Raw genomic sequence first — 115,343 nt, forward strand, 5'->3', positions numbered from 1 at the left:
GATGGAGGCTGAACAGATCATCACCATCGCGCTGGTCGACGACCACGCACTCTTCAGAGAAGGGTTACGCGAGATCCTGGAGTCCGACGGCGACATGCGGGTCGTCGGCGAGGCGGGCGACTCGGCGGCCGCCGTCACCATGGTCGGCCGCACACTCCCGGACATCGTGCTGCTGGACGTGGAGATTCCCGGCGAGGAGGTCACCGAGACCGTCTCCCGGATCCGCGGCCTGTCGCCCGACACCCGGATCATCATCCTGAGCATGTACGACGGACCGCAGCTCCTCAGCCGGCTGCTGGGCGCGGGCATCCGCGGCTACCTGCTCAAGAGCGTGCACCGGCACGAGCTGATCGCGGCGGTGCGCAGCGTGCACGAGGAGCCCACGCGGGTGGTGCTGGCCGTCTCCCGCAACAGCCTCGCGCAGGTGGAGGCGGCGTCCGCCCCCACGCTGTCGGACAAGGAGCTGGAGGTGCTCCAGCTCGCGGCGCAGGCGCTGAGCAACAGTCAGATCGCGCGCAGGCTCGGCCTGGCCGAGGCGACGGTGAAGCGCCACATGCGCAACATCTTCGTCAAGCTCAACGCGGTCTCCAGGATCGACGCGGTCAACAAGGCCCTGGCCGCCTCCCTGATCGCGCCGTACACGAGGATCGACCCCGACTGAGCCGCCCCGACCGGCGCGCCCGTGCCGGACGGGGTGGTGTCAGAGCAGGGGCGCCGGGGAGCGCCCGGCCGTGTCGGCGGGGAAGTCGTGCGGGGACAGCCCCGCCAGCATCTCGCCCGCCTCGGGCGGCAGCTCGACCGCCGAGGCGGCGAGGTTCATCTCCAGGTGCAATGGGTCGCGCGTGCTGGGCACCGGCACGATGTGCTCCTCGCGCGACAGCAGCCAGGCCAGCGCGAGCCGGCCGGCGCCGAGGTCGAGCCGCGCCGCGACGGACTCCAGCCGCCGCAGCGGCGAGGCGTGCGCGCGCAGCCGCCCCGGCAGGAACCGGGGGTCGGCGCGCCGCCAGTCGCCGGGTTCGAGCTGGTCGTGGGAGTGGATCCTGCCGGTGAGGAAGCCGCGGCCGAGCGGGCGCGCGGCGACGACGGAGACGCCCAGCTCGCGGACCGTGGCCAGCAGCGTGCCGTCGACGCAGGTGCCCCAGAGGGAGTACTCGATGGCGAGGGCCGTGACCGGGTGCACCGCGTGCGCCCGCCTGAGCTGCTCCGGCGTGCCGTTGGTCAGCCCGATGTAGCGGATCTTGCCGAGGCGCACCAGGCGGGCGAGGCAGGCCATGCTGTCCTCGATGGGGAGGCGGGGGTCCTGGCCATGCAGGTAGTAGATCCCGACGTGGTCGGTGCCGAGCCGTTTGAGTGAGGCGTCGCAGGCCTGTTCGAGGTGCTCCGGCCGGGAGTCGAAGTCCACCGCCTCCGGGCCGTGCATCCGCACTCCGCCCCTGGTGGCCACCACGACGTCGCCGGACCGCCCGGCGATCGCCCGGCCGATCAGGCGTTCCACCTCGCCTGTCGCGTAGAAGTCGGCGGTGTCGAGCAGGTTCACGCCCGCGTCGAGCGCCCGGCGGAGCAGCCGCTCCGCTTCGGCGGGGTCGACGCGCCCGTAGGCGCCACTCAGGGCCAGCGAGCCGAGCCCGAGGTTGGAGATGAGCGGCCCCATCCGGCCTAGCCTCGTATAACGCACGTAATTCCCTTCATGCGTCCCATTCTGTGTTCACCAGTTTCCGGCAGGCATGGGCATTTTACGACCACTCTGGCGCACCAGTTACCACGATATGCCCGTGACAGGTTCCCCTGCCGCCGGTAGGGGTTCTAGGGGCTCCACGTGGATTGTCGTGCTTCACCCCTATACGCCCCCTAATTATGGCACCGCAGGCTATCGCCCTTCTTTCGGGCCTACAGGGAATTGTGGTATTTCGTTACTGCCGGAGTGTTTCCCGCTGTGCCGGACGCGAGGAGGTGTGGGGTGATCGAGGCGATTCTGCCCCCGACGATCCACTCCTTCGACGCCTTCGGCGATCCCCCCGACGCCGTCCTCCTGCCCGCGGAGGAAGAGCTCGTCCGCCAGGTGGCCGAGAAACGCCGCAGGGAGTTCACCACGGCCCGCCACTGCGTGCGCAAGGCGATGGAACGGCTGGGCCTGCCGCCGGTGCCCATCCTGCCGGGCGCCCACGGAGAGCCACGCTGGCCGCCCGGCCTCATCGGCAGCATCACCCACTGTGACGGTTACCGCGCCGCGGCCGTCGCCGCCGTCGGCGGGACCGTTGGCATCGACGCCGAGCCCGACGCCCCGCTGCCGCCCGGAGTGGAGGAGGCGGTGACCCTGCCGGAGGAGCGGAAGATGCTGCGCCGCCTGGCGTCCGAGCATCCGGGCGTGAGCTGGGACCGGCTGCTCTTCAGCGCCAAGGAGTCGGTCTACAAGGCGTGGTTCCCGCTGACCAGGCGGTGGCTCGACTTCCAGGACGCGGCGATCGTGCTCGACCCGGAGCGCGGCGCCTTCCACGCGCGCCTGATGGCGCCGGGACCGCGCTGGCGCGGCCGGCAGCTGACCGGCTTCCACGGCCGGTGGACCGTGGGGCGGGGCCTCCTGCTGACCGCCATCGCCCTGATCGAACCCGCCCCGTCCACCGCGTCCACCGCGTCCATAGCGTCTATCGTGCCGTCGGCGTCCGTGCCCCGGCCGGGACTCCGCGCCGGGGGAGCGTCCCCATGACCGCCGTCCCCGCCGTGCCGTCCCCGCCGCCCCGGCCGCTGCGGTTCGGGGTCGTGCTCATCACCGAGGACTGCTCCGGCGCCGAGTGGACGGCCAAGTGCCGTCGCGCGGAGACCCTGGGCTACGACGTCATCGCCGTGCCCGACCATCTGAACCTGCTGTCGCCCTTCCCGACGGCGGTGCTGGCCGCAGAGGCCACCGAGAAGGCGGTGATCGGGACGTACGTGCTCAACGCCGCCTTCCACCACCCCGTCCTGCTCGCCAGGGACGTCACCACCACCGGCGCCCTCATCGGCGGGCGGCTGGAGCTGGGGCTCGGCACGGGCTACGTGAGGTCGGAGTTCGCCGCCCTGGGCCTGTCCGACGACCCCGCCTCGCGCGTGCGCCGCCTGCGGAGGCTCGTCACCGGCCTGGACGCGCTGCTGGAGCACAAGGGGCCGCCGCTCATGATCGGCGGACACGGCGACCGGGTGCTGCGGCTGGCCGCCCGGAGGGCCGAGATCGTCAGCTTCACCGGCGCTCCCTATCGGCCCGAGTACGGCAGGACCGCGCTGGTCGGCGCGGACGAGCTGCTCCGGCGGGTGGAGTTCGTCCGGGCCGAGGCCGGGCCGCGCGCTCCGCGGATCGAGCTGAACGTGCTGTCGAAGGCCACCGTGCTGACCCGCGACCGGCGCGCCGGCGTGGAGACCGTTCGCCGCTACGCCCCGGACCTGACGCCCGAGCGGCTGCTGGAGCTGCCGACACTGTTCGTGGGCACCCCCGCGCAGATCGCCGAGCAGGTGCTGCGGCACCGGGAGACGCACGGCCTGACCTACTTCACCGTGATGGAGACGGCCATGGAGGACTTCGGCGCCGTCATCGAGCTGCTGCGGTGAGCAGCGGGCGCTCGGCGCTCGCCAGTCCGTGCAGGCAGGCGAGGAGCGTGCGGGCCTCCACGTTGAGGTAGTAGCTGTGCCGCAGCAGCTCGTCGAGCTGGTGCAGGGCCAGCCAGCGGAAGCCCGGGTGGCCGGCCAGCGGGTCGTCGGCGGTCTCCACGACCAGGTAGCGGTTGCGCGCACGATAGAACCGCCCGCCCTCCTCCGACAGCACCGTGTCGAAGCGCACGTTCTCCGGCGGGGCGGAGAGCACGTGGGAGAGCAGCGCCGGCCGGGCGTGCGGCGGCAGGTGATCGTAGTTGCCCGGGGCGCACTGCACGGTCGGGGCCAGCTCGACCACGTCGGTGTAGCCGGGATCGGCGCGGGCGTGCGCCAGCGCGTGCAGCACCCCGCCGATCCGCCTGACCAGGAACGCGACCACCCCGGTGCCGACGGGTTCGATCATCGGCTGGTCCCAGCCGCCGACCTCGCGCCCCCGCGCCCGTACCCGCACGCCGATGACGTGGAAGAACCTGCCCGTGTCGTGCGAGATGCGGCCGTCCGACCGGCGCCAGCCGAGGACCCGGCGGAGCGCGAGCGGCGCGGCCTGGATGTCGGTCGTGGACCGCAGGCCGCTCAGCCAGCTCAGGACCTCCCCCATGGGGTGCGCGGCCGGCCGGCCGGGCTCGCGGGAGCGGGCCACGAGCGCGCCGAAGCCGACCGCCGCGCCGTCGGCCGGGTCGCCCTGGGGCGGCAGGCAGGCCAGCACCGTACGGGCGTCCATGTTCACCAGGTCGGGCACGGACAGCAGCTCACGCACCCGCCGGAGCGGCAGCCAGCGGAAGCCCTCGGCCGCCGTCACGTCGGGACCGACCTCGACGACCATGTTGCGGTTGCGCTTGCGGTAGAACCACGCGCCCTGCTCGGACTGGCGCACGTCGACGAGCACCCGCCGGCCGCGCGGCTCGCGGAAGAAGCCGAGGTACGGCACCGCCCGCCCCTCGTGCACCCGCGTGTAGTTGCTTCTGGTGGCCTGCACGGTGGGCGACAGCTGGGCGCCGCCGACGTTGCCGGGCTCGTTCTTGGCCTGCATCAGCAGGTACGGCACGTCGCCGACCCGTTTGAGCAGGATGCCGAGTATGCCGGCCTCCGGCTGGTGGATGATGGGCTGCGTCCAGGAGGGCACCGGGCCCGCGGGATGCCGGACGTCGAGGCCCTGCACCGTGAAGAACCGCCCGCTCTCGTGCCGGATGTCGCCCGTCTCCGGGTCCTCCCGCCAGCCGGTCAGGTCCTCCAGCGGAACCCGCGTCACCGCCATGGTCGTGTGGCCGGCGACCTCCTCCAGCCAACCGCGAACGTCGATGGCAGACTCCTCACCGGGCTCCTCCGGCCTGCGCCGGGCCGCCGATCTCGGGCGTCAGGGCCGAACGTGTCATGCCGCCGCGGCCCCGCTCAACCCCTGCCGTCCCCTATCCGCGCGGGCCGTGGATTTAGGGGTTCTGCGCCGCTGCGGCGCTTCGTAGCCTTCTAGGGTGGACGCCATGACCGAGCAGCCGGACGTGCGAGCAAGCGACCAGGACCGCGACGCAGTGGCCGAGAAGCTCCGGGTCGCTGTCGGCGAGGGGCGCATCACCCTTGAGGAGTTCAACGAGCGGATCGAGGACGCCTACACCGCCCGCACCCGGGGGCAGCTGGACGCCCTGGTGGCGGACCTGCCGCTGACCGGGGTCCCGGTCCCGGCCGGTCGCGCGACGCCGCCGGCCGTCCCCACCGGTGACGTGCTGGAGCTGCACGTCCGCAGCGGCAAGGTCGTGCGCGACGGGCGCTGGACGGTGCCCGCCTACATCACGGCCAAGGCGGCCAGGTTCGGCACCGTGAAGATCGACTTCACCCGGGCCGACTGCCCGTACCAGGAGGTCGTGCTGGACGTGGAGATCACCTCCTGGTTCGGCGACGTCGTCCTCATCGTCCCGCGCGGCTGGCTGGTCCGCGACGAGGAGGTCGTGCGGCGGCGGCTGGGCGCGGTGTTCAACCGCCCGCCCGTCTCGCTCGCCCACGACGGGGTCGTGATCCGCCTCACCGGCTACGTGCAGACCGGGGACGTGTGGGTGCGGTACCGCTGAACCGCTGGAGGATCGCATGGAATGCCGGATCTGTTCCGGGCGACTGCGCCCGTTCGCCGACTTCGGGAGGCAGCCGGTCTCCGACGCCTTCGTCGCCCCCGGCGACCCCGGCCCCGAGTTCTTCTTCCACCTGGCCGTGGGGGTCTGCGCGGACTGCTCCATGGTCCAGCTGCTGGAAGAGGTGCCCAGGGAGAAGATGTTCCACGACGGATACCCGTACCTCTCCTCGGGGTCGGCGGTGATGCGCGAGCACTTCGCCGGCGTCGCGGAGCGGCTGCTCGCCACCGAGCTGACCGGCCCGGACCCGTTCGTGGTCGAGCTGGGCTGCAACGACGGCACCATGCTGAAGACCATCGCCGAGGCCGGCGTCCGGCATCTCGGCGTCGAGCCCTCCGGCGGCGTGGGCCGCCGGGCGGCGGCCAGGGGTGTGCGCGTGCGCGAGGGCTTCTTCGAGGCGGCCGCGGCCGCCGGGATCCTCGCCGAGGACGGGCCCGCCGACGTCGTCTACGCGGCCAACACGCTCTGCCACATCCCCTACATGGACTCCATCCTGCGCGGGGTGGACACCCTGCTCCGGCCCGGGGGCGTGCTCGTCTTCGAGGACCCGTACCTCGGCGACATCGTGGCGCGGGCCTCCTTCGACCAGATCTACGACGAGCACTTCTACTTCTTCTGCGCCACCTCCGTCCGCGCCATGGCCCGCCGCCACGGGTTCGAGCTGGTGGACGTGGAGCGGCTGCCGGTGCACGGCGGCGAGGTCCGGTACACGCTGGCCCGGCAGGGCGCGCGGACGCCCGGCCCCGCGGTGGCCCGCCTGCTGGCGGAGGAGGAGGCCGCGCGGCTGACCGAGCCGGCGACGTTGCGCGCGTTCGCGTCCCGGGTGGCCGCCAACCGCGACAGCCTGGTGGCGCTTCTGGAGGGTCTGCGCGACGAGGGCGCCCGCGTCTGCGGCTACGGCGCGACGGCCAAGAGCGCCACCGTGCTGAACTACTGCGGCATCGGGCCGGACCTGGTGCCGTTCATCTGCGACACGACGCCCGCGAAGCAGGGCCGGCTCACGCCGGGCTCGCACATCCCGGTGCGCGAACCCGGGGCGTTCGCCGACCCGTACCCCGACTACGCGCTGCTGCTCGCCTGGAACCACGCCGAGGAGATCATGGCCAAGGAGACGGCGTTCCGCGAGGCGGGCGGCACGTGGATCCTGTACGTCCCCGAGGTCCACCTCATGGGGGCCTGACCATGGGCGGCCCGCGATGAGGCACCGGCAGCTCGCCGTGAGCGGCGCCTACGCCTTCGATCCCGAGGTCTTCCGCGACGAGCGGGGCGACTTCGCCTCGCCCTACCAGGAGACGGCGTTCGTGGCCGCGCTCGGGCGGGCCCTGTTCCCCGTCGCGCAGGTCAGCAGGAACGTCTCCCGGCGCGGCGTGGTGCGCGGCATCCACTACACGCTCACCCCGCCCGGCACCGCCAAGTACGTCTACTGCGGGGGCGGCCGGGCCCTCGACCTGGTGGTGGACCTGCGGGTGGGGTCGCCGACGTTCGCCCGGTGGGACGCGGTGGAGCTGTCCGCCGACGGCGGCAGGGCCGTCTACGTGCCGCCCGGCGTCGGGCACGCCTTCGTCGCCCTGGAGGACCGGACCGTGGTGAACTACCTGCTGTCGGCCGAGTACCGCTCGGCGACCGAGCTGAGGCTCTCGGTGTTCGACGAGGAGATCGGGCTGCGGCTGCCCGACGTCCCGGCGATCCTGTCCGAACCCGACCGGGCCGCGCCCACCCTCGGGGAGGCCGCGGCGGACGGCCTCCTGCCGAGGTACGCCCCCTGAGCCGTCACAGGACGTCGCGGAGCGCCGAGATGACCTTGTCCTGGACGCCCGTCGGCAGCGACGGATACATGGGCAGCGAGAAGATCTCCCCGGCCAGCGCCTCGGTGACCGGGAGGCTGCCGGGCCGGTACCCCAGGTGGGCGAAGCCCGTCATGGTGTGCACCGGCCACGGGTAACTGACGTTGAGCTCGATGTCGTATCCGCGCAACGCCTCGATGATCTCGTCCCGGCGGGGATGGCGCACCACGTACAGGTAGTAGGCGTGCTCGTTGCCCTCCGCCGTCTCCGGCAGCACCAGGCCGGTGTCCGCCAGGCCGTCGGCGTAGCGGTCGGCCACCGCCCGCCGGGCGGCCAGGTAGCCGTCGAGCCGGGTCAGCTTGCGGCGCAGGATCTCCGCCTGCACCTCGTCCAGCCGCGCGTTGTGCCCCGGCGTCTCGACGACGTAGTACGTCTGTTCCATGCCGTAGTAGCGCAGCCGCCGCAGCGCCCGGCCGACCGCGGCGTCGGAGGTGATCACCGCCCCGCCGTCGCCGTAGGCGCCCAGCACCTTGGTCGGGTAGAAGGAGAAGGCCGCCGCGTGCCCCAGCGACCCGGCGGGCCGGCCGCGGTGGCGGGCGCCGTGGGCCTGCGCGCAGTCCTCCAGGATCACCAGGTCGTGCCGGGCGGCCAGCCGCTCCAGCGGGCCCAGGTCCACGCACTGCCCGTACAGGTGCACGGGCAGCAGGCACCTCGTCCGCGGGGTGATGGCGGCCTCCACCTGGGCCACGTCCATCAGGTACGTACGGGGGTCGACGTCGGCGAAGACCGGGACGGCCCCGACCGCGTCGATGGCGACCACGGTGGGCGCGGCCGTGTTGGACACGGTGACGACCTCGTCGCCCCGGCCCACGCCCAGCGCCTGCAGGGCCAGCTTGACGGCGTTGGTGCCGTTGTCCACGCCCACGCAGTGGCCCACCCCGTGGTACGCGGCGAACTCCTCCTCGAAGGAGCGCACACTCTCACCCAGAATGAGCCGCCCGGAGCGGAAAACGGTCTCGACGGCGTCGAGGACGTCGTGGCGCTCGGCCTCGTATTCCGGCAGATAATCCCAGACCCGCGTGGGCATCGTCGTCCTCCTCGCCGTCGGGGCCAGGGTAGGCATTCCGGTCCGCCGGGCGGAACCCCTAGGAATGGCCTCGAAAACAGGGGGTCCGGGCCGAGGTCTGGGGGACTTCAGGGGTGCTGCGCCGACCCGGCCGTTCATTAGGTTGAGTCGGGTGAACACGCTGATCCAGCGAGAGAACTGACATGACGCGCCATTATCTCTTCATGTGTCAGCCCGACCACGGTCATGTGATTCCGCAACTCGCCGTGGTCGAGGAATTGGTGGACAGGGGAAATCGGGTCACGTTCATGACGGCGAGCACGATGGCGCGGCAGGTCGAGGGCGCCGGCGCCACCCTGCTCGCCTACGACGCGGCCTACCAGTCCGTCGACCTGCGCAAGCTGGAGGACGACCCGCTGGGCCTGCTCTCCCTGTTCCTGGACGAGAGCGCGGCCATGCTGCGGGCGGCCGACCGGCTGCGCGACCGGCCCGACCTGATCGTCTACGACGTCTCCATCCTGCACGCCGGCCGCGTGCTCGCCCGCAAGTGGGGCGTCCCGGCCACCCAGCTGATCCCGGTGTTCGCCTCCAACGCCCACTTCTCCTACCTGTCGTCCATCTACGACGGTGAGGAGGCGGTGCGCGAGCTGCCCGGATGGGTGGACGGCATGCTCGCCAGGACCCGGGAGCTGGCCCTCGCGCACGGGGTGCGGGCCGACCCGGCCGAGCTGTGGTGGTCGGTCCAGGACTCCAACCTGGTCACCCTGCCGCGCTCGTTCCAGTTCGCCGGGGAGACCTTCGACGAGCGGTTCGCGTTCGTCGGCCCGTGCCTGGGCGGGCGCGCCTTCCTGGCCGGGTGGGATCCGCCGCAGGACGGGCTGCCGGTCGCGCTGCTGTCGTTCGGCACCGTGGCCAGCGGGCGTCCCGACCTGGTGCGCGCCTGCGTGCGCGCCTTCGCCGACCTGCCCTGGCACGCCGTGGTGACCTTGGGAGACGGCATGGACCCCGCCGAGCTGGGGCCGCTGCCGCCCACCGTCGAGGTGCGCCGGTGGGTGTCCCATCTGCGCGTGCTGGAGCACGCTTCCGTGGCGGTCACCCACGGCGGCATGGGCACCGCCATGGAGACCCTCTACTGGGGCCGCCCGATGATCGTGGTGCCCGCCACCGCCGTGGACCGGCCGGTCGCCCGCCGGATCGGCGAGCTGGGTCTCGGCCGGGTGCTCGAACCGGCGGAGCTGACCCCGGAACGCCTGGTCGAGGCGGTGCTCGCGGTGGCGGCCGATCCCGGGGTGCGCCGCAACGCCGAGGCGATGCGGCGCGACGTGCGGGCCGGGGGCGGTGCCGCGCGGGCCGCCGGCGAGCTCGCGCGCCGCCTGGCACGGGCCGCCTGATGGGCGCGCCGATGTCAGGGCCGGCGCCGGGGCCCGCCTTCGAGTTCCGGGTGCTGGGGCCGCTCAGGGTGTTCAAGGACGGCGCAGAACTGCCGATGGGCGCCAACAGGGAACTGGCCATCCTCGCCTGCCTGCTCCTCAACGCCAACCGGGTGATCAGCGTCGAGCGGCTGGTCGAGGCGGTGTGGGCGGGCTCGGCCCCGCGCAGCGCCTGGCGGCAGGTCGCGATCTGCGTGTCCCGGCTGCGCCGCAGGCTCGGCGCCGGCCTGATCGAGACGTCCAGCCCCGGCTACCTGCTGCGGGCGGCCGACGACAGCATCGACTGGCTCAGGTTCACCTCCATGGTGGCGCGGGCCAGGGAACTCGCCGCGGGCGACAGGGAGCGGGCCGTGCTCCTGCTCCGCGAGGCGCTCGCGTTGTGGAGCGGCAGCCCGTTCGAGCACTTCAGCGGGCTGCGGTACGAGGTCGCGCGCATGGCCGAGTGGCGGCTGGAGGCGCTGGAGACCTGCCTGGAGCTGGAGATCGAGCTGGGCAGGCACCATCAGGTGATCCCCGAGCTGCTGGCCCTGGTCGCCGAGTCACCGTTCCGTGAGCGGGTGCGCGCCCAGCTCATGCTGGCCCAGTACCGCGCGGGCCGTCGCGCCGACGCGCTGCGCACGTACCAGGAGACGCGGCGCTTCCTGCTGGAGCAGATCGGCCTGGAGCCGGGACCGGCGCTGCGGCGGCTGCACGAGCAGATCCTGCGCGACGAGACCGCGCTGATGCCGCGCCCGCCCGCGCCCGCCCCGGTCGTGCCCTGCCAGCTTCCGCCGCAGGTCCTGCCGTTCGTGGGACGGGCCGGGGAACTGGCCTTCCTGGACGCGGCGCTGCGGCCCGACCCGGAGGTGGCCGTCGCCGGCACGATGGTGGTCAGCGGGCCGCTGGGCGTCGGCAAGACCACGCTGACGCTGCGCTGGGCGCACACGCGGATCGACTGGTTCCCCGACGGCCAGCTCTTCGCGGACCTGGCGGGGATCGAGATCGGCGCCGTGCTGGACCGCTTCCTGAGGGCGCTCGGCGAACGCGACATCCCCGCCGACCGGGCCGAGAAACTGGCCCTGTACCGCAGCCGGACCGCCCGCCGCCGGATGCTGGTGGTGCTGGACAACGCCCGCGACGGCGACGAGGTGGCGTCGCTGCTGCCCGGCGGCGCGGGCTGCCGGGTGGTGGTGACCAGCGCCGACCCGCTGGACGAGCTGGTCGCCAGGCAGGGGGCGCACCGCGAGTTCCTGGCGCCGCTGGCCGAGGACGCGGCGCGCGAGCTGGCGGACCTGCTCGTCGGCGCGGCCGGCGCGACGCTGGGCCCGGAGGCGGTGTCCGACCTGGTCGCCACCTCGTGCGGCAACCCGCTCTCGCTCCGCCTCGGCGCGGCCCGGCTCCGCACCCGCATGGCCCGCGTCTGACGCGCGGCTCGTGCCCGAGGCCGCCCGGGACGTCTCAGCCGAGGGCGAGGATGCCGGCGAGGGCCCTGGTCAGGGACTCTCCCCGGGTGCCGGGCCCGCTGGTGGTCCGCCAGCCGACGTGGCCGTCCGGGCGGATCAGGACGGCGCCCGCCTCGCCCACGCCGTACTCCGCCGCCCAGGTCGCGGAGCCGTACGCGCCGGTCGGCGAGATCTCGGCCACCGCCAGGTCGCCGCCGGTCCGGTGGGCGGCGCGGGCCCACGCGCGGGACGCCGTCATCAGGGTGAAGCGGGGGCCGAGCAGGTCGAGGGTCGACACGGGACCGCCGTCCCCGGTGAGCCACACGTGCGGGGCGCGGTGCCCGGGCCGGGCCGTGGGGACGTAGGTGCGGTAGGGGTCGCCGGGCGCGGGGGCGGCCGTGCCGTCCGCGACCACCGCGGCGGACTCGTACGCGAGGCCGAGCACCAGGCCTTCGCAGCTGCGCCGGCCCGCCTGCTGGTCGACGGCCTCCTCCATGGACAGCCGGCCCTCCATCATGCGGAAGGTGATCAGGGCGTTGGTCAGGCTCTCGTCCACGGTCCGCACGGCGACCGGGCGCCGCTCGGTCGTGTAGGTGTCCAGCAGCGCCGGACCGGCGGTGCCGCGCAGCACGGCGGCCAGCTTCCAGGCCAGGTTGTGGGCGTCCTGGATGCCGCAGTTCATGCCGAATCCGCCCTGCGGCGTCGCCACGTGCGCGGCGTCGCCGGCCAGGAAGACCCGGCCGGACCGGAAGTCGTCGGCGACCCTGGCCTGCTGCAGCCACGGCATCACGCCCAGGATGGTGACCGGCAGGCCGGGCACGCCGACGGCGGCGCGCACCGCGGCCAGGCACACGTCCTCGGTGAAGTCGGCGGGGCTTCCGCCCTGCTCCGGCTCGTACCCGGTCTGCACCATCCACCGCCGTTCGTGATCGACCGCCTCCAGCGCGCACGGCGGGTCGCGCAGGAAGGACAGCGCGGCCCGCCGCTCGCGGGGGAGGAAGCCCAGGTCGGCCTCGAACATGATGCTGATCATGTGGCCGAGCACCGGCGGGCCCTCGGTCTTGATGCCGAGCGAGTCGCGCACGCCGCCGCGGCTGCCGTCGGCGGCGACCACGTACCGGCAGCGCACCCGGGTCTCGCCGGCCGGTCCGGACACGACGGCCTCGACGCCGCCGGGGACCTCGCACATGGAGGTCATGGCGGTGCCGAACCTGACGTCCGCCCCGGGCCCCGACTCGGCGGCCCGGCGCAGGATGACCTCCAGCAGGTCCTGGGAGCACAGGAAGGTGTAGGTGGGGCTGTGCGGGGCGTCGCGCCGCAGCGCCGCCGCCGACCGGACGAAGTCGTCAGCCGTGAGCGAGCTGCCGACGCCCACCGCGAGGAACTCCTCGCGCGGCATCCCCGCGCTCTCCACCTCGTCCTGGACACCCCAGGACCGGAAAATCTCCATGGTCCGGGTGGTGATGAGCCGGGCCTTGGGGAAAATCGACGTTCCCGTGTGCTTTTCGACCAGCAGGGTTTCGACCCCGTGACGGGAAAGCTCGATCGCCGCGCTCAATCCGACCGGCCCGCCCCCGACCACCAATACGTCCACCTCAAGCTGGTTCATTGCGCCAGCATCGAATATATCGATTATCTCAGTCAATGCAGGGATATCCGCATGATACAGGCGTGATATCCCGCTTTAGTAGCTTAAGTAAGGAAGATCAATGCAAGTCATTCCGCGATTCCCGAATTGCTGGAGACGCCGATGCTGTTCACCCAAGGGTCCGTGGCCCTGGTCACCGGGGGGTCACGCGGGATCGGCCGGGCCGTCGCGCTCGACCTGGCCCGGGAGGGCGCGCACGTCATCGTCAACTACGCCAGGTCGGAGCAGGACGCCAAGGAGGTCGTGGCCCTGATCCAGGAGGAGGGCGGCAGCGCGACGAGCGTGCAGGCGGACGTCACGGACGAGGAGGCGGTCCGTCACGTGTTCCGGCAGATCCGGGCCGAGCACGGCCGGCTCGACGTGCTGGTGACCAGCGCCGGCATCACCCAGGACCGCTACCTCATCACGATGAGCCTGGACCAGTTCCGCGGCCCCCTCGACACCAACCTCATCGGGACCTTCCTGACCTGCAGGGAGGCGCTGAAGCTGATGCGGCACCGGCGCAGCGGCTCGATCGTGACCCTGTCCTCCTCCAGCGGCCTGGACGGCGGCTTCCCCGGTCAGACCAACTACGTGGCGTCCAAGGGCGCGATCATCGCCTTCACGCACGCGCTGTCCAACGAGGCCGCCCCGCACGGGGTGCGGGCCAACGTGGTCGCCCCCGGATTCGTCACCACCGACATGACCCGCAAGGTCCCCACCGCCATCCGGAAGCAGTACGAGTCGCGCATCCGCCTCGGCCGGATGGGGCGGCCCGAGGAGATCGCCTCCATCGTCAGCTTCCTCGCCTCCGAAAAGGCGTCGTACATGTCCGGCTCGGTGGTGGTCGCCCACGGCGGCGGCCTCGGGTGAGCCGTCCCACCCCCGACCCCGCAAGCCCCGAGGCATAGGAGAACACATGACCGTCGACGAACTGCGCGCGAAAGCCGCCGAACGGCGGCAGACCTGCGACCAGATCAAGAAGATGATCGTCTCCCGGCTCGACCTGGAGATCGAGCCGGGCTGGATCACCGACGACCAGCCGCTGTTCGGCCGGGGCCTGGAGCTGGACAGCCTGGACGTGCTCGAACTGTACGTCGCCATCGAGGCGGAGTTCGGGGTCGCGCTCTACGACAGCGAGATGGCCGTCTTCGGCTCGGTGTCGCGCCTCGCGGACGAGGTCGACCCCGCGCTCCGGGCCGGCCGATGACGGTCGCGCAGGCGGAACCCGCCGCCCTGCCGGCGGTGTCCGGGCTCACCCACGACCAGATCCGCGCGGTCCTGCCGCACCGATGGCCGATGCTGCTGCTCGACAAGGTCGGCAAGGTGGAGCCGGGCGTCAAGGGCACGGCCACCAAGAACGTCGCCGGGACCGAGCTGTGGTTCCAGGGCCACTTCCCGGCCGAGTCGGTGCTGCCGGGCGTCGTGATCGTCGAGGCGCTGGCGCAGCTCGCGGGCGTGGTCTTCGCCCTGGCCGGGGCCAGCGAGATCAGCTATCTGGCGGGCGTCCGGTCCATGCGCTTCCGGCGTCCGGTGCTCCCTGGCGACCAGCTCGCCCTGACCGCCGAGCGGACCGGGGGCGGCGGTGGATTCGCGGAGTTCCGCGTGTCGGCCCGGGTGGCCGGCCAGGTGGCCGCCGAAGGAATTCTCACGATCGCCGATCCGGCGGCGCAACGTTCTGGGCGAAAGGTGTGAACCATGGTCAACGTCCTCGCGGCCACGCATCCTGAGGGCACCGTTCACGGCGAGGTCGGCGACACGACCGTGCCGCTGCGCTTCTCGGGTTCCCCCGAGGCGCTGTCGGAGGAGTACAAGGCGCTCCGCGAGCGCGCCGCGGCGCTCGACCTCGGCGGCCACGGGCTCATCGAGATCACCGGCCCCGACGCGATCGCGTTCGCGCAGCGGGTGCTCGCCCGCGACGTGGAGTACCTCACCTCGGACCGCTGCATGATGAGCCTCGTCCTGGACGCCGACGGGTCGATCGTGGACCAGGTGATCGCCTTCGGCCGGGAGGACGGGATCCTCCTGGAGAGCTCCTGCGGCGCCGGGACACGGCTGCTGCGGCACCTGCGCGAGCAGAACGACGAGGGCGTCGAGATCACCGACCGCACCGACCTGACGCTCATCGGGCTGGAGGGACCCTACGCCTGGGGCGTCGTCGGCCGGCTGATCGACGGGGAACTGGCCTCGCTGCCGTTCGAGTCCGTGGCCGAGGCGTCCTGGGACGGCGCGGACATCGTCTTCGCCAGGACGGGCTTCACCGGCGAGTACGGCTACCAGATGATCGTGCCCCGGCAGGAGGCGGCCCGCCTGTGGGAGCTGTGCCTGGCACACGCCCGCCCGTCCGGCCAGGAGGCCCTGGAACTGGCGATGCTGGAGGTCCGCCAGCCGATGCCGCGCCACGAGGCGTCCCCGGGCGCCTCGGTGATCGAGATCGGCGCCAACTGGCTGGTCGACATCACCAAGGAGGACTTCGTGGGGCGCGAGGCCGTGCTGGAGGCGTTCGAGTCGGGAGCCGGGCGGGCCACCATCGGCTTCACTTGCGTGACCGGCGTGCCCACCCCCGGCACCCGGCTCATGGCCGGTGATCAGGTCGTCGGCGAGGTGGTGCACGCGGTGCACAGCGTCGGGCTCGGCGCGACGCTCGGCCTGGCCCGCGTGGACCGCGACCTGGCCGCGGCCGGGCTCGGCCTCTCGGTGGGCGGCGTCGGGGCGACCACGCTGACCAGCCCCTACATCGTGCCCAAGAGCTGGAGCGTGCCGATCATCTGATCGGCCGGACCGCTTCTCGCAAAGGAGACAAGCATGGCGCTGCGGCCCGTCGTCGTCACCGGTCTGGGCATCATCTGCGCGATCGGCCGCGACCCCGCCGAGTTCTGGCTGCGGCTCAGCACCGGCAGCGGCGGCCTCACCGAGCTGCGGGACGAGGCGTACGCGGTCTTCGAGGCCAGGCACGCCGGCCAGGTGCCCGACGCCTGGATCGACGAGCAGACGCCCTCCGCCGACGCGGACCTCGACCGTACCGCCAGGCTGGCGCTGGTCGCCGCACGCCAGGCGATCGAGCAGGCGGGCGGGCAGGCGGGCGGGCAGGCGGGCGGGGTCGCCGCGAGCCCCGGGCGGTTCGGGATCATCCTCGGCAAGTGCCAGGCGACGCCCGGACCGGCGGGCCGCTACCAGCCCATGCACCGCACCGGCGACGTGGTGGCCGAGCGGCTGGGGCTGGGCGGGCCGCGCATCCTGGTCTCCACCGCGTGCGCCGCCGGCGGGAACGCGGTCGGACTCGCCAAGGACAAGATCCTCACCGGCGAGGCGGACGCCGTCCTGGCCGGAGGCGTGGACCCGCTGCTGTTCGGCACCTACGCCGGATTCGCCGGGCTGCAGGCGCTCAGCACCGGACCGTGCCGCCCCTACAGCCATTCCGACGGGCTCAACCTGGGCGAAGGGGCCGCCTTCCTGCTGCTGGAGCCGCTGGACCTGGCCCTGGCGCGGGGCGCGACGCCGCTGGCCGAGGTCGCGGGCTACGGCCTGTCGGCCGACGCCTACCACGCGACGGCGCCGGACCCCACGGGCAGGGGAGGGGCCGCCGCCATGCGCCGCGCGCTCGCCGACGCCGGGCTCTCACCGGACGACGTGCACTACGTCAGCGGCCACGGCACCGGGACCCCGGCCAACGACGCCATGGAGGCCAAGGTCATGCGGCTGGTGTTCGGCGAACGCGCCGGACAGGTGCCCACCAGCAGCATCAAGTCGTTCCTCGGCCACACGCTCGGGGCGGCGGGCGCGGTGGAGGCGGTGGCCGCGGTGCTGGCGCTGCGGCACGGCGTGGCGCCGCCCACGATCGGCTTCGACACCAGCACCAGCACCAGCACCAGCACCGACACCGGCACCGGCACCGACACCGGCACCGGCACCGGCGAGGCTCCGGGCCTGGACTTCGTGCCGAACGCGGCCCGGCCCATGGCCATGGAGACCGTCGTGTCCAACAACTACGCCTTCGGCGGCAACAACGTGTCCCTCGTGCTGACGCGCCCGGGTGGCCCTCGCACGTACGAGGACCTGCCGCCGCGAGAAGCGGTGATCACCGGGCTGGGACCGGTCACCGGCGCGGGCACGGGCATCGCCGAGGTGAGCGCCGCCATCACGGCCGGGCGGCGGGGAGCGGGCCGCACGCCGTCGCTGGACGGGCGGACGTACGCGCCGCGCTCGCTGTGGCGGCACATGAACCAGCTCTCCAGGATGGCCATCGCGGCCTCGCGGCTGGCCTGGGAGGACGCCGGGCTGAAGCTGCCCAGGAAGGCGCTGGACGAGGTCGGGCTGATCTTCGCGACCGGCGCGGGGTCGGCCGAGAGCACCGGCGGCTTCGACGAGAGCATAGCCCTCAACCCCAACAAGCCCGCCGTGCTCAGCTTCTCCAACGTGGTGCTGAACGCCACTGGCGGAGCCGTCTGCCAGACCCTGGGCCTGCGCGGGCCGACCACCACGATCTGCAACGGCGGAGCGTCGGCCTCGATCGCGCTCGACTGCGCCCTCGAGCTGATCCGGACGCGCAAGGCCGAGGTGGTCCTGGTGGTCGCGGCCGACGAACGGCCCGGCGAACGGCCCGACGAACGGCCCGGCGAGCGGTCAGATGAGCGGCCCGGTGAGCGGCTCGGTGGGTGGTCCGGTGGGCCGGGCGGGGAGTCCGGCGATCTGCCCGTCACTTACGTGCCGGGATCGGCGGCGGTGGCCTTCGTGGTCGAGTCGGCCGACCACTGCGCCGGGCGCGGCGGCCGAGCGTACGCGCGCGTGCTCGGCACGTCCCACGCCACCCACCACGCCACCCACCACGTCACCGGGGACACAGGGACGGTTCCCGGGCGAGCGGGGACGAGCGCGCGGGTCCAGGAGGACACGGCGGGTGAAGGCGCCCCGGCCTCCGCACAGGCCCGGTTCACCGAGCGGGCGGTGTCAGGCCGCGGCGTGTCGACGGTGCCGTCCACGAGGCCGGCGGCCGTCACCGCGCACGCGGGAGCCGTGGCCCGGAGCCTGGCCGGGTTGCCGGAGGCGGCGCCCGGCGTGGTGGTCTGCGCGGCGGCCGGCCTCCCGGAGGACCGGGAGGAGGCGGCGGCCGTGCTGGAGACGCTGGCGAACGGGACGCTCACCTCGTCCGCCGCCCTGATGGGCGACTGCCAGGCGGCCACCGGGGCCATGAACATCGTCCTCGGCGCGCTGGCCGTCCGCGACGGCCTCGTCCCTGCGCTCAGCGGGCCCAGCCATGTGACGGAACAGGGGCCGCCTGGGCCGGTGGAGCGGGTGGTCGCGCTCACCGCCGCTCCGGGCTCCGTGGCCGGCGCCGTCCTGCTGGGGGCGGTATGAACGTGCCGCCCTTCGACGTGGCCGAGACCGACCGGCTGCTGACGACCACGCGTTCCGTGCGCCGCCGGCTCGACCTGGACCGGCCGGTGCCGCCCGAGGTCGTACGGGAGGCGCTGGAGGTCGCCGTGCAGGCGCCCACGGCCAACAACCACCAGAACTGGCGCTGGCTGGTGATCACCGAACCGGCGGTCAAGGTGAAGCTGGCCGAGATGATCCGCTCGTCCTGGACGTTCCACCGCAACGACATCTGGACCAACGCGGGCCGCCGCCGCAACGACGCCGCGGCCAAGCGCACCTACGCCTCGGCGCTGGCGCTCACCGAGACGCTCGAGTCGGTTCCGGTGCTGGTCATCCCGTGCGTGCTCGGCCGCCCGCCGGACATCGCGGCGATCAACCAGGCGTGGCGGGAGCGGATGGCGGACAAGGTCCCGGAGGACCCCGGTCACCTGGTGCGGCACGGCGAGACCAGGGCCAGCATCTTCTACGGCTCGATCTTCCCGGCCATCTGGTCGTTCCAGCTCGCCCTGCGCAGCCGCGGCCTCGGCAGCACCATCACCTGCCTGCACGTCCCGCACGAGCGGGAGGTCGGGCGGCTGCTCGGCATCCCGTCGGGGGTCACGCAGGTGTGCATGATCCCGGTCGCCTACACCGTGGGAACCGGTTTTCGCCCGGCCGACCGCTACAGCGCGGAGGAACGCACCTACTGGGAGAGGTGGGGGAGTTGACACACGCGTCCGAGGACCCCGACGTCGTCATCGTGGGCGGCGGCATCGCGGGCGCCTCCGCGGCCTGCAAGCTGGTCGCGGGCGGCCTGTCCGTGGTGCTGCTGGAGAAGCAGGAGACCTACCGGGACCTGGTACGCGGCGAATGGCTGGCGCCGTGGGGCATCAGGGAGGCCCGCCGGCTCGGCGTCGAGGACTGCTTCTGGGCGGGCGGCGGCTGGGAGATCCGCGAATGGATGACGTGGGACGAGGCCGTCCCCGACGACGAGGTCGAGGCCGTGAACATGACCGGCTTCATCCCCGGCTTCGGCGGCCCGATGTCCTTCCCGCACCACACCGTGTGCGCGCTGATGACGGAGCAGGCCGTGGCCGGCGGCGCCCGCCTGGAGATGGCGGCCTCGAAGATCTCGGTGACGCCGGGCTCCCGCCCGGTCGTCGCCTTCGGCACCTCTCGCGGCCCGCGCGAGCTGCGCCCCCGGATCGTGCTCGGCGCGACCGGCCGGGGCTGCACGGTCGGCCGGCAGGTGGGCATCACGATGCGCAACTCCATGCACCACTGGGGCGGCGGCATGATGGTCGAGGGCATGACCGGCTGGCCGCCCGACGTGCAGGCCATGGGCACCGAGGGCGACGTCATGTTCATGGTGTTCCCGCAGGGTGACGGCCGGGCCCGCCTGTATCTCAACTTCCCCACCGTGAACAAGCACCGCTACCGGGGCCCCGGCGGCGTGGCCCGGTTCCTGGCCGCGTACGAGCTGACATGCCTGCCCGACCGGGGCAAGGCGGTGACCGAGGCGACGCCCGCCGGGCCGCTGTCGGTGTGGCCGTCGGTGTCCAGCGTCCCCGAGGGGCCGCCGCTGACCGAGGGCGTGGTGCTGATCGGCGACGAGGCCGGCAACGCGGACACCGTGCTCGGCACCGGGCTGTCGTGCGCGCTGCGCGACTCCAGGACGGTCTGCGACATCCTGCTCGCCTCCGCCGACTGGTCGCCCGCGGCGTTCGCGCCGTACGTCGAGGAGCGGGAGTTCCGGCTGGAACGGCTGGACTTCGGCGCCTCCATCATCAGCAGGCTGCACGTCGAGTTCGGCCCGGCGGCCGTCGAACGCAGGCGCCGCGTGCGCAGGCTGATGGCCAGGAACTTCGCCGCGCAGGTCACGGGACTGCTCAACATGGTCGCCCCCGAAGAGGTGCCCGAGTTCGGCTTCAGCGAGTTCTTCGCTGAGCGGTTGTTCAGGGAGACGGCATGATGGAGAAGAAGACGGTCCACGTCAACGGCGTCGACCTCGCCTACGTCGACGAGGGCGAGGGCGCCCCTGTCGTGCTGCTGCACGGCTTCCCCGATTCCTCCTACCTGTGGCGTAACCAGATCCCCGCGCTGGTCGAGGGCGGCTTCCGGGTCATCGCGCCCGACCTGCGGGGCTTCGGCGACTCCGGCAAGCCGCAGGAGGTCGAGGCGTACGGGATGCAGACGATCGTCAACGACGTCGTGGCGCTGACGATGAGCCTCGGGGTCAAGCGGCCCCATCTCGTCGGTCACGACTGGGGCGCGGCCATCGCCTGGATGTACGCCTTCCTCATGCCGCGCAGGCTCGACCATCTGGTGGCCCTGTCGGTCGGGCATCCCGGCGTCTTCGCCGCGCCGTCGATCGAGCAGCGGGCGGCCTCGTGGTACATGCTCTTCTACCAGTTCCCCGGCGTGAGCGAGGAACTGCTGCGCCGCAACGGCTGGCGGCTGTTCCGCGAGATCATGGGCCGTGACGGCGACCACGACCGCTACCTGCGCGACCTGGCCAGGCCGGGCGCGCTGACCGCCGGGCTCAACTGGTACCGGGCCAACCGTTCGCCCGCCTCCGAGCTGGAGACCGGCCGCCGCTTCCCGCCGGTGCTCGCGCCGACCCTGGGCATCTGGGGCGCGGGCGACAAGGCTCTGCTGGAGGAGGGCATGGCCGGGTCCGGCAAGTTCGTCAAGGGGCCGTGGCGCTACGAGCGGATCGAGGACGCCGGGCACTGGCTCCCTCTCGACGCCCCCGACCAGGTGAACAAGCTGCTGCTCGGCTTCCTCGGCACCGAGCGTCCCGCCCATGAGGAACGCCGGCCGCGACGCCGCCTGTGAGCGGAACCCCACCGCTGCTGCGAAAGGGATTCATGTCATGTTGGGCTATCTCTTCCCCGGCCAGGGCACCGTACGGGTCGGCATGGGCGCCTGGCTGCGCCGCAGGCCGGTGGCGCGCGACCGCCTGGACGAGATCGACGCGATGCTGTCGCGGCCGATCTCCCCGCTGTGCGCGCGCGGCCCGCTCGACCGGCTGGTGTCCACCGAGCACGCCCAGGTGGCGGTGACCGCCTGCAACCTCGCGGCCCTGGCCGTGCTGACGGAAGAGGGGTACGAGCCGGCGATCGTGGCCGGCCACAGCGTGGGCGAGCTGACCGCGCTGCACGCGGCGGGCGCGCTGACCCTGGCCGCGACCGTGCGCCTGGTGGAGACCCGCTCCCGCCTGATGGCCGAGGCGGGACGCGGCGAGGGACCGGCCGTCCGGGGCGGCATGCGGGCGGTGATGGGGCTGCCCGTCGAGCGGGTCGAGGAGCTGGCCGAGGCGGCGGCCGCGCCCGGTGAGCCCGCCGTGGTCGCGCTGGAGAACGCGCCGGGTCACGTGGTCGTGTCAGGCGCGGTCGCGGCTCTGGACCGGCTGGAGCGGCTCGCCGCCGACGCCACCAAGATCGTGCCGCTCAAGGTCGGGGACGCCTACCATTCGCCCCTCATGGCCGCCGCCGTCCCCGCCTGGGCCGCGGCGGTGGCGGTGGCGGAGATGCGCGAGCCCCGCGTCCCCGTCGTGCCGAACGTCAGCGGCGAGCCCACCACCGATCCCGGCACGCTGCGCCAGGCGCTGGTCGCCCAGCTCACCGGCAGGGTGCGGTGGACCCGTACGGTGGGCGCGATCGACGCGGTCGCGCCCGGTGTCGAAGTGGGCGACAGCAAGGTCCTGGCCGGGCTGTCGCGCCGGGCGGGGGCCCGTTGCCTGAGCCTGGCCGACCCCGCCACCCTGCGCCGCCTGGCCAGGGAGGTGGCCGCGTGAGGCGATGGGGCGGCGCGGTCGTCGGTCACGCCGGTTTCAGCCGGCCGGGGGAACTGCTCGGCGGAATGCGGCTGGAGGACGTCTACACGCCGGCCGAACGCGTGCGGTCGGCGGCGGGCCGCACGCTGGAGCACTGGGCCGGGCGGCTGGCGGGCAAGCGGGCGGTGGTGCGGCTGCTCGGCCTGCCGCCGCTCGCTCACCATCTCGGCCAGGTCGAGATCCTGCCGCTGCCCGCCCCGGACTGCCGGGCCGGCGCCGCCTGCCTGGACGGCCATCCGCCCGCCGTCCGGCTGACCGGTGAGCCGGCGCGCCGGGCCGGGCCGCACCGCGTCCGCGTCTCCATCAGCCACACCGCCACCCACGCCCTGGCCGTCGCCCTCTGCTCGGCCCCGCTCCCGGAGGACGCCCGGCCCGACGCCCTGACTGTAGGTGGCGAGTGGGAAGCGCGGCCGGCGATCCCTGTCCCGGGCGGGGCCGGCGGGCGGGGGGCGGGTCGTGGGTGAGACGGAGCTGCGCGCGGTCGTGGACGCGCATCTGGCGGCCTGGGAGTCGGGCGATCCGGCGGCGGTGGCGGCGACCGCCGCCTCCTACGCCGACCCCGACTCCGGCGGGGTGCTGACCGGGGACGCGCTGGCCGCGCACGCGGCCAGGATGCTCGCCTGTTTCACCGGCCCGCGCTTCCTGGTCGACCGGGTGACGGCCGGCGCCGGCGCGGCCACCGTCTCCTGGACGCTCCGGGCCGGGCACCGCGCCGCCTACCTGGGCATGCCCGCGACGAACGGCGCCGTCACCGTGTCCGGCGCCGACCTCGTGACCCTCGACCAGGACGGCGCGCACGTCCGCAGGACCTACGACCGGCTGGCGCTCGCCGAGTCGCTCGGCTACGCGGCCCGGTTCGTGCCCGCCGCCGACGACACCCGCGAGTACGGGCTGAGCGCCAGGGTCCCCACCGACCGCACCGACCGCCCCGGCGCGCTGGTGCTCACCTGGCTGCAGATCCGCGACGACGCCGAGGCCGCCGACGTGGACCTGCTCAGCGTCGAGATCGTCAAGTCGCTGCGGGCCACGCGCGGCTTCCTCGGCGCGACGACGTTCGACGCCGGCGACCGCAAGTTCACGCTGAGCGCCTTCGACCGGCCCGAGTCGCTCAGGACCGTGCACGCCCGTCCCCACCAGCGGGCCATGCGCCGCTTCTTCAGAAGCGGCCTGTGCGCCCGCGTCCACACCAGCGTCTGGTACGCCGCCTCCGCCCGCGACTACGCCCGCTGCCCCGGCTGCGCCGCGGTCGTCGCGGACGGCGCGGCGTGCGCCTGCGGCTGGACCCCGGAGCGAGCCGCCACCCTGTGACCCCCGACCCGTGTGACGTGACGACGCAAGTGACTGGAGCATCGATGACGGACTTCACCGCCGAGTACCGGCTAGGCGACAGCGCCGGGCCCGCCGTGGTGTTCATGTCCGCGCTGTTCGCGGGCGGCTGGATCTGGGACCACCCGTACGGCCAGCTGGAGCGGCGCGGCCGGTCCGTGCTGCGGACGAACGAGGCGATCTGCGCGCTCGACCGCCGGACGGCCGGCTCGATCGAGCGACTCGGCGACGCGCTGCTCCACGCCTGCGACGAGGCGGGGGCCGGGGAGATCATCCTGTGCGCGAACTCCCTCGGCGGCCTGGTCGCCATCGACCTGGCGGGCCGCCGGCCCGACCGGGTGCTCGGCATCGTGGTCAGCGGCGCCCCCGGCCTCACCGCCGACCCCGACGTCGGGCTCAGCTTCGACCGGCGGGGCAGCGTACGCCCGTTCGGCGACGAGTTCGGCGAGCGCATGGTGGCCGCGCTGTTCCACGGCGGGCGCAGCCTGTTCTCCGGCGAGCGCCTCGCGGAGGTCGGCGACATGCTCCGCCGGCCCGAGTCGATGGTGAGCATGGCCCGCAGCCTCAAGGCCACCCGCCGGTACCCGGTCAAGGCCGCGCTGGACCGGGTCGCCTGCCCGGCCCTGTACGTGTGGGGCAGGCACGACCGGATGACGCCTCCGGAACCCTGGCTGGAGGTGCTGCCCGCCTACCCGGACGCCGAGGTGCTGCTCGTGGAGGGCAGCGGCCACATCCCGATGGTCGAGCGCGCCGAGGAGTACACGGCCGCGCTGGAGCTGTTCGTGGCCCGCCGCTCCGGGGTGATGGCGTGAACGCCGCCGTGCTGGTGGGCGTGGACATCGTCGAGGAGGACCGGATCGTCCGGGCGGCGCGCCGGGGCGGTGACGTGTTCGCCCGCCGGGTGACCACTCCGGCCGAGCGTGGCCGGGAGCCGGGACCGGCGGCGTTCTCCGTCAAGGAGAGTCTGATCAAGGCCGTGGGCAGCCGTCCGCCGGGGTTCAGCTGGCACGACTTCGAGGCCGAGGCCCGGCCGCCGTCGGGCTGGAGCGCCGTCCTGCTGGAGGAGGCCGCCGGGGAACTGGCCGCCTCGACCGGGCTGCCGCTGACCGGCGGGGCCGCGTACCTCGTGCGCGGCGCGAGCCGCGGGGCGGCGCTGCGACGGCTGCGCCCCGGACCGGACCGGACCGACCCGGGGACCGTGGCGGGCGCCGCCCGGTGGGGCGCGGGTGACGGCCTGTTCGTATCGCTGGCGATCGTGTTCATGGACGGGAGCGTGTGATGGCTCGGGAGATGACGGTCCGGCCCGGCGAGTCGATCCAGCGCGCGCTGGACGAGGCGGGGCCGGGGGCGCGGATCAGCCTGGAAGCGGGCCGCTACCCGCAGAGCGTGTGGATCAGGCACCCCGGCGTGACCCTGACAGGGGCGGGCCCCGGCCGGACCGTGCTGGAGCCCGGCGCGGGGATCCCCGCTGAGGTGCCCCCGCTGCACGACGCCGCCGCCGACGTGGTCAGCGGCGTCACCGTGCACGGCGAGCGCGTCGGCGACGTGCGCGTGGAGAGCCTGTCCGTGCGCGGCTTCTCCGGGGCGGGAATCTACGCCCACACCGTCAGCGGCGTGACCGTGCGCGAGGTGGCCGCGGAGGACAACGCCGTCTGGGGCGTCTACCTGCGCGAGTCGAGCGGCTGCGTGGTGCGGGACTGCCGCGCCTCCGGCAGCCGGTACGGGGGCGTCGCCCTCAGCTTCTGTCCCCGCTCCGACGCGCTGATCACCGGGAACGAGAGCTTCGCCAACGCGTTCGGCGTCTTCGTCGACAACTCCTCGGGCGCGCGGGTGGTGCGCAACTCCTGCCACGGCAACGCGATCGGGATGCTGCTGCTCAACCAGGTCTACGAGGGCGAGCCTGAGGGCGGCGTACGCGACTGCCTGGTGATCGGGAACGACCTGCGCGCCAACAACCTGGCCGCGGGCGCCGAGCCCGACGGGCTCGGCGCGGCCGGACCGCCGATCTCCGGCGTCGGCCTCGCCCTGATCGGCACCCACCGGGTCAGCGTCGTCGACAACCGCATCCACGACAACCACCCCAGCGGGGAGTCCGTGATGGGCGCGGCGTTCGTCATCGGCTCCTCGAAGGAGTGGGGCGGCGACGACGCCCTGGACAACCACGTGCTGTGGAACCGGATCACCGGCAACAGCCCGCTCGACCACCAGCTCGGCGCCGACCTGGCGCGCCAGGTGTGCGCGGGCAACGTCGCCGACAAGGGCGACCCGCCAGGACTCACCGCCGCCGACGGCTGGAGGCCGCGATGACCGCGACGCTGACCTGCGAGGGCCTTCGCAAGAGGTACGGGGACGTGACGGCGGTCGAGGACGTCGGCTTCTCCATAGCGCCGGGCCAGGCGTACGGCCTGCTCGGCCCGAACGGCGCCGGCAAGACCACGACGATCTCCATCCTCGTCGGCCTGCTCCGTCCCGACGCGGGGGTCGTCCTGGTCGGCGGCACGGACCTGGCCGCCGACCCCAGGCGCGCCAAGGCCGCGATCGGCTACGTCCCGCAGGAGATCGCCCTGTACCCGGAGCTGACCGGCCGCGAGAACCTGCGCTTCTTCGGCAGGCTCTTCGGCCTGCCCCGGCGCGGGCTGGCCGCCCGGATCGAGGAGGTGCTCGACCTGATCGGCCTGACCGACCGGGCCGACGGCAGGCTCGACACGTACTCCGGAGGCATGCGGCGGCGGATCAACATCGGCGCGGCCCTCCTGCACCGCCCCGACGTGCTGATCCTGGACGAGCCCACCGTCGGGGTGGACCCGCAGAGCCGCAAGGCGATCCTGGACGGGCTGGAGCTCCTGGTACGGGACGGCATGTCCCTGCTGTACACCTCGCACTACATGGAGGAGGTCGAACGGATCTGCGACCGGGTCGCGATCATCGACCACGGCCGGATCATCGCCGAGGGCACCAGACGCGAGCTGATCGCCATGGTCGGCACGGCGGACAAGGTCGAGCTGGTGCTCGACGGCGACGTGCCGGCGGCCTTCGCCAAGCTCCGCGCCGTCGAGGGCGTCGTCGAGGCCGCCAGGACCGGGGACGGGTCCATACGACTGATCGCCGAGGGCGGCAGGTACCTGCTGCCCGCGCTGATCACCGCCGTGGAGGACAGCGCCACGGTCACCGCCACCCAGGTCATCGAACCCGACCTGGAGGCGACCTTCCTGCACCTCACCGGCGCCTCCCTGAGGGACTGACCATGTGGCGGGCGATTCTCACGGTGAGCGCGCTCGAACTGCGCACCCGGCTGCGCGACGGCACCGCGATCGTGATCGCGGTGATCGTCCCGGTCACGCTGGCCACCCTGTTCGGCCTGGCACTCGGCGGCGACGACCCGCCGCTGCGCGCCACCGTGGGGTTCGTGGACCTGGACGGCGGCGAGTTCCCCGCCTCGGTGCGGCGCGAGGTGCTCGCCTCGGAGGAGCTGAAGGGGTCCGTGACGCTGCGCGACCTGCCCGGCGAGGAGCAGGCGCGGCGGGCGCTGGAGGCGGGCGAGATCGGCTCGGCCATCGTGTTCCCCGCCGGGTTCAGCCGGAGCGTCGGGGCCGGGCGCGGCGGCGACGTCGCCGTGCTGACGTCCCCCGAGTCGCCGCTGGCCGGCGTGGTCGCGAGCGCCGTGGTGGACCGCATCTCGGCGGTGGTGGACGCCAGGACCCTGGCCGCGCGCGCCGTCCTGCGCGCGGGGGTGCCCGGGGACGAGGTCAAGGAGCTGGTGGAGCGCAACGGGGCCGCGGGGCCCGCGCTCACCCTGGCCGAGGACCCGCTCTCCGGCGGCAAGGTGGACCTGTCGGTCTACTACGGCTCGGGCATGGCGGCGCTGTTCGCCTTCTTCGTGGTGGGCGCCTCGTTCCGCGGCCTCCTCACCGAGCGCAAGCTGGGCACCCTCGACCGGATCAGGGCCGGCCCCGTCGCCGCGTGGGTGCCGGTCGCAGGCAAGGCCGCCGTCGGGTTCGGGCTGGGCGTGGTGAGCGTCTGCGTCTGCTGGGCCTCCTCCACCCTGATCTTCTCGACCACCTGGGGCGATCCGGTCGCGGTGTTCGCGGTGCTGGTCGCGCACGTGCTGGCCGCCGCCGCGATCACCATGCTGGTGGCCAGCCGGGTCCGGACCGACGCCCAGGCCGACGGCGCGATCATGGTCGTCTCGTTCGTGGCGGCGTTCTTCGGCGGCAGCCTCGTGCCGCTCTACGACCTGCCAGGGCCGCTGCGCACGGTGGCGCTGCTCACCCCGAACGGCTGGACCTCCACGGCGCTGACCGAGCTGGCCGGAGCGGGCGCGAGCGGCTCCGTCGCCGCGGTGGCCGGGCCCATCGGCGTGCTGTGCGCGATCACGCTGGCGGCCGGAGGGCTGGCCGTCGCCGGCTTCAGGAAGGGACTGCTGCTGTGAACCCGTTCCCCCGCGGCCGTCCCCGGCCGGTGACGGCGCTGGTCGCCGCCAACCTGCTGCGCCTCACCCGCGACCGGGTCGGCCTGTTCTTCATCGTGGTCATGCCGTTCGTGTCCATCGTCTTCGTCGGCATGGCGGTCGGCGGCGGCGCCACCGGCTCGGCCGGGCTGCCCGTCGGCGTCGTCGCCGACGCCGACGACCCGGTCGCCGCCGCCGTGCTGGCCGAGCTGCGCGGCCACCCGGACCTGGAGGTGGTTCCCGTGGACACCGCGGCCGGCCTGCGCTCCGGCGTACGCGAAGGGAGCCTGGCGGCGGGCCTGGTCATCCCGTACGGCTCGACCAGGCTGGAGCTCGTCCTGGCCCAGGCCAACGGCAGCGGGATGGCCGCCCGCGGTGCCGTGGACGTCTCGGTGGGCCGGGTCGCCGCGGTGCTGGAGGCCACCCGGGCGGCCAGGGCCGCGGGCGCCGGCGAGGCGCAGGCCGCGGAGTACGTGCGGCAGGCCCAGGCCGAGGGGGGCCGGGTCGCGGTGACCGACGTCGCCACCGGCGGCGGCGACCCGGGCGGCTTCGCCTACACCGCCCCGGCCAACCTGCTGCTGTTCACCTTCATCAACTCCATGGCGGTCGCCGCCGCCCTCGTGGAGAGCCGCCGGCTGGGCATGCTGCAGCGCGCGCTCACCGCTCCCGTACCCCGGCGGTCGGTGCTGTTCGGCGAGGTGGTCAGCAGGTTCCTGGTCGCCGCCGCCCAGGCTGTGCTGATCATGGTGGTGAGCTCGCTGGCCTTCGGCGTGTCGTGGGGCGACCCGTTCGCGGTGGCCGTCGTCGTGGGCGTGTTCGCGCTGGTCGCCACCGGCGCCGCGATCCTGGTCGGCACGCTGCTGCGCTCGCCCGACCAGGCGCCCGCGATCGGCCCGCCGCTCGGCGTGGTGCTGGGCATGCTGGGCGGGTGCCTGTGGCCGCGCGAGGCGTCCGGCGAGGTCATCAACGCCATCGGGCACGCCTTCCCGCACGCCTGGGGCATGGACGCGCTGCTCGCGCTGGCCCGGCCCGGCACGGGCCTCGGCGCGATCCTGCCCGAGGTGGCCGTGCTCACCGGGATGGCCGTCCTGCTCCTGGGCGGCTCCCTGATCGTGTTCGACCGGCGCACCCGGATCACCTGAGCGGGGGAGAGGGATGGTCACATGAAGGGGATCCTGCTGGCAGGAGGGCGCGGCACGCGGCTCCTCCCGGCGACGCTGGCCGTCTCCAAGCAGCTGCTGCCCGTCAACGACAGGCCGCTGATCTACTTCCCGCTGTCGGTGCTCATGCTGGCCGGGATCCGGGACATCCTGCTGATCTCCACGCCGGAGGACCTGCCGCAGATCCGCCGGCTCTTCGGCGACGGCTCCCGGCTGGGCCTGCGCCTGACGTACACCGAGCAGGCCGAGCCGAACGGGATCGCCGAGGCCCTCCTGCTCGGCGCCGACCACGCCGCCGGCGGCCCCGTCGCGCTCATCCTGGGCGACAACGTCTTCCACGGCCCCGGCTTCCAGGAGGTGCTGCGCGCGGAGTGCCGCGCCGTCGACGGCTGCGTCCTGTTCGGCCACCCCGTGCCCGACCCGGGCAGGTACGGGATCGCCGAGACCGACGCCGCCGGCCGGCTGATCGGCATCGAGGAGAAACCCGCCGAGCCCCGGTCCGACCGGGCCGTCGTCGGCCTGTACCTCTACGACGGCGACGCCGTCGACATCGCCAAGAACGTCACGCCGTCGGCGCGCGGCGAGCTGGAGATCACCGACGTCAACCGCGCCTACCTGGAACGGGGGAAGGCGAAGCTGGTCGACCTCGGCCACGGCTCCGCCTGGCTCGACGCCGGCACCCCCGCCACGTTGCTCCGGGCCGGCCAGTACGTCCAGCTGCTGGAACGCCGGCAGGGAGTCCGCATCGCGTGCCTTGAGGAGATAGCGCTCCGCATGGGCTACATCGACGCCGAGGCCTGCCACCGGCTCGGCGTCGAACTGGAGAAGTCGAGCTACGGCCGGTACGTCATCTCGGTGGCCGAGCGGTTCATGGACAGTGAGAGGGAGACCGATCGATGAGTGTGACGACGTTGTTCCCGGACAGATCCCCCGCCGACGGCGGCGTGGTGACAGGAGTGTACCGCTATGCGGCCCGCAAGGGCGCGATCGAGGCCGTCGAGCCGGCCGCGGCCGATCTCGGGCTGAGCGTCCGCGAGGTGCGCGACGCCGTGGCGAGCCTCGTGGAGAGCCGCCTGCTCAGGGTCGACGACAGCGAGGGCCGCCGGTTCGTGCCGGTCGACCCGGAACTGGCCGCCGCCTCCCTCGTGTCCTCGGTGGAACGGGAGATCTACCTGCGCCGCGAGCTGATCGACCAGATCCGCGAGCGCATGGGGGTGTTCCGGTCGGAGTACGCCGGCGCCGGCCACGGCTCGGCGGCCAGCGCCGTGGAGTATCTGGTGGGGGCCATGGAGGTGCGCGGCTTCCTGAAGACGGCCGGCGACGCCTGCCGCGACGAGGTGCTGGCGATGCAGGCCGGGTGCGGCGACGTCGAGGACATGTCGCAGACGTACCTGGCGCTCCTGGCCAGAGGGGTGACGGTGCGCATCATCTGCCAGCACCGCAACCGAGCCGACGTCTCCACCCGGATGCTGCTCAAGCGGCTGACGGACGCCGGGGCCGCCGTCTTCACCGTCAGCCACGTCCCCAGGTCGGCGGTCGTGTTCGACCGGGCGCTGGTCGTCATGTTCGGCGTGGACGGCGACGGCGAGGCCAGCGTGGCCCGCGTGCGCAACCACGGCATCGCCCAGTTCCTGCTGGACCTCTTCAACCACCTGTGGGAGACCGCCACCCCGCTGGAGGGCGTCGAGGTCGGCTACGCCAACGTGGCCGACGACCTCCAGCAGGCCATCGCCGCGCTGATGGCCAAGGGCTACACCGACGAGGTCGTGGCCAGGAAGCTCGGCATGTCGGTGCGGAGCTGCCGCCGGCACATCGCCACGCTCATGCGGGACCTGGACGCGACCAGCAGGTTCCAGGCCGGCGTGCAGGCCGCCCGGCGGTATCTCGGCGCCGCCGGGTGACGTCCCGCCCGCCGCGTTCCCGTGCCGGGACGCGGCGAGCGGGCGCGTCGCTACCCGCGGGGCCCGCTCGCCGTCATGACCACGCCGGCGAGGGCGCGGGCCCGCTCCAGGACGAGTTCGAGGCCCAGGACGAGGTCCTCGGCGGGCATCCGGGAGTCGAGGCAGATCCGTACGGAGCTGTTGGCGTCCTCGGCGTCCAGGCCGATGGCCGTCAGGACGTGGGAGGGCTCCTGGGAGCCGGAGTTGCACGCCGAGCCGGTCGACAGCGCCACCGAGCGCAGGCTCGACACCAGGCTCTCGCCGCGCACGCCGGGCAGCACGACGTTCAGCACGTGCGGCACGCGGCCGTCCGGCCCGCCGTCGGGACCGCCGTTCAGGTCACCGTCCGGACCGCCGTCCGGGGCGCCGTTCACGCGGACACCGGGGAAGCCGGTCATGAGCAGGTCCAGCGCCGTCGCGCGCAGCTCGCGCACCCGCCGCCAGGCGTCGGCCATCCCGGCCGCCGCCAGCTCGCACGCCTTGCCCATGCCCACCACGAGATGGGTCGGGATCGTCCCGCTGCGCAGCGCGTACTGCCCGCCGCCGAACAGCACGGGCCGCAGCCTGCGCCGGATCTCCGGCCGGACGTACAGCGCGCCGACGCCCTTGGGGCCGCGGAGCTTGTGCCCCGACATCGCCATGGTGTCGACCCCGGCCTCCCGCACGTCGATCGGGATCCGGCCGGCCGCCTGGGCGCCGTCCACGTGCAACAGGGCGCCGGCGTCGTGGCAGAGCGCGGCCATCCGCCGGACGGGCTGGATCGTGCCGATCTCGCTGTTGACCCAGCAGGCGGTGGCCACCCGGGAGAACGGGTCGAGCAGCCCGGCCAGGTGAGCGAGGTCGATCCGGCCGTCCCGGCCCACCCGCATCGCCCTGACGGCCAGGCCGCGACCGGCCAGCGCGCGGCCGATCGACAGCGAGGACTTGTGGTCGGTGGGGCAGATCGCGGCGTTGACGGGGGCCCGCTCCTCGTGGCCGAACATGCCGAGCAGCGCGAGGTTGTTGCTCTCGGTCGCGCCGGAGGTGAACACGAGGTCCTCGGGGTCCGCGCCGATCAGCCGGGCCACCGACTCGGTGGCGGCGTCCACCGCCCTGCGGGCGCGCTTGCCCAGCAGGTGCGGGGAGGACGGGTTGCCGAAGTCCTCCCGCAGGAAGGGCAGCATCGCGTCGACCACCTCGTCGTCGACGCGGGTCGTGGCGCAGTTGTCCAAGTAGATGATCTTCACGGTGATCAGCTCCTGAACGTGTGGACCGAGACGAGGTTGCCGTAGATCTCGTCCTCGGTCATCTCGCCGCTGCCGCCCGGGTCGGCGATGACCACCCGCATGCCGCGCAGGCCGTACAGGCTCAGCGCGATCTCCACCCCGGTCCGGACCGGCATCAGGCACTCTCCCGGCGCGAAGATCAGGATCGTGCGGTGGCCCGCCCGGTGCACCTCGGCGATCATCTCGGTGATCTCGCCGGCGCAGCCGGTGACGCCGCAGCTGATCAGCGTGCGGTAGTTGCCGTCGGCGTCGAGGAAGGCCACCTCGGTGTCCCGGCCCGGCTGGTCGGGCCCGGCGGGCTCGTCGGCGCCGAGGAACCGCTTCTCCAGCAGGCCCTGCTTGACGAACTTGTCGGCCGCCTTCTGGAACCGGTACTTCAGCCAGGTCTCGGGGAAGGCGAGCGGATGCTTGCGGCTCGGCAGCACGAGGTCCGCGGACAGGCCCGCCTCCGCCAGGTCGTCCCGGTACGCGGCCGGCAGCTCGGTGAGCCCTTCGAAGAACTCCGCGCGCAGCTCGCTCGCCGGCCGGCCGGTCCTCGGCACGTACTGCCAGTCGTTGATCAGCAGCAGCAGCCGGGCTCCCACGCCCGACTCCACGTACGGCCTGGCCAGGTCCAGCGACAGGCGCCAGGTGTAACGGGGGAAGATCCCCACGCGGCCGGTGACGCGCCGGCGCATGGTCTCGTCATGCTGCTCCTCGATGACGCCGGGCACGAGGCGGCCCGTGGCGTCGTCCTCGAAGAGCATGAAGTGGCCGCCCATGATGACGGGCTCGCCGAGGTCCGCCGCGGCCAGTTCCCGGCTGATCGTCTCGCGGAGCTCCTGCTCTGATGCCACGAGCCGGTGAGTCTTGGTCACCCGGTCGCTGAGAACGTTACCCATGGTTTCTACACTCCGAGTTCCTGGTGGATCATGATTCGGGGTCGGCGGCACTGGGGCGTACCGGGGCCAGCAGGCCGGCCAGGACGGCCAGCGGCGTGGGCTCGGCCAGCGCGCGCGGCGTCAGGCCCTCCCAGCCGCGTTCGCGGAGGCGGGCCAGCACCTCGGGGGCGCGCAGGACACGGCCGCCCGCGAGGACGTAACCGTCCGACGGGTCGACCCCGGCGAGACCGTGCACCTGGCACACCGCCCCGGTCAGCGCCTGTACGGCGGGTCCGGCCGCCGCGGCGGGGACGGCCGGACCCGCCGCGGGCGTGCCCGCGGGATCGAAGCCGGCCAGCTCCGCCACCTGGCTGACCCGCAGGTCGGCGGCCGGGTCGTCATGCGCCAGCAGCAGCGCCTCGTGGCCGCGCAGGAACGCCTCCATGGCGGCGGCGTCCATGACGGAGGAGGCCGCCTGGAGCCCGAGCACGACCGCGTCCCGCCACTCGTCGATCCGCAGGTAGGTGTCGGCGCCGTAGTGCGCCCACGCCTCCGGCGCCCGGTTCCAGGCGAACGTGGTGCGCCTGCCCCCGCAGGCCAGGGTGCGCTGGTTGAGGAAGTTGACCTCCGAGCCCAGCCGCACCGGCTCCCCCCGCCGGGAGCCCTCGCGGGCCACCAGCTCCACGACCTCGTCGTAGGGCACGTACGCGTGCCGGGCGGCCTGCTCGTTCTCGTCGGCCACCCGCCGTACCAGCTCGCTGAACGGCGGATCGTCGGAGCAGCCGACCCGCATCAGCATCGGGGAGAACATGCAGGTGAGCACGTCCTGGAAGGGGTGCGACCCGCGGTTGCCGGCGAACGCGAGCTGACCGACCGCGCCCTGGCCGGTGTAGGCGGCCAGCAGGGCGGTGTGGGCGGCCAGGTGCACCGCCGAAGGCCACACCTTGAGCCTGGCGGCGATCCGCCGACCGGCGTCCAGCAGCGACGGCGAGGTCAGCGTCGCGTGCCTGGCCTCCTCGGGCGGCGCCGCCCGCCGCCGGGCGGCGAACGGGTCGGCGGGCAGCAGCGCGATCTGCTTCTCCCAGTACGCCAGCGCGTCGGCGGCCAGCCCGGCGGCCTCCGCGGTCGCCTCCCAGCGGGCCAGGTCGGCGGGCTGGTGCCGCACCGGCCCCAGCGAGGCGGGCCGGCGGGAGGCGACGCCCTCCGCCTGCGTCCACAGCTCCTGTTCGATCCGCTCCAGCGTCCACATGTCGACGGCCAGATGGTTGAAGACCAGGACGACCTGCTTCGGGACGCCGCCCGAGGTGATGACGCAGGCGCGGATCGGCCACTCGGCGGCCAGGTCGAACGGCCTGGCGCTCAGCTCCTCGACCACCTCGGCGGGGCTCGGGGTGCCGTCCCGCTCCACGCTCGCCTGGGCGATCGGCCAGGGGCCGGGGGCGTGCACCCGCTGCCGCGGACCGCCGTCGGCGGGGAAGGTCGTACGCAGCGCCTCGTGGCGGCGGGTCAGCGAGATGAGGATCGCGCGGCAGCCTGCGACCGTGAGGCCGGCGGGCATGGGGAAGCGCATCAGGATGTGCGACTCGTGCTGGTGCCGGGGCGGCAGCTGGTGGATCCTCAGCCACATGTAGCGATGCCCCCAGCAGAGGTTCGCGGACTTCACAGCGGACAATTGGGGCCTCCACCGCCGCGTAAATGAGGACAGGCCGACAAGATTGAGAATTGGCCGCCGCGACGCCGATGACAACCCGTTCCCGCTGGCCGGAACAGGCCGCCACTACCTGCCAGTGGCGGGCGGGGGCGGCGCCTTGACCGGGGCCGCCGGGGCCGCCGAGAATTATCGTGAGCAGACTTTCTTGGTGAGGTCCCGGATGACGAGTTTTGAAATACCTCACGAGTTCCTGAATATTTTGCGGTCGCATTTGCCGTTCGTGGACTCCGGGGTGCTGTCGGCCCTGGACGACCTGGCCGGCCTCGGTCTCGACTCGATGGGCGTGGTCCGGCTGATCGTGGACCTGGAGGACGCCTACGGCGTGCAGGTGCCCGACGAGATCCTCGACGAGAAGACGTTCGCCACCGTGGCCTCGCTGTGGGCGGCCCTGTCACCGCTGATGCCCCGCCGCTGACGACGCGCGGCCGGTGATGCGCGGTCGCCGGGCCCCCGGTTCATTTCTCGCGCAGGGTGCCCGCGACCGCCCGCCGGTCCACCTTGCCGTTGGCGTTGAGCGGCAGCTCCTCCAGCACCGTGACCGACCGCGGCACCATGTATCCCGGCAGCACGCCGGTGAGCGCCTTGGCCACGGCCACCCCCTCAAGCCCGTGCCCCGTGCAGGCGGCCTCCAGCGCCGGCTCGCCGTCCGGCCCCGGCAGAGCGAGGACGACCGCCTCGTGCACGCCCGGCTGGGCGCGCAGCGCCGCCTCGATCTCGCCGAGCTCCACCCGGTGGCCGGAGATCTTCACCTGCTGGTCCAGCCGGCCGAGGTGCACCAGCAGGCCGTCCCGCCAGGCGACCCGGTCGCCGGTCCGGTACCAGGACTCCGCGGTCACCGGCTCGCCGTCGCGGGCCCGTACCCCGTCGAACGAGGTGAACCGGCCGGCGTCGTCGGCCGGGTCGGCGTAGCCGGGGAAGCGCTGCACCCCGCGCAGGCACAGCTCGCCCTCGTCCGAGGGCCGCCCTTCGCCGTCGAGCACCAGGTGCTCGACGGCCGGGTACGGCAGGCCGATGGGCACGGTGCCGTTGGCCGTGCGCGGCCAGTCGGCCGGGTCGGCGGGCAACCGGTACTGCGTGCAGCTGATGGTGACCTCGGTCGGGCCGTACAGGTTCTCCAGCACGCTTCCCGGCGCGGCGGTCCGCCAGGCGGCGGCCTGGCGCAGTGACAGCGGCTCCCCGCAGAACAGGCTCCAGCGCAGCGACGGCATGGCGTCCGGCGTCAGCCGGCGCAGCCGCATGGCCAGCGAGACCACCGAGGGCACCGAGAACCAGTGGGTCAGCCGCTCCCTGTTCACGAACGCGACCGGCTTGAGCAGGTCGTACGTGCCGGGCACGACCAGCGTCGCGCCGCTTCCCCAGGTGGCGAACATGTCGAAGACCGACAGGTCGAAGGTCAGGTCGAAGGTCTGGGAGACCCGGCAGCCGGGGCCCAGGCCGTAACGGGGGATCACATGGCCGAGGTAGGCGTCGACGCTGCGGTGCCGTACCGGCACGCCCTTGGGGACGCCGGTCGAGCCCGAGGTGAACAGCACGTACGCCGGATCGTCCGGATCGCCCCCGGCCGGGGGCACGGAACCGGAGGCGTGGCCGGCGTCCACGGCCAGCACCGGGGCCGGCAGGCCGGGCGGCGGGCGGAGGGACGCGTCGGCCAGCACCACGTCGAGACCCGCGGCGGTGGCGACGGCGAGGTTGCGGGCGTCCGGCACGGCCGGGTTCAGCGGCACCGCGGTCGCGCCGAGCCGTTGGATCGCCAGGTAGCCGGCGAACGCCAGCGGGCCGCGCGCCGCGTACAGGCCCGCCCTGGCGGGGGGACCGCCGCAGGCGCGGGCCAGCTCCGCCGCCAGGCGCGCGGACAGCGAGTCCAGCTCGGCGTAGGTGAGGCGGTCGCCGCCGGCCTCGAGCGCGATCCGGTCGCCGTACCGGGCGGCGGAGTCGGCGAACCACTGGTGGAGGGTGCGTGCCACGGGTCTCTCCGATCGTCGGTTCAGCTCGCGCGCACCGTACGCTCGGGCAGCTCGCGGGGGAACAGCGCCTCCGGGAGGTCCCGGACGTGCCCGTTCCACAGGTCCTTCAGCACCCGCTGGGGGTCGGTGACCGCGAGCTGCAGGCCGAGCGCCAGCGTCCGCATGATGTCGATCATCGCCTCGGGCGGCAGGACGTCGGGGTCGGCCAGCATCAGCACCCGGGTCTCGCCGTCGTCCACCTCCACGCGCACCCGGAAGGCCTGCCCGTAGCTCTGGGCCAGCGGCGTCCACGCCAGCGTCGCCGGGGTCTGGTCGGCCGGGTCGGCGGGGCGCCGGTCCACCCGTACGTAGTTGAACCAGGCCCGGAACAGGTGGTTGACCCAGCAGTCGTGCCCGGGGTCCTCACCGGCCAGCGCGGCCGTCACGGCGACCCGGTCGAGGTCGTAGCAGGAGTGGCGGTAGGCCTTGGCGCCCGCCCAGTGCAGGCGCTTGATGTGCTCGGCGAGCGTGGCGCCGGGGTCCACGGCGGTGACGAAGGGGATGAGCTGATTCATCGTGCCGATGTTGTGCTGGTCCTCCTGGGCGAACCGGTTGGACGACATCAGGCTCATCGTGACCCGGCCGGTGTCCAGGCGCCGGGCCAGGCCGGCGGCGACGAACGCCATGATCACGGCCGGCGGGGTGACGCCGTGCGCCTGGCCGGCGAGCGCCGCCAGGCCGCCCAGGCGGCGCGAGGTCAGTGTCAGCTCCAGCCGTTCCTTCTCTGCGTGCGCGGGCAGCGTCGGCAGCCGGTCCATGAGGCCGCCGGCGAGCACGTCGCGCCAGTAGCGCTCGGACGCCGCCTGCCTGGGCTGCCAGGACTCGGCCCGCTGCCGCCGCGCCAGCTCGCGCGGGGTGAAGCCGGTCTCGATCGCGGCGCCCTGGCCCGCCACCAGAGCCTTGAACTGGTCCTGGAGGTGATGGATGGACCACACGTCCACGATCAGGTGCGAGAAGGTCAGGCTCAGGTACATGGGCGCGCCCCTGTAGGTGACCAGCAGGGCCCGCCAGTTCAGGTCGTCGGTCATCGGGAACGGGATCGTCAGCCGCTCCCGTTTGACCCGTTCGTGCTCGGTGGGGTCGGCGACCTGGCGGTCCGCCCGCTCGACGGGCAGCCGCACCTCCTCGTGGACGCGCTGGAACGGCACGCCGTCACGCGTCCCGTACGTGGTGCGCAGCGTCTCGTGCAGCTGGACGAGCCGCTCCAGCGCCTGGTCGACCCGCGCCTCGGACAGGCCGCGCAGGTCCCAGGTTGACGCCAGGTTCGCCTCGTGACCCCAGCCCGGTGGATAACGTTCGATCTCGCGCCAGCTGAAGAGCTGGCCATGACTCAGGGGCTCCTCGGCCGACATGTGGGTCTCCTCGAACCGGCTTTCTCCGCCTGTTATTCATCGCGGACGGGAAGCGTCCGGGTCAAGGCCGGAAAGGCCGGGCCCGATGGCAAGTATGGGCGGCAACAATGTGCCAGCAACAAGCCATGGGCCGGACGAGAAGTCCCGCCTTAAAGTCGGCATAACTAAGCGACGCCCGCATTCGGACAAACGAAAAATCGTCGGCCGGCGGGTGGTCATGCACGGTCTTTCCGGATCGAGCGGCGGCTTTCGGATGCCAGAGGCTTGGGGTGGCGAATTGATGGGTGACGAGTCGATGGGGCCGGTGGCCTCCGGCGGTCCGGACGCGATCGCCGTCGTCGGCATGGCCTGCCGCCTGCCCGGAGCAGCCGATCCCGGGGCGTTCTGGCGACTGCTCCGCGAGGGCGTGGACGCGGTCACCGAGGCGCCGCAGGACCGGTGGCCCGAGGCGACGGAGTACCGCCGGGGCGGCTTCCTCCAGGACGTCCACGGGTTCGACGCGGCCTTCTTCGGCATCTCGCCCAACGAGGCCGCGGCGATGGACCCGCACCAGCGGCTGGTGCTCGAACTCGCCTGGGAGTCGCTGGAGAGCTCCCGCACCGCCCCCGACGGGCTGCGCGGCGGCTCGGCCGGCGTGTTCCTGGGCGCGATCTCGAACGACCACTCCGCGCTGCTCGCGCGGGCCGGCGCCGAACCCGGCAGGCACACCTACACCGGCACGAACCGGGCCATGATCGCCAACCGGGTCTCCTACTTCCTCGGCCTGCGCGGCCCCAGCCTCACCCTCGACGCGGGACAGTCGTCCTCGCTCGTCGCGGTGCATCTGGCGTGCGAGAGCCTGCGCCGGGGCGAGACCGCGCTGGCGCTGGCCGGGGGCGTGAACCTCAACCTGAGCGGCGAGACCACCGACGCCATCGGCAGCTTCGGCGCCCTGTCACCCGACGGCCGCTGTCACGTCTTCGACAGCCGCGCCAACGGGTACGTGCGCGGCGAGGGCGGGGCCGTGGTCGTGCTGAAGCGGCTCGCGGACGCCCTGGCCGAGGGCGACACCGTCCATGCCGTGATCCTCGGCGGCGCCGTCAACAACGACGGCGGCGGCGAAGGGCTGACCGTGCCCAGCGGGCGGGCGCAGGAGGAGGCCATCAGGCTGGCCTGCGCGCACGCCGGCGTGGCGCCGGGCGACGTGGGCTACGTCGAACTGCACGGCACCGGCACCAGGGTGGGCGATCCGGTGGAGGCCGCCGCGCTCGGGGCGGCGTACGGAACGGCCAGGCCGGACGGCGACCCGCTGCCGGTCGGCTCCGTCAAGACCAACATCGGCCATCTGGAGGGCGCGGCCGGCATCGCCGGGCTGCTGAAGGTGGTGCTCGCCATCAAGCACCGCGAGCTGCCCGCCAGCCTGCACTTCGCGTCGCCGCCGCCGGAGATCCCGCTGACGGATCTGCGCCTGCGCGTGGTACGGGAGACCGCCCCCTGGGCCGCGGCCGAGCGGCTCGTGGCGGGAGTGAGCTCGTTCGGCATGGGCGGCACCAACTGCCACCTCCTGCTCGCCGAGCTTCCCGTGACCGGGCGGCCCGCCGCGGACCCGTACGCCGCGGACGCTCCGGGCCTGGAGGACCAGCCTTGGGTGGTCTCCGCGCGGAGCCCGGAGGCGCTGCGCGAGATGGCGGCCCGGCTCGCGGACGTCGCGGCGGAACCGGGAGCGGAACCGGCCGGCATCGCGGCCGGCCTGCTGCGGAGCCGGGCGGCCTTCGAGCATCGCGCGGTGGTGCTGGGCGCGGACGTGGCGGCCAGGCTGTCCGGGCTGCGGGCGCTGGCCGGCGGCCGGCCGCACGACGACGTCGTCCTCGGACAGGCCACCGGCGGGCGGCGCGGGTTCGTCTTCCCCGGTCAGGGGTCGCAGTGGCCGGGGATGGCCCGCGAACTGCTGGCCTCGTCGCCGGTGTTCGCCGCCCGCGCCGCCGAGTGCGCGGACGCCCTCGCGCCGCACACCGGCTACTCCCTGATCGACGTGCTCGGTGAGCGGCCCGGCGCGCCCGGCCTCGACCGGGTGGACGTGGTCCAGCCCGCGCTCTGGGCGGTCATGGTCGCGCTCGCCGAGGTGTGGCGCTCCCACGGCGTCGAGCCCGACCTGGTCGTCGGCCACTCCCAGGGCGAGATCGCCGCAGCGACCGTCATCGGCGCGCTCACCCTGTCCGACGCGGCCCGGGTCGTGGCGCTGCGCAGCCGCGCCATCGCCGGCATGGCGGGCCGGGGCGGCATGCTGTCGGTGGCGGCGCCTCTGGACGTGGTCGAGCGGGCGATCGGCCCGCTGGCGGAGCAGCTGTCGGTGGCGGCGGTCAACGGGCCGGGCTCGGTCGTGGTCGCCGGGCCGCGCGAGCCGCTGACGGAGCTGGCCGGGCGGCTGACCGGTCACCGCGCCAAACTCATCCAGGTCGACTACGCCTCCCACACCGCCGAGGTCGAGCAGGTACGCGACGAGGTGCTCGCCGCGCTGGCCCCGATCCGCCCGGTGAGCGCCGCGACCGTGTTCGTCTCCACGCTCACCGGCGAGCCGATGGACACCGCCGGGCTCGACGCCGACTACTGGTACCGCAGCCTGCGCAGGCCGGTCCGGTTCGCGCAGGCGATCCGGGCGGCGATCGGGACGGGCTGCGACCTGTTCGTGGAGTGCAGCCCGCACCCGGTCCTGGCCGCGGCCGTCGAGGAGACCGGCGAGGAGGCCGGGCACGAGGTCGCGGTGGTCGGCACGCTGCGCCGCGGCGAGGGCGGGCCCGACAGGGTGCTGCGCTCGCTGGCCCGCGCGTACGCCGCCGGCGCCCCGGTCGAGTGGCCGGCCGTCCGCGAGATCCCGCGGGCCCGCATGGCGGACCTGCCGACGTACCCCTTCCAGCGGCGGCCGTACCCGCCCACGCCCGCCGTCCCGCACGCGGCTCGGCCCTTCCCGACCGGGACGGAGGCCACCCCGTCCGCTTCCGGGGACGCGCCGGACCCGGACGGCCTCCGGCAGACGCGGACCCTCGACGAGGTGCGGGAACTGGTGTTGGGCACCGCCGCCCGGCTGCTCGGCCACGAGGACGCCACCGCCATCGAGCCCGCCCGCACCTTCAAGGACCTCGGCTTCGAGTCGGCGACCTCCCTCGAACTGCGCGACCGGCTCCGCGCGGCGACCGGGCTCAAGCTCCCGACCGGGCTGCTGTTCGCCCAGCCGACGCCCGCCCGCCTCGCCGATCACCTGTACGCCCTGCTCACCGCCTCGGAGAGCAACCCGTCAGCCTCGGTCGCGCCGCGACCCGCGCGGGCGGAGCAGGACGACCCGATCGCGGTGATCGGGATGGGCTGCCGGTACCCCGGCGGGGTGGCCTCGCCGGAGGACCTGTGGCGGCTCGCCGCCGGAGGCGCCGACGCGATCGGGGAGTTCCCCGCCAACCGGGGCTGGGACCTGGACGCGCTCTTCGCCGCCGGCCCCGACCGTTCGGGCACCAGCGACACCCGGTACGGCGGCTTCCTGTACGACGCGGACCGGTTCGACGCGGCGTTCTTCGGCATCAGCCCGCGCGAGGCGGCGGCCATGGACCCGCAGCAGCGGCTGCTGCTGGAGATCTGCTGGGAGGCGCTGGAACGGGCCGGGATCGACCCGGCCGGCCTGCGCGGCTCCGGCACCGGCGTGTTCATGGGCGCGATGGCTCCCGAGTACGGCCCCCGACTGCACCGGACCGCCGGCCTGGCCGACGGCCACCTGCTGACGGGCACCGCGCTCAGCGTCGTCTCCGGGCGCGTCTCCTACACCTTCGGGCTGGAGGGCCCGGCGCTCACCACCGACACCGCCTGCTCGTCCTCGCTGGTCTCCATCGTGCTGGCGGTGCAGGCGCTGCGGCGCGGCGAGTGCTCGCTGGCGCTGGCCGGCGGCGCGACCGTGATGTCCAGCCCCGGGATGTTCGTGGAGTTCAGCAGGCAGGGCGGGCTGGCCGCCGACGGGCGCTGCAAGGCGTTCTCGGCCGCGGCCGACGGCACCGGCTGGGCGGAGGGCGCGGGGGTGCTGCTGCTGGAGCGGCTCTCCGACGCGCGCCGGCTGGGCCACCCGGTCCGCGCCCTGATCCGCGGCGGCGCCGTGAACCAGGACGGCGCCTCCAACGGGCTGACCGCGCCGAGCGGTCCGGCCCAGGAGCGGGTGATCCGGGCGGCACTGGCCGACGCGAGGCTCGACGCCCGCGACGTGGACGTGGTGGAGGCGCACGGCACCGGGACGACGCTGGGCGACCCGATCGAGGCGCAGGCGTTGCTGGCGACGTACGGGCGTGGGCGTGCCGACGACCGGCCGGTGTGGCTGGGGTCGCTGAAGTCGAACATCGGTCACACGCAGGCGGCCGCCGGGGTGGCCGGTGTGATCAAGATGGTCAAGGCGCTGGAGCTGCGCACGCTCCCGCCGACCCTGCACGCCGACGAGCCGACGCCGCACGTGGACTGGGAGTCCGGCGGCGTGCGGCTGCTGACCGGGGCGGTGGAACTGCCGGGTGAGCGTCCGCTGCGCGCCGGGGTCTCCTCCTTCGGGGTCAGCGGGACGAACGCGCACGTGATCCTGGAGGGCGCGCCGGCGACGCCGGCCGGCAGTCCGCTGGTACGGGTGCCGGACGTCAGTGATGGCCCGCCGGAGCCCGTGTCGGCAGCCGGTGACGGTCCGCTGGTGTGGCCGGTGTCGGCCAGGTCGGCGGAGTCGCTGCGGGCGCAGGCGGCGCGGTTGCTCGCGTACGCGGAAGGCGTCGCCGATCAGGACCTGGCGGGCGCGGGACGGACGTTGGCCCGGCGCGCGAGCTTCGGGCATCGCGCCGTGGTGGTGGCGGGGGACCGGCGGGAGCTGCTGGCGGGGCTGGCCGCGCTGGCGGAAGGCGGGTCCAGCGCCTCGGTGGTGAGCGGGGTCGCCGCTCCCGGGGTCCGGCCGGTGTTCGTGTTCCCCGGTCAGGGTTCGCAGTGGGCGGGCATGGCCGTGGACCTGCTGGACGCCGACGAGAGGTTCCGGGCCGCCCTGCTGCGCTGCGAGGAGGCGCTGCGCCCGCACACCGGCTGGTCGGTCGAGGACGTGCTGCGCGGCGCCGACGGCGCGCCCGCGCTGGAGGGGTCGGACGTGATCCAGCCCGCCCTGTTCGCGGTCATGGTGTCCCTGGCGGAGGTCTGGCGTTCGCTCGGCGTCCGGCCGGCCGCGGTGCTCGGCCACTCCCAGGGCGAGATCACGGCCGCGTGCGTGGCGGGAGCGCTCTCCCTGGAGGACGCGGCCAGGATCGTGGTCCTGCGCAGCCGGGCGCTGACCCGGCTCGGCGACCGCGGCGGCATGCTCGCCCTGCCCGTCGACGCGGAGCAGGCGGCGCGGATGCTGGAGCCGTGGACCGGCAGGCTCTGGCTCGCCATCCACAGCGGGCCCGACAGCTCGGTCGTGGCGGGCGACGCCGACGCGCTGGAGGAGTTCACCGCCGCTCACGGCGACGCCGTACGGATCCGCAGGGTCGCGATCGGCTACGCCGCCCACACCCCGCACATCGACGACCTGCGCGAGGAGCTGCTGAAGACGCTCGACGGCATCCGACCCCGGCAGGCCGAGGTCGCGTTCTGCTCGTCGCTGGAGGGCGGCACGATCGACCCGGCCAGGCTGACCGCCGACTACTGGTTCACGAGCCTGCGGCGACCGGTGCTGTTCCGGCAGGCGGTGGAGTCACTGGCCGGCTCGGGCACCCCGGTGTTCGTCGAGGTCAGCCCGCACCCGGTGCTGACCGGGCACGTCGAGGACACCCTCGCCGCCGTCACGGGCTCTCAGGGGCCTGCCGCCGGTGGGGCGACGGGCACGCTGCGGCGGGGCGACGGCGGCGCGGAACGCCTGCTGAGGTCCGCCGCCCAGGCCTGGACGCTCGGCGCGGACGTGGACTGGCCGGCGGCGCTCGGCCCGGCGACGAGCCACTACGACGGGCTCCCGACCTACCCCTTCGAGAAGACCAGGCACTGGTTGGACGCCGAGCCGGTCGCCGCCGGCGGCGGGCTGGCCCCCTCTCACCACCCGCTGCTCGGCGCCAGCGTGCCGCTCGCCGCCGACGACGGGTTCCTGCTGGCCGGGCAGCTGTCCCTGGCCACCGCGCCATGGCTGGGCGACCACGCCGTGGACGGCGCGGTCCTGCTGCCCGGCACCGCCTTCGTGGAGCTCGCGCTGGAGGCGGCGGCCACGGCCGGCTGCGACGAGGTCGAGGACCTGACCCTGGAGGCCCCGCTGTTCCTGCCGGGAACGGGAGCCGTGCACGTGCAGATCGCGGTCGGCGGGCCGGACGAGCAGGGCCGCCGCACCGTGGCCGTCCACAGCCGGGCGGCCGGCGACGCCGAGGCCGGCTGGACCCGGCACGCGACCGGCCTGCTCGGCCCCGGCGCCGCAGCGCCTTCCGCCGGGCCGATCGCCTGGCCGCCGGACGCAGCACCCGTGGACCTGGAGGACCTGTACGGACGGCTGGCCGAGCGCGGCTACGATTACGGCCCCGCGTTCCAGGGGCTGACGGCCGCCTGGCGCGCGGACGGTCACGCGTTCGCCGAGGTGACCCTGCCCGAGCCGGTGAACGGCGACGCCGGACGCTTCACCCTGCACCCCGCGCTGCTGGACGCCGCGCTGCACCTCATCGTGCTGGACAGCGTCGTGCTGGACGCGGCGGGCGATCCCGGGCTGCTGCTGCCGTTCTCCTGGAACGGGGTCCGGGTGACGGCGACCGGCGCGCGGACTCTGCGGGTGCGGATCGGCGACTCGGGCGACGACCGCGTCTCGCTGACGATCTTCGACGGCGCCGGCCAGTGGATCGGCGGCACGGACACGCTGGTCCTGCGCCGGATGCCCAGGAACGCCCGCGCCGCAGATCCCACCGGTCTCGCCGCCCACGTCGTCGAGTGGGTGGAACCGGCCGTGGCCGGGACACCGGAGGCGCGCTGGGCGCTGGCCGGCTCCGACGAGCTGACCGACGAGATCGGCGCCGAACTGGCGGCGGCCGGGATCGACCCGCCCCGCTACTACGACCTCGCCTCACTGGCCGAGATGAGCGCGGCCGGCGTCCCCGACCTGGTCATCGCCCCCTGCCACGCCGACCCCGACGACCTGCCGTACTCCGCGCACGACGCGGTGGGGCAGGCACTCGACCTCGTGCAGGGCTGGCTCGGCGACGAGCGGTTCGCCGGTTCGCGGCTGGTCTGCCTCACCCGGGGCGACGACCCGGCGAGCGCCGCGGTGCGCGGCCTGGTACGGGCGGCGCAGAGCGAGCAGCCGGGCCGGTTCGTGCTGGCGGAGGTGGCCGAGGGGTTCTCCGGCTGGAACCTGCTGGCCGCGGCCGTGGCCGCCGGTGAGACCGAACTCACCGGACGGGACGGCGCCGTGCTCGTCCCGCGCCTGGCCCGTCGCCAGGTCGAGGAAGCGGCACTCGCTGCTCCGCCGGGTGCGGTGCTGGTGACCGGCGGGACGGGTGGGCTGGGGGCGCTGGTGGCGCGGCGGTTGGTGGAGCGGCATGGGGTGCGGGATCTGGTGCTGGTGTCGCGGCGTGGTCCGGCGGCTGGGGGTGCTGGTGCTCTGGTGGCGGGGCTGGAGGCGGCGGGTGCTTCGGTGCGGGTGGTGGCCTGTGATGTGGCCGATCGGGCGGCGGTGGCCGACCTGCTCGGGTCGGTGGGTCCGCTGGCGGGGGTGGTGCATGCGGCCGGTGTGCTGGATGACGGTCTGGTGGAGGGGTTGACGCCGGAGCGGGTGGCGGGGGTGTTGGGGCCGAAGGCGGATGCGGCGTGGTTCCTGCATGAGCTGACGGTGTCTTCTCCTCCGGGGTTCTTCGTGTTGTTCTCCTCGCTGGCGGGGGTGCTGGGCAATGCGGGTCAGGGGGCGTACGCGGCGGCGAACGCGTTCCTGGACGGGCTGGCGGTCTCGCGGCGGGCTTCTGGGTTGCCGGCGGTGTCGGTGGCGTGGGGGTTGTGGGATGTGGAGTCGGCGATGACGGGCGCGTTGGGCGCGGCCGACCGGGCTCGGCTCGCGCGGGCAGGGATCGCCCCGCTGGGGGTGGAGGAAGGGCTGGCGTTGTTCGACGCGGCTCTGGCCGGTGGGGTCGATCCGGTGGTGGTGGCGGCGCGCTGGGATCTGGCGGGTCTGCGGGCGAGGGCGGAGGACGACGGGCTGCCGAGCGTCCTGCGCGGACTCGTTCGGGTGCCGCGCCGCGCCGCCGACACGAGCGGTCAGGCGAGCGCCCGGGCGGCGGCCGGACCCGCCGAGCTGACCGAGCGCCTGGCCGCGCTGGGCCAGGCCGGCGCGCTCACCCACCTCACCGAGCTGGTCCGCTCGCACGTCGCCGCCGTCCTCGCGTACGGCAGCGCGGACTCGATCGACGTCGACCGGGCTTTCAACGAGCTCGGCTTCGACTCCCTGACGGCCGTCGAGCTGCGCAACCGGCTCACCACGGCCACCGGGCTGCGGCTGCCGTCCACGCTGGTCTTCGACCATCCCACGGTCCGTTCGCTCGCCGAGTACCTGTTCCGCACGCTGGCCCCCGAGACGCCCTCCGCGGAGGACGCCCTGCGGACGGCGGTGGACCAGGCCGAAACCATGATGCTGGCCGCCAACGGCGAGGCCGACACCGTGCGGGACCGGCTCGTGGCCATCCTGCAGAGCGCCCTCGCCAGGATCGGCGCCGGCTCGGACGACCCGCTGACCGCCGTGCCCGCCGGGTCCAACGGCGCCGCCGAGGAGATCGTCTCCGCCTCCGACGAGGAGATCTTCGCCTTGATCGACAACCGAACGATGACATCTCCGCTGAGGTCGCCACAGGAAGGGCCTGGCCATGGCGAATGAGGACAAGCTCCGCGCGTATCTGAAGAAGGTCACGGTCGAGCTGGCGGAGACGCGTCAGCGGTTGGCCGAGGATCAGGGTCGCAGGCATGAGCCGGTGGCGATCGTGGGGATGGCGTGTCGTTTTCCGGGTGGGGTGTCGGGTCCTGAGGAGTTGTGGGATCTGGTGGCGTCCGGTGGGGATGCGATCGGTGAGTTCCCGGGTGATCGGGGGTGGGATCTGGAGGGGTTGTTCGATCCGGATCCTGAGGCTGTGGGGAAGTCGTACACGCGGCATGGGGGGTTCGTGTACGAGGCGGGGGAGTTCGACGCTGGGTTCTTCGGGATGAGTCCGCGTACGGCTCTGGCGACGGATCCGCAGCATCGGTTGTTCCTGGAGTCGTGCTGGGAGGCGTTGGAGCGGGCCGGGATCGATCCGGGTGAGCTGCGGGGCAGCCGCACCGGCGTCTACGCGGGCAACATGTTCAACGACTACTCCTCCCGCTACGTGCACGGCGCGGTCCCCCCGGAACTCGAAGGACTGCTGCTCTCCGCGAGCACCCCCAGCGTGCTGTCCGGGCGGGTCTCCTACACCCTGGGGCTGGAGGGCCCCTCGATCACGGTGGACACCGCCTGCTCCTCCTCCCTCGTCGCGCTGCACCTGGCGGTGCAGGCCCTGCGGCAGGGGGAGTGCGGGATCGCCCTCGCGGGCGGGGTCACCCTGCTGGCCTCACCCGACGCCTTCGTCGAGTTCTCGCGCCAGCGCGCGCTGTCCCCCGACGGCCGGTGCAAGCCGTTCTCCTCCACCGCCGACGGCGCGGCGTGGGCCGAGGGCGCCGGGGTGCTCGTGCTGGAACGGCTGTCGGAAGCGCGGCGCAACGGCCGCCGCGTCCTCGCCGTGGTGCGCGGCTCCGCCATCAACCAGGACGGCGCCTCGAACGGGCAGACGGCCCCGAGCGGTCCGGCCCAGGAACGGGTGATCCGGGCGGCACTGGCGGACGCGTCGCTGGACACCCGCGACGTGGACGTGGTGGAGGCGCACGGCACCGGGACGACGCTGGGCGACCCGATCGAGGCGCAGGCGCTGCTGGCCACGTACGGGCGGGGACGCGACGCCGATCGGCCCGTCTGGCTGGGGTCGCTCAAGTCGAACATCGGCCACACGCAGGCGGCCGCGGGAGTGGCCGGCGTCATCAAGATGGTGCAGGCCCTGCGGAACGGCACCATGCCCCGTACCCTCCACGTCGAGGAGCCCACCCCGCACGCCGACTGGTCAGCGGGCGGCGTGCGGCTGCTCACCGAGGCCCGCGACTGGCCGCGCGGCGAGTGCCCCCGCAGGGCGGGCGTCTCCTCCTTCGGCATCAGCGGCACCAACGCGCACGCCATCATCGAGGAGTACGTCCCCGAGCCCGCGCCCGAGCCCTCGCCCGAGCGCGACCACCGCGAGCGCGTCCTCACCGGCCCGCTCGCCTGGGCCGTCAGCGGCCACACCGCCCAGGGCGTGCGCGCCCAGGCCGAACGGCTGCACCGGCACGTCACGACGCGGGAGCGCACCGACCCCGCCGACGTCGCCCACTCCCTGATCGCCACCCGGGCCACGCACCCGCACCGCGCCGTCGTGCTCGGCCGCGACCGCGAGACCCTGGTCGCCAACCTCGGCGGCTACCTGCGCGGGCAGCCCGTGGACGAGGTGGTCACCGGCGTGGCGGACGAGCTCACCCGTACGGCCTTCCTGTTCACCGGGCAGGGCGGGCAGCGGCCCGGCATGGGACGGGAGCTGGCCGCCGCCTCACCGGTGTTCGCGGCGGCACTTGACGAGGCGCTCGCCGCCCTCGACCCCCACCTCGACCGGCCGCTGCGCGAGGTGATGTGGGCGGAGCCGGGCACGCGGGAAGCCGCCCTGCTCGACGAGACCGCTTACACCCAGCCGGCCCTGTTCGCCTTCCAGGTCGCCGCCTTCCGGCTGCTGAAGTCGCTCGGGCTCGGTCCCGCGTACGTCGCCGGTCACTCCGTCGGCGAGTTCGCCGCCGCGCACGTCGCCGGAATCTGGTCGCTGCCGGACGCCGCCCGCCTGATCGCCGCCCGGGGGCGGCTCATGCAGGGACTCCGCGAACCCGGCGCCATGATCGCGATCGCCGCCGCCCAGGAGGAGGTCAGGCTCACCCTGGCCGGGCTCGACGACCGGGCGGGCATCGCCGCCGTCAACGGCCCGGACAGCGTGGTGATCTCCGGCGACGAGCAGACCTGCCTCACGGTCGCCGGCCACTGGCGTGAGCGCGGCCGGCGCGTCCGGCGGCTGACCGTCAGCCACGCCTTCCACTCCCCGCTGATGGAACCCGTGATCGACAAGTTCGCCGCGGAACTGGAGTCGGTGACGTTCGCCGAGCCCGGCATCGCGGGTGTGACCGGCCTCACCGGCCTCCTCGACACGCCGTGGACCGACCCTGAGTACTGGCTGCGCCAGATCAGGCTGCCCGTCATGTTCCAGCCCATGATCGCCCGGCTGGAGGCGCAGGGGGTCCGCCTCTTCCTGGAGGTCGGGCCGCGGGCCGTGCTCGCCGGTCTGGCGCACGACTGCGTCACCGGAGAGGACGTCTCGATCCTCTCCCTGCACCGGCGCGACCGCGCCGAGCCGGACGCGCTGGCCGCCTGCCTGGCCGGCGCGTGGGCCGCCGGAGCCTCCGTCGACTGGCCGGCGCTGCTGCCCGGCGGGAACCCGGTGGACCTGCCGACCTACGCCTTCGAACGCGAGCGCTACTGGCTCGGCCCGCCCGCCCGCGTCGCCGACCTGTCCGCCGCCGGCCTGCGCGAGGTCGCCCACCCCCTGCTCGAAGCCGAGGTCGACGTCGCCGGGGACGGACCGGTCGTGCTCACCGGCGGCCTGTCGGTCCACGCCATGCCCTGGCTGGCCGACCACGTCGTGGCGGGCACGGTGCTGCTGCCCGGCACGGCCCTGGCCGACCTCGTCATGGAAGCCGCCGCGAGAACCGGCGCCGACCTGGTCGAGGAGCTGATGTTCGAAGCCCCGCTGGTGCTTCCGCTGGACGGCGCGATCACCGTCCAGGTCGTCGTGGACCCACCGGACCCCTCCGGCGCCAGGGCGGTGCGCGTGCACTCGCGGCCGACCGGCGCCGACGACGCCTGGACCCGGCATGCCTCGGGTGTGCTGGCGGGGGGCGTCGTGGGTTCGGGGGTGTGCGAGTGGGCGCGGGTGTGGCCGCCGGTGGACGCGGTGGCGGTGGATGTGGAGGGGGGTTATGGGCGGCTGGCGGGTCTGGGTTACGAGTACGGTCCGGCGTTCCAGGGGCTGCGGCGGTTGTGGCGTCGTGGTGAGGAGCTGTTCGCCGAGGTGGCGGCACCGGACGGTGTGGACGTGACCGGCTTCGGCCTGCACCCCGCCCTGTTCGACGCCGTGTTCCACCCGCTGCTCGTCACCGGCTCCGCCGACGAGCTGCGCCTGCCCTTCGAACTGCGCGGCCTGCGCCTGCACGAGGCGGGAGCGACCATGCTGCGGGTCCGCCTGGCCAGGACCGGCGCCGACGGGTGCGCCATCGAGGCGGCCGGTCCGTCGGGGCGTCCGGTGTTCTGCCTGGACTCCCTGCGGGCGCGCCCGGTGCCGGTCGAGTCGCTCGCCCCGGCCGCGTCGGGGACGCCGCTGTACGGGGTGGAGTGGGTCGAGGTGGCTGCTTCGGGGCGGGGTGGCGAGGAGCCGGTGGTGGTGTGGTGTGTGGGTGGGGCGGGGGATGTGCCGGCGGTGGTGCGTGGGTTGACGTCGCGGGTGCTGGGTGCGGTGGCGGGGGCGGGTTCTGCGCCGGTGGTGTTCGCGACGGTGGCGGGGGATGTGGCGGCTTCGGCGGTGTGGGGGTTGGTGCGGTCGGCGCAGAGTGAGCAGCCGGGGCGGTTCGTGCTGGCTGAGGTGCCGGAGGGGTTCGCCGGTTGGGATGTGGTGGTGGGTTCGGGGGAGTCGCAGGTGCGGGTGGTGGATGGGCGGGTGTATGCGCCGCGTCTGGTCCGTCGTGCGGCATCGGTCGACCAGGGTTCCGTCTCGCAGGCGCCAGGTACGGACTCGTCCACGGTGTCGGGTGCGGTGCTGGTGACTGGTGGGACCGGTGGGCTGGGGGCGCTGGTGGCGCGGCGGTTGGTGGAGCGGCATGGGGTGCGGGATCTGGTGCTGGTGTCGCGGCGTGGCCTGGCGGCTGGGGGTGCTGGTGCTCTGGTGGCGGGGCTGGAGCAGGGGGGTGCTCGGGTGCGGGTGGTGGCGTGTGATGTGGCCGATCGGGGGGCGGTGGCGGATCTGGTGGGGTCGGTGGGTCCGTTGGCCGGGGTGGTGCATGCGGCCGGTGTGCTGGATGACGGTCTGGTGGAGGGGTTGACGCCGGAGCGGGTGGCGGGGGTGTTGGGGCCGAAGGCGGATGCGGCGTGGTTCCTGCATGAGCTGACCGCGTCGACGGGGCTGGGCTTTTTCGTGTTGTTCTCCTCGTTGGCGGGGGTGCTGGGCAATGCGGGTCAGGGGGCGTACGCGGCGGCGAACGCGTTCCTGGACGGGCTGGCGGTCTCGCGGCGGGCTTCTGGGTTGCCGGCGGTGTCGGTGGCGTGGGGGTTGTGGGATGTGGAGTCGGCGATGACGGGCGCGTTGGGCGCGGCCGACCGGGCGCGGCTCGCGAGGGCAGGGATCGCCCCGCTGGGGGTGGAGGAAGGGCTGGCGTTGTTCGACGCGGCTCTGGCCGGTGGGGTCGATCCGGTGGTGGTGGCGGCGCGCTGGGATCTGGCGGGTCTGCGGGCCAGGGCGGAGGACGACGGGCTGCCGGGGATGTTGCGCGGACTCGTACGCGCGCCTCGCCGGGCGGCGGGCAACGGGGCCGCAGGGGCTGGTTCGCTGGTGGCCCGGCTGACGGAGCTGGGCAGGGACGAGGCGTTGCGGTTGCTCACCGACACCGTCCGCGACCACGTCGCCGCCGTGCTGGCCCATGGGAGCGCGGACAAGGTGGGCATCGACCGGGCGTTCAACCAGCTCGGGTTCGACTCGCTGACGGCCGTCGAGCTGCGCAACCGGCTCAACGCCGACACCGGGCTGCGGCTGCCCGCGACCCTCGTCTTCGACCACCCGACGGTGCGGGTGCTGGCGGAGCACCTGTTCGAGGCGCTGGCTCCCGCGCAGCCCTCGCCCGAGGACATGCTGCGCGGAGTCCTGGAGCGCGTGGGGTCGATGCTCGTCGGCGTCGAGGACGACGGCGAGAACATCCGCGGTCGGCTCGTCGCCGTGCTGAAGAGCGGACTGGCTCGCTTCGGCACCGAACCGGACGGTTCCGGCCGGCCCGACACCGTGGTGGACAAGATCGACGACGCGTCCGATGAGGAGATCTTCGCCCTCATCGACAACGACCTGTGACGTATGACTCCCGTGACTGGAAGGGCCGGAGCGATGGAGAACGAGCAGAAGCTTCGCGATTACCTGAGGCGTGCGACCGTCGAGCTGGCGGAGACGCGTCAGCGGTTGGCCGAGGATCAGGGTCGCAGGCATGAGCCGGTGGCGATCGTGGGGATGGCGTGTCGTTTTCCGGGTGGGGTGTCGGGTCCTGAGGAGTTGTGGGATCTGGTGGCGTCCGGTGGGGATGCGATCGGTGAGTTCCCGGGTGATCGGGGGTGGGATCTGGAGGGGTTGTTCGATCCGGATCCTGAGGCTGTGGGGAAGTCGTACACGCGGCATGGGGGGTTCGTGTACGAGGCGGGGGAGTTCGACGCTGGGTTCTTCGGGATGAGTCCGCGTACGGCTCTGGCGACGGATCCGCAGCATCGGTTGTTCCTGGAGTCGTGCTGGGAGGCGTTGGAGCGGGCCGGGATCGATCCGGGTGAGCTGCGGGGCAGCCGCACCGGCGTCTACGCGGGCAGCATGTACGAGCACTACTCCACCCGATTCCTGCACAAGGCGCCGGAGTCGGTCGAGGGCACCCTGTTCACCTCCAGCGCCTCCAGCGTCCTGGCCGGTCGCGTCTCGTACACCTTCGGGCTGGAGGGCCCGGCGCTCACCATCGACACCGCCTGCTCCTCCTCCCTGGTCGCGGTGCACCTGGCGGTGCAGGCCCTGCGGCGCGGCGAGTGCTCGCTGGCGCTGGCCGGCGGCGTGTCGGTGATGGCGACGCCGGTGCCGTTCGTCGAGTTCTCGCGCCAGCGCGCGCTGGCCCCGGACGGCCGGTGCAAGTCCTTCTCCTCCACCGCCGACGGCGCGGCGTGGGCCGAGGGCGTCGGGGTGCTGGTGCTGGAGCGGCTGTCGCAGGCGCGGCGCAACGGCCACCGCGTCCTCGCCGTGGTGCGCGGTTCGGCGGTCAACCAGGACGGCGCCTCGAACGGGTTGACCGCGCCGAGCGGTCCGGCCCAGGAGCGGGTGATCCGGGCGGCGCTGGCGGACGCGTTGCTGGACACGTGGGACGTGGACGTGGTGGAGGCGCACGGCACCGGGACGACGCTGGGCGACCCGATCGAGGCGCAGGCGCTGCTGGCCACGTACGGGCGTGGGCGTGCCGACGACCGGCCGGTGTGGCTGGGGTCGCTGAAGTCGAACATCGGTCACACGCAGGCGGCCGCCGGGGTGGCCGGCGTGATCAAGATGGTGCAGGCGCTGGAGCGCCGGGTGCTGCCGCCGACGTTGCACGTGGTGGAGCCGAGTCCGCACGTGGATTGGGCGTCCGGCGGGGTGCGGTTGCTGACGGAGCCGGTGGAGGTCCCGGGCGGGCGGCCGCTGCGGGCGGGGGTGTCGTCGTTCGGGGTCAGCGGCACGAACGCGCATGTGATCGTGGAGGGGATGGCGGAGGAGCCCGCCGTGGAGGCTCCCGCAGGTGGTGGTGAGGTGCTGGTGTGGCCGGTGTCGGCCAGGTCGGCGGACTCGCTGCGGGCGCAGGCGGGGCGGCTGCTGGCGTTCGCCCAGGGGGTCGCTGATCGGGATCTGGCGGGTGTGGGTCCGGTGCTGGGCCGGCGGGCCGGGTTCGAGCATCGCGCGGTGGTGGTGGCCGGGGACCGCGCAGGGCTGATGGAAGGGCTGTCGGCGCTGGCGGAGGGCCGGTCGAGCGCTTCTCTGGTGAGCGGGGTCGCCGCTCCCGGAGTCCGGCCGGTGTTCGTGTTCCCCGGTCAGGGTTCGCAGTGGGCGGGCATGGCCGTGGACCTGCTGGACACCGACGAGACGTTCCGGGCCGCCCTGCTCCGCTGCGAGGAGGCGCTGCGCCCGCACACCGGCTGGTCGGTCGAGGACGTGCTGCGCGGCGGGCCCGGCGCCCGTCCCCTGGACGGCACCGACGTCATCCAGCCCGTGCTGTTCGCGGTCATGGTCGCGCTCGCCGAGCTGTGGCGCTCGCTCGGCGTCCAGCCCGCCGCGGTGCTCGGCCACTCCCAGGGCGAGATCGCCGCCGCGTGCGTGGCGGGAGCGCTCTCCCTGGAGGACGCCGCCAAGATCGTGGCCTTGCGCAGCCGGGTGCTGACCAGGCTCGGCGGCACCGGCGGCATGCTCGCCGTGGCGCTGCCCGCGGCGCGGGCCCAGGAGCGGATCGAACCGTGGGCGGACCGGTTGTGGGTGGCCGTGCACAGCAGCCCCACCGGCTCGGTGGTGGCGGGCGAGGCCGACGCGCTGGAGGAGTTCGCGGCCGCGTGCGGGGACACCGTACGGGTGCGCCGCATCGCGGTCGACTACGCCTCGCACACCCCGCACGTCGAGGCGCTCCACGACGAGCTGATGGCCGTGCTGGGCGACGTGCTCCCGCGCGCCGCCGACGTCCGCTTCTGCTCCTCCCTCGCCGGCGGGTTCATCGACCCCGCCGAGCTGACCACCCGCTACTGGTACGACAACCTGCGCAATCCCGTACGTTTCGAGCAGGCGATCGGCACTGCCGGATCCGAGACCTCCCTGTTCGTCGAGGTCAGCCCGCATCCGCTGCTCGGGCCCGACATCGAGGCCATCTGCGAGGCCACCGGCACGCCCGCGGGCGTCTGCCACACGCTGCGCAGAAACGCGGGCGACCGCGCCCGTTTCCTCACGGCGCTGGCCCACGCGTGGGTGCTCGGCGCGCCCGTCTCCTGGAGGGACGCGCTGCCCAGCGCACCGCGCCCCCGCCAGGAGCCCCCGACCTACGCCTTCGCCAGGCGCAGGTTCTGGCTCACCGGCGACCAGACCGGCCCCGTGTCCGGGGCGGGCATCGACGGCTCCGGCCACCCGCTGCTCGACGCCGTCGTACCGGTCGCGGGAGACGGCTACGTGCTCACCGGACGGATCTCGCTGCGCGGCGCTCCCTGGCTGGCCGGCCACGCGGTGGCGGGCCGCGTGCTGCTCCCCGGCGCCGCCTTCGCCGACCTGGCCGTCGAAGCCGGGGTCCAGGCGGGCTGCGCCCGGCTCGACGAACTGGTCATCGAGACCCCGCTCTTCCTGCCCGACCAGGGCGCGGTCACCTTACAGATCACCGTCGACCCCCCGGACGAAGGACGGCGCGCCATCGCCATCCACTCCCGCACCGGCGCCGACGACGCCTGGACCCGGCATGCCTCGGGGGTGCTGGCGGGGGGCGTCGTGGGTTCGGGGGTGTGCGAGTGGGCGCGGGTGTGGCCGCCGGTGGACGCGGTGGCGGTGGATGTGGAGGGGGGTTATGAGCGGCTGGCGGGTCTGGGTTACGAGTACGGTCCGGCGTTCCAGGGGCTGCGGCGGTTGTGGCGTCGTGGTGAGGAGCTGTTCGCCGAGGTGGCGGCGCCGGACGGTGTGGACGTGACCGGCTTCGGCCTCCACCCCGCCCTGCTGGACGCGTCCTTCCACCCCCTCGTGCTGGCCGCCGGAGACGACGAGCTCCGTCTGCCGTTCGCGTTCGGCGACGTCCGGCTGCACGCCTCCGAGACCGCCGCGCTGCGCGTGCGCCTCACCACGACCGGCGAGGACGCCGTCGTCGAGATCGCCGACACCGCCGGCGCGCCGGTCCTGTCCATCGGCGCCATCCGGACCCGGCCCGCCGACGTCAGCCCGTCCGCCCGCACCGGCCTGCCCCTGTACGGGGTGGAGTGGGTCGAGGTGGCTGCTTCGGGGCGGGGTGGCGAGGAGCCGGTGGTGGTGTGGTGTGTGGGTGGGGCGGGGGATGTGCCGGCGGTGGTGCGTGGGTTGACGTCGCGGGTGCTGGGTGCGGTGGCGGGGGCGGGTTCTGCGCCGGTGGTGTTCGCGACGGTGGCGGGGGATGTGGCGGCTTCGGCGGTGTGGGGGTTGGTGCGGTCGGCGCAGAGTGAGCAGCCGGGGCGGTTCGTGCTGGCTGAGGTGCCGGAGGGGTTCGCCGGTTGGGATGTGGTGGTGGGTTCGGGGGAGTCGCAGGTGCGGGTGGTGGATGGGCGGGTGTATGCGCCGCGTCTGGTCCGTCGTGCGACCGCCGTCGACCAGGGCTCGGCCGCGCAGGTGTCCGGTACGGGCTCGGACCCGGTGTCCGGCCCGGTCGCCGGCCCGGTGTCGGGTGCGGTGCTGGTGACCGGCGGGACGGGTGGGCTGGGGGCGCTGGTGGCGCGGCGGTTGGTGGAGCGGCATGGGGTGCGGGATCTGGTGCTGGTGTCGCGGCGTGGCCTGGCGGCTGGGGGTGCTGGTGCTCTGGTGGCGGGGCTGGAGCAGGCGGGTGCTCGGGTGCGGGTGGTGGCGTGTGATGTGGCCGATCGGGCGGCGGTGGCGGACCTGGTGGGGTCGGTGGGTCCGCTGGCGGGGGTGGTGCATGCGGCCGGTGTGCTGGATGACGGTCTGGTGGAGGGGTTGACGCCGGAGCGGGTGGCGGGGGTGTTGGGGCCGAAGGCGGATGCGGCGTGGTTCCTGCATGAGCTGACGGTGTCTTCTCCTCCGGGGTTCTTCGTGTTGTTCTCCTCGCTGGCGGGGGTGCTGGGCAATGCGGGTCAGGGGGCGTACGCGGCGGCGAACGCGTTCCTGGACGGGCTGGCCGCTTCGCGGAACGCCGTAGGACTTCCGGCGGTGTCGGTGGCGTGGGGGTTGTGGGATGTGGAGTCGGCGATGACGGGCGCGTTGGGCGCGGCCGACCGGGCTCGGCTGGCGCGGGCGGGGATCGCCCCGCTGGGGGTGGAGGAGGGGCTGGCGTTGTTCGACGCGGCCTTGACGGGTGCGGAGCCCGCCGTCGTCGCCGCCCGCTGGGATCTGGCGGGTCTGCGGGCCAGGGCGGAGGACGACGGGCTGCCGGGGATGCTGCGCGGACTCGTACGCGCGCCTCGCCGGGCGGCGGGCAACGGGGCCGGAGCCGCCGGTTCGCTGGTGGCCCGGCTGACGGAGCTGGGCAGGGACGAGGCGTTGCGGTTGCTCACCGAGACCGTGCGCGACCACGTCGCCGCCGTGCTCGCGCACGGCGACCCCGACCAGGTCGACGTGGACCAGGCGTTCAACCAGCTCGGCTTCGACTCGCTGACGGCCGTCGAGCTGCGCAACCGGCTCAACGCCGACACCGGGCTGCGGCTGCCCGCGACCCTCGTCTTCGACCAGCCCACGGTCCGCTCGCTCTCGGGCTACCTGACCGGGGTGCTCGTCCCCGCGCCGCCCTCGGCCGAGGACACCTTGCGCACGGCCCTGGAACGGGTGGACGACCTGATGGCCGCGGCCAACGGGGAGGCGGAGGCCATGCGGGACCGGCTCACCACCCTCCTGCAGAGCGCGCTCTCCAGGCTCGGAGGCAATGGACAGCACGACGTCGTCGGCGTGCTGGACAAGATCGACGACGCGTCCGATGAGGAGATCTTCGCCCTCATCGACAACGAGCTGTGAACCCATGACCGCCTCGACCGGAAAGGCACGAACGATGGGGACTGAGGACAAGCTCCGCGCCTACCTCAAGCGCGCCACGGTCGAACTGGCCCAGGCGCGCGGCCGGCTCGCCGAGGTGGAGGAGCGCGCCCACGAGCCCATCGCGATCGTGGGCATGGCCTGCCGCTATCCCGGCGGCGGCGACACGGTCGAGGGGCTCTGGGACCTGCTGAGCGAGGGCCGCAGCGCGGTGCGCGAGGTGCCGGCGTCCCGCTGGGACAACGACGCCTACTACCACCCCGATCCGAGCACCCCCGGCGGCATCTACACCAGGTACGGCACCTTCCTGGACGACATCGCCGGCTGGGACGCCGAGTTCTTCGGCCTGTCACCGCGCGAGGCGCTGCGCATGGACCCCCACCAGCGCCTGCTGCTGGAGCTGGTGTGGGAGGGCCTGGAGAACGCCGGGCTGTCGCCCGCGCGGCTGGCCGGCAGCCGCACCGGCGTGATGGTCGGGCTCATGGACACCCTCCAGTACGGCCGGCTGCAGATCGAGCGGCAGGGCAGGGACGCCCTCGCCGACCCCTACCTGGGCCAGGGCGCGGTGCCCAGCGTCGCCGCCGGGCGCATCGCGTACCAGTTCGACCTGATCGGCCCCACCATCACGGTCGACACCGCCTGTTCCTCCTCGCTGATCGCCGTCCACCTGGCCTCGGAGAGCCTGCGCAGGGGCGAGTGCGAGCTGGCCATCGCGGCGGGCGTCTCGCTGACCATGCACCCGTCCCTCTACATCCAGGCGTGCGCCGGTCTGATGATGTGCTCCGACGGCCGGTGCAAGACCTTCGACGAGAACGCCGACGGCTACGTCATGGGGGAGGGCGGCGGCCTGGTCGTGCTGGAACGGCTGTCCAGCGCCCTCGCCAACGGCCGCCGCGTCCACGCCGTGCTGCGCGGGTCGGCGGTCAACCAGGACGGGCGGAGCAACGGGCTCACCGCGCCGAGCCGGCGCGCGCAGGCCGATGTGATCGGCCGCGCGCTCGTCGCCGCCCGCGTCTCCCCGGACGACGTCGCGTACGTGGAGGCGCACGGTTCCGGCACGCATCTCGGGGACGCCATCGAGCTGTCGGCGCTGCACGACGTCTTCGGCCGTCGCTCGCCCGACCGGTCGCTCCGCGTCGGCGCGATCAAGACCAACATCGGGCACACGCAGGCCGCGGCCGGAGTCGCCGGGCTGATCAAATCAGTGTTAATCCTGAAAAATGGGCGTATCCCGCCCAGCCTGCACCTGACCACCCCGGCGACCGCGTTCCCCGAGAACGGCGCCATCCGCCCCGTCACCGGCCTGGAACCGCTGCCACCGGAGCACGACGGTCCCGGCCTGGCCGGAGTCAGCTCGTTCGGACTGTCCGGCACGAACGCCCACGTCATCCTGGAGAAGGCGCCCCCGCCCGGCCCGCGTGAGACGCCCGTACGGGACACCGTCCAGCTCCTGCCGCTGTCGGCCGGCAGCGCCGCCGCGTTACGCGAGCAGGCCACCCGGCTCGCCGGCTGGGTGAACGCCCACCCCGGCGCGGCCGTGACCGACCTCGCCCACACGCTGCAGACCGGCCGGGCCGAACTCGACCACCGCCGCGTCCTGCTCTGCACCGGCCCTGACGACACCGTACGGGAACTGCGCGCCGTCGCCGCCGAGAGCGGAGAGGGCCACCGGGTGAAGGGCCGGCCCCGCGTCGCGTTCCTGCTCCCCGGCGTCGGCGACCAGTACGAAGGGCTGGGCAGGGAGCTGTACGCCAGGGAACCGGTGTACGCCGAGGCGGTGGACACCTGCGCCGAGCTGGTCCTGCGCCGCTCGGGCACGGACCTGCGGCCCCTGTTCTTCCCTCAGGAGGAGACCGCCGCCGGCCCCGGCGACCTGGCCGCCCTGCTCGGCCGTACCGGCGAGGCGTCCGCCGCGCCCGGCCCGCTGGATCACGCCGAGGTGGCCCACCCCTTCCTCTTCACCGCCGAGTACGCGCTGGCGAGGCTGCTCGGCCACTGGGGCGTCACCCCGGACCTGCTCATCGGCTACAGCCTCGGCGAGTACGTAGCCGCCTGCCTGGCCGGGGTCTTCACCCTGGACGACGCGCTGCACGTCATCGTCGAACGGGCCCACCTGATCAACGCGGTGCCCGCCGGGCGGATGCTCGCGGTCGCGGCGCCCGAGGACCACATCGCCGCCGTGCTCGGAGCCGCCGGGGTCGACGTGGACATCGCCGCCGGCAACGGCCCTTCGATGACCGTGCTGAGCGGGTCCCCCGCCGAGATCGAGGCGGCGGCGGACGCCCTGGCGGCGGAGGGCATCGCCCGCAGGACGCTGCGCTCCGCCCACGCCTTCCACTCCCGGCTGCTGCAGCCCGCCAGGGAGAAGCTCGCCGCCGTGCTCGACACCGTGCCGCGACAGGTCCCGGCCGTCCCCGTCGTCTCCAACCTCACCGGCCTTCCGCTCACCGCCGAACAGGCCACCGGCACCTCCTACTGGGCGGACCAGCTCGTCAGCACGGTCCGCTTCGCCGACGGCGTGCGCCACTGCCTGAGCCAGGACGTGGACGCGTTCGTCGAGCTGGGTCCCGGTCAGACGCTCGGCGGGCTGGTCAGGCAGAACCTGGCCGGTGGCTCCACCATCGCCGTGCTCGGCACCCTGCCGCCCCGCTGGACCGGCGGAGCGCCCCGCGACGCGCACGAGGAACTGCTCAGGACGTGCGCCCGGCTGTGGGAGCTCGGCGCCGAGGTGAACTGGGAGCGCACGCGCGAAGGCGGCGGCCGGGTGCTCAGCCTGCCCGCCTACCCCTTCCAGCGCACCCGCTTCTGGCCCGAGCAGACCGCGCCCGACGCCACCTGGAGCGCCCTGACCGCGTCCGCCGGACCCGACGTCGCCGGGGACGCCGAACCCGGCGACTTCACCTTCGCCCACACCTGGCGGCGGGACCCGGACCGGGACGTCCCCGAAGCCGGCCTGAGCCTGCCCGGCCCCCTCGTGGTCTTCGCCGACTCCGGCGGCGTGGGCGCCGCGCTCGCCGACCTGGCCGCCGCCTCCGGCACCCCCGTGCTCGAAGTGGTCGCGGGCCAGGGAGCGCCGCGCCGCGAGGGCCGCCGCCTGACCTTCGACCCCGCCGTCCCCGAGCACTACGCGCTCGCCTTCGCCGACCTGCCCCCGTCCGACGGGCCGGTGCACGTCGCGCACCTGTGGAGCCTCGACGCCCAAACAGGCGGTCTCCCCGGTGATCTCCCCGGCGACGACGGCCTGCGGAGGGCCGTGGCGCTCGGTTTCGACAGCCTCATGCTGGCCGTCCAGGCGCTCGGCGACCTGACGGGCCGGCCGGAGGCCCGGCTGCTCACGGTGACCAGGGGCGCGGCCGAGATCCTCGGCGGCGACCTCCCCGCCCCCTGGCAGGCCCTGGCGCACGGGCTCGGCCGGGCCGCCAGGCACGAGTACCCCGGCCTGACCTGGCAGGGCGCCGACCTGGACCCGGAACCGGGCGCCGCGCCCGCGTCCGCCGCCGGTCAGCTCGCCCGCGAACTCCTCCGCGCCCAGGACCACTCCGGCGGCGACGACCCGCTGGCCGGATGGCGGCGCGGGCGCCGCTGGGTGCGCGCCTGGGCCCCGGTCGCCACCGCGCCGCCGCAGTCCCCCGTCTGGCGCTCCGACGGCTCGTACCTGATCACAGGCGGGACGCGCGGGCTCGGCATGGCGCTCGCCAAGCACCTCGTCCGCGCGGGCGTACGGCGGCTCGCCCTGGTCGGCCGCACCCCGTTGGACCGCGAGGCGGGCTCCGGCGGGCTGACGGAAGCGGCCGAGCGCACCCTGCGCGACGTCGCCGAACTCTCGGCGAGCGGCGCGGACGTGCTGCTGCTCACCGCCGACACCGGGGTGCCCGACCAGCTCAGGGAGGCGTTGCGGCGCGGCAGGGAGCACTTCGGCTCGCTGACGGGCGTGATCCACGCCGCCGGACTGCCGGCCGCCGGCCTGCTGAGGCGGCGCACCGTCGCCGAGACCGCCCGGGTGCTCGCGCCGAAGGTCGCGGCCATGGGACCGCTGGCCGAGCTGGTCGGGCCCGCCACCCCGGCCGCCGGACGGCCGGAACTGCTCGTGCTGTACTCCTCCGCGGTCACCGCGTTCGGCGGCATCGGCGAAGGCGACTACTGCGCCGCCAACACCGTCCTGGACGCGTACGGTGACGCGCTCGCCGCCACCGCCCCTTCGACCAGGGTCGTGTCGGTCGCCTGGGGCCCCTGGCAGCACGACGTCTGGCAGTCGCGGAACCTCAAGTCGGCAGGCGGACTGGCCGACCGGGTGGCCGCCTACCGCGCCCGGTACGGCTTCGCCGACGAGGCGGGCTGCGCCCTGCTGGACCGGATCGTGGCCGGCGGCCACGGCAGCGTGATGGCGGTGCGGCAGCCGCTGCACGAGGTGCTGGACGCCTGGACGAGCATGCTCGACCTGGACGACCTCGTCGGATCCGCTTCCGCGGTGCCCGTGGGCGAGAGATTCCCGCGCCCGAGGCTGCGCACCGACTTCGCCGCGCCGCGTACCGAGGCGGAGTCCGAGATGGCCGAGCTGTGGGGCGCCTACCTCGGCATCGACCAGGTCGGCGTGCACGACCCGTTCTTCGACCTAGGCGGCAACTCGCTGGTCGGCATGGCCATGATGCTCGCGATCGAGCAGAGGCGGGGCCGCCCGGTCCCGCCCGCGCTGCTGTTCGAGCACCCGACCGTGGCGGAGTTCGCCGCCGCGCTCGACGACGCGGACGACGCGGACGGCGGGGGAGACCGGGATTCGCTCACCACCAGTTCGGCACGGGGGCAACGGCGGCGCCGGGCCCGTTCCAGTAACCGGAAATGAGGTCGGAAGACGTGATCGACGACATCGAGACCGAGAACTCCGGCACCGACATCGCCATCGTCGGCATGTCGGGCCGTTTCCCGGGGGCGTCCGACGTCGCCGAGCTGTGGTCCGCCGTCCGGGCCGGAGCGTCCGGGATCACCCGGTTCTCCGACGACGAGCTGCGCGCCGCCGGCGTCCCCGAGGACGTGCTGGCCGATCCCGCGTACGTCAAGGCCGCGCCGGTGATCGAGGGCGTCGAGCTGTTCGACGCGGCCTTCTTCGGGTTCAGCCCGAAGGAGGCGCAGATCCTCGACCCGCAGCACCGGCTGTTCCTGGAGCACAGCCACGCGGCCCTGGAGGACGCGGGCTGCGACCCCCGGCGCTTCGACGGCTCCATCGGGGTGTTCGGCGGCTGCGCGCACAGCTCGTACATGCAGAACAACCTGCTGCCCAGCGGCATCGGCGCGGTGATGGGCGACCTCGCGCTCGGGCTGGCCAACGACAAGGACTCGCTGACCACCCGGGTGGCGCACACCCTGGGGCTGACCGGCCCGTCGTACGGCGTCCAGAGCTACTGCTCGACGTCGCTGGTCGCGATCTGCGCCGCGGCGACCAGCCTGGCCGGCTTCGAGTGCGACCTGGCCCTGGCCGGAGGCGTCGCGGTCAGCGTGCCGCACCGCGTCGGCTACCTCTACCAGCAGGGCGGCATCTCCCCGCCGGACGGCGAGTGCCGCGCCTTCGACGCGACCGGCCTCGGCGCCCCGCTCGGCAGCGGCGTCGGCGTGGTCGCGCTGCGCCGGCTGGAGGACGCGCTCGCCGACGGCGACCAGATCTACGCCGTCATGCGCGGCTGGGCGGTCAACAACGACGCCGGTCGCAAGGTCGGCTTCACCGCGCCGGGCGTGCAGGGCCAGGCGGCGGTGATGGCCGAGGCCCTGGCCAGCGCCGACCTGACGGCCGCCGACATCGACTACGTGGAGGCGCACGGCACCGGCACCGCGCTCGGTGACGCCGCCGAGCTGGCCGCGCTCCAGCAGGTGTTCCGCGGGCAGTCGCTGCTGATCGGCTCGGTCAAGACCAACCTCGGCCACCTCGACCGGGCGGCCGGGGTCACCAACCTGATCAAGGCGGCGCTCGCGCTGCGGGACGACGAGATCCCCCCGACGCTCAACCTCAGCGAGCCCAACCCGCAGCTCGGCGCGGGCGACGCCCGGCTGGAAGTGGTGACCCGGCGGCGAGCCTGGCCCCGAAGGACCGGGCACGTCCGCCGGGCGGGAGTGAGCGCGTTCGGGATCGGCGGCACCAACGCCCACGTCGTGCTGGAGGAAGCGCCGCTGGTCCCCAGGACGGAGGAGGAGCCGCGCCCCGAGCCGCTGGTGTGGTCGGCCCGCACGGCCGCCGCCGCCGACGAGATGACCGGGCGTCTGGCCGCGCACCTGGCCGGGCCCGGGAGCGGGACGCGCCTCGCCGACGTGGCCCACACCCTGCAGAACGGCCGGCAGGTCTTCGGCCACCGCAGGATGCTGATGGCCTCGTCCACCGCCGAGGCCGCCGCCGCCCTCCGCGACGGGGCGGTGCTGAGCCGCGCCGAGAGCCGCGCCGACCGGCCGGTCGCCTTCCTCATCGCCGGGACCGGCGAGCAGTACCCGGGCATGGCGGCCGAGCTGTACCGCACCGAGCCCGTCTTCCGGCAGACGCTCGACGAATGCCGCACCGTGCTGCGCGGCCGGATGGGCGGCGCCGACCCGCTCGCCGAGATGCTGGCCCCGCGCGCCGCGGCCGGTGACCTCAGCGCCCTGCTCGGCCGCGCCCCGGCCACCGCCGCGACCCCGACCGGCGTGCTCCAGCCCGCGCTGTTCGCGGTCGAGTACGCACTCGCCACCCTGGTCTGCTCGTGGGGCGTGCGTCCCGCCGTCCTGGCCGGCTACAGCCTGGGCGAGTACGTCGCCGCCTGCCTGGCCGGAGTCCTGTCACCGGAGTCGGCGCTGGCCCTGGTGGCGCACCGCGCGCGGCTCATCGACGCGCTGCCCGAGGGCGCGATGAGCGCCGTCCCGCTGCCAGCCGCCGAGGCGCGCGAACGCCTGGCACGGGCCGGGATCACGGGAGTGGACGTCGCCGCCGTGAGCGGCCCCGAGCTGACCGTGCTGGCGGGAGAGCCGCACGCCATGGCGGCGGCGCGCGCCCTGCTGGAGGCCGACGCGGTGCCGTGCCGCCCGCTGGCCACCACGCACGCCTTCCACTCGGCCATGATGGAGCCGATCCGCGAGGAGCTCACGGCGTGGATCGCGGAGAACGTGACCCTGAACGCGCCGCGCGTGCCGTACGTGTCCAACGTGACCGGCGCCCTGGCCACCGCCGAACAGGTGACCGACCCCGCCTACTGGGCCGAGCACATGTGCGCGCCCGTCCAGTTCGACGCCGTCCTGGCCACGCTGCTGCGGCAGGAGGGCGAGGCGGCGCTGCTGGAGATCGGCCCCGGCCAGTCGCTCGGCGCGATGGCGCGCGGGCACCGCGACTGCGCCCGCGAGCGCTGGCCGCTGGTCGTGGCCACGCTGCCGGGCGCGCAGGACCCCCGCCCGGCCACCGCCGTGCTGGCCGAGGCCGCCGGGCGGCTCTGGCTGGCGGGCGTGCCGGTCGACTGGCCCGGCTACCGCCAGGACCGGCCGGTCGCCAAGGTCGGCCTGCCCACCTACCCCTTCCAGCGCGAGCGCTACTGGGTGGACCCCCCGGCCGCCCGCCCCTCCAGCCCTGTTCCGGCTGCCGTGCCCGAGGCCGAGGCCGGGCCCGAGGACGTGCTCGGCGCCACTGCGGGACGGGCGGAGCCGCACGTACGGCTGATGGCCACACGGTGGACGACAGCCCCCGAGCCGCCGCAGCCGGCGGTGCCGGTCGCCCGCTGCGTCCTGCTGACCGGCCCCGCCGAGGCGGCCGAAGCCTTGACCCGCACGCTCCGCGCCGACGGGATCGAGGTGGTGACCGTCACCTCGTCGGACGCCTTCGCGGAGACCCCGGACGGTTACGCCATCGACCCCGCGTCAGCGGCCTCCCACGCCGAGCTGGTGGCACGGCTGGCGGAAAGGCCCCTGGACGGCCGGACGGGCGAGCCGGCGGGCGGCGTCCCCACCGTGCTGGTGGACCTGAGACTGCTCGGCGAGAGAGAACCGAGCTCCGACGGCCGCGCCTGGTTGCCGCCCCTGGCGCGCCTGTTCGACGCCTGGGGCGAGTCCGGCACCGGGGTGCGCGTCCTCCTGGCCACCTCGGGCGGGCAGGCGGTGACAGCCGGCGAGGTCCCCCACCCGGGGCAGGCCGCCGCCGCCACCCTGCCGATGGTCGCCAACCAGGAGTACCTGAACCTGGACTGCGCCACCGTGGACCTGGACCCCGAGGCGGGTCCCGCGGCGGTCGCCGAGGCGCTGGCCGCGGAGATCCGCCGACCCTCCGGCGAGGTGTTCACCGCCTGCAGAGAAGGCCGCCGCCTGGTCCGCGTCTTCACCCCCCAGGACTCCACCGAGCCCCATGAGGAGCCGGGCGAGGGCGGTGGCGCCGGGTGCGCGATCCGGCAGGGCGGAACGTACCTGATCACCGGCGGCCTCGGGGACGTCGGGCTGCTCGTCGCCGGTCACCTGGCCCGTGGGGGCGCCCGGCGCCTGATCCTCACCAGCCGCCGGGGCGTGCCCGAGGACGACGGCGACCCCCGCCGCGAGGGCGTGCGCCGGTTGCGCGAGCTCGGCGCCGAGGTGCTCACGCCCCGGGTCGACGTCACCGACGCAGCCGCCATGCGCGCGATGCTCGACGACGTGCTCCACGCCCCGGCCGGCCGGGCGCTCCGGGAGGGGGCGCGGCTGGACGGGGTCGTGCATGCCGCCGCCGACACCGGACAGGACACCTTCCACCCGCTGCGCGACCTCGACGACGCCGCCGTGGAGAAGAACTACGCCGCCAAGGTCGGCGGCGCGCTGGTGCTGGAACGGCTGCTGGACGAGCTGCCCGCCGACCGCGCGCCCGACTTCTGCCTGCTGTTCTCGTCCACCTCCGCCGTGCTGGGCGGCATCGCGTTCGCCGGGTACGCGGCGGCCAACGCCGCGCTGACCACGATCGGCCGGCGCAACGACGCCCGCCGCGGTCCCACCCGGTGGCTGAGCGCCGCCTGGGACACCTGGGCGGTCACCCTCGGCCGGATCGAAGGCGGGATGGGCGCGGCGATGGCCGCCCACTCCATGAGCTCCGAGCAGGCGCTGGCCGCCTTCGACGAACTGCTGGCCGTCTCCCGGCCCAGCCTCGTCGTGGCCGCCGGCGGTCTGGACGACCGGCTGCCGCACGCCCTGCCCGCCGCCGGTCCCGCCACGGCCGTCGCGGCCGGCGACCGGTTTCCGCGCCCGGAGCTGCCGCAGCCCTACACGCCGCCGCTGTCGGCGGCGGAACGGGACCTGGCCGATCTCTGGTCGGAGGTGCTGGGCATCGAACCGGTGGGCACCCGGGACAACTTCTTCGACCTCGGCGGCAACTCACTGGTCGCGCTCCAGATGCTCGCGCTGGTGAAGCAGCGGTTCGGCGTCGCGGTGCCGACCGTGACGCTGTTCGAGGCGCCGACGGTCGCCACCCTGGCGGCCGTCGTCGCCGAGCGCGTCTCCCCCCGGACCCCCGCGCTCCGGGTCGCCGAGGCGCCGCGACGCGACGCCGGAGAGCCGGTCCGGTCCGATCACGCCGACCAGGACGACCGGCGGATCGCCGTCGTCGGCATGGCCGGGCGCTTCCCCGGCGCGGGCGACGTCGGCACGTTCTGGCGCAACCTGCGCGAAGGCGTCGAGTCCATCACCTTCTTCTCCGATGAGGAGCTGCTGGCGGCCGGGGCCGACCCCCAGCAGATCAAGGACCCCGCGTACGTTCCCGCCCGGCCGGTGCTGGACGACATCAGCGGCTTCGACGCCGCCTTCTTCGGCATGAGCCCCCGGATGGCCGCGATCAACGATCCGCAGCAGCGGGCCTTCCTGGAGGTGTGCTGGGAGGCGCTGGAGCAGGCCGGGTACGCGGCGCCCGAGCACCGAGGCCGGGTCGGCGTGTTCGGCGGCGCCAACATCAGCACGTACCTGCTGCGGATGACCGACCACCTGCTCGGCGGCGGGCAGCAGGAGTTCAGCGACTTCGAGGTCATCATGGGCAACGACAAGGACGCCCTGACCACGACCGTCTCGTACCTGCTCGACCTGTACGGGCCGAGCGTGGCCGTGCAGACCTTCTGCTCCACCTCGCTGGTCGCCGCCCACCTGGCGGTGCGCAGCCTGCGGGCCGGCGAGTGCGAGCTGGCGCTGGCGGGTGGCGTCTCGATCCGGGTGCCCGACCGGGTGGGCCACCTGTTCGGGCCGGGAGGGCAGGAGTCGCCGGACGGGCACGTGCGCGCCTTCGACGCCCGGGCCAAGGGCAGCATGTTCGGCGACGGCGCGGCCGCGGTGCTGCTCAAGCGGCTGCCCGACGCCGTGCGCGACGGAGACCACATCTGGGCGGTGATCCGCGGCTCCGCCATGAACAACGACGGCGCGCTCAAGGTCGGCTACACGGCGCCCAGCGTCGTCGGCCAGGCCAGGGTGATCGCCGACGCGATGGCCGACGCGGGCGTCACCGGCGAGGACATCAGCTACGTCGAGGCGCACGGCACCGCCACCGAGCTGGGCGACCCGATCGAGGTGGCCGCGCTGACCCGCGCGTTCGGCCCCACCAGGGACAAGAAGTACTGCCCGATCGGGTCGGTGAAGACCAACGTCGGCCACCTGGACAGGGCCGCCGGCGCGAGCGGCCTGATCAAGACGTCGCTGGCGGCCAGGGAGGGCGTGATCCCGCCCAGCCTGCACTACACCAGCCCCAACCCGGAGATCGACTTCGACGACAGCCCGTTCTACGTCAACGCCGAGCTGTCCCCCTGGCGCACCCGCGACGGCCGCCCGCGCATCGCGGGCCTCAACTCCCTGGGCATGGGAGGGACCAACGTGCACATGGTCATCGAGGAACCGCCCCACCGGCCCGACCCCCGGCCGCCGGCCCGCCGCTACCAGGTGCTGCCCGTCTCGGCGCGGAACGCCCCCGCGGCCGACGCCGCGGTGCGGCGGCTGGGCGAGCACCTGGCCGCCGAGCCCGGCGGGCGGCTCGCCGACGTGGCCTACACGCTGCAGGTCGGCCGCAAGACGTTCGAGCACCGGCGGGCGCTGGTCGCCGCCGACGGGCAGGCCGCCGCGGCCGCGTTCACCGGCTCGCGCCGGGAGGGACTGCTGGGCCGGGTGGACACCGTACGGGACCGCCGGACGGGTTTCCTGCTGACAGGAGTCGGCGAGCAGTACCCGGGCCTGGCCGGCGACCTCTACCGGCACGAGCCCGCCTTCCGCTCGGCCCTGGACGAGTGCCTGGACCTGCTGGGGAACCACCTCGGCGACGCCGACGTCGCCGGCCTGCTGACCGGCGAGCGGGAGCCGGGCGCCGGCCTGGCCGCCCTGCTGGGCCGTTCGCCAGCCGGCGGGGGAGGCGCCGACGGCGCGCCCGGGCGGAACGCGGCGCTGCAGCGCACCGAGGTGGTCCAGCCCGCGCTGTTCGCCGTCGAGTACGCGCTCGCCCGCACCCTGATGTCCTGGGGCCTCCAGCCGGCGATCATGCTCGGCTACAGCCTCGGCGAGTACGTCGCCGCCTGCCTGGCCGGGGTGCTGTCGCTGCCCGACGCCATCGCCCTGGTCGCGCACCGGGCCAGACTGATCGCCGCGCTGCCGCCGGGCGCGATGCTGGCCGTCTCGCTCCCCGTGGACGTCCTGAGCCGGCGCTTCCCGCCGCGGGAGCGCGGGCTCGACGTCGCCGCCGTCAACGGCCCCGAGACCGTCGTGGTCGCCGGGCCGGTGGACGCGGTCGAGGAGCTCGCCGCCGACCTGCGCCTGGCCGGGATCGCCTGCCGGCCGCTGGAGACCACGCACGCGTTCCACTCCCGCATGCTGGAGCCGGTGAGCGACGAGCTCACCCAGTGGATCAAGGCCGAGGTCACGCTCAACCCGCCGGCGCTGCCGTACATCTCGAACGTGACCGGCGCGATCGCCGACGCCGAGCTCGTGTGCGACCCCGGCTACTGGGCCAGGCACATGTGCGGGACCGTGCTCTTCCAGGCCGGGGCCGAGACCCTGCTGGCCGAGCCGGAGCTGGCCCTGGTCGAGATCGGCCCCGGCCAGTCGCTGGGCGCGCTGGTGCGCGGAGCCGGCTGTCCGGCCGAGCGCTGGTCGCTGATCACCCACACGCAGCCCGCCGCGAGCGACCCCAGGCCGGGGGACGAGGTGCTGGCGGACTGCCTCGCCCGGCTCTGGCTCTGCGGCGTCACCGTCGACTGGGACGCCTACCACGGGCGCGCCGAGGACGCCGACCCCGCGGAGCTGCCCGGCCGGATCCCGCTGCCCACCTATCCGTTCCAGCGGCAGCGCTACTGGATCGACCCGCCCGCCCGGCCCGAGGCCGGCCGCCAGGTCCCGGCCGAGCCCGAGGACCTGTTCGAGGCCATCACGAGCCTGCCCAAGCTGCCCGAGGACGAGTGGCTCTACCTGCCCGTGTGGCAGCAGACGGCGCCGACCGGCGCGGCGGAGCGGTCACCCGGCTCGTGGCTGGTCTTCACCCGCGAGGGGCTGGCCGACGAGGTGCTGGCGGCCCTGCGCGGCGCCGCCGCGAGGACCGGCGCCGCCGTCACGGCGGTGCGCCCCGGCGACGCGTACGCGGCCGGCGCGGACGGCCACACGGTCAGGCCGGGCGACGTCGCCGACATGCTCGCCGTGCTGCGCGACCTGCGCGCGGCGGGACGGCCGCTGGAGCGGGTCGTGCACCTGTGGAACCTGGACCCCGACGCGCACGACACCGCCGTCGCCCGCGGCCTGCACACCCTCGTCGCGCTGGCCCGCGCCGCCGGCGAGTCCGGCATCGGCGAGTGGTCGCTCGACGCCGTCGTCTCCGGCACCCAGCAGGTGCTCGGGGAGGAGGTGGCGCACCCGGCAGGGGCCACGCTGCTCGGGCCGTCGCTGGTGATCCCGCTGGAGTACCCGGGCGTGGACACCCGCCTGATCGACCTGCCGGCGGGCCCGTCCGCGCGCGACCTGCGGAGCCTGGCCGCCGAGCTGGCCGGCGCGCGGGACGACCGGACGGTCGCGCTGCGCCACGGCCGCCGCTACGTCCCCGGCTACGCCAGGATGCCCGCCCCGCCGCTGCCGGACGGCCCGGCCGCCGACGCCACCGGGCTGCGCCAGGAAGGCGTCTACCTGATCACCGGCGGGCTGGGCGGCATCGCGCTCGGCCTGGCCGAGCACCTGGCCCGCGACTACCGGGCCAAGCTGGTCCTGCTGGCCAGGCGCGGCCTGCCGCCGCGCGCCGACTGGCCCGCCGTCCTGTCCGGCGCACGCGCCGCCGACGACGTCACGCGGGACAGGGTACGGCGGGTCAGCGAGCTGATCGCGCTGGGGGCGGAGGTCGAGGTCGTCACCGGCGACGCCGCGAGCGCCGCGGACGTGCGCCGCGCCGTCGAGGCGGCGACCGGGCGCTTCGGCGCGCTGCACGGCGTGCTGCACGCGGCCGGAGTCCCGGCCATGGGCCTGATGCAGTTCAAACGCCCCGAGGAACTGGACGAGGTGCTCGCCCCCAAGATCGGCGGAGCGCTGGCGCTGGCAGAGGCGCTGCGCCTCGGCCGGCCGGACGAGGTCGGGCTGGACCTCCTGGTGCTGTTCTCCTCGATCACCTCCGCGACCGGCGGCGGCCCCGGCCAGGTGGACTACTGCGCCGCCAACGCCTTCCTGGACGGCTACGCCTGCGAGCTGGCAGCGACCGGGCGCCGCGTGGTGTCCGTCGGCTGGGGCGAGTGGACGTGGAACGCCTGGGAGGCCGGGCTCGACGGGTACGAGGAGGCGTTGCGCGACTTCTTCCGGCGGAACCGGGCCCGCGTCGGGATCGGGTTCGCCGACGGCTGGCGCTCGCTGCTGCGGGCGCTGGCGACCGGCGAGCCGCGGGTCGTGGTGTCCACGCAGGACTTCCCCACGCTGGTGAGCGGCAGCTCCCGCTTCACCCTGGAGGCGGTCACCTCGCCCGCCATGGGCGGCGGGAGCGAACGCCACCCCCGGCCCGAGCTGGTCACCTCCTACCAGGAGCCCGACGGCGCCACCGAGGAGGCCATCGCCGCGATCTGGGGCGAGTCCCTGCGGCTGGACCAGGTGGGCGTGCTGGACAACTTCTTCGAACTGGGCGGCAACTCACTGCTCGGCGTCGCCATCGTGGCCTCGGTCCGGCGCGCGTTCGAGCTGCCGGAACTGCCGCCGCACATCCTCTACGAGGCGCCGACGGTCGCGGCCCTGAGCCGCACCGTCGACGCCCTCGTCTCGGGCGCGGCCACCGCCGTCGCGGACGGCGGCAGCCAGGTGCGGGCCCAGCTGAGACGTTCGGGGCTGGAGGCCTCGGCCGCACGCAGACGCGGCAGGTGAGGACGCCGCGGGACCACCGAACCAGCGATCTAGGAGCGCAACGATGAGTGGAACGGAGACGACATGACGGTGATCGGGGTGATCGGCGCCGGCGTCATGGGAGTCGGCGTCGCCCAGAACCTCGCCGCGACGGGTCACGACGTGGTGCTGGTCGACAAGGACGAGCAGACGCTGGCCGGCGCGCTGGCGACCATCAGGCACAACACCCGGATGAGCCGCCTCATGGGCGGCCCCGCACTGGACCCCGACGAGGTCCTGTCCAGGATCACCACCGCCGTCGGGGCCGCGGGCGCCGCCAAGGCGGACCTCGTCATCGAGAACGTGACCGAGAACTGGGACGTCAAGCGGGAGGTGTACGAGACGCTCGACGCCGAGTGCGGCCCCGGCACCGTCTTCGTGGTCAACACCTCCGCCATCCCGATCACCAAGGTGGGCGCGGTCACCGGCCGCCCGGACCGGGTGATCGGGGTGCACTTCATGAACCCGGTGCCGGCCAAACCGGTCGTGGAGCTGATCCCCGGCTTCCACACCTCGCAGGAGACGATCGAGCGTACCGAGACCCTGCTCAGCGCCATGGGCAAGAAGGCCGTGCGGGTCAAGGACTCCTCCGGCTTCGTCTCCAACCGGGTGCTGATGCTCACCGTGAACGAGGCGGCCTATCTCGTGCACGAGGGCGTGGCGGACGCCGCGTCGGTGGACGAGGTGTTCCGCGGCTGCTTCGGCCACCCGATGGGTCCGCTGGAGACCGCCGACCTGATCGGCGTCGACACGATCCTCTACAGCGTCGAAGTGCTCTACGAGCACTACGCCGACAGCAAGTACCGCCCCTGCCCGCTGCTGAAGCAGATGACCGACGCCGGGTTGCACGGCCGCAAGTCCGGCAGGGGCTTCTACACCTACGACTCGACGAACTGAAAGGGAGCCACCTCCATGTCCGTTACCGCGAAAGACCAGATCCTCGCCTTCGTCCGGGAGCGTTACCCGCAGGCGGAGATCGACGCATCGCAGGACATCTTCGCCCTCGGCTTCGTCAACTCGCTGTTCGCGATGGAACTGGTGATGTTCGTGGAGAAGACCTTCGAGGTCACCATCCCCAACGAGGAACTGCGGATCGACAACTTCAGGACCGCGGACACCATGGCCACGCTGGTGGCCAGGCTCGCCCCCGGCCTGGCCGCCGCGTGACGCTCACCGACCCGGCGCCGGCCGCGCCCACCGCGCCGGCCGCCGGGCGAGTCACCGACCGGCGTTCGGCCCGCGCGTTCGTCGACACGCACGTCGTGCCGCGCGCCGACGCCTACGACCGGGAGGGCCGCGTCCCCGAGGACCTGCTGCGCCAGGTCGCGGAGGCGGGCCTGTGGGCGCCCTTCCTGCCGCTCGGCTCGGGCGGCATCGGGATGGACATGGTCACCCTGGGGGAGGTGCACGAGGAGGTGGGGCGCGGCTGCTCCTCCCTCCGCAGCCTGCTCACCGTCCACACCATGGTGGCGTGGACGGTGCAGCGGTGGGGCACCGCCGCCCAGCGTGACCGGTGGACGCCGGCGCTCGGCAGCGGTGCCGTGCTCGGCGCGTTCTGCCTGTCGGAGCCCGGCGTGGGCAGCGACACCGCGGGGATCACCACGACCGCCGTCGAGTCCGGCGGCGGCTGGGTGCTGAACGGGGTCAAGAAGTGGACCACGGGCGGCCAGCGCGCGGACCTGTTCCTGGTGTTCGCCCGCACGGCCGCCAGCATCGGCGCCTTCCTGGTCGCCAGGGACGCGCCGGGAGTCCGGGTACGGCCCATCGACGACATGCTCGGCACCCGCGCCTCCATGCTGGCGGAGATCTCCTTCGACGACGTCGAGCTCGGCCCCGACGCGCTGCTCGGCCCGAGCGGCTTCACCGCGGGCATGGTGCTCACCGGCACCCTCGACCTCGGCCGTTACAGCGTGGCCGCGGGCTCGCTGGGCATCCTCCAGGCGTGCCTGGAGGCGTCCTCCGCCTACGCCGCGCACCGCAGGGTCGGCGGGTCGCCGCTGCGCGACCTGCCGCTGATCCAGGCCAAGCTGTCCGACATGGTGACCGACGCGCGGGCGGCCAGGCTGCTGCTCGCCGAGGCCGGCCGGCTGAAGGACACCGGTGACTCGGCGACGCTCATGGCCACCTGGATCGCCAAGTACTTCGCGTCCACGGCCGCCGTGCGGCACGCGGCGGAGGCGGTGCAGATCCACGGCGCCAACGGGTGCAGCCCGGACTTCCCCGTCGCGCGCCTGTACCGGGACGCCAAGGTGATGGAGATCATCGAGGGCAGCAACGAGATCCAGCGGATCACCATCGCCGGCCAGGCGGAGAGGGAGAAGACGCCATGTCCGTGACCACCGCGACGACAGCCGTCACCGCGACGCCCCCGCTCCCGGAGAAGCCGAAGCGGGGCCGGATCAAGTGCATCGTGTGGGACCTCGACAACACCCTGTGGGACGGGGTGCTCCTGGAGGACGGCGACGTCACCGTACGCCCCGCCGTCGTCGAGCGGATCCACGAACTCGACCGCAAGGGCATCCTGCACTCCGTCGCCAGCAAGAACGACAGGGACGCGGCCATGGAGAAGCTGCGCGCCTTCGGGCTGGAGGAGATGTTCCTGTACCCGCAGATCAACTGGAACCCCAAGTCGGACTCCATCCGGCACCTCGCCAAGGCGCTCAACCTCGGCCTGGACGCCTTCGCGTTCGTCGACGACCAGGCGTTCGAGCTCGCCGAGGTGGCGCACGGGGTCCCCGAGGTGACCTGCGTCGACGTCCTGGAGCTGGAGGAGGCGCTGGAGCGGCCGGAGTTCCGGCCGCGCTTCGTCACCGACGAGTCCGCCCTGCGGCGCGGCATGTACCGCAGCCAGATCGCCAGGGACGAGCTGGAGGGCGAGTTCGTCGGCACGAACGAGGAGTTCCTGGCCGGCCTGGAGATGTCGTTCACCATCGCGCCCGCAAGAAGGGAGGACCTGCAGCGGGCCGAGGAGCTGACCGTGCGGACCAACCAGCTGAACTCCACCGGCCGCACCTACTCCTACGAGGAGCTGGACGCGCTGCGTGAGTCGCCGGACCACCTGCTCCTGGTGGCCTCGCTCACCGACCGGTTCGGCGGCTACGGCAAGATCGGCCTGGCCCTGGTGGAGAAGGGCGAGGACGCCTGGTGGCTGCGCATGATGCTGATGTCGTGCCGGGTGATGTCGCGCGGCGTCGGCATGGTGCTGCTCAACCACGTGCTGCGGCTGGCGGTGGAGGCGGGCGTGAAGGTGCGGGCCGACTTCGTGGAGACCGGCCGCAACCGGATGATGCAGGTGACGTACGCGTTCGCCGGGTTCCACGAGGTCGGCAGGGACGGCGCGCACGTCGTGCTGGAGGCCGACCTGACAGCGGTGCAGCCGCCGCCGCCGTACGTGAAAGTCGAGATCGTCGAGTGAGGAACCCACATGACCGTCTATGACGAGACGACCGACGGCCTCCTGGCGAGCTGGCTGCCGTTCCGCGCCCTGACCGGCGCCGAGCCCGGCGCGCTGCCGCTCTACTGCCTGCCGCACGCGGGCGGCGCGGCGTCGGCCTTCCGGTCGTGGCAGCGCGAGCTGCCCGGGGTCGCGGTGCAGCCGGTGCAGCTTCCGGGGCGGGAGAGCAGGCACAGGGAGCAGCCCTACCTGCGGATGGAGCCGCTGGTCTCCGACCTGGCCGACGCGGTGCTCGCCGACGTCGAGCTGTCGGCCGCGGGCCACCGGTACGCGCTGTACGGGCACAGCCTCGGCGGCCTCGTGGCCTTCGAGCTGGTCAGGGAGGTCAGGCGGCGCGGCGGCCCGCTGCCCGTGCACCTGTTCGTCTCCGGGTCCGACGCCCCGCACGTCACCTTCGAGGGCGGGCCGCCGGTGCGCGAGATGAGCAGGGCGGAGGTGGTCGTGCTGCTGCGCAGGCTGGGCGGCACGCCGGAGTGGCTGCTGGCCGACCCGGGGGCGCTGGAGATGATCCTGCCCGCGGTCAAGGCCGACTTCACCGTCAAGGAGACCTACCGCTACACGGACGAGCCGCCGCTGGCCGTGCCGATCTCGGCGATGCCGAGCGGCGCCGACCCGCGCGTCGCGCCGGCGAAGGTGGCGGCGTGGCGTGACCAGACCGCGGGCGCGTTCGCCCTGCACCCCTTCGAGGGCGGCCACTTCGCGGTCTTCGAGCAGGCGCCGAGGACCAGGGGCATCGTGGCCGAGGCGCTGCGGCCGTGGGTGTGAGGGTCTGGCGGGTCGACCTGGACCGCCCGGAGCGGCCGGGGTGGTGGCACTGCCTGTCGGACGCCGAGCGCGACAAGGCCGCGGCGCTGGCGGAGCCGCTCGCGCGGCGGCGCTACGTGGCCGCGCACGCGGCCCTGCGCGCCGTCCTGGGAAGCCTGTGCGGCCTGCCCGCCGGGCGGCTCGTGTTCGGCGCCGGCGAGTCGGGCCGCCCCTGCCTGCGGACCCCCGCGGGACGGCCGCGGCCCGACTTCAACCTGTCCCATTCGGGGCGGTGGGCGCTGATCGCGGTCACGGCGCCGGGCGGCCGGGTCGGCGTCGACGTGGAACGCGTCCGCGACGACTTCGACCATCTGGAGATGGCGCGGCGGATGTACCAGCCGGAGGAGGCCGCCCGGGTCCGCACGGCCGGGCCGGAAGCGGGCCTGGCGGAGTACTTCCGGTTGTGGACTGCCAAGGAGGCGTACGTCAAGGCGAGCGGGGCCGGGCTGGCCGGCCTGCGTGACGTCCTCGTGCGCCCCGACTCCGGCACGTGCGCGGAGAGCCGGGGAGGGAGCGCGCTCTCGCGTTCCCTCCCCGGCTCCCAGGTTCCCGTCCGCTGGCTGGACGTCGCTCCCGGCTACGCCGCGGCGCTGGTCACGACCGCTTCGACACCGGCACCACGTACCGGCTGAAGACCAGGTCACGCAGCACGTCGTCGCCGCCTTCCACGATCGAGACGTACCGCATGTCGCGCAGCAGCTTGCCGATCACCGCCTCGTGGGTGTAGCCGAGGCCGCCGAACATCTCCGACGCCGCCGAGGCGATCCGCCAGCCGGTCTGGCCGCAGAACATCTTCGTGGTGAGCGCCGACTTCAGCGTGCCCACCCGCATGAACTCCTCGCCGGCGTCGGGCCCGGCCGCGATCGCGTCGTAGGCGCGGGCCGCGGCCAGGCACTGGTTGGTCATGACCTCGATCTCCATCTCGAACTGGCCGAGGCGGGAGGCGAAGACCGCGTTCGAGGTCAGCGGGGCGCCCTTCACCGACTTGGACTTGCCGTACTCCATGCACACGTCGCGGATCCGGCGGGCGATGCCCAGCGCGGTGGTGGCGATCAGGATGCGGCTGGCGTTCAGGCCGATCTCCAGCAGCCGCAGCCCGTTGCCGCGCAGGACGTTGCCCGCCGGCACCCGGACGCCGGACAGCGACACCTGGTAGGTCGCCGAGGCGCGCAGCCCGATCACGTCCCATCGCTTCTCCACGGTGACGCCCGGCGCGTCCCCCGGGACCAGCACGGCCAGGTAGCCGGACGGGTCGTCGGCGACGCGCGCGATCACCACGACGAACCGCGCGAAGGCGGTGTTGGTGGAGAACGCCTTCTGGCCGTCGAGCACCACCGTGTCACCCTCGCGCCGCGCGGTGGTGCCGATCCTGGCCAGCTCGCTGCCGGCGGCGTGCTCGCTGCCCAGCGTGGCGGCGAAACCGCCGCCGGCCAGCCCGCCCAGGTGCTCCTTGCGCAGTTCCTCGCTGCCGTACCACTGCACCATGCTCGTCGTGAGCACCGGGATGAACAGGGTGAAGGCCACCCCGGCGTCGGCGTAGGCGAGCTCGGAGGTGATCCGGACGCTCTCCTCCAGGCTGAGACCGAGCCCGCCGTACTCCTCGGGCAGCCACCATCCGGCCAGGCCGGTGGCGCCGAACCGCTCGTACAGCGGGAGCGGCGCCTCGGCCAGCGAGTCGAGATAGCCGTCCTTGCCGGTCAGCTCACGCCGTACGAACCCGCGCAGGGTCCGCAGGTGCTCGGGAGAGTTCATCGCCTGGGTCACTCCTCGTAGTCGCGGGCGTCGAGCAATTCGGCCAGCTGGCGCACGGTGGGGCACTCCAGAAGCCCGGTCACCGGCACCGAGGCGTTGAGCGTCTTGCGGATCCGGGTGGTCAGCTCGATCGCCAGCAGGGAGTGCCCGCCCAGCTCGAAGAAGTTGTCCAGGGCGCCGATCGGCTCGATGGCCAGCACCCGGGACCAGATCCCGGCCAGGATCGCCTCGGTGCCCTCCCGCGGCTCGACGTAGGGGTTGTTCAGCTCGGGGCGCGGGTGGCGCTCCTGGTCGTCGACGTCCTCGCCGGCCTCGTGGATGTCGCCGGTGACCCACTGCGCGATCCGGCCGTCGAGCGAACCCGTGGAGATGACCAGGTGGCCGACCCTGTCGGCGGCCGACAGCGCCCGTTCCAGGACGTCCACGCCCTCCGCCGGGGCCATCGCGAAGTCGATGACGGCGCCGCTGTGCCCCTCGACCCGCTCGGGGTCGATGTTCCAGGTGTCCCAGTCGACGGTGACCCAGCGGCCGCCCGCGGCGCGGTCGGCGCGGACGTAGGCGTCCAGCGCGGCGTTGGCGGCCGCGTACGGGGCCAGCGTCATCCCGCCGAGCACCGCGGCGATCGACGACAGCGTGATCCGGCGGTCCTGGCAGTGGTCGCCGAGCACCTTCTGCAGCACGTGGAACCCCGTCACCTTGGCGGCCAGGTGCGCGTCGCACTGCCTCCGGTCCATCAGGTGGGCGAAGTTGAAGTACGCGCCGTCCTGCACGCCCGCGCCGTGCACCACCACGTCGATGCCGCCGAAACGGGCGACCGCCTGGTCGACGACGGCCCGCATCGCGTCCTCGTCGGCCACGTCGGCCGAGACGGCGAGCACGGTGGCGCCGCGCTCCTCCAGGTCCCTGACGTTGCGGATGTGCCTGGCGGTCCGCTCCCCGCCCTGCGGCGTCGCGGCCAGGTAGCCGTCCCATTCCTCCCTGGGCGGCAGCGCGCTGCGGGCGGTCAGGACCAGCCGGCAGCCGTACGCGCTCGCCAGGTGCCGCGACAGCACCAGGCCGACGTCGCCGAGGCCGCCGGTGATGAGCACCGTGTCGCCGGCGCGGAACGGCCGCTGGTCCGGCTCGGGCGCCTCGATCGGGTACTGCTCGTAGCGCCGCACCCAGGTCTCGTCGGCGCGGATCGCGACCGGTCCCTCGTACGGGCAGACCGCCGCCGCCAGGATGCGCGCCGCCGTGGCCGCGGCGTCGAGGCCGCCGCCCACGTCGATGGCGCGGCTGCGCAGCCGCGGGTTCTCCTGGGCCAGGCTCGGCGCGAGCGCCGCGAGCGTGGCGTGCTCGGGGTGGCGCAGGTCGGCGCCGGCCACGCTCACCGCCTCAGGGGTGAGCAGGACCAGTTCGGCGCGCGGGGCCGAGCCGGTGTTGTCGATCAGCTCCTTGGCCAGCGCCAGCACAGAGTAGAAGCCGCGCCGCTGCTCGGCGGCGAAGTGCGCCACCGGATCGTCGTCCCGGCCCGCCTCGGCGGCGGCCAGGCTGAACCCGTGCACGATGGCGCGCGGGGCCGCCACCAGGGAGTACATCAGCTCGGCGATGTCGTCGGCGGTGCCGATCCTGACCGTGAAGTCACCGGCGTCGTCCTGCTGGAAGCTCTCGCCCGGACGCACCGTCGTCACCTCCGCGCCGGCCTCCACCAGCCGCTCGACCAGCGCCTCGCCGTGCGGGTCCGCCGCGAACACCAGCCACGGCCCCGCCTCGCGCAGCCGCTCGTCCAGGCCCGCCACGGGCAGCGGGCGCTGCCGCCAGCCTGGCAGGTACGTCCACCGGGTCCGGTCGAAGGTCTTGCCGCTGCTGACCTGGACCTGCGCCTGCTCCTTCGGCGGGTCGATCCAGTACCTGCGGCGCTGGAACGGGTAGGTCGGCAGTTCGACCCGGCGGCCCGCGCCGCCGTGCAGCGCGGCCCAGTCGACGGCGACGCCGGCCAGCCAGAGCCGCGCCACCACGGCGAGCAGCCAGCCGGACGCGCCCGGCCGGGCGCCGTCCCCTGACGTACCCGTTCCGAGTCCCGTTCCGCCGAGTCCCGTGTCGCCGAGTCTCGTGTCGCCGGGCGCTGTCTCGCCGGGCGCGACGGTCACCGTCTCGGCGGCGTCCCCGGCGTCCGTCACGTTCACGCCGATCGCGCGCAGGGCGTCGGCCAGCGCGCCCACAGCCTCCTCGCGTCCCGGCGCCCGCGTCCCCGCGGTGGGAGAGCCGGCGGCCGGCGAGCCGGGCCGCAGCACGGCGCCGACGGCCGCGTGCAGCTCCGCCCACCACTCCTCCGGCACGCCGGAGTCCGGCGTGACCAGCCGGACCCTGGGGTTGCGCCGCTGGGTCTTGCCGTCGATCCAGCGCTCCGGGTCGCCGAGCGCGGCCACGGCGTCCTCGCGGTCCCGGCACACCACCGCCCGGCGCAGCGCGAACCCGCCGCGCGAGACCTGCGAGGTGAACGCCACGTCCGCGAAGTCCTCGCCGTCAGGCGCGCCGGCGGCGAGATGGTCGCGGAGCCGCTCGGTGAGCGCGGTGAGCGCGCGGTCGTCGGCGGCGGAGAACACCAGCAGGTGCGGGCCCGGCCGGGCGGGACGCGCCGGCCTCGGCGGCGCCTGCTCCAGCACGACGTGCGCGTTGGTGCCGCCGAGCCCGAACGAGCTGACCCCGGCGCGGCGCGGGTGCGGCCCGGCGGGCCAGGGCGTGTGCTCCTTCAGTACGGTGAAGCGGTCGTGCGCGGTGGCCAGCGCCGGGTTCGGCGTCCCGTAGCCGGGGGTGCCCGGCAGCAGTTCGTGCCTCAGGCTGAGGGCCGCCCGCATCAGCCCGGTGACCCCGGAGGCGCGGTCGAGGTGGCCCAGGCTCGGCTTGACCGACCCGAGCACGCACGGCGTCTCGCCCGCCTGGGTGAACACCCGGTTCATCGCCGCCAGCTCGATGGAGTCGCCCAGCATGGTGCCGGTGGCGTGGCACTCCACGTACCCGACGGTCTCGGGCTTGACCCCGGCCACGCCCAGCGCCGACTCGATCACCTCGGCCTGCCCGTCCACGCCGGGCGCCGTGTAGCCGGCGCGCAGCCGGCCGTCGTTGTTGGAGGCCGAGCCCAGGATCACGGCGTGGATGACGTCGCCGTCCGCGATCGCGTCGGACATCCGCTTGAGCGTGACCGCGCCCGCGCCGGCGCCCATCACGGTGCCGCTCGCCTCGGCGTCGAAGCTGCGGACCCGGCCGTCGGGCGACAGGATGCCGCCCTGCTCGTACAGGTAGCCGGAAGGCTGGGGGAGCGGCGTGAACGCGCCGCCCGCCACCGCGAGGTCGCACTCGTAGGTGAGCAGGCTCTGGCAGGCCAGGTGGACCGAGACCAGCGAGGTGGAGCAGAACGTCTGCACCGACACGGCCGGACCGCGCAGGCCCAGCTTGTAGGAGACGAGCGAGGCCAGGGAGTCGCGCTCGTTGCCGATCGCGGCCAGCAGCGCCGCGCCCGGCTGGCCCATCAGGTGCTGGATGTTCCTGACGATGTAGTCGGGGAAGCCGCAGCCGCCGAACACCGCGACCTGGCCGGGCACGTCAGTGGGGCAGTAGCCCGCGCTCTCCAGCGCCTCCCAGGAGCACTCCAGGAACAGCCGGTGCTGCGGGTCCATCAGCTCGGCCTCGCGCGGGTTGACCCCGAAGACGGCGGCGTCGAAGGTGTCCAGGCCCTCCAGCGGCCCGCCGACGCGGACGTAGCGCGGATCGGCCAGCATCCCCGGCTCGACGCCGGCGTCCAGCAGTTCCTCGTCGGTGATCGTGCGCAGGCCCTTGACTCCCGCGAGCAGGTTGCGCCACAGGCTGCCGACGTCCGCGGCGCCGGGAAAACGCCCCGACATGCCGATCAGCGCGACCGCGGAGTCGTAGTCGGTTTCGGTCATGACGTCCTTCCGCTCCTGAGCATGTTGCGTCGCTGGGCGATCCGGGATCGCTGCTGTTCACGTTCCTCCGCCGCCGGTTCCCCGCCGGACTCCTGGCCCTCGCGGGCCGCCTCGGCGAGCGCGGCGATGGTGGGCGCCTGGTAGAGGATGTGCGGGGGCAGGTACGACAGCTCCAGCGCCCGCCTGACCTCGGCGATGATCTCCATCCCGAGCAGGGAGTTGCCGCCCAGCTCGAAGAAGTTGTCGTGCACGCCGACCTGCTCGAGGCCGAGCGCCTCGGACCACACGCCGGCGATGGTCTCCTCCGTGGGCGACTGCGGCTCGACGTACGCGGTCGACAGGTCGGGTCTCGGGTGCCGCCCGAAGGCGTCCCGGATCTTCTTCACCGTCGCCTGGTGGCTCTCGATGGAGGACCTGCGGCTCATCGCCACCATCGGGGCGAAGTCCTGGGTGGAGGCCACCACGTGCCGTTCGCCGCTGGCCAGCACCCGCAGCAGCGTCTGCCAGCCCTGGTCGAAGGTGAGGCCGAAGTTCTCCCGGTACCACTCGAAGTACTGCTTGGAGCCCTCGTCGTAGTTGTCCAGGCCGTCGGTCCAGCCGTTCCAGGTCCACTCGCACCAGTCGATCGAGGCGACGGCCACGCCGGGCAGCGCGTCGGCCAGGGCGAAGGAGTCCAGGAAGGCGTTGGCCGCGCAGTAGTCGACCTGGCCCGCGCCGCCGCCGGTCGCCGAGGTGGTGGAGGAGAACAACGCCAGGAAGTCCACCGGCACCTCGCGCAGCGCCCGCGCCAGGGCGAGCGTGCCGCCGACCTTGGGGGCCAGCACCCGCTCCATGTCGGCGACGGTCTTGAACTGCATCAGCCCGACCGCCGGGACCCCGGCGCAGTGCAGGACGCCGTTCAGCTCCCCGAACCGCTCGACCGCGGCGCCGACCGCGCGGCGCACGTCCTCGGCGCTGGAGACGTCGCCGGCGACGGTGAGCACCTCGACGCCGGCCGACTCCAGGCGGCGCAGACCCTCCAGCCGTCTGCGGACCTCGCCGCCGGTGCTCTCCGCGTCCAGGATGGCGTCCCACCGCTCACGCGGCGGGACCGGAGTCCGGCCGAGGAGCACCAGCCGCGCCCGGTACTGCTCGGCCAGTCGTTCGGCCATCGCCAGCCCGATGCCGCCCAGACCGCCGGTGACCAGGTAGACGCCGCCGCGCCGCACGCTCGCGGCCGGAGGGGCCGCCTCGATCACCGAGGCGTCCAGCGCCTCGTAGTCGGGGATCCAGCGGTGCCCGCCGCGCAGCGCGACGACCTGGTCCTCGGGCTCGGCGCGCAGCTCGGCCAGCAGCGCGGCGCCCTCGGCGGCCGCGTCGAGGTCGATCAGCCTGGTCCTCACCCTCGGGTACTCCACCGGGATCAGCCGCGTGGGGCCGAGCAGGGTGCCGCGCTCGGCGGCCACCGGCTCACCCGCGTGCACCCGATGGCTGCGGGCCGTGACGATGTCCAGCGACCAGCCGGGCAGGCCGAGGTCGCCGGCCGCGCGGGCCAGCGCCACGAGCGTGTAGAGGCCGCGCCGCAGGCACTCCTCGGTCGCCGGGTCCTGCGGGCGCGGCGGGGCGTCGTCGGCCGTCCACAGGTGCACGACCCGTTCGGGCAGCCAGTCGCGGGCCGCCAGCTCGCGCAGCGCCGCCAGCGCGTCGTCCGGAGAGCCGGGGCGCAGCCGGAAGCCGTCGGGGCCGCTCTCGTAGCGCTCGCCCGGCCGCACCAGCACGACCTCGCCGCCCTGCGCCGCCAGGTGTGCCAGCAGCGGCGCCGCCAGCGTGTCGGCGAACCCGGCGTCGGTGTAGACCAGCCAGCGGGCGGCCTCCTGCGCGCGGGCCGGCCGCGGCGTGGTCTGCCGCCAGGTCGGCAGGTGGATCCAGCGGTTGTCGGGCAGTCTCGGGTACGCCTTGGCGATGCTCGTCGGATCGCTCTCGTCGAACGCCGGGGTCCCGCTGCCCAGGGCGCTCTCGTCGATCTCCAGCCAGTACTCCTGGTGCTCGAACGGGTACGTCGGCAGCGGCACCCGGCCCGGCGACCAGCCCTCGTCCTCGTGCAGCGCCGCCCAGTCGACCGGCACGCCGGTCAGCCAGAGCTTGCCGACTGCGGTGGCCAGCGCCGCGCCGGTGTCCTGCGGGTCGTTGGCGGCCGGCAGGGTGGTCACGATCAGCGGCCACTGGGCGCGGTCGCAGCCGGGGTGGCCGCGCGTCAGCGCGCCCAGCGACTGCCCGGGGCCGATCTCGGCGAGCGCGAGCTCGGCGCCGAGCACGTGCGTGAGGCCCGCGCCGAACTCGACCGTCTCGCACATGTGCCTGGCCCAGTAACCCGGGTCGTCCACCAGCTCCGCGGTGGCGAGCCCGCCGGTGACGTTGCTGACGTAGGGCAGCTCGGGCGCCCGCAGCGTGACGTTCTCCTTGATCCAGGCGGTGAGCTCCTCGGCGAGCGGGGCCAGCATCCTGGAGTGGTACGCGTGCGTGGTGTCCAGCCTGCGATGCCCGATCCGCGCGTCGAGCAGCAGCGCGGAGGCCGCCTCGACGGTCTCGGCCGGGCCCGCGAGCACCACCTGCGAGCCGGTGCGCACCGCCACGTCCAGCTCGCGCGTGATCGACTCGCCCAGCACGACCCGCAGCCGCCGCTCGTCGGCGGACACCGCCAGCATGGCCCCCTCGGGCTGCGCGGCGATCAGCCTGGCCCGGTGGGCGACCAGGCGGACCGCGTCGGGCAGCGACAGGACGCCCGCCAGGCAGGCGGCGACGTACTCGCCGAGGCTGTAACCGATCATGATGTCCGGCTTCAGCCCCCAGCGGATCAGCTGGCGCGCCAGCGCGTACTCCGCCACGAAGACGGCCGGCTGGACCAGGTGGGCGTCCGTCGTCGAGGCCGGCGCGGGCGCCGCCCTGCCGAGCATCCCGGCCAGGTCACCGGCCGCCCCGCCGCGGGCGGCGGGCACGAACACGTCGGACAGCTCCCCGGCCCCGGCGATCCCGAGGACGGCCAGGCACGCGTCCACGTCGGCGCGGAACGCCGGCTCCTCCGCGTACAGGGACGCCACCATGCCGGGGTACTGCTCGCCCACCCCGGCGATCAGGAAGCCCACCTTCCTGCCCGTCGTCGCGTCGTTGCGCCCCAGCGGCCCCGCCGGGTCGGCGAGCCGCCCGGCGGCCTCGCCGGTGGACTCGGCCACCACGAACCGCCGGTGGTTGAAGACCTTGCGGCCGGCCTGCAGCGTGTAGGCGACGTCGCCGAGGTCGTCCGGCGAGTCCGCCAGCCGGTCGGCGAGCCTGGCGCAGGACTGGTCGGCCGCGGCGGCCGACCGCGCCGAGAGCGGCAGGATCTGCCAGCGGCGCGACCTGGCCGCACGCTCGGCGGGCAGGGGCGCCTCGGTGATGATGGCGTGCGCGTTGGTGCCGCCCATGCCGAGCGAGCTGATGCCGGCGACGCGCGGCCGGTCGGCGGCGCGCGGCCAGGCAGTGGTGCCGGCGGTCACCCGGAACGGGCTGTCGGCGAAGTCGATCTCGGGGTTCGGCGAGCGGTAGTGCAGGGTGCCGGGGATCAGCTCGTGCCGCAGCGACTGGACGACCTTGATCAGCCCGGTCACGCCGGAGGCCCGGTCGAGGTGGCCGACGTTGGGCTTGATCGAGCCGAGCACGCAGTACTGCTTCTCCTTGGTCGGGCCGAAGGCCCTGGTCAGCGCCGCGACCTCCATGGGGTCGCCGACCTCGGTCGCGGTGCCGTGCGCCTCGACGTAGGAGATCTCGGACGGGTCCACCCCCGCCTTGGCGAGCGCGGCCGAGACGCAGCGCCGCTGGCCGTCGATGCTCGGCGCCAGATAGCTGAACTTCATCGCGCCGTCGTTGTTGATGGCCGAGGCGCGGATCACGGCGAGCACGGTGTCACGGTCGGCCACCGCGTCGGACAGCCGCTTGAGCGCCACGACGGCCGCGCCGTCGCCGAACATGCTGCCCCGGCCCTCGGCGTCGAACGTCCGCACGTGCCCGTCGGGCGACTCCTGGCCGCCCTCCTCCCACAGGTAGCCGGTGCGGTCAGGGATGCGCACGGACACGCCGCCGGCCAGCGCCATGTCGCACTCGCCGCGGCGCAGGCTCTCGCTCGCCAGGTGCACCGCCACCAGGGACGTGGAGCAGAACGTCTGCACGCTGAGGCTCGGCCCGCTCAGGTCCAGCCGGAAGGAGACGTTCGTGGCCAGCGAGTCCTTGTCGTTGCCGATCATCAGGGCGGAGGTGTCGATGCCCATGGTGAAGGCCCGCAGGCGGGTGAGCAGATAGCCGCTGATGTTCATGCCGGCGAAGACGCCCACGGCGCCGCGGCCCTCGGGCGCGGCGTAGCCTGCCGACTCCAGCGCCTCCCACACGCATTCCAGGAAGATGCGCTGCTGCGGGTCGGCCAGCGTCGCCTCGCGCGGGTTGTAGCCGAAGAACCCCGCGTCGAAGCCCCGGACGTCGTCGAGGATCGGCCGTACGCGGACGTAGTTGGGCTGCTGGTAGACCGAGGCGTCCACCCCGGCGGCGGCCAGCTCCTCGTCGGTGAACCGGGTGAAGGACTCCACGCCGGAGCTGATGTTGCGCCAGAACGTCTCGACGTCGGTCGCGCCGGGGAAGCGCCCGGACATGCCGATGATCGCCACGTCTCCCGCGCCCGGTGGTTGGTGCTCATCCATGGACGTGCCCCTCTTCACTGAAGTCGTCATTGCTTTAGTCCGCGCTTTACTGCGCTGCTCGCTCCGCCTCAGATCAGCCCGCCGCGGCCCCAGCCGCGCGCCAGCCGCCGGGCCGCGAACGCGCCCGCCACCAGGCCGATCGCCAGCAGGATCGCGGCGGACGGCAGCATGCCCGCCAGGTCGCCGCGTACCGCGGCCTGCATCAGGGTCAGCGCCCAGTAGCCGGGCGAGACGGGCGCCACGAGCTGCGCCCACTCGGGCATGAGGCTCAGCGGCACCAGGGCGCCGCCCAGGGAGCTGAGGGTCAGCGCGCCCACGTCGCAGATCACGCTCAGCTCGCCGTGGCTGCGCACGATCGCGGCGAGCAGCGCGCCGAGTGAGAGCAGCGCGAAGGCCCAGATCACGATGGCCAGCAGCACGTAGTGCGGCGCGCTCGGCACCGGCAGCCCGATGACCAGGCAGCCGTAGGTCAGCAACAGGGCCTGCTGCACGACCATCACCGCGAAGATCGGCGCGATCTTGCCGGCCAGCAGCTCGGCGGCCGCCGCCTGGCTCACGCGGAGCCGGTCCCAGGTGCGCCAGGTGCGTTCGGACAGGATCGCGTTGCCCGCCAGGGAGATCGCGAAGACCGAGAACATCACCATGAGCCCGGTGGACACCTGCGTGGCGCCGCCGTCCACGGCCCGCACGTACAGCGGCTTGAGCACCAGCATGAGCACCATCGGCATGACGATGTAGCTGATCGCCTGACCGGGGTCGCGCAGCCGGATGATGGTGTTGTGCCTGGCCACCGCGGCGATCCGGTGGAACGCGGGTAACACGCCCGCGCCGCGCGGCGCGCTGTCAGCGAGCATCGTGGACCGCCAGGGATCTGTAGAGGTCGTCAAGGGAGGGGTGGCGCACGTCGACCGAGCGGATGGGACGGTCGAGGCGGCCGAGCAGGTCGATCAGGGTCGCGGTCGGCTCGGTGGTGGAGACGGTGATCTCCTCGTCGTCCTCGAGCTGGACCCGGACCTCGCCCGGCAGGTCTCTGGCCAGGTCCTCGTAGGTGCCCCTGGCGATGACCCGGCCGTCCCGCGCGACGGCGAGCGTGGCCTGCAGCTCGGTCAGTTCGGGCAGGTAATGGGTGGTGTAGACGACCGCCGCGCCCTCGCCCGCGCGCTGCTTGACCACGTCGAGCATGGCCTGCCTGGTCTCCAGGTCGGCGCCGGCGGTCGGCTCGTCGAGGAGCAGCAGGGGCGGCCGGTGCACCAGCGCGGTCGCGGCCTGGGTACGCCGCTGCTGGCCGCCGGAGAGTTTCCCCGCCCTCCTGCCCATGATCTCCGCCAGCCGCAGGATGCCGGCGAGGTCGTCGATGGCCGAGGTCAGCGCGGCCCCCCTGAGCCCGGCGAGCCTGCCGAACAGCTCCAGGTGCTCGCGCACGGTGACGGAGGGATAGAGGGCCAGGTGCTGGGGGGCGACCCCGACCTGGCCGCGCATGGCCGACGGGGGTTTACCGTCAATGGTGACGTGACCGCTGTCCGGGCGGATCAAATCGGACACGATTTCCACAAAGGTCGTCTTGCCCGCACCATTGTGACCGACCAGTCCGACGATTTCACCGGCTGCCACATTCAGTGTGAATCCGTCGAGGGCCTGCACCGTGCCGTACCGTTTGACGAGATCGGTTACCACCAGCAATGTGTCACCTCCCTAGATGTCACACCATCAGTATTTGAGTAATCCGATTTACGCGATTGCCCGACGTCCTCTTACGATAGCGACGAACATGGGCGCGGCCGGTGGCAACTAGTTTCGCGGAGAAGCGGCCAATGACGGCCGATTCCTGTCGGCTGTCCTGACTCACTAATCTGACAAATATGCGTGTGGGTGCATTGATCGCGGCCGGGGACGACTGCCTCGTCTACGAGGCCGGGGCGGGCAGGGTGGTCAAGCGCTCCCGCGACGGCCGCGGGCTGGAGCAGGAGGCGGCGGTCATCCGCCACGCACGCCGGCACGGGATCCCCGCACCGGAGGTCTTCGACGCCGAGGGTCCCGACATCCTCATGGAACGCCTGGAGGGACCGAGCCTGCGGGAGACGGCGCTGCGCCGGCCCGACCGCCTGGCGGAGTACGGCCGGCTCCTGGCCGAGCTGCTGCGGACGCTGGGCCGCGTGCGCGCGCCCGGGTGGCTCAAGGCCGCCGGGGGCTGTCCCGGCAACCGGCTGCTCCACCTGGACCTGCACCCCTCCAACGTCGTCATCACCGGCGACGGGCCGCGGATCGTCGACTGGGCCAACGCGGCCAGGGGCGCGCCCGTCGCCGACGTCGCCTGCACCTGGCTCATCCTGGCCACCACCGTCGTGCCCGAGGCGCCGGTGCCGGACTGGCGGGAGATCATGCTCGGCGCGTTCCTGGAGGGCGTCGACGTCGCCGCCGTGCGGCCGTATCTGCACGTGACCGCCGAGCGATGGCGCGCGGACCGTGCCATCGCCCCGGAGGAGCAGGCCGACATCGACGCCTTCCTGGCCGGCGAAGAGTTCCGGGCCGCCGGATGACCGCGCGCGCCGAGGCCGGCCGGCCCGAGGGGGGCAAGAGGATGACCGAGCAGCCCGACGCCGCCCCCTCGCCGGTGGACGGTGGAGCCCGCCCCGCGCGCCGTGGCGAGCTGGACTCGGTCCGGGTGCTGGTGGTCGTCGGCCTGGTGTTCTTCCACGCGGCGCTGGTCTTCGACGCCTCCGACGACTTCTACGTGCGCAACGCCGAGACCACGGGCGTGTCCATCGTCGTCTCGGCACTCGGCGTGGTGTGGGCGATGCCCATCCTCTTCCTCATCGCGGGCTTCGGCGCCCGGCACTCGCTGCGCCGCCGCGGTCCCGCCGGGTTCGCCGTCGAGCGGCTGCTGCGGCTGGGCGTGCCGCTGGTCTTCGGCACGCTCACCATCGTCCCGGTGCCGCAATGGCTGCGGCTGCGCGCCGACCCCGGCTACCACGAGTCCTACCTGGCCTTCCTGCCGCGCTTCTTCGAGGTCCGGTTCGACCCGGCCGAGTTCCCCTTCGTGCTGCAGGGCGCGCACTTCGAGACCGGGCACCTGTGGTTCATGCTGCTGCTGCTGGTGTACGCGCTGATGCTGGCGGCGGTGGCGCGCCCGTTCCCGGCCGCCCGCGCCCGCGGGATCGCCGACCGGCTCGCCGCCGCGGCCGATCACCGCGGCGCCCTGCTGCTGCCCGCCCTCCCCGTGGCGCTGCTCAGCGCCCTGGCCGGGCTGGAGGAGGAGTACGCCGGCTGGAGCCGCTGGGCCTACCTGCTGTTCTTCTGCTACGGGTTCGTGCTCGCCGGCGACGACCGGTTCCGCCGGGCGATCCGCAGGGACGCGCCGGTGGCCGCCGCCCTCGGCGTGGCGCTGCCCATGGCCGGCCTGCCCATGTTCCTGCTCGCCGGCGGCGACCCCTTCACCGACCTGAGCCCCATGGCCACCGTCGCGCGGGCGATGTACGGCGTCGCGGGCTGGTGTCTGCTGGTCGGCATCCTCGGCCTGCTCGACCGCCGCGCCGCCGCCCGGGTCGCGGGCGCCCGGGTCGCGGGCGCGCCGTCACGGGGCGGCGCCCGCCGGCGGGTGTACGCCTACCTGGCGGCCGCCGTGCTGCCCCTGTACATCCTGCACCAGCCGATCGTGGTCGCGGTCGCGTACGGGGTGGTGCGGCTGGATGCGCCGATCGCCGTCAAGTACCCGCTGATCGTGGCCGTGTCCCTGCTCCTCACGGTCGCCGCGTACGACCTGCTGGTACGGCGCACCCGGGTCACCCGGTTCCTGTTCGGCATGCGCGACGGACGCTGACGGCCCGGGCCCCGGCGTTCCGGTGCAGCTCAGGGCGGAAGGGCGCGACCGCGCCGGGGGTCCGGCCCGCCGCTGACGGTCGCCGGCGCACCCGGTGTGTAACCCGACCGTAATCGTGGCGACCCTTGACGGAGCGGCATGTTAACGTTCACAGTCGTGCCAAGCCCGAAAGGAGCACGGCCGTGGGAACTGCCCGAGGACGCCGTCTGCCGGTCATGGCGGACGTGGCCAAGGAGGCCGGCGTTTCCCATCAGACGGTCTCACGCGTCCTCAACGACCACCCCAACGTGCGCGCCGAGACCCGGACCCGGGTGCTGGAGGCGATCGACAAGCTGGGCTACCGCCGCAACCTCGTCGCCCGCGCGCTGGTCACCAAGCACTCCAGGACCCTGGGCGTGGTCAGCTTCGACACCACGCTCTACGGCCCGGCCAGCACGGTGTACGGCATCGAGCAGGCGGCCAGGGCGGCCGGTTACTTCATCAGCATCGTCAGCCTCAAGTCCATCGACAAGACCGGCGTCCGCGACGCCCTCGACTACCTGGCCGACCAGGGCGTCGACGGCATCGTGGCGGTCGCGCCGCAGCGGTCGGCCGCCCAGGCGCTGGCCGACCTGCCGCTCGACATCCCGGCGGTGGCGGTCGAGGGCGGCGAGGCCGGTGACGTGCCGGTGGTCTGCGTGGACCAGGTCGAGGGCGGCAGGCTCGCCACCGAGCACCTGCTGGAGCTGGGTCACGAGACGGTCTGGCACGTACGCGGGCCGGGCGACTGGCTGGAGGCCGAGGGCCGGGTGATCGGCTGGCGGTCCGCGCTGGAGCGGGCGGGCCGGACGGTCCCCGAGCCGCTGGCCGGCGACTGGAGCCCGCGCTCCGGTTACGAGGCCGGGCGCAGCCTGGCCGGCATGCCCGGGGTCACGGCGGTCTTCGTGGCCAACGACCAGATGGCGCTGGGCGTGCTGCGGGCCTTCACCGAGAAGGGGGTGAAGGTGCCCGGTCAGGTGAGCGTCGTCGGCTTCGACGACATCCCCGAGTCGGCGTACTTCTCGCCCCCGCTCACCACCATCAGGCAGGATTTCGGCGCGGTCGGGCGGCACAGCATCGGGGTGCTGCTGCGGCAGATCGAGGCCGGCGGGTCGCAGGCAAGCGAGCGGCTCGTCGTCCCTCCCGCGTTCGTCCCCCGCGTCAGCACGGCCGGGCGCTGAGCCAGGGCCGCCGGCAGGACGGCGCTCGCACGCCTCTCGTGTTAGCGCTCACAACCCCAGAAAGGACACCCCCCACGTGTTGAAGAGGATCTCGACGCTGGTCGTCGCCGGATTGACCGCGGCGGCGCTGGCGGCATGCGGCACCGGTGGCAGCGGCGGCAGCGGCGGCACGGAAGGAGGCGGCGGCGGTGGCGGCGACGCGATCGTCATGGGCTTCTCCCAGGTCGGCGCGGAGAGCGGCTGGCGGACCGCGAACACCAAGTCCGTCCAGGAGGCCGCCAAGGAGGCCGGCATCACGCTGCGCTTCTCCGACGCCCAGCAGAAGCAGGAGAACCAGATCAAGGCGATCCGCTCCTACATCCAGCAGAAGGTGGACGTCATCGCGTTCTCGCCGGTCGTGGAGTCGGGCTGGGACACCGTGCTCAAGGAGGCCAAGGACGCGAAGATCCCGGTCATCCTGACCGACCGGGCCGTCGACTCCGCGGACACCTCGCTCTACAAGAGCTTCCTCGGCTCGGACTTCGTCGAGGAGGGCAAGAAGGCCGGCCAGTGGCTGGTCGAGGAGTACAAGGACGGCAGCGATACCGTCAACATCGTCGAGTTGCAGGGCACCACCGGCTCCGCCCCGGCCAACGACCGCAAGGCGGGGTTCGCCGAGATCATCGGCGCCGACCAGAAGTTCAAGATCGTCGCCTCGCAGACCGGTGACTTCACCAGGGCCAAGGGCAAGGAGGTCATGGACGCCTTCCTGAAGGCCCAGCCGGACATCGACGTTCTCTACGCCCACAACGACGACATGGGCCTCGGCGCGATCGAGGCGATCGAGGGCGCGGGCAAGGTGCCCGGCAAGGACATCAAGATCATCACAGTGGACGCCGTCAAGGACGGGATGCAGGCGCTCGCCGACGGAAAGATCAACTACATCGTCGAGTGCTCGCCGCTGCTCGGCCCGCAGCTGATGGACCTGGCCAAGAAGGTCGTCGCCGGGGAGAGCGTGCCCGCCCGCGTGGTGACCGAGGAGACCACGTTCACCCAGGAGCAGGCCAAGGAAGCTCTGCCCAGCCGCCAGTACTGACCGTGGACGACCGGGCCGGCCGCGCGGCCGGCCCGGTCCGGAAGGAAGGGGCGCCGGATGGACGCACCCGCGCCGGTCCTGCGGATGAGCGGGATCGGCAAACAGTTCCCGGGCGTGCGCGCCCTCGACCGCGTGGACCTGCGGCTGCTGCCCGGAGAGGTGCACGCGCTCATGGGCGAGAACGGCGCGGGCAAGTCCACCCTGATCAAGGTGCTGACCGGCGTGCACCCGGCCGACGAGGGGGCCGTCGAGCTGGACGGGCGGCCCGCCGCCTTCGCCAGCCCGCTGGAGGCGCGTCAGGCCGGGATCAGCACCGTCTACCAGGAGGTCAACCTCTGCACGAACCTGTCCGTGGCCGAGAACATCCTCATCGGCCGCGAGCCGCGCCGCTTCGGCCGCATCGACTGGAAGCGGATGCGGGCCCGCGCCAGGGCGCTGCTGGCGCGGATGGAGCTCGACCTGGACGTCTCCGCGCCGCTGTCGTCGTACTCGCTGGCCATCCAGCAGATGGTGGCCATCGCCCGCGCGCTCGACGTCGAGGCCCGCGTGCTGATCCTGGACGAGCCCACCTCCAGCCTGGACGCCGACGAGGTGGGGCAGCTCTTCCGGGTCATGCGCAGGCTCAAGGACGAGGGCATCGCCATCCTCTTCGTCACGCACTTCCTGGACCAGGTGTACGAGATCTCCGACCGGATGACGATCCTGCGCAACGGGCGGCTGGTGGGGGAGTACCTCACCCGCGAGCTCAGCCAGGTCGAGCTGGTCGCCAAGATGATCGGCCAGGAGCTGGAGGCGCTGGAGAAGCTGCACGGTGAGGCCAGAACCTTCACCCGGCCGCTGGTCGAGGCGCGCGGGCTGACCCGGCCCGGGGCGATCGAGCCGTTCTCGCTGACCATCCACGAGGGCCAGGTCGTCGGGCTGGCCGGGCTGCTCGGCTCCGGCCGCACCGAGGTCGCCCGGCTGCTGTTCGGCGCCGACCACGCCTCCGGCGGGCAGCTCGCGGTCAGGGGCGAGCCGGTCACGTTGCGCACCCCCCGCGCCGCGATGAACCACAAGATCGCCTTCTGCTCGGAGAACCGCAAGACCGACGGCCTGATCGAGGACCTCACCGTCCGCGAGAACATCGTCCTGGCCCTGCAGGCCACCCGCGGCTGGACCAGGCCGGTGCCGCGCGAGCAGCAGGACCAGCTGGTCGCCAAGTACGTCAAGGCGCTGCGGATCAACCCGCCCAACCCCGAGATCCCGGTGCGCAACCTCAGCGGCGGCAACCAGCAGAAGGTGCTGCTGGCCCGCTGGCTGATCCTGGAGCCGCGGCTGCTCATCCTCGACGAGCCCACCCGCGGCATCGACGTCGGCGCCAAGACCGAGATCCAGCGGCTGGTCGCCGAGCTGTCCGACGGCGGCGTGGCGGTGCTGTTCATCTCTGCCGAACTGGAGGAGGTGCTGCGGCTCAGCCACAAGGTCGCGGTGCTGCGCGACCGCCGGTTGATCGCCGAACTGCCCAACGACGACGAGCTCACCAAGGAAGTGATCATGGAGACCATCGCGAGCGGAGGCCGGACCTGATGCGCCGCCTGCTGTGGCCGATCCTGATCCTGGCCGTGCTGTTACTGGTCAACGTGATCTTCACCCCCGGCTTCTTCTCCATCCAGCTCCGCGAGGGCCACCTGTACGGGAGCCTGATCGACATCCTGCGGTTCGGCGCCCCGCTGATCCTGGTGTCGCTGGGCATGACGCTGGTCATCGCGACCGGCGGCATCGACCTGTCGGTCGGCTCGGTGGTGGCCATCGGCGCCGCGCTCGCCTGCCTGCAGATCAGCCAGGACCAGGGCGTGCTCGTCGCCGTGACCTTGTCGCTCGGGCTGTGCCTGCTACTCGGCGCCTGGAACGGGTTCCTGGTCGCGGCGGTCGGCATCCAGCCGATCATCGCCACGCTGATCCTCATGGTGGCCGGGCGCGGCCTGGCCCAGCTGATCACCGACGGGCAGATCATCACCGTCAACGAGCCCGCGTACAAGCTCATCGGCGGCGGCTACCTGCTGACCGTGCCGTTCGGCATCCTCATCGTGCTCGTCGTGCTGGCGATCACCGCGTTCCTCACCCGGCGGCTGGCCCTCGGCGTGCTCATCGAGTCGGTCGGCGGCAACGCCGAGGCGAGCAGGCTGGCCGGCATCAGGGCACGCGGGATCATCGTCATGGTGTACGCGTTCGCCGCACTCTGCGCGGGCGTGGCGGGGCTGATGATCAGCTCCAACGTGTCCAGCGCCGACGGCAACAACGCCGGCCTGTGGATCGAGCTGGACGCCATCCTGGCCGTGGTGATCGGCGGCACGTCGCTGGCCGGCGGCCGGTTCTCGCTCGGCGGCACGGTGATCGGGGCGCTGATCATCCAGACGCTGACGACCACGATCTACTCCGTCGGCGTGCCGCCGGAGACCACGTTGCTGTTCAAGGCGCTCGTGGTGACCGCGGTATGCCTGATCCAGTCGCAGGCCTTCCGCGACAAGGTGTTCCGCCGCCGCGGCGGGACCGCCCCGACCCAGCCGGTGAACGAGGAGAAGGTACGGGTGAGCACGTGAGCACGCTCAGCCTCGGCGGGCACAGGACGATCCCCGCCAAGTACGTGCCGGTCTTGGTGACGGCCTGCCTGTTCGCGGCCATGTTCCTGGCGGGCGGCGTCCGCTACGAGGGGTTCGCCACCGGGCAGATCGTGCTGAACGTCTTCATCGACAACGCGTTCCTGCTGATCGTGGCCGTCGGGATGACGTTCGTGATCCTCACCGGCGGCATCGACCTGTCGGTGGGCTCGGTGGTGGCGCTGTCCACGATGATCGCCGCGAGCCTGATGTCCGGGCCGGGCTGGCCGCCGTACGTGGTGGTGCCGCTGGTGCTGCTGGTCGGTTCGGGGCTGGGCCTGGTGATGGGCTACCTGATCCACGCCTTCGACATCCAGCCGTTCATCGTCACGCTGGCCGGGATGTTCCTGGCCAGGGGACTGTGTTACACGATCGGGACGGAGTCCATCCCGATCACCGATCCCACGTTCACCGTCTTCGCGCAGACCCGGCTGGACCTGTTCGCGGATCTGTGGATCTCGCCGAGCGTGGTCATCGCGGCGGTCGTGGTGCTGGTGGCCGCGTACGTGCTGCACTACACGCGGCTGGGCCGGGCGGTCTACGCCACCGGCGGCAGCGAGCAGTCGGCGCTGCTCATGGGCCTGCCCGTGGGCCGGACGAAGGTGGCGGTCTACACGATCTCCGGGTTCTGCTCGGCGCTCGGCGGGCTCGTGCTGTCGCTCTACATGCTCTCCGGGTACGGCCTGCACGCGGTCAGCATGGAGCTGGACGCGATCGCGGCGGTGGTCATCGGCGGGACCCTGCTCACCGGGGGGACAGGCTTCCTCCTGGGCACCGTGCTGGGCGTGCTCGTGCTGGGCCTGATCCAGACCATCCTCAGCTTCGAGGGCACGTTGAGCTCCTGGTGGACCAAGATCGTCATCGGCCTCCTGCTGTTCGCTTTCATCCTGCTGCAGCGGCTGTTCTCGGCGAGGTCACGCCTCTGACCTGCGAGGAGATACCATGTGAACGTTACCAGGAGGTTACCGGGATCCATTGACACCATGGTTGTTAGCGATAACAATCACGGGCAACAGATGAGAGTTTTGTTCTGGTTCATCCCTTCTTGGGGAACCGTTACCACTCACGCGCAGCCCCCGCTGCCGTGATCTTTCATGCAAGGAGAGCACACGATGAGGTTGGGACGGATCGGGGGCGTGGTCACCGCGATCGCGCTCGCCGCCACCATGACGGCCTGCGGCTCCAGTCAGAAGACGGTCGACGCCGAAGCGACCTCGGCCGCCGAGGGCGGCGCCTCCGGCGGGCTGGTCGGCGTCACGATGCCGACCAAGTCGTCCGAGCGGTGGATCCACGACGGCGACAACGTCAAGAAGCAGCTGGAGGCGCTCGGCTACCAGGTCGACCTCCAGTACGCGGAGAACGACATCCCCACCCAGGCCAACCAGATCGAGAACCAGATCACCAAGGGCGCCAAGCTGCTGATCGTGGCCTCGATCGACGGCACCGCGCTCACCTCCCAGCTCCAGCAGGCGGCGGACAACAAGATCCCGGTCATCGCCTACGACCGCCTGATCCGCAACAGCCCGAACGTCGACTACTACGCCACCTTCGACAACTTCAAGGTCGGCGTGCAGCAGGCCACCTCCCTCCTCCAGGGCCTCGGCATGGAAAAGGGCGAGAAGGGCCCGTTCAACGTCGAGCTGTTCGGCGGCTCGCCCGACGACAACAACGCCACGTTCTTCTGGAACGGCGCCATGTCGGTGCTCCAGCCGAAGATCGACGACGGCACCCTCGTCGTCAAGAGCGGCCAGACCGACTTCAAGACCGCCGCGATCCTGCGCTGGGACCCGGCCACCGCGCAGCGGCGCATGGAGGACATCCTCACCAAGACCTACACCGGTGACACCAAGGTCGACGGCGTGCTCTCCCCGTACGACGGCCTGTCCATCGGCATCCTGTCGGCGCTCAAGAGCAGCGGCTACGGCACCAGCGGCCAGCCCTACCCGATCGTGACCGGCCAGGACGCCGAGCTCGCCTCGGTCAAGTCGATCATCGCGGACGAGCAGTACTCGACGATCTTCAAGGACACCCGCAAGCTCGCCGAGACCACCGTCAAGATGGCCGACGCCGTGCTCAAGGGCCAGAAGCCCGAGGTCAACAACGAGAAGGACTACGACAACGGCAACAAGGTCGTCCCCTCGTACCTGCTCGACCCGGTGATCGTCGACAAGACGAACTACAAGGAGATCATCGTCGGCGGCGACTACTACACCGAGGACCAGCTCAAGTAGGGCCGTGCTCCGGGGGACGGCGCGTCCCCCGGAGCCCCTGACCGAGGGGCTTCGACACATGACCGACCACATTCTGCGGATGACCGGGATCACCAAGACCTTCCCCGGCGTCAAGGCGCTGCAGGACGTCAACCTTTCCGTGCGGCGCGGCCGGATCCACGCCATCTGCGGCGAGAACGGCGCCGGCAAGTCGACGCTGATGAAGGTGCTGTCCGGCGTCTATCCGCACGGCACGTACGAGGGCGAGATCCACTTCGACGGCGCGCGGTGCGCGTTCGGCGGCATCCGCGACAGCGAGCACGCGGGCATCGTCATCATCCACCAGGAGCTGGCGCTCAGCCCGCAGCTGTCGATCGCGGAGAACATCTTCCTCGGCAACGAACGGGCCAGGCGCGGGATCATCGACTGGAACCGCACCAACTACGAGGCCGGCCTGCTGATGAAGCGGGTGGGCCTGCGGGAGAACCCGACGACCGTCGTCTCCGACCTCGGAGTCGGCAAGCAGCAGCTCGTGGAGATCGCCAAGGCGCTGTCGAAGGAGGTGAAGCTGCTCATCCTCGACGAGCCGACCGCGGCGCTCAACGACGACGACTCCGCGCACCTGCTCGACCTGCTGCGCGGGCTGCGCGACGAGGGCATCACCTGCGTGATCATCTCCCACAAGCTGAACGAGGTGACCGCCATCGCCGACGCCGTCACGATCATCCGCGACGGCCGCACCATCGAGACGCTCGACATGGCGACCGACGCGGTGACCGAGGACCGGATCATCTCCGGCATGGTCGGCCGCGCCCTCGACAACCGCTTCCCGCCGCACGAGTCCACGATCGGCGAGGAGGCGCTGCGCATCGAGGACTGGACCGTCCACAGCCCCAGCCAGCCCGGCCGCAAGGTCGTCGACGGCGCCTCGCTCACGCTGCGGCGCGGCGAGATCGTCGGACTGGCCGGCCTCATGGGCGCCGGGCGGACCGAGCTGGCGATGAGCGTCTTCGGCCGCACGTACGGGGTCAACATCTCCGGCAGGATCTACAAGGACGGCAAGCAGGTCGAGATCCGCACCGTGCAGGACGCGATCCGGCACGGCCTGGCCTACGCCACCGAGGACCGCAAGCGGTACGGGCTCAACCTCATCGAGGACATCAAGCGCAACATCTCCGCGGCCGGCCTGCGCGGCCTGTCACGGCGCGGCTGGGTCAACGAGCACGAGGAGTACGCGGTCGCCCGGCGCTTCCACAAGAGCATGAACATCAAGGCGCCCAGCGTGTCCAGCGTCGTCGGCAAGCTCAGCGGCGGCAACCAGCAGAAGGTCGTGCTCTCCAAGTGGATCCTGACCGAGCCCGACGTGCTCATCCTCGACGAGCCCACGCGCGGCATCGACGTCGGCGCCAAGTACGAGATCTACACGATCATCAACCGGCTGGCCGACGAGGGCAAGGCGGTGCTGGTGATCTCCTCGGAGCTGCCCGAGCTGCTGGGCCTGTGCGACCGCGTCTACACGCTCTCAGAAGGGCGCGTCACCGGTGAGCTGTCGCGGCGGGAAGCCACGCAGGAACGCCTCATGCAACTGATGACCAAGGGACAGGAGTAGCTCCACATGAGCAGCACCACGCCCGCCGCCGTCACGGCCGGCGCCAAGGGCGGCGGACCGGAAGAGCCCAGGCGGCCGGGCCGCATCTCTCTGGGCGGAATGTCGCTCAACCTGCGGGCGAGCGGCATCTACATCGCCTTCGCGCTGATCGTCGTGCTCTTCTCGATCCTCACCGACGGCGCGCTCCTGACACCCCAGAACATCTCCAACATCATCGTCCAGAACTCCTACATCCTGATCCTCGCGATCGGGATGATCCTGGTGATCATCGCCGGGCACATCGACCTGTCAGTGGGGTCGGTGGTGGCGGTCACGGGCGGGCTCGCCGCGGTGCTCATGGTCAACATGAGCATGCCGTGGCCGCTGGCCCTGATCCTCACGATCGCCGCCGGCGCCCTGATCGGCGCCTGGCAGGGGTACTGGGTGGCCTACTTCGGCATCCCGGCGTTCATCGTGACGCTCGCGGGCATGCTGCTGTTCCGCGCACTGACCCTCACCGTGCTCGGCAACCAGGGCATCGGCCCGTTCCCCGACCAGGTCCGCACCCTGGCCAACGGCTTCACCCCCGGTTACCTCGGCAACGTCGGGCTCGGCCCGCTGGGCGGCGCCGACCTGTTCAGCCTGCTGGTCGCGCTGGCCGCGATCGCCGGCATGGTCGTGTCCCAGTGGCGCACCCGCTCGGCCAGGGCCGGTTACGGGCAGGACGTGGAGCCGCTGGCGCTGTTCGCGCTCAAGATGGCCGCCGGGGCCGCGCTCATCATGTTCCTGGTCGTGCAGCTCGCCCGGTTCAAGAACCTGCCCTGGGTGCTGGTCCTCCTCGCGGTGCTGGTGCTGGGCTACTCGCTGCTGGCCAACAAGACCGTGTTCGGCCGGCAGATCTACGCCATCGGCGGCAACCTGCAGGCCGCGGTCATGTCCGGCGTCAAGGTCAAGAAGGTCGTCTTCTGGATCTTCGTCAACATGGGCGTGCTGGCGGCCATCGCCGGCATCATCTTCGCCGGCCGGCTCAACCAGGCGGGCCCGACGGCGGGCAACGCCTTCGAGCTGGACGCCATCGCCGCGGCCTTCATCGGCGGCGCGGCCGTCCAGGGCGGCGTCGGCAAGGTGGTCGGGGCCATCACCGGCGGCCTCATCATGGCGGTGATCAACAACGGCATGTCCCTGATCGGCTCGCCGAGCGAACGGGTCATGCTCGTCAAGGGCCTCGTGCTGCTGGCCGCCGTCGCCTTCGACGTGTGGACCAAGCGCCGCGCGGGCGCCGCCGGCTGACCGCCGGCCCCGGCCCACGTCGCGGCCCACGTCGCGGCCCACGTCCCGTACCCGCCCCGTACCCGCCCCGGACCCGCAGAGAGGAGAGACCGTGGGAGCGCCGCCCAAGCGCCGCCCGCCCGTGATGGCCGACGTGGCCAGGGAAGCCGGCGTGTCGCACCAGACGGTCTCCCGGGTGCTGAACGACCACCCCAACGTCCGGGCCGACACCCGGGCCAGGGTGGAGCAGGCGATCACCAGGCTGGGCTACCGGCGCAACCTGGCCGCCCGAGCCCTGGTCACCAAGCGGTCCCGGATGCTCGGCGTGGTCAGCTTCGACACCACCCTCTACGGCCCGGCCAGCACGATCTACGGGATCGAGCAGGCGGCCAGGACCGCCGGCTACTTCGTGAGCATCGTGAGCCTGAAGACCCTCGACGTCGACAGCGTCCGCGACGCCATCGACTACCTGTCCGGTCAGGGGGTGGACGGGGTCGTGGTGGTGGCGCCGCGGCGTTCGGCCGGCTCGGCGCTGGAGAACCTGCCGTCGGGCACCCCCGCCGTCGCGGTCGAGGGCAGCCACCGCAGTGACGTCTCGGTGGTCTGCATCGACCAGGCCGAGGGCGCCAGGCTGGCCACGCGGCACCTGCTGGAGCTGGGTCACCGGACCGTCCACCACGTTACCGGCCCGCCCGACTGGCTGGAGACCGAGGGCCGGCTGGAGGGCTGGCGGGCCGCGCTGGAGGAGGCGGGCCGGCCGGTGCCCGAGCCGCTGGCCGGCGACTGGAGCCCGCACGCCGGCTACGAGGCGGGCAGGACCCTGGCCGCGATGGACGGCGTCACCGCCGTCTTCGCGGCCAACGACCAGATGGCGCTGGGCGTGCTGCGCGCGCTCTCCGAGGAAGGAGTGAAGGTACCCGACCAGATCAGCGTCGTGGGCTTCGACGACATCCCCGAGTCGGCGTTCTTCTCGCCCCCGCTCACCACGGTCAGGCAGGACTTCGACCAGGTGGGCCGGCACTGCATCGAGGTGCTGCTCCGGCAGATCGACTCGGGGGCGGGCGCGGGCGAGCGACTTGTCGTGCCGCCCGGGTTCGTCGTCAGGTCCAGCACGGCCGCCGCGGCGCGGGTGCCGTGATACATGCCGTGTCCTATGCGGGGGCTAGGCCCCGTACGAATCCCCTGGGGAGTTCAGTGTGAACGCTAACAAGTACGTGGTCGGAGTGGACTTCGGCACGCTGTCCGGGCGCGCCGTCGTCGTCCGCGTGTCCGACGGCGCGGAGCTCGGCAGCGCCGTGCACGAGTACGCGCACGGCGTCATCGAGCGGGAGCTCCCGGGCTCCGGCGTGCGGCTCGGCCCCGACTGGGCCCTGCAGTCGCCGCAGGACTGGATCGACGTGCTGCGCGTGGCCGTGCCGGCCGCCCTCGACGCGGCGGGAGTCCCCGCCGGCGAGGTGATCGGCATCGGCACCGACTTCACCGCGTGCACCGTGCTGCCGGCCACGGCCGACGGCACCCCGCTCTGCCTGCGGACCCCCGAGCGGCCGCACGCCTGGCCCAAGCTGTGGAAGCACCACGCCGCCCAGCCGCACGCGGACCGGATCAACGAGCTGGCCGCCCGGCGCGGCGAGAGCTGGCTGCCCCGCTACGGCGGCAAGATCTCCTCCGAGTGGGAGTTCGCCAAGGCGCTGCAGGTCCTGGAGGAGGACCCGGAGACCTACGCCGCGGCCGAACGGTGGATCGAGGCCGCCGACTGGATCATCTGGCAGCTCACCGGGGTGGAGAGCCGCAACGTCTGCACCGCCGGCTACAAGGGCATCCTCCAGGACGACGGCTACCCCGCCGAGGACTTCCTGGCCGAGCTGAACCCCGGCTTCGCCGGCTTCACCGCGAAGCTCGCCACCGGGCAGGTCGGCGAGAAGATCGCGGGGGTCACCCTGGCGGCGCTCGGCGGCCTCGCCGGCGCACTCACCGCCGAGGCCGCCGCCTGGACCGGCCTGCCCGAGGGGATCGCCGTCGCCGTCGGCAACGTGGACGCGCACGTCACCGCCGCCGCCGCGGACGCCGTCCGACCCGGCCAGATGGTGGCCATCATGGGCACCTCCACCTGCCACATCATGCCCAGCGACCGGCTCGCCGAGGTGCCCGGCATGTGCGGCGTGGTGCGCGACGGCATCGTGCCCGGCCTGTGGGGGTACGAGGCCGGCCAGTCCGCGGTGGGCGACATCTTCGCCTGGTTCGCCGACGCCCACGTCCCCGCCGGGTACGCCGAGGCGGCGGCCGCCCAGGGGATGAACGCGCACGAGTACCTCACCTCGCTGGCCGAGAAGCAGGCCGTCGGCCAGCACGGCCTGGTCGCCCTCGACTGGTTCGGCGGCAACCGCTCGGTCCTCGTGGACCACAACCTGTCCGGCGTCATCGTCGGCCAGACCCTCGCCACCCGGCCCGAGGACGTCTACCGGGCGCTCATCGAGTCCACCGCCTTCGGCGCCCGCATGATCGTCGAGACCTTCGAACGGGCGGGCGTCCCGGTCGAGGAGTTCGTCGTGGCCGGCGGCCTGCTGAAGAACCGTTTCCTCATGCAGGTCTACGCCGACGTGCTGCGCCGCCCGCTGTCGGTCATCGGCTCCGACCAGGGCCCGGCGCTCGGCTCGGCCATCCACGCCGCCGTCGCCGCCGGAGCCTACGGCGACATCGAGAAGGCGGCCGCCGCCATGGGCAAGCGCACCGAGGCCGCGTACCTGCCCGACGAGGCCAGGGCCGACGCCTACGACCGGCTGTACGCCGAGTACCGCAACCTGCACGACCACTTCGGAGACGGACGCATGCTGCACACCCTGCGCGCCATCAGGAACGAGGCGACCTCATGAGGACCACGGTCGCCACCCTGCACGCGGAGCTGGTCCGCTACGGCCTGGTCGCCTGGACCGCCGGGAACGTCTCCGGCCGGATCCCCGGTGAGGACCTGTTCGTCATCAAGCCCTCCGGCGTCTCCTACGACGAGCTGACCCCGGAGAACATGGTCGTCTGCGACCTCGACGGCAACCTCGTCGAGGGCGACCACGCGCCGTCCAGCGACACCGCCGCGCACGCGTACGTCTACCGGCACCTGCCCGAGGTGGGCGGCGTCGTGCACACCCACTCCACCTACGCCTCGGCGTGGGCGGCCAGGGGCGAGCCGATCCCGTGCGTGCTCACCGCGATGGCGGACGAGTTCGGCGGCGAGATCCCCGTCGGCCCCTTCGCGCTCATCGGCGACGACTCCATCGGCCAGGGCATCGTGGCCACGCTCGCCGGCCACCGCTCACCCGCCGTGCTCATGCAGAACCACGGCGTCTTCACCATCGGCAAGGACCCGAAGGCGGCGGTGAAGGCCGCCGTGATGTGCGAGGACGTCGCCCGGACCGTCCACGTCGCCAGGCAGCTCGGCGAGCCCCTGCCGATCAAGCCGGAGTACGTCGACCGGCTGTACGACCGTTACCAGAACGTCTACGGACAGAGGAGCCCGCGTTGAACATCTGGTTTCTGACCGGCAGCCAAGGGCTGTACGGGGAGGACACGCTGCGGCAGGTCGCCGAGCAGTCGCAGCGCATCGCCGAGGCGCTGCCGGTGCCCGTGCAGTGGAAGCCGGTCCTGACCGACGCGGCCGCCATCCGGCGGGTGATGCTGGAGGCCAACGCCGACGACTCCTGCGCCGGCGTGATCGCGTGGATGCACACGTTCTCCCCGGCCAAGATGTGGATCGCCGGCCTGGACGCGCTCCGCAAGCCGCTGCTCCACCTGCACACGCAGGCCAACGTGGAGCTGCCGTGGGCCTCCATCGACATGGACTTCATGAACCTCAACCAGGCCGCGCACGGCGACCGCGAGTTCGGGTACGCCCAGACCCGGCTCGGCGTGGCCCGCAAGACCGTGGCCGGCCACGTCAGCGACCCGGCCGTGGCCGAGCGCGTCCTGTCCTGGGCTCGCGCCGCCTCCGGCCTGGCCGAGCTGCGCACGCTCAAGCTGGCCAGGTTCGGCGACAACATGCGGGACGTGGCCGTCACCGAGGGCGACAAGGTGGAGGCCCAGCTCCGCTTCGGCGTCTCCGTCAACACCTACGGGGTCAACGACCTGGTCGAGGCGGTCGACGCGGCCGCCGACGCCGACGTCGACAAGCTGGTCAAGGAGTACGAGGAGCTCTACCGGGTGGCGCCCGAGCTGCTCGGCGAACGGCGCGAGTCGCTGCGCTACGCGGCCAGGATCGAGCTGGGCCTGCGCCACTTCCTGGAGAGCGGCGGCTTCAAGGCGTTCACCACCAACTTCGAGGACCTCGGCGGGCTGCGCCAGCTGCCCGGCCTGGCGGTGCAGCGGCTCATGGCCGACGGGTACGGCTTCGGCGGCGAGGGCGACTGGAAGACGTCGGTGCTGCTGCGCACGCTCAAGGCGATGGCGCCCGGCGGCACCTCGTTCATGGAGGACTACACCTACCATCTGACGCCGGGGGAGGAGCTCATCCTCGGCGCCCACATGCTGGAGGTGTGCCCGACGATCGCCTCAGGCACCCCGTCGTGCGAGATCCACCCGCTGGGCATCGGCGGCAGGGAGGACCCGGTCCGGCTGGTCTTCGACGCCACCCCGGGGCCGGGCGTCGTGGTCGGCCTGGCGGACATGGGGGACCGGTTCCGGCTGGTGGCCAACGAGATCGACCTGGTCGCGCCGCCGCAGCCGCTGCCCGCGCTGCCGGTCGCCCGTGCGGTCTGGCGCCCCCGCCCGAACCTGCGCACCTCGGCCGAGTCCTGGCTCACCGCCGGCGCCCCGCACCACACGGTGCTGTCCACGGCCGTCGGGGTCGAGGAGCTGACAGATCTGGCCGAGATGCTCGCCGTCGAACTGCTCGTCATCGACGCCGACACCACGCCGCGCCAGTTCGCCAAGGAGATCCGCTGGAACCAGGCCTACTACCGCCTGGCCCAGGGCTTCTGACGGCGGCCCGGCGGCCACCGGAGCGGTGGCCGCCGGGGCGCGTCAGCCGGATCCCACCCGCTCCGTGGCCGCCCGCGCTTCGGGGGCCGGGCGGCCGGGGAGCAGGGGGACCGCCGCGAGGATGACGGCGACCATGGCCAGGGCGAACCAGAAGACGCCCCGCAGCCCGCCCAGCGGATCGCCGGCCGTCTGCACGATGAGCGTGACCACCGCGATGCCCAGGGCCGCGCCCAGCTGGTTGAGCATGTACAGCACGGCGCTGCCCTGCGGGATCAGCGGCGCGGGCAGCAGCCGGTAGAGCGAGCCCATCGTCGGCGCGCCCACGAAGCCCAGCCCGAGCCCCATCGCGCAGCCCGCGAGCACCGGCCACAGCCATCCGGTGCCGGGGCCGACCCGGGTGAAGACCAGCGCGCTGACCAGCGCCACCGCCGCGCCGCCCAGCGCCAGGCCACGCGCGCCGAGCCGGTCCGACAGCCGTCCGGCCAGCGGCATCGCCACCGCGGCGCCCGCGCCGACCGGCGCCACCAGCATCCCGGCGGCCAGCGCCCCCACCCCGTGCACCTGCCGGAAGTACAGCGGCAGCGCGAACAGGGTGGCGAACGTGGCCAGCCCGACCAGCCCCATCACCACCACCGCGGCGCTGAACGAGCGCCGGGCGAACAACCGCGGGTCGATCAGCGGCTCCCCGCGGCGCGCGTGCAGCCCGTACCCGCCCAGCAGCGCCACGCCGGCCGCGAGCGGGAGGAGCACCTGCCACACCCCGAACGCGACCTGCTCGGCCGCCTGCGACAGCGCCAGCATGAGCGCCGCGAACCCCGGCGCGAGCAGCGCCACCCCCGTCACGTCCAGCCGGGCCCGCCGCCCGGCCGGCGGATCGTCGGCCGGGATCACCCGCAGCGCCAGCAGGTAGGCGACCACCCCGACCGGCACGTTCAGCAGGAACATCCACTGCCAGGAGAACGCCTGCAGCAGCGCCCCTCCGGCCAGCGGCCCGAGGACCGGACCCAGGGACAGCACCACGCCCATCAGTCCCATCACCCGCCCGGCCCGGTGCGGCCCGGCCGCGCGGGCGAGCAGGGTGAGCACCAGCGGGTCGAGGACGCCCGCGCCGAGCCCCTGGACCGCCCGGAAGGCGATGAGGCTGCCGGTGTCCCAGGCCAGCCCCGCGCCGAGCGAGCCGGCGAGGAACACCAGCAGCCCGAACAGCCAGAGCCGCCGCGCGCCGAACCGGTCGACGGCCCACGAGGTGACCGGGATGGCGGCGGTCACGGCCAGCAGGAAGCCGGTCGACACCCAGCCGATCGCGCTGAGCGAGGTGCCGAACGCGGCGGCGAGGGCGTCGATCCCGACGGCGACCATCGTGCTGTTGAGGATGCCGAGCATCCCGCCCAGCAGGACGACTCCGACCAATCGCGACAGATTTGAACACATGGGTTCAACTTAACAGTCTGGTCAGTAGCAATGAACCCGCGAGTTCAGTCCCGCACTAGAATGATGTCCATGCCCACCGCCCGCGGCCGCATCGACAAGCGGCAGGCCATCCTCGACGCCGCGATCACCGTCTTCGCCCGCCGGGGCTACGATCAGGCCTGCGTCCAGGAGATCGCCGACGAGGCCGGGGTCGCCAAGCCCACCGTCTACAACCACCTGACCGACAAGGCCACGCTGTTCCGCGAGGCGATGACCGCCGCCACCGGCGCCGCCGTCGCCCGCCACCTGGCCACCCTCGACCGCCTCGCCGACCCCGGCGACGACCTGCGGGCCGTGCTGGAAGAGGTGGCGCTCGACCTGCTGCGGTGCCACTGCGACGAGCGCTCCCGCGCGGTCCGCCGCCTCCTGCACGCCGAGACGGCGCGCTTCCCCGGCCTGCTCTCCCTGGTGCGCGGCCCTTCCGGCCATCGCGTCACCGAAGCCCTCGCCGACCGCCTGGCCCGGCTCGCGCTCGCGGGCCGCCTGCGCGGGGCGGACCCCTCGCTGGCGGCCGAGCAACTCATCGCGCTGCTCACGGGCCCCGCCGACCTGCGCTGGCCCGTGGGCTCCCCTCCGGACGACGATCTCGTCACGATCGCCCACGCGGCCGTGGACACCTTCCTCCGCGCCTTCGCAGCGGACCCGCCCGTGTCCCAGGAACGGGCCATCCGCGCGTGATCCCCTGTGGAGGGGGCCACCTCGCCGATCTCACCGACCGGCGAGCGGCCTCGCGTACTCCCTGATCAGCCGGCCGCCCCGGCGACGGCGACCAGGATCTTCTCGAGCCCGGCCTCGATCCGGCCGAACCGCACGTCCATGCGGTCCAGGCGGGTGTCGACGGCGGCAAAGCGTGGGTGTCCCTGCCGATGCTAGTCACGCCGATGCTGGTCACGCCGATGCTGGTCACGCCGATGCTGGTCAACTCGGTGTGCTGGCTGCCTTCCCGCCCTCGGACGGAGGGTGGACGAGCGGCCCGGTCGCGACCGGGCCGCGCCGTTCGACAGCGACGAGAAGGCAGGGCGCATGACCGTTGACACGAGCACCACGCACACCGGCGAGCAGCCGTCCACCCGCCGGACGACGGCGGCGTTGCTCGCGCTCAGCCTCGGCGGGTTCGGGATCGGGCTGACCGAGTTCGTCATCGCGGGGCTGCTGAGCGAGGTGGCCGGCGACCTGGGCGTGACGATCACCGCGGCGGGGCATCTCGTGGGCGTCTACGCGCTCGCGGTGATCCCCGGGGCGGTCATCGTCACGCCGTTCCTGATGCGGCGGCCGCCGAAACACGCGCTGATGCTGCTGCTGGCGTTCTTCGTCGCGGGCAACGCGCTGTCGGCCTGGGCGCCGGACTACGGGGTGATGTTCGCGGGGCGGATCGTCGCCGCGCTCGCCCACGGCGGCTACTTCGGCATCGGCGCCGTGCTGGCCGGCTCCCTCGTGCCGCCCACGAGGCGGGCCTCCGCGGTGGCGGCCCTGTTCGCCGGGCTCACCGTCGCGAACGTGCTGGGCGTCCCGGCCGGGGCGTTCGTCGGTCAGCAGGTGGGCTGGCGCACCGTGTTCTGGATCATCGGCCTGATCGGCGTCCTCGCCCTGGCCGGGGTCGCCGGCCTGGTCCCGAGGACCGAGCCGGAGCGGGACCAGCTTCCGCTCGGGCGGCAGTTCCGGGCGCTGGCCCGACCGCAGGTCCTGGCCTCGCTGCTGACGACCGCGCTGGTGTTCGGCGGCATGTTCGGGGTGTTCACGTACATCCAGCCGTTGCTCCGCGAGGTCACCGGGTACTCGGCGGCGGCGATCCCGTGGCTGCTGGTGCTCTTCGGCGTCGGGCTGTTCGCCGGGAACCTCGTGGGCGGTAAGGCGGCGGACCGGAACGCGGACGGCGCGGTGCTGGTGCTGTCGATCATGCTGCCGATCGTGATCCTCGCCCTGGGCGCGGTCGCGTCGCTGCCGGTGCCGACCGCGGCGGGCCTGGCGCTGCTGGGCCTGGTCGGGTTCGCCACGGTGCCGGGCCTGCAGGCGCGGGTGCTCCGGCACGCGACGGGCGCGGCCACGCTGGCCTCGGCGACGAACATCGCCGCGTTCAACCTCGGCAACACGGTCGGCGTCAGCCTCGCCGGGGCGGCCATCGCCGCCGGGCACGGGCTGCGGAGCCCGGCCGTCACCGGCGCCGTGCTCGCCACGCTGGGGGTGGCCGTCATGGTGGCCGCCCGCTGGATGGACGGGCGAGCGCGGGTCGCCGGGCGCTCGCGCGGTTCTCGTACGGTCAGGTCGAGGTGAGCAGCCGCAGGGCCGCGAACGAGGCGCTGCCGGGATCGGCGGTGTGGGTGAGGATGCGCTGCCCGTCGCCCTCGGGAAGGTGGAGGACCTCGTACGCGAGGGTCAGTTCGCCGACGGCGGGGTGGCGGAAGCGCTTGGTGCCGCTGGTGCAGAGCCTGACGGCGTGACCGGCCCACAGCGAGGCGAACGCGGGACTGTTCATGGACAGCTCGCCCACCAGCCGGGCCAGGCGCGGGTCGTCGGGGAACTGGGCGGCGACGTAGCGCAGCGAGGCGACCGCGAGGGCCGCCTCGTCCCGCCAGTCGGCGTAGAGGTCGCGGGTGTGCTCGTCGAGGAACAGCATCCTGATCTGGTTGGGCCGGTCGGCGGCCCGGCCCGGGGCGTCGACGTCGAGATGGCCCGCCAGCAGGAGATGCCCGGCGCGGTTCCAGGCCAGGATGTCGTTGAACCGGCCCAGCAGCACCGCGGGCACGTCGTCCATCGCCCGCAGCAGCCGCGCGGCGCCCGGCTTGGCGGCCTCCGGCTTCGGCGCGCGGCGACGCCTGACCGGCCTGGGACGGGCGAGGGCGAACAGGTGGGTCCGCTCGTCGGCGTCCAGCCGCAGCGCCCGCGCGAGGGCGTCGATGACCGCGTCGGAGGCGTTCTGCGACTGCCCCTGTTCGAGCCTGGTCAGGTACGTCATCGACACGCCGGCGAGCTGCGCCAGCTCCTCACGGCGGAGGCCGGGCACCCGGCGCCGGCCATAGGTGCGGAGGCCGGCGGCCTCCGGGGTCAGCCGGTCACGGCGGGAGCGCAGGAACTCCCCGAGCTCGGTCCTGGGCCGCTCCACGTCCGGGGGCCGGGTCACTGTGTCCAGAGACAGTCGTTCCACGTCCCCATTCTCCCGCACCGGGCGCCGGCCGAGCCTGTCCCTGCCAGTGCTAGGCAACCGGGTGGGCTGGCTGCCCGCCTCGCCGCGCCCGAGCCTGGACGGCATGACCACTACCGGCATCTCCGCACCACCGTCAGCAGCGAGCGCCGACCGCTTCACCGGGCCGCAGAAGATCGCGCTGGCCCTGCTGCTCACGGCGAACTTCACCCTCGCCGTGGACTTCTCGATCCTGAACGTCGCCCTGCCCCACATCGGCCGCGACCTCGAATTCGCCACCGCGGCCCTGCAGTGGATCGTGACCTCCTTCGCGCTCTGCGCCGCCGGGTTCACCCTGTTCTTCGGCCGCGTCGCCGACCTGTTCGGACGCAAGCGGCTCTTCCTGGCGGGGATCGTCCTGCTCGGCGTCTCCTCTCTGGCCGGGGGGCTCGCCCAGGACCCGGCCCTGATGCTGACCGCCCGGGCCGGCCAGGGCATCGCCACCGCGATGGTCACTCCGGCCGCGCTGTCGCTGATGACCACGATGCTCCCGGAAGGCCCGGCCCGCTCCCGGGCTCTGGGCCTCAACGGGGCCCTCATGGCCGCGGGATTCACCACGGGAGCCGTGCTGGGCGGCGTCCTCACCGGCACGGTGAGCTGGCGGTGGGCGTTCTTCATCAACGTCGTCATCGCCGTCGCCGTGATCGCTGTCGCCCCGTTCGTGCTGCGCGAGCCGCCTGCGGGTCGCCGGCCGAAGCTCGACGCCCCCGGCGCGATCACCGTCACCCTGGCCCTGGTCGCCCTCGTGCTCGGCATCGACACCGCGGGCCACGCAGGATGGACGCACGCCGGCGCCTGGGGGCCGATCCTGACGGCGGTCGTCCTGTTCGCAGTCTTCTGGGGTGTCGAGTCCCGCATCGATGAACCCCTCGTGGCGCCGGCCCTGCTCAAGCGGCGCACCGTCGCCTGGGGCAACCTCGCGGGCCTCCTGGCCTTCGCGACCGAGACCTCGCTGGTGTTCCTGCTGACCCTCTACCTCCAGGAGATCCTCGGCCACACCGCCGTGACGGCCGGGCTGATCCTCGCCGTCCTCGGCATCGGCACCGTCCTCGGCGGGCTGGTCGCGCCGAAGGTCATCGGCAGGACCGGCGCGAGGACCGCCATCGTCGCCGGCTTCGTCGTCCAGGCCGCCACCACCTTGCCCCTCGCCTTCGTCGGCGACGACCGCGGCTGGCTCGTACCCCTGCTGGTCCTCACCTTCCTCGGTGGCGTGGCGAACCTCGTCGCGATCGTCGGCTACACCGTGCTGTCGACCGCCGGCGTCCCTGGCGAGCAGCAGGGCCTGGCCACCGGGCTGGTCACCATGAGCCAGCAGGTCGGCATCACCCTCGGCACCCCGGTCATGTCCGCGCTCGCCACCGGCTGGGCGGCCGCGACGCTGCTGCCCGGGCTGCGCTTCGCGATCGGCGTCAACGCCGGGGTGGCCGTGGCCGCCGGACTCCTCGTCGCGTGCTTCCTGCGCGTTCCCAAGACTCCCGCGTGAACGGCTCCGCGCGCTGGCGCTTTGTCTGGAGGCGCTTCACGTGACAAGGCTTCGCTCGGATACGGCAGTCCGGGGGAGGTCGTCACGCAGTTCCTCACCTGTCGGCTGGATGGCGGTGGAGGAGATCTGACCCGAGCGAACTCTCGGGCCCAACCGACAACTAGGATATATTTGTAGTTTTGCGTATAGGGTGCACATGAAACTACAACTTCTTGGTAGTTCAGCTACGCTTGTAGGCATGCAGTCTGATCAGGACAAGCCTCGGGTGCGGCTGTGGCGCCGGGCGGCGCGGCAGCGTGGCTACTTCACTGCGGCTCAGGCCCTTGAGGACGGCTATTCCTACCAGTCGCAGTACTTCCACGTTCACCGCGGCAACTGGATTCGTGTGGATCGTGGTGTCTATCGCTTCCGTGAGTTCACCGACCTTCCCGCCGGCGAAGAGGATCATCTCGTCCGGTGGGCGCTGTGGAGTCAGGGGCTCGCGGTGGTGTCCCATGCCACCGCACTCGGTGTTCACGATCTCGGTATCGCCAATCCCACCAAGATCCACCTGACGGTTCCGCCGGGGTTCCGCCGGCGGAACCAGGCGGTGGCCCTCCATACGGACGAACTCCCGGTTGATCAGATAGAGGAGCGGGAGGGGTTCCGAGTGACGAGACCCGTCCGCGCCGTCGCGGAGACCGCCGCTGACGGAGCCGATCAAGACGTGATCGACTCGGCCGTCACCGAACTTCTCGATCGCGGCGTCGCGACGAAGAACCAGCTCCTCAGGGCTGCGCAGCAGGCAGGTCCCCGAGCCGAACTCGCCGTGGAACGAGCCCTGCGCGCGGAACACGCATGAGGCGCTACGCGACCCCGGTGGATCTCCGCCGGGGCTTGGAGTCGCGGCTCAGGCAAGAGTCCGACCAGAGCGGAACAGACCTCAGTCGTCTACGCAGGATCGCGGTGTTCGACCGGATCTCCGCCAGGCTCTCCGTCGCCGAGGGCCGCTGGGTGCTCAAGGGCGGCGCATCCTTGGAATTTCGCCTGAGAGGTCGTGCACGGTCGACCAAAGACCTGGATCTTGCTCTCCGGGATACCTCGACGGATGGCGAAGTGGTACGCGAGGAACTGATCGAGACGTTGGGAACCGACGTCGATGGCGATGGTTTCGTGTTCTCCGTCAAGCGGCCCCTCGCGCTGGACGCTGATACGGCTGGACGGCCCGGTTGGCGGTTCTCGGTCGACGGCGCGCTCGCGGGAAAGACCTTTGCGCAGATCCGCCTCGACATCGTCCTCAGGGGAGAGGAGATCGCCGCCACCGAGCGGATCACGCTGCCAGGTGTGCTCGCATTCGCCGATGTCCCGCCACGGACGATGGAATCAGTCGACCGTCGCCAGCACTTCGCCGAGAAGCTCCACGCCCTCACCCGCGACTACGATTCACGGCCCAACACCAGGGTGAAGGATCTCGTCGACTTGATTCTGCTGATCGAGGACGGGCTTGCCTGCGATCAAGACCTGGTGAGGATAGTCGAGCATGTCTTCGCAGTGCGGGGGACCCACCCGGTCCCCTTGCTCATCCCCGATCCGCCTCCTGCCTGGAAGGCCGACTACCCGAAGGTCGCCGAAGACCTCACGTCCGTGGGCCCGGATCTTGCCGGAGCGCTCGACCTGCTTCGCCGGTTCTGGGCGCGGATGAGTGATCCGGTGACCCGGAAGCCGTAGCTCGTACGCTCGAAGACCATCGGATGGAGGGCAACGCCGGAGGTCGAGCCGCTGCACATGGAGCGTGGACCGCTGTGGACGGTCCATCGATCGAGGTGGAGCTATGGGGATTCGAACCCCAGACCTCTTCCATGCCATGGAAGCGCGCTACCAACTGCGCCATAGCCCCTCGCGTCGTCGCGTGCCCAGTGTATCGGACCTCGTGGCCTCTCTCGTACCGCTTTATCCACCCGCGAGCGCCCGGAGGATCGGTTCGGCGTGGGTCCACAGCACCGCGCCGCCGACGCCGGGCACCAGGTGGCGCCGGGTGCCCGGGATGCGCTGGGCCAGTGTCGCGCCCCGGTCGGGTGAGTGGCCGTGGTCCAGCTCGCCGTACCAGAGCTCGACCGGCACGGTGACGCGCCCGAGGTCGAACGGCCAGCGTCCCATGGCCAGCACCGTGTCGCGGGCGTAGCCGTCCGGGCCCTGCTGGAACGCCTCCGCCATGGCCCTGCGGTAGGCCCGCTCGAAGGCCGGGTCCTCGTACACCGCCCGGTCCTCCTCGGGGCCGCCGGGCACGATCATGTCCCACAGCGCGTCGGGGGTGAACCGGGCGAAGAACTCCTCGGCGGCCACGGGGTCGCCGGCCACGGAGTCGACGAGGCCGCGCAGCTCGGCCGGCAGCCCGTCGCGGAACTCGGGCGCGGCCACCTCGTCGGCGCCGGACACGATCGCGACGCGGGCGGCCACTCCGGCCGCGGCGCAGGCCAGGGCGAACGGCCCGCCCTGGGAGAAGCCGACGACCGGGATCCCGTCGAGCCCGGCGTCGCGCACGTCCCTGGGCCAGTCCATCAGGGAGCGCCCCGGGCTGGGGTCGGAGGCGCCGAGCCCGGGACGGTCCAGTGAGACGAGCCGGATGCCGAGGCGCTCGGCCACGCCGGCACCGAAGCCGAGCGACCGGCTGGTGCCCGCGCCGGGGCAGAAGAGCACGGGCCGGCCGTCACGGGGTCCCCATTCGGCCCAGCCGAGCCTGCGGCCGTCGGGGAGGGTGGCCTGCCCGATCCGGGCAGGCGGTTCGACTTTCACGCTCACCCTCTCAAGGTGCCCAAACAGTCGCAATCATCGCAAACGGTTATCGCGCCTCGCGTGCCTTGCCGATGAGCCCGGCCAGCTCGGTGACCATCGGGTCCTCAGCGGCGGCGGCCAGCCGGCCGACGTGCTCGCCGAGCGTGGGCAGGTCCAGGCCGAACGGCTCGCCGTCGCGCATCTGGAGGGCGAAGGCCGCGGCGACCACGTCCACCTGGAGCCGCAGCGGCGCGTCGGACCACAGCTCCCGGGCCAGGGCGCCCACGTCGACCGAGCCCGCGGCCTCGGTGGGCCGGCGGGTGTCGGGGTCCTGCCAGCGCACGGTGGCGGTGGCGAGGTGGCCCTTCGCGCCGGGCTTCAGCTTGAGGGCGTACAGCGCGGTGACGGAGTGGCCGGGCCCGACCTCGCCGCCGTCGGCGCTGTCGTCGCGGAACTCCTCGGCCTCCAGGGCGCGGTTCTCGTACCCGACGAGGTGGTACTCCTCGACCACGGCCGGGTTGAACTCGACCTGGGCCTTGGCGTCGCGGGCGCGCAGCTCGACGGTCGCGGGCAGCCGGGTGACGAACGCCTTCTCGGCCTCCTCGGCGCTCGACACGTAGATCGCGGCGCCGTCGCCGTTGTCGGCCAGCTGCTCCATCAGCTCGTCGCCGTACTCGCGGCCGACGCCGACGGTGAGCAGTGTGATCTGCTCGGCCGCGCGTTCCTTCACCCGGTCGAGGATGCCCTGCCAGGCGGTGTCGCCCTGGTTGGCGAGGCCGTCGGACAGGACGACGACCCGGTTGGTGGCGGCGGGGCGGAAGGTCCTGGAGGCCTCCTC

The 115,343-nt window shown here is 73.3% G+C and carries 77 protein-coding genes and 1 tRNA gene (2 of these 78 only partly in view); 59 read left to right on the top strand and 19 right to left on the bottom strand.

The features are described from left to right. Positions 1-12, top strand: the 3' end of a protein-coding gene (locus ACQEUU_RS35425; RefSeq protein WP_433074650.1) for a sensor histidine kinase. It extends 699 nt beyond the left edge of the window; 12 of the gene's 711 nt are visible here — the last part of the coding sequence; its start codon lies off the left edge, out of view; its stop codon occupies positions 10-12. Then, positions 2-661, top strand: coding sequence for a response regulator transcription factor (locus tag ACQEUU_RS35430; RefSeq protein ID WP_433074653.1), 660 nt, complete (start codon positions 2-4; stop codon positions 659-661). Before ACQEUU_RS35425 ends, ACQEUU_RS35430 begins: the two co-directional genes overlap by 11 nt. A gap of 39 nt (positions 662-700) precedes the next feature. Here ACQEUU_RS35430 and ACQEUU_RS35435 read toward each other — a convergent pair whose 3' ends face one another. After that, positions 701-1,651, bottom strand: a complete 951-nt coding sequence (locus tag ACQEUU_RS35435; RefSeq protein ID WP_433074656.1) for an aldo/keto reductase — start codon at positions 1,649-1,651, stop codon at positions 701-703. 306 nt (positions 1,652-1,957) lie between these two features. Here ACQEUU_RS35435 and ACQEUU_RS35440 point away from each other — a divergent pair, with 306 nt between their 5' ends. Both ACQEUU_RS35440 and ACQEUU_RS35445 read left to right on the top strand, forming a co-directional pair. Further along, positions 1,958-2,704, top strand: coding sequence for a 4'-phosphopantetheinyl transferase family protein (locus ACQEUU_RS35440; protein WP_433074659.1), 747 nt, complete (start codon positions 1,958-1,960; stop codon positions 2,702-2,704). Continuing rightward, positions 2,701-3,579, top strand: coding sequence for a TIGR03621 family F420-dependent LLM class oxidoreductase (locus ACQEUU_RS35445; protein WP_433074662.1), 879 nt, complete (start codon positions 2,701-2,703; stop codon positions 3,577-3,579). Before ACQEUU_RS35440 ends, ACQEUU_RS35445 begins: the two co-directional genes overlap by 4 nt. Here ACQEUU_RS35445 and ACQEUU_RS35450 read toward each other — a convergent pair. Next, complete coding sequence (locus ACQEUU_RS35450; RefSeq protein ID WP_433075449.1) at positions 3,560-4,921, bottom strand: NDP-hexose 2,3-dehydratase family protein; 1,362 nt, start codon at positions 4,919-4,921, stop codon at positions 3,560-3,562. The genes ACQEUU_RS35445 and ACQEUU_RS35450 overlap by 20 nt on opposite strands. Positions 4,922-5,099: 178 nt before the next feature. Here ACQEUU_RS35450 and ACQEUU_RS35455 point away from each other — a divergent pair, with 178 nt between their 5' ends. From ACQEUU_RS35455 to ACQEUU_RS35465, 3 genes are read left to right on the top strand one after another with little or no spacing between them, the layout of a single operon-like run. Then, entirely contained in the window at positions 5,100-5,681 is a 582-nt protein-coding gene (locus tag ACQEUU_RS35455) for a DUF1707 SHOCT-like domain-containing protein (RefSeq protein ID WP_433074665.1), read from the top strand. Positions 5,682-5,697: 16 nt separating this feature from the next. Continuing rightward, on the top strand, positions 5,698-6,918 hold the full coding sequence (locus ACQEUU_RS35460) for a methyltransferase domain-containing protein (protein ID WP_433074668.1): 1,221 nt from the start codon (positions 5,698-5,700) through the stop codon (positions 6,916-6,918). Between the two features lie 16 nt (positions 6,919-6,934). Next, the gene (locus ACQEUU_RS35465) at positions 6,935-7,504 is read left to right on the top strand and encodes a dTDP-4-dehydrorhamnose 3,5-epimerase family protein (RefSeq protein ID WP_433074671.1); all 570 of its coding nucleotides are present in this window, start codon (positions 6,935-6,937) and stop codon (positions 7,502-7,504) included. A gap of 4 nt (positions 7,505-7,508) precedes the next feature. Here the strand turns inward: ACQEUU_RS35465 and ACQEUU_RS35470 are convergent, their stop codons facing one another. Beyond that, positions 7,509-8,609 carry a DegT/DnrJ/EryC1/StrS family aminotransferase gene (locus ACQEUU_RS35470; RefSeq protein ID WP_433074674.1) on the bottom strand — a complete coding sequence of 367 codons (1,101 nt, stop codon included), beginning with the start codon at positions 8,607-8,609 and terminating at the stop codon, positions 7,509-7,511. 203 nt (positions 8,610-8,812) lie between these two features. On the opposite strand from ACQEUU_RS35470, the gene ACQEUU_RS35475 reads away from it, so the two are divergent. Continuing rightward, on the top strand, positions 8,813-9,979 hold the full coding sequence (locus tag ACQEUU_RS35475) for a macrolide family glycosyltransferase (protein ID WP_433074677.1): 1,167 nt from the start codon (positions 8,813-8,815) through the stop codon (positions 9,977-9,979). A gap of 11 nt (positions 9,980-9,990) precedes the next feature. Then, positions 9,991-11,421, top strand: coding sequence for a BTAD domain-containing putative transcriptional regulator (locus tag ACQEUU_RS35480; RefSeq protein ID WP_433074680.1), 1,431 nt, complete (start codon positions 9,991-9,993; stop codon positions 11,419-11,421). Between the two features lie 34 nt (positions 11,422-11,455). Here ACQEUU_RS35480 and ACQEUU_RS35485 read toward each other — a convergent pair whose 3' ends face one another. Further along, on the bottom strand, positions 11,456-13,048 hold the full coding sequence (locus ACQEUU_RS35485) for an FAD-dependent oxidoreductase (protein ID WP_433074683.1): 1,593 nt from the start codon (positions 13,046-13,048) through the stop codon (positions 11,456-11,458). Between the two features lie 141 nt (positions 13,049-13,189). Here ACQEUU_RS35485 and fabG point away from each other — a divergent pair, with 141 nt between their 5' ends. From fabG to ACQEUU_RS35580, 19 genes are read left to right on the top strand one after another with little or no spacing between them, the layout of a single operon-like run. Beyond that, positions 13,190-13,939, top strand: a complete 750-nt coding sequence (gene fabG, locus ACQEUU_RS35490; RefSeq protein ID WP_433074686.1) for a 3-oxoacyl-ACP reductase FabG — start codon at positions 13,190-13,192, stop codon at positions 13,937-13,939. A gap of 46 nt (positions 13,940-13,985) precedes the next feature. Further along, positions 13,986-14,276, top strand: a complete 291-nt coding sequence (locus ACQEUU_RS35495) for an acyl carrier protein (protein ID WP_270158773.1) — start codon at positions 13,986-13,988, stop codon at positions 14,274-14,276. Further along, positions 14,273-14,761, top strand: a complete 489-nt coding sequence (gene fabZ / locus ACQEUU_RS35500) for a 3-hydroxyacyl-ACP dehydratase FabZ (RefSeq protein WP_433074689.1) — start codon at positions 14,273-14,275, stop codon at positions 14,759-14,761. Before ACQEUU_RS35495 ends, fabZ begins: the two co-directional genes overlap by 4 nt. 3 nt (positions 14,762-14,764) lie before the next feature. Beyond that, positions 14,765-15,838: an aminomethyltransferase family protein gene (locus ACQEUU_RS35505; protein ID WP_433074692.1), complete on the top strand. Its 1,074-nt coding sequence runs from the start codon at positions 14,765-14,767 to the stop codon at positions 15,836-15,838. Positions 15,839-15,871: 33 nt separating this feature from the next. Then, positions 15,872-18,421: a beta-ketoacyl synthase N-terminal-like domain-containing protein gene (locus ACQEUU_RS35510; RefSeq protein WP_433074695.1), complete on the top strand. Its 2,550-nt coding sequence runs from the start codon at positions 15,872-15,874 to the stop codon at positions 18,419-18,421. Next, positions 18,418-19,146: a nitroreductase family protein gene (locus tag ACQEUU_RS35515; protein ID WP_433074698.1), complete on the top strand. Its 729-nt coding sequence runs from the start codon at positions 18,418-18,420 to the stop codon at positions 19,144-19,146. Before ACQEUU_RS35510 ends, ACQEUU_RS35515 begins: the two co-directional genes overlap by 4 nt. Next, positions 19,143-20,390, top strand: a complete 1,248-nt coding sequence (locus tag ACQEUU_RS35520; RefSeq protein ID WP_433074701.1) for an FAD-dependent oxidoreductase — start codon at positions 19,143-19,145, stop codon at positions 20,388-20,390. Before ACQEUU_RS35515 ends, ACQEUU_RS35520 begins: the two co-directional genes overlap by 4 nt. After that, positions 20,387-21,256 carry an alpha/beta fold hydrolase gene (locus ACQEUU_RS35525; RefSeq protein WP_433074704.1) on the top strand — a complete coding sequence of 290 codons (870 nt, stop codon included), beginning with the start codon at positions 20,387-20,389 and terminating at the stop codon, positions 21,254-21,256. The genes ACQEUU_RS35520 and ACQEUU_RS35525 overlap by 4 nt, the downstream gene beginning before the upstream one ends. 37 nt (positions 21,257-21,293) lie before the next feature. Continuing rightward, complete coding sequence (locus ACQEUU_RS35530) at positions 21,294-22,217, top strand: ACP S-malonyltransferase (RefSeq protein WP_433074707.1); 924 nt, start codon at positions 21,294-21,296, stop codon at positions 22,215-22,217. Continuing rightward, a complete protein-coding gene (locus ACQEUU_RS35535; protein ID WP_433074709.1) occupies positions 22,214-22,720 on the top strand; it encodes a phosphopantetheinyl transferase in 507 nt (168 codons plus the stop codon). The genes ACQEUU_RS35530 and ACQEUU_RS35535 overlap by 4 nt, the downstream gene beginning before the upstream one ends. Further along, a complete protein-coding gene (locus tag ACQEUU_RS35540; RefSeq protein ID WP_433074712.1) occupies positions 22,713-23,564 on the top strand; it encodes a nuclear transport factor 2 family protein in 852 nt (283 codons plus the stop codon). The genes ACQEUU_RS35535 and ACQEUU_RS35540 overlap by 8 nt, the downstream gene beginning before the upstream one ends. A gap of 44 nt (positions 23,565-23,608) precedes the next feature. After that, positions 23,609-24,394 carry an alpha/beta fold hydrolase gene (locus ACQEUU_RS35545; protein WP_433074715.1) on the top strand — a complete coding sequence of 262 codons (786 nt, stop codon included), beginning with the start codon at positions 23,609-23,611 and terminating at the stop codon, positions 24,392-24,394. After that, the gene (locus ACQEUU_RS35550) at positions 24,391-24,861 is read left to right on the top strand and encodes a 4'-phosphopantetheinyl transferase superfamily protein (RefSeq protein WP_433074718.1); all 471 of its coding nucleotides are present in this window, start codon (positions 24,391-24,393) and stop codon (positions 24,859-24,861) included. Before ACQEUU_RS35545 ends, ACQEUU_RS35550 begins: the two co-directional genes overlap by 4 nt. After that, positions 24,861-25,889, top strand: a complete 1,029-nt coding sequence (locus tag ACQEUU_RS35555; protein ID WP_433074721.1) for a right-handed parallel beta-helix repeat-containing protein — start codon at positions 24,861-24,863, stop codon at positions 25,887-25,889. The genes ACQEUU_RS35550 and ACQEUU_RS35555 overlap by 1 nt, the downstream gene beginning before the upstream one ends. Beyond that, positions 25,886-26,824: an ABC transporter ATP-binding protein gene (locus ACQEUU_RS35560; protein ID WP_433074724.1), complete on the top strand. Its 939-nt coding sequence runs from the start codon at positions 25,886-25,888 to the stop codon at positions 26,822-26,824. The genes ACQEUU_RS35555 and ACQEUU_RS35560 overlap by 4 nt, the downstream gene beginning before the upstream one ends. A gap of 2 nt (positions 26,825-26,826) precedes the next feature. Further along, positions 26,827-28,011: an ABC transporter permease gene (locus ACQEUU_RS35565; protein ID WP_433074727.1), complete on the top strand. Its 1,185-nt coding sequence runs from the start codon at positions 26,827-26,829 to the stop codon at positions 28,009-28,011. Next, complete coding sequence (locus tag ACQEUU_RS35570; protein ID WP_433074730.1) at positions 28,008-29,171, top strand: ABC transporter permease; 1,164 nt, start codon at positions 28,008-28,010, stop codon at positions 29,169-29,171. Before ACQEUU_RS35565 ends, ACQEUU_RS35570 begins: the two co-directional genes overlap by 4 nt. A gap of 21 nt (positions 29,172-29,192) precedes the next feature. After that, positions 29,193-30,089, top strand: coding sequence for a glucose-1-phosphate thymidylyltransferase RfbA (gene rfbA, locus ACQEUU_RS35575; protein ID WP_433074733.1), 897 nt, complete (start codon positions 29,193-29,195; stop codon positions 30,087-30,089). Then, positions 30,086-31,090, top strand: coding sequence for a hypothetical protein (locus ACQEUU_RS35580; RefSeq protein WP_433074736.1), 1,005 nt, complete (start codon positions 30,086-30,088; stop codon positions 31,088-31,090). The genes rfbA and ACQEUU_RS35580 overlap by 4 nt, the downstream gene beginning before the upstream one ends. Positions 31,091-31,140: 50 nt before the next feature. Here the strand turns inward: ACQEUU_RS35580 and ACQEUU_RS35585 are convergent, their stop codons facing one another. From ACQEUU_RS35585 to ACQEUU_RS35595, 3 genes are read right to left on the bottom strand one after another with little or no spacing between them, the layout of a single operon-like run. Continuing rightward, positions 31,141-32,355 (bottom strand): cysteine desulfurase family protein, encoded by a 1,215-nt coding sequence (locus ACQEUU_RS35585; protein ID WP_433074739.1) that lies wholly within the window; start codon positions 32,353-32,355, stop codon positions 31,141-31,143. A gap of 5 nt (positions 32,356-32,360) precedes the next feature. Beyond that, complete coding sequence (locus tag ACQEUU_RS35590) at positions 32,361-33,275, bottom strand: LPD16 domain-containing protein (protein ID WP_433074742.1); 915 nt, start codon at positions 33,273-33,275, stop codon at positions 32,361-32,363. Between the two features lie 28 nt (positions 33,276-33,303). Then, positions 33,304-34,917, bottom strand: a complete 1,614-nt coding sequence (locus ACQEUU_RS35595) for a condensation domain-containing protein (protein ID WP_433075452.1) — start codon at positions 34,915-34,917, stop codon at positions 33,304-33,306. Between the two features lie 268 nt (positions 34,918-35,185). On the opposite strand from ACQEUU_RS35595, the gene ACQEUU_RS35600 reads away from it, so the two are divergent. Next, on the top strand, positions 35,186-35,380 hold the full coding sequence (locus ACQEUU_RS35600; protein WP_433075455.1) for a phosphopantetheine-binding protein: 195 nt from the start codon (positions 35,186-35,188) through the stop codon (positions 35,378-35,380). Between the two features lie 40 nt (positions 35,381-35,420). On the opposite strand, the gene ACQEUU_RS35605 is transcribed toward ACQEUU_RS35600, so the two are convergent. After that, positions 35,421-36,929, bottom strand: a complete 1,509-nt coding sequence (locus ACQEUU_RS35605) for an amino acid adenylation domain-containing protein (protein WP_433074745.1) — start codon at positions 36,927-36,929, stop codon at positions 35,421-35,423. A gap of 20 nt (positions 36,930-36,949) precedes the next feature. Beyond that, on the bottom strand, positions 36,950-38,320 hold the full coding sequence (locus ACQEUU_RS35610) for a condensation domain-containing protein (RefSeq protein WP_433074748.1): 1,371 nt from the start codon (positions 38,318-38,320) through the stop codon (positions 36,950-36,952). Between the two features lie 280 nt (positions 38,321-38,600). Between ACQEUU_RS35610 and ACQEUU_RS35615 the strand changes: the two genes are divergently transcribed. The 11 genes from ACQEUU_RS35615 (at position 38,601) to ACQEUU_RS35665 (ending at position 77,118) form a co-directional block, all read left to right on the top strand. Beyond that, positions 38,601-47,159 carry an SDR family NAD(P)-dependent oxidoreductase gene (locus ACQEUU_RS35615; RefSeq protein WP_433074751.1) on the top strand — a complete coding sequence of 2,853 codons (8,559 nt, stop codon included), beginning with the start codon at positions 38,601-38,603 and terminating at the stop codon, positions 47,157-47,159. Then, positions 47,149-52,524, top strand: coding sequence for an SDR family NAD(P)-dependent oxidoreductase (locus ACQEUU_RS35620; protein WP_433074754.1), 5,376 nt, complete (start codon positions 47,149-47,151; stop codon positions 52,522-52,524). The genes ACQEUU_RS35615 and ACQEUU_RS35620 overlap by 11 nt, the downstream gene beginning before the upstream one ends. Positions 52,525-52,557: 33 nt before the next feature. Beyond that, positions 52,558-57,897: an SDR family NAD(P)-dependent oxidoreductase gene (locus ACQEUU_RS35625; protein ID WP_433074757.1), complete on the top strand. Its 5,340-nt coding sequence runs from the start codon at positions 52,558-52,560 to the stop codon at positions 57,895-57,897. Between the two features lie 34 nt (positions 57,898-57,931). Next, positions 57,932-62,755, top strand: coding sequence for an SDR family NAD(P)-dependent oxidoreductase (locus ACQEUU_RS35630; RefSeq protein ID WP_433074760.1), 4,824 nt, complete (start codon positions 57,932-57,934; stop codon positions 62,753-62,755). Beyond that, positions 62,752-72,210, top strand: coding sequence for an SDR family oxidoreductase (locus ACQEUU_RS35635; RefSeq protein ID WP_433074763.1), 9,459 nt, complete (start codon positions 62,752-62,754; stop codon positions 72,208-72,210). The genes ACQEUU_RS35630 and ACQEUU_RS35635 overlap by 4 nt, the downstream gene beginning before the upstream one ends. A 63-nt stretch (positions 72,211-72,273) precedes the next feature. Beyond that, complete coding sequence (locus ACQEUU_RS35640; RefSeq protein ID WP_433074766.1) at positions 72,274-73,125, top strand: 3-hydroxyacyl-CoA dehydrogenase family protein; 852 nt, start codon at positions 72,274-72,276, stop codon at positions 73,123-73,125. A gap of 15 nt (positions 73,126-73,140) precedes the next feature. Then, positions 73,141-73,395 carry an acyl carrier protein gene (locus ACQEUU_RS35645; protein WP_433074769.1) on the top strand — a complete coding sequence of 85 codons (255 nt, stop codon included), beginning with the start codon at positions 73,141-73,143 and terminating at the stop codon, positions 73,393-73,395. Continuing rightward, complete coding sequence (locus ACQEUU_RS35650; protein ID WP_433074772.1) at positions 73,392-74,564, top strand: acyl-CoA dehydrogenase family protein; 1,173 nt, start codon at positions 73,392-73,394, stop codon at positions 74,562-74,564. The genes ACQEUU_RS35645 and ACQEUU_RS35650 overlap by 4 nt, the downstream gene beginning before the upstream one ends. After that, positions 74,555-75,643: an HAD-IIIC family phosphatase gene (locus ACQEUU_RS35655; RefSeq protein ID WP_433074775.1), complete on the top strand. Its 1,089-nt coding sequence runs from the start codon at positions 74,555-74,557 to the stop codon at positions 75,641-75,643. Before ACQEUU_RS35650 ends, ACQEUU_RS35655 begins: the two co-directional genes overlap by 10 nt. A gap of 9 nt (positions 75,644-75,652) precedes the next feature. Next, positions 75,653-76,447, top strand: coding sequence for a thioesterase II family protein (locus ACQEUU_RS35660; protein WP_433074778.1), 795 nt, complete (start codon positions 75,653-75,655; stop codon positions 76,445-76,447). Further along, a complete protein-coding gene (locus tag ACQEUU_RS35665; protein WP_433074781.1) occupies positions 76,438-77,118 on the top strand; it encodes a 4'-phosphopantetheinyl transferase family protein in 681 nt (226 codons plus the stop codon). The genes ACQEUU_RS35660 and ACQEUU_RS35665 overlap by 10 nt, the downstream gene beginning before the upstream one ends. Here the strand turns inward: ACQEUU_RS35665 and ACQEUU_RS35670 are convergent. The 5 genes from ACQEUU_RS35670 to ACQEUU_RS35690 all read right to left on the bottom strand — a co-directional run bounded on the left by ACQEUU_RS35670 (position 77,081) and on the right by ACQEUU_RS35690 (position 88,538). Then, positions 77,081-78,238: an acyl-CoA dehydrogenase family protein gene (locus ACQEUU_RS35670; RefSeq protein ID WP_433074784.1), complete on the bottom strand. Its 1,158-nt coding sequence runs from the start codon at positions 78,236-78,238 to the stop codon at positions 77,081-77,083. The two genes, ACQEUU_RS35665 and ACQEUU_RS35670, sit on opposite strands and share 38 nt — an antisense overlap. An 8-nt stretch (positions 78,239-78,246) precedes the next feature. Then, the gene (locus ACQEUU_RS35675; RefSeq protein WP_433074787.1) at positions 78,247-82,161 is read right to left on the bottom strand and encodes an SDR family NAD(P)-dependent oxidoreductase; all 3,915 of its coding nucleotides are present in this window, start codon (positions 82,159-82,161) and stop codon (positions 78,247-78,249) included. Then, the gene (locus ACQEUU_RS35680) at positions 82,158-86,864 is read right to left on the bottom strand and encodes an SDR family NAD(P)-dependent oxidoreductase (RefSeq protein WP_433074790.1); all 4,707 of its coding nucleotides are present in this window, start codon (positions 86,862-86,864) and stop codon (positions 82,158-82,160) included. Before ACQEUU_RS35680 ends, ACQEUU_RS35675 begins: the two co-directional genes overlap by 4 nt. A gap of 68 nt (positions 86,865-86,932) precedes the next feature. Next, entirely contained in the window at positions 86,933-87,718 is a 786-nt protein-coding gene (locus ACQEUU_RS35685) for an ABC transporter permease (protein WP_433074793.1), read from the bottom strand. Continuing rightward, on the bottom strand, positions 87,708-88,538 hold the full coding sequence (locus ACQEUU_RS35690; protein WP_433074796.1) for an ABC transporter ATP-binding protein: 831 nt from the start codon (positions 88,536-88,538) through the stop codon (positions 87,708-87,710). Before ACQEUU_RS35690 ends, ACQEUU_RS35685 begins: the two co-directional genes overlap by 11 nt. 191 nt (positions 88,539-88,729) lie before the next feature. Between ACQEUU_RS35690 and ACQEUU_RS35695 the strand changes: the two genes are divergently transcribed. The 14 genes from ACQEUU_RS35695 (at position 88,730) to araA (ending at position 105,623) form a co-directional block, all read left to right on the top strand. Next, positions 88,730-89,401 carry a phosphotransferase gene (locus ACQEUU_RS35695; RefSeq protein ID WP_433074799.1) on the top strand — a complete coding sequence of 224 codons (672 nt, stop codon included), beginning with the start codon at positions 88,730-88,732 and terminating at the stop codon, positions 89,399-89,401. A gap of 41 nt (positions 89,402-89,442) precedes the next feature. Then, on the top strand, positions 89,443-90,681 hold the full coding sequence (locus tag ACQEUU_RS35700; protein ID WP_433074802.1) for an acyltransferase family protein: 1,239 nt from the start codon (positions 89,443-89,445) through the stop codon (positions 90,679-90,681). Between the two features lie 215 nt (positions 90,682-90,896). Beyond that, complete coding sequence (locus ACQEUU_RS35705; RefSeq protein WP_433075458.1) at positions 90,897-91,880, top strand: LacI family DNA-binding transcriptional regulator; 984 nt, start codon at positions 90,897-90,899, stop codon at positions 91,878-91,880. A gap of 76 nt (positions 91,881-91,956) precedes the next feature. Then, positions 91,957-92,955 (top strand): ABC transporter substrate-binding protein, encoded by a 999-nt coding sequence (locus ACQEUU_RS35710; RefSeq protein WP_433074805.1) that lies wholly within the window; start codon positions 91,957-91,959, stop codon positions 92,953-92,955. Between the two features lie 57 nt (positions 92,956-93,012). Then, positions 93,013-94,521, top strand: coding sequence for a sugar ABC transporter ATP-binding protein (locus ACQEUU_RS35715; protein ID WP_433074808.1), 1,509 nt, complete (start codon positions 93,013-93,015; stop codon positions 94,519-94,521). Continuing rightward, positions 94,521-95,534: an ABC transporter permease gene (locus tag ACQEUU_RS35720; RefSeq protein WP_433074811.1), complete on the top strand. Its 1,014-nt coding sequence runs from the start codon at positions 94,521-94,523 to the stop codon at positions 95,532-95,534. The genes ACQEUU_RS35715 and ACQEUU_RS35720 overlap by 1 nt, the downstream gene beginning before the upstream one ends. Beyond that, positions 95,531-96,517, top strand: a complete 987-nt coding sequence (gene yjfF, locus ACQEUU_RS35725) for a galactofuranose ABC transporter, permease protein YjfF (RefSeq protein WP_433074814.1) — start codon at positions 95,531-95,533, stop codon at positions 96,515-96,517. The genes ACQEUU_RS35720 and yjfF overlap by 4 nt, the downstream gene beginning before the upstream one ends. Positions 96,518-96,703: 186 nt before the next feature. Next, entirely contained in the window at positions 96,704-97,822 is a 1,119-nt protein-coding gene (gene chvE / locus ACQEUU_RS35730; protein ID WP_433074817.1) for a multiple monosaccharide ABC transporter substrate-binding protein, read from the top strand. Between the two features lie 58 nt (positions 97,823-97,880). After that, on the top strand, positions 97,881-99,410 hold the full coding sequence (gene mmsA, locus ACQEUU_RS35735) for a multiple monosaccharide ABC transporter ATP-binding protein (protein ID WP_433074820.1): 1,530 nt from the start codon (positions 97,881-97,883) through the stop codon (positions 99,408-99,410). Positions 99,411-99,416: 6 nt separating this feature from the next. After that, positions 99,417-100,679: a multiple monosaccharide ABC transporter permease gene (mmsB, locus tag ACQEUU_RS35740; protein WP_433074823.1), complete on the top strand. Its 1,263-nt coding sequence runs from the start codon at positions 99,417-99,419 to the stop codon at positions 100,677-100,679. A 124-nt stretch (positions 100,680-100,803) separates the two neighbouring features. Then, positions 100,804-101,796 (top strand): LacI family DNA-binding transcriptional regulator, encoded by a 993-nt coding sequence (locus tag ACQEUU_RS35745; RefSeq protein ID WP_433075461.1) that lies wholly within the window; start codon positions 100,804-100,806, stop codon positions 101,794-101,796. A gap of 58 nt (positions 101,797-101,854) precedes the next feature. Continuing rightward, positions 101,855-103,528: a ribulokinase gene (araB, locus tag ACQEUU_RS35750; RefSeq protein WP_433074826.1), complete on the top strand. Its 1,674-nt coding sequence runs from the start codon at positions 101,855-101,857 to the stop codon at positions 103,526-103,528. Next, positions 103,525-104,172, top strand: a complete 648-nt coding sequence (locus tag ACQEUU_RS35755; protein ID WP_433074829.1) for an L-ribulose-5-phosphate 4-epimerase — start codon at positions 103,525-103,527, stop codon at positions 104,170-104,172. Before araB ends, ACQEUU_RS35755 begins: the two co-directional genes overlap by 4 nt. Continuing rightward, positions 104,169-105,623, top strand: a complete 1,455-nt coding sequence (gene araA / locus ACQEUU_RS35760; RefSeq protein WP_433074832.1) for an L-arabinose isomerase — start codon at positions 104,169-104,171, stop codon at positions 105,621-105,623. Before ACQEUU_RS35755 ends, araA begins: the two co-directional genes overlap by 4 nt. A gap of 42 nt (positions 105,624-105,665) precedes the next feature. On the opposite strand, the gene ACQEUU_RS35765 is transcribed toward araA, so the two are convergent. Then, positions 105,666-107,033 (bottom strand): DHA2 family efflux MFS transporter permease subunit, encoded by a 1,368-nt coding sequence (locus tag ACQEUU_RS35765; RefSeq protein WP_433074835.1) that lies wholly within the window; start codon positions 107,031-107,033, stop codon positions 105,666-105,668. 90 nt (positions 107,034-107,123) lie between these two features. On the opposite strand from ACQEUU_RS35765, the gene ACQEUU_RS35770 reads away from it, so the two are divergent. Beyond that, positions 107,124-107,771, top strand: coding sequence for a TetR/AcrR family transcriptional regulator (locus ACQEUU_RS35770; RefSeq protein ID WP_433074838.1), 648 nt, complete (start codon positions 107,124-107,126; stop codon positions 107,769-107,771). Between the two features lie 345 nt (positions 107,772-108,116). After that, entirely contained in the window at positions 108,117-109,364 is a 1,248-nt protein-coding gene (locus ACQEUU_RS35775; protein WP_433074841.1) for an MFS transporter, read from the top strand. Here the strand turns inward: ACQEUU_RS35775 and ACQEUU_RS35780 are convergent. Beyond that, positions 109,351-110,235, bottom strand: a complete 885-nt coding sequence (locus tag ACQEUU_RS35780; protein ID WP_433074844.1) for a helix-turn-helix transcriptional regulator — start codon at positions 110,233-110,235, stop codon at positions 109,351-109,353. The two genes, ACQEUU_RS35775 and ACQEUU_RS35780, sit on opposite strands and share 14 nt — an antisense overlap. 103 nt (positions 110,236-110,338) lie before the next feature. Here ACQEUU_RS35780 and ACQEUU_RS35785 point away from each other — a divergent pair, with 103 nt between their 5' ends. The 3 genes from ACQEUU_RS35785 (at position 110,339) to ACQEUU_RS35795 (ending at position 113,461) form a co-directional block, all read left to right on the top strand. Beyond that, positions 110,339-111,754, top strand: coding sequence for an MFS transporter (locus ACQEUU_RS35785; protein WP_433074847.1), 1,416 nt, complete (start codon positions 110,339-110,341; stop codon positions 111,752-111,754). A 238-nt stretch (positions 111,755-111,992) separates the two neighbouring features. Next, positions 111,993-112,595, top strand: coding sequence for a type IV toxin-antitoxin system AbiEi family antitoxin domain-containing protein (locus ACQEUU_RS35790; RefSeq protein ID WP_433074850.1), 603 nt, complete (start codon positions 111,993-111,995; stop codon positions 112,593-112,595). 104 nt (positions 112,596-112,699) lie between these two features. After that, on the top strand, positions 112,700-113,461 hold the full coding sequence (locus tag ACQEUU_RS35795; RefSeq protein WP_433074853.1) for a nucleotidyl transferase AbiEii/AbiGii toxin family protein: 762 nt from the start codon (positions 112,700-112,702) through the stop codon (positions 113,459-113,461). 96 nt (positions 113,462-113,557) lie between these two features. Here the strand turns inward: ACQEUU_RS35795 and ACQEUU_RS35800 are convergent. The 3 genes from ACQEUU_RS35800 to ACQEUU_RS35810 form a co-directional block, all read right to left on the bottom strand. Further along, positions 113,558-113,630: transfer RNA gene (locus ACQEUU_RS35800), tRNA-Ala, on the bottom strand. Positions 113,631-113,683: 53 nt separating this feature from the next. Further along, positions 113,684-114,532 (bottom strand): alpha/beta fold hydrolase, encoded by an 849-nt coding sequence (locus ACQEUU_RS35805; protein WP_433074856.1) that lies wholly within the window; start codon positions 114,530-114,532, stop codon positions 113,684-113,686. Between the two features lie 40 nt (positions 114,533-114,572). Further along, positions 114,573-115,343, bottom strand: partial view of a YfbK domain-containing protein gene (locus ACQEUU_RS35810; protein WP_433074859.1) — the 3' portion only. 660 nt of this gene lie beyond the right edge of the window; 771 of the gene's 1,431 nt are visible here — the last part of the coding sequence; its start codon lies beyond the right edge, outside the window; it ends in the stop codon at positions 114,573-114,575.

It is taken from the genome of Nonomuraea sp. CA-218870 (assembly GCF_050936535.1).
In the GTDB taxonomy this organism is placed as follows: Bacteria; Actinomycetota; Actinomycetes; order Streptosporangiales; family Streptosporangiaceae; genus Nonomuraea; species Nonomuraea corallina.

What these genes read in the sequence shown, in the direction of transcription:
- ACQEUU_RS35430 (WP_433074653.1), top strand. Translation starts at nt 2, where the DNA reads ATGGAGGCTGAACAGATCATCACCATCGCGCTGGTCGACGACCACGCA.
- ACQEUU_RS35435 (WP_433074656.1), bottom strand. Translation starts at nt 1,651, where the DNA reads ATGGGGCCGCTCATCTCCAACCTCGGGCTCGGCTCGCTGGCCCTGAGT.
- ACQEUU_RS35445 (WP_433074662.1), top strand. Translation starts at nt 2,701, where the DNA reads ATGACCGCCGTCCCCGCCGTGCCGTCCCCGCCGCCCCGGCCGCTGCGG.
- ACQEUU_RS35455 (WP_433074665.1), top strand. Translation starts at nt 5,100, where the DNA reads ATGACCGAGCAGCCGGACGTGCGAGCAAGCGACCAGGACCGCGACGCA.
- ACQEUU_RS35460 (WP_433074668.1), top strand. Translation starts at nt 5,698, where the DNA reads ATGGAATGCCGGATCTGTTCCGGGCGACTGCGCCCGTTCGCCGACTTC.
- ACQEUU_RS35465 (WP_433074671.1), top strand. Translation starts at nt 6,935, where the DNA reads ATGAGGCACCGGCAGCTCGCCGTGAGCGGCGCCTACGCCTTCGATCCC.
- ACQEUU_RS35470 (WP_433074674.1), bottom strand. Translation starts at nt 8,609, where the DNA reads ATGCCCACGCGGGTCTGGGATTATCTGCCGGAATACGAGGCCGAGCGC.
- ACQEUU_RS35475 (WP_433074677.1), top strand. Translation starts at nt 8,813, where the DNA reads ATGTGTCAGCCCGACCACGGTCATGTGATTCCGCAACTCGCCGTGGTC.
- ACQEUU_RS35480 (WP_433074680.1), top strand. Translation starts at nt 9,991, where the DNA reads ATGTCAGGGCCGGCGCCGGGGCCCGCCTTCGAGTTCCGGGTGCTGGGG.
- ACQEUU_RS35485 (WP_433074683.1), bottom strand. Translation starts at nt 13,048, where the DNA reads ATGAACCAGCTTGAGGTGGACGTATTGGTGGTCGGGGGCGGGCCGGTC.
- fabG (WP_433074686.1), top strand. Translation starts at nt 13,190, where the DNA reads ATGCTGTTCACCCAAGGGTCCGTGGCCCTGGTCACCGGGGGGTCACGC.
- ACQEUU_RS35495 (WP_270158773.1), top strand. Translation starts at nt 13,986, where the DNA reads ATGACCGTCGACGAACTGCGCGCGAAAGCCGCCGAACGGCGGCAGACC.
- fabZ (WP_433074689.1), top strand. Translation starts at nt 14,273, where the DNA reads ATGACGGTCGCGCAGGCGGAACCCGCCGCCCTGCCGGCGGTGTCCGGG.
- ACQEUU_RS35505 (WP_433074692.1), top strand. Translation starts at nt 14,765, where the DNA reads ATGGTCAACGTCCTCGCGGCCACGCATCCTGAGGGCACCGTTCACGGC.
- ACQEUU_RS35510 (WP_433074695.1), top strand. Translation starts at nt 15,872, where the DNA reads ATGGCGCTGCGGCCCGTCGTCGTCACCGGTCTGGGCATCATCTGCGCG.
- ACQEUU_RS35515 (WP_433074698.1), top strand. Translation starts at nt 18,418, where the DNA reads ATGAACGTGCCGCCCTTCGACGTGGCCGAGACCGACCGGCTGCTGACG.
- ACQEUU_RS35525 (WP_433074704.1), top strand. Translation starts at nt 20,387, where the DNA reads ATGATGGAGAAGAAGACGGTCCACGTCAACGGCGTCGACCTCGCCTAC.
- ACQEUU_RS35530 (WP_433074707.1), top strand. Translation starts at nt 21,294, where the DNA reads ATGTTGGGCTATCTCTTCCCCGGCCAGGGCACCGTACGGGTCGGCATG.
- ACQEUU_RS35545 (WP_433074715.1), top strand. Translation starts at nt 23,609, where the DNA reads ATGACGGACTTCACCGCCGAGTACCGGCTAGGCGACAGCGCCGGGCCC.
- ACQEUU_RS35555 (WP_433074721.1), top strand. Translation starts at nt 24,861, where the DNA reads ATGGCTCGGGAGATGACGGTCCGGCCCGGCGAGTCGATCCAGCGCGCG.
- ACQEUU_RS35560 (WP_433074724.1), top strand. Translation starts at nt 25,886, where the DNA reads ATGACCGCGACGCTGACCTGCGAGGGCCTTCGCAAGAGGTACGGGGAC.
- ACQEUU_RS35565 (WP_433074727.1), top strand. Translation starts at nt 26,827, where the DNA reads ATGTGGCGGGCGATTCTCACGGTGAGCGCGCTCGAACTGCGCACCCGG.
- rfbA (WP_433074733.1), top strand. Translation starts at nt 29,193, where the DNA reads ATGAAGGGGATCCTGCTGGCAGGAGGGCGCGGCACGCGGCTCCTCCCG.
- ACQEUU_RS35580 (WP_433074736.1), top strand. Translation starts at nt 30,086, where the DNA reads ATGAGTGTGACGACGTTGTTCCCGGACAGATCCCCCGCCGACGGCGGC.
- ACQEUU_RS35590 (WP_433074742.1), bottom strand. Translation starts at nt 33,275, where the DNA reads ATGGGTAACGTTCTCAGCGACCGGGTGACCAAGACTCACCGGCTCGTG.
- ACQEUU_RS35610 (WP_433074748.1), bottom strand. Translation starts at nt 38,320, where the DNA reads ATGTCGGCCGAGGAGCCCCTGAGTCATGGCCAGCTCTTCAGCTGGCGC.
- ACQEUU_RS35615 (WP_433074751.1), top strand. Translation starts at nt 38,601, where the DNA reads ATGGGTGACGAGTCGATGGGGCCGGTGGCCTCCGGCGGTCCGGACGCG.
- ACQEUU_RS35620 (WP_433074754.1), top strand. Translation starts at nt 47,149, where the DNA reads ATGGCGAATGAGGACAAGCTCCGCGCGTATCTGAAGAAGGTCACGGTC.
- ACQEUU_RS35625 (WP_433074757.1), top strand. Translation starts at nt 52,558, where the DNA reads ATGGAGAACGAGCAGAAGCTTCGCGATTACCTGAGGCGTGCGACCGTC.
- ACQEUU_RS35630 (WP_433074760.1), top strand. Translation starts at nt 57,932, where the DNA reads ATGGGGACTGAGGACAAGCTCCGCGCCTACCTCAAGCGCGCCACGGTC.
- ACQEUU_RS35635 (WP_433074763.1), top strand. Translation starts at nt 62,752, where the DNA reads ATGAGGTCGGAAGACGTGATCGACGACATCGAGACCGAGAACTCCGGC.
- ACQEUU_RS35640 (WP_433074766.1), top strand. Translation starts at nt 72,274, where the DNA reads ATGACGGTGATCGGGGTGATCGGCGCCGGCGTCATGGGAGTCGGCGTC.
- ACQEUU_RS35645 (WP_433074769.1), top strand. Translation starts at nt 73,141, where the DNA reads ATGTCCGTTACCGCGAAAGACCAGATCCTCGCCTTCGTCCGGGAGCGT.
- ACQEUU_RS35655 (WP_433074775.1), top strand. Translation starts at nt 74,555, where the DNA reads ATGTCCGTGACCACCGCGACGACAGCCGTCACCGCGACGCCCCCGCTC.
- ACQEUU_RS35660 (WP_433074778.1), top strand. Translation starts at nt 75,653, where the DNA reads ATGACCGTCTATGACGAGACGACCGACGGCCTCCTGGCGAGCTGGCTG.
- ACQEUU_RS35670 (WP_433074784.1), bottom strand. Translation starts at nt 78,238, where the DNA reads ATGAACTCTCCCGAGCACCTGCGGACCCTGCGCGGGTTCGTACGGCGT.
- ACQEUU_RS35675 (WP_433074787.1), bottom strand. Translation starts at nt 82,161, where the DNA reads ATGACCGAAACCGACTACGACTCCGCGGTCGCGCTGATCGGCATGTCG.
- ACQEUU_RS35680 (WP_433074790.1), bottom strand. Translation starts at nt 86,864, where the DNA reads ATGGATGAGCACCAACCACCGGGCGCGGGAGACGTGGCGATCATCGGC.
- ACQEUU_RS35685 (WP_433074793.1), bottom strand. Translation starts at nt 87,718, where the DNA reads ATGCTCGCTGACAGCGCGCCGCGCGGCGCGGGCGTGTTACCCGCGTTC.
- ACQEUU_RS35700 (WP_433074802.1), top strand. Translation starts at nt 89,443, where the DNA reads ATGACCGAGCAGCCCGACGCCGCCCCCTCGCCGGTGGACGGTGGAGCC.
- ACQEUU_RS35705 (WP_433075458.1), top strand. Translation starts at nt 90,897, where the DNA reads ATGGCGGACGTGGCCAAGGAGGCCGGCGTTTCCCATCAGACGGTCTCA.
- ACQEUU_RS35715 (WP_433074808.1), top strand. Translation starts at nt 93,013, where the DNA reads ATGGACGCACCCGCGCCGGTCCTGCGGATGAGCGGGATCGGCAAACAG.
- ACQEUU_RS35720 (WP_433074811.1), top strand. Translation starts at nt 94,521, where the DNA reads ATGCGCCGCCTGCTGTGGCCGATCCTGATCCTGGCCGTGCTGTTACTG.
- chvE (WP_433074817.1), top strand. Translation starts at nt 96,704, where the DNA reads ATGAGGTTGGGACGGATCGGGGGCGTGGTCACCGCGATCGCGCTCGCC.
- mmsA (WP_433074820.1), top strand. Translation starts at nt 97,881, where the DNA reads ATGACCGACCACATTCTGCGGATGACCGGGATCACCAAGACCTTCCCC.
- mmsB (WP_433074823.1), top strand. Translation starts at nt 99,417, where the DNA reads ATGAGCAGCACCACGCCCGCCGCCGTCACGGCCGGCGCCAAGGGCGGC.
- ACQEUU_RS35745 (WP_433075461.1), top strand. Translation starts at nt 100,804, where the DNA reads ATGGCCGACGTGGCCAGGGAAGCCGGCGTGTCGCACCAGACGGTCTCC.
- ACQEUU_RS35755 (WP_433074829.1), top strand. Translation starts at nt 103,525, where the DNA reads ATGAGGACCACGGTCGCCACCCTGCACGCGGAGCTGGTCCGCTACGGC.
- ACQEUU_RS35770 (WP_433074838.1), top strand. Translation starts at nt 107,124, where the DNA reads ATGCCCACCGCCCGCGGCCGCATCGACAAGCGGCAGGCCATCCTCGAC.
- ACQEUU_RS35775 (WP_433074841.1), top strand. Translation starts at nt 108,117, where the DNA reads ATGACCGTTGACACGAGCACCACGCACACCGGCGAGCAGCCGTCCACC.
- ACQEUU_RS35785 (WP_433074847.1), top strand. Translation starts at nt 110,339, where the DNA reads ATGACCACTACCGGCATCTCCGCACCACCGTCAGCAGCGAGCGCCGAC.
- ACQEUU_RS35790 (WP_433074850.1), top strand. Translation starts at nt 111,993, where the DNA reads ATGCAGTCTGATCAGGACAAGCCTCGGGTGCGGCTGTGGCGCCGGGCG.